General features: G+C 43.7%; 102 protein-coding genes and 2 pseudogenes (1 of these 104 running past the window's edge). 62 read left to right on the top strand and 42 right to left on the bottom strand.

The genetic code is table 11. From position 1 onward, the window contains the following. Positions 1–164 precede the first annotated feature (164 nt). From BZA03_RS11050 to BZA03_RS10880, 28 genes and pseudogenes are all read left to right on the top strand, one after another. Positions 165–455: a hypothetical protein gene (locus BZA03_RS11050; protein WP_110288802.1), complete on the top strand. Its 291-nt coding sequence runs from the start codon at positions 165–167 to the stop codon at positions 453–455. 519 nt (positions 456–974) lie between these two features. Further along, positions 975–1,553, top strand: a complete 579-nt coding sequence (locus tag BZA03_RS11040; protein ID WP_110288800.1) for a DUF6624 domain-containing protein — start codon at positions 975–977, stop codon at positions 1,551–1,553. Positions 1,554–1,695: 142 nt separating this feature from the next. Beyond that, positions 1,696–2,106: a hypothetical protein gene (locus BZA03_RS11035; RefSeq protein WP_110288799.1), complete on the top strand. Its 411-nt coding sequence runs from the start codon at positions 1,696–1,698 to the stop codon at positions 2,104–2,106. Between the two features lie 121 nt (positions 2,107–2,227). Beyond that, positions 2,228–2,869, top strand: a complete 642-nt coding sequence (locus BZA03_RS11030) for a YIP1 family protein (RefSeq protein ID WP_075177347.1) — start codon at positions 2,228–2,230, stop codon at positions 2,867–2,869. 125 nt (positions 2,870–2,994) lie between these two features. After that, positions 2,995–3,495, top strand: a complete 501-nt coding sequence (locus BZA03_RS11025) for a YcxB family protein (protein WP_039236180.1) — start codon at positions 2,995–2,997, stop codon at positions 3,493–3,495. 58 nt (positions 3,496–3,553) lie between these two features. Next, a complete protein-coding gene (locus tag BZA03_RS11020) occupies positions 3,554–3,910 on the top strand; it encodes a hypothetical protein (protein WP_146212364.1) in 357 nt (118 codons plus the stop codon). A 94-nt stretch (positions 3,911–4,004) separates the two neighbouring features. Next, on the top strand, positions 4,005–4,586 hold the full coding sequence (locus tag BZA03_RS11015; RefSeq protein WP_110288797.1) for a hypothetical protein: 582 nt from the start codon (positions 4,005–4,007) through the stop codon (positions 4,584–4,586). Positions 4,587–4,640: 54 nt separating this feature from the next. Further along, positions 4,641–5,186: pseudogene (locus BZA03_RS20590) on the top strand (DUF695 domain-containing protein). Between the two features lie 270 nt (positions 5,187–5,456). Beyond that, complete coding sequence (locus BZA03_RS11000; protein ID WP_110288796.1) at positions 5,457–5,819, top strand: hypothetical protein; 363 nt, start codon at positions 5,457–5,459, stop codon at positions 5,817–5,819. Between the two features lie 126 nt (positions 5,820–5,945). After that, positions 5,946–6,374: a hypothetical protein gene (locus BZA03_RS10995; protein WP_014979452.1), complete on the top strand. Its 429-nt coding sequence runs from the start codon at positions 5,946–5,948 to the stop codon at positions 6,372–6,374. A 197-nt stretch (positions 6,375–6,571) separates the two neighbouring features. Beyond that, positions 6,572–6,760 (top strand): hypothetical protein, encoded by a 189-nt coding sequence (locus BZA03_RS10990; protein ID WP_014979453.1) that lies wholly within the window; start codon positions 6,572–6,574, stop codon positions 6,758–6,760. Positions 6,761–7,649: 889 nt separating this feature from the next. After that, positions 7,650–8,006 (top strand): hypothetical protein, encoded by a 357-nt coding sequence (locus BZA03_RS10980; RefSeq protein WP_080752417.1) that lies wholly within the window; start codon positions 7,650–7,652, stop codon positions 8,004–8,006. A gap of 132 nt (positions 8,007–8,138) precedes the next feature. Continuing rightward, positions 8,139–8,729 carry a hypothetical protein gene (locus BZA03_RS10975; protein ID WP_110288794.1) on the top strand — a complete coding sequence of 197 codons (591 nt, stop codon included), beginning with the start codon at positions 8,139–8,141 and terminating at the stop codon, positions 8,727–8,729. 763 nt (positions 8,730–9,492) lie between these two features. Then, positions 9,493–9,846 (top strand): hypothetical protein, encoded by a 354-nt coding sequence (locus BZA03_RS10960; protein ID WP_110288791.1) that lies wholly within the window; start codon positions 9,493–9,495, stop codon positions 9,844–9,846. A gap of 101 nt (positions 9,847–9,947) precedes the next feature. Continuing rightward, entirely contained in the window at positions 9,948–10,358 is a 411-nt protein-coding gene (locus tag BZA03_RS10955) for a thiol-disulfide oxidoreductase DCC family protein (protein ID WP_110288790.1), read from the top strand. Positions 10,359–10,479: 121 nt separating this feature from the next. Next, a complete protein-coding gene (locus tag BZA03_RS10950) occupies positions 10,480–11,094 on the top strand; it encodes a LysE family translocator (protein WP_039236148.1) in 615 nt (204 codons plus the stop codon). Between the two features lie 172 nt (positions 11,095–11,266). Further along, on the top strand, positions 11,267–11,503 hold the full coding sequence (locus tag BZA03_RS10945) for a hypothetical protein (RefSeq protein ID WP_110288789.1): 237 nt from the start codon (positions 11,267–11,269) through the stop codon (positions 11,501–11,503). A 116-nt stretch (positions 11,504–11,619) separates the two neighbouring features. Then, positions 11,620–11,979: an energy transducer TonB gene (locus tag BZA03_RS10940; protein ID WP_110288788.1), complete on the top strand. Its 360-nt coding sequence runs from the start codon at positions 11,620–11,622 to the stop codon at positions 11,977–11,979. 126 nt (positions 11,980–12,105) lie between these two features. Then, positions 12,106–12,726, top strand: a complete 621-nt coding sequence (locus BZA03_RS10935) for a hypothetical protein (RefSeq protein ID WP_110288787.1) — start codon at positions 12,106–12,108, stop codon at positions 12,724–12,726. A 380-nt stretch (positions 12,727–13,106) separates the two neighbouring features. Beyond that, complete coding sequence (locus tag BZA03_RS10925) at positions 13,107–13,421, top strand: hypothetical protein (protein WP_146212363.1); 315 nt, start codon at positions 13,107–13,109, stop codon at positions 13,419–13,421. Positions 13,422–13,562: 141 nt separating this feature from the next. After that, the gene (locus BZA03_RS10920; RefSeq protein WP_075177365.1) at positions 13,563–13,922 is read left to right on the top strand and encodes a hypothetical protein; all 360 of its coding nucleotides are present in this window, start codon (positions 13,563–13,565) and stop codon (positions 13,920–13,922) included. A gap of 184 nt (positions 13,923–14,106) precedes the next feature. Beyond that, positions 14,107–14,376 carry a hypothetical protein gene (locus BZA03_RS10915; protein WP_110288785.1) on the top strand — a complete coding sequence of 90 codons (270 nt, stop codon included), beginning with the start codon at positions 14,107–14,109 and terminating at the stop codon, positions 14,374–14,376. A gap of 97 nt (positions 14,377–14,473) precedes the next feature. Continuing rightward, positions 14,474–14,788, top strand: coding sequence for a hypothetical protein (locus BZA03_RS10910; RefSeq protein WP_110288784.1), 315 nt, complete (start codon positions 14,474–14,476; stop codon positions 14,786–14,788). A gap of 644 nt (positions 14,789–15,432) precedes the next feature. Continuing rightward, the gene (locus BZA03_RS10900) at positions 15,433–16,287 is read left to right on the top strand and encodes an acyl-CoA thioester hydrolase/BAAT C-terminal domain-containing protein (RefSeq protein WP_110288783.1); all 855 of its coding nucleotides are present in this window, start codon (positions 15,433–15,435) and stop codon (positions 16,285–16,287) included. Positions 16,288–16,313: 26 nt separating this feature from the next. Further along, positions 16,314–16,682, top strand: a complete 369-nt coding sequence (locus BZA03_RS10895; protein ID WP_014949708.1) for an MmcQ/YjbR family DNA-binding protein — start codon at positions 16,314–16,316, stop codon at positions 16,680–16,682. A gap of 13 nt (positions 16,683–16,695) precedes the next feature. Continuing rightward, a complete protein-coding gene (locus tag BZA03_RS10890) occupies positions 16,696–17,073 on the top strand; it encodes a DUF3703 domain-containing protein (RefSeq protein WP_075177368.1) in 378 nt (125 codons plus the stop codon). Then, positions 17,063–17,854 carry a PhzF family phenazine biosynthesis protein gene (locus BZA03_RS10885; protein WP_110288782.1) on the top strand — a complete coding sequence of 264 codons (792 nt, stop codon included), beginning with the start codon at positions 17,063–17,065 and terminating at the stop codon, positions 17,852–17,854. The genes BZA03_RS10890 and BZA03_RS10885 overlap by 11 nt, the downstream gene beginning before the upstream one ends. Before the next feature lie 39 nt (positions 17,855–17,893). Continuing rightward, entirely contained in the window at positions 17,894–18,079 is a 186-nt protein-coding gene (locus tag BZA03_RS10880) for a DUF4177 domain-containing protein (RefSeq protein WP_075177370.1), read from the top strand. 138 nt (positions 18,080–18,217) lie between these two features. Here the strand turns inward: BZA03_RS10880 and ggt are convergent, their stop codons facing one another. Together ggt and BZA03_RS10870 are read right to left on the bottom strand one after the other, a co-directional pair. After that, the gene (gene ggt / locus BZA03_RS10875) at positions 18,218–19,975 is read right to left on the bottom strand and encodes a gamma-glutamyltransferase (RefSeq protein WP_110288781.1); all 1,758 of its coding nucleotides are present in this window, start codon (positions 19,973–19,975) and stop codon (positions 18,218–18,220) included. A 14-nt stretch (positions 19,976–19,989) separates the two neighbouring features. Then, a complete protein-coding gene (locus BZA03_RS10870) occupies positions 19,990–20,754 on the bottom strand; it encodes an enoyl-CoA hydratase (protein WP_230598867.1) in 765 nt (254 codons plus the stop codon). 111 nt (positions 20,755–20,865) lie between these two features. On the opposite strand from BZA03_RS10870, the gene rrtA reads away from it, so the two are divergent. Continuing rightward, complete coding sequence (gene rrtA / locus BZA03_RS10865) at positions 20,866–21,450, top strand: rhombosortase (protein ID WP_014949713.1); 585 nt, start codon at positions 20,866–20,868, stop codon at positions 21,448–21,450. Positions 21,451–21,656: 206 nt separating this feature from the next. Here rrtA and BZA03_RS10860 read toward each other — a convergent pair whose 3' ends face one another. Further along, on the bottom strand, positions 21,657–24,152 hold the full coding sequence (locus BZA03_RS10860; protein ID WP_110288780.1) for a prolyl oligopeptidase family serine peptidase: 2,496 nt from the start codon (positions 24,150–24,152) through the stop codon (positions 21,657–21,659). Between the two features lie 177 nt (positions 24,153–24,329). On the opposite strand from BZA03_RS10860, the gene BZA03_RS10855 reads away from it, so the two are divergent. Then, positions 24,330–24,884: a glutathione peroxidase gene (locus BZA03_RS10855; RefSeq protein WP_110288779.1), complete on the top strand. Its 555-nt coding sequence runs from the start codon at positions 24,330–24,332 to the stop codon at positions 24,882–24,884. Between the two features lie 170 nt (positions 24,885–25,054). On the opposite strand, the gene BZA03_RS10850 is transcribed toward BZA03_RS10855, so the two are convergent. Then, entirely contained in the window at positions 25,055–25,657 is a 603-nt protein-coding gene (locus tag BZA03_RS10850; protein WP_061485981.1) for an FMN-dependent NADH-azoreductase, read from the bottom strand. 239 nt (positions 25,658–25,896) lie between these two features. Here BZA03_RS10850 and BZA03_RS10845 point away from each other — a divergent pair, with 239 nt between their 5' ends. Continuing rightward, the gene (locus BZA03_RS10845; RefSeq protein WP_110288778.1) at positions 25,897–28,362 is read left to right on the top strand and encodes a CHRD domain-containing protein; all 2,466 of its coding nucleotides are present in this window, start codon (positions 25,897–25,899) and stop codon (positions 28,360–28,362) included. A gap of 110 nt (positions 28,363–28,472) precedes the next feature. Here BZA03_RS10845 and BZA03_RS10840 read toward each other — a convergent pair whose 3' ends face one another. Both BZA03_RS10840 and BZA03_RS10835 read right to left on the bottom strand, forming a co-directional pair. Then, the gene (locus tag BZA03_RS10840; protein ID WP_041693510.1) at positions 28,473–29,714 is read right to left on the bottom strand and encodes a cystathionine gamma-synthase family protein; all 1,242 of its coding nucleotides are present in this window, start codon (positions 29,712–29,714) and stop codon (positions 28,473–28,475) included. A 97-nt stretch (positions 29,715–29,811) separates the two neighbouring features. Continuing rightward, the gene (locus tag BZA03_RS10835) at positions 29,812–30,447 is read right to left on the bottom strand and encodes a 1-acyl-sn-glycerol-3-phosphate acyltransferase (protein ID WP_014949719.1); all 636 of its coding nucleotides are present in this window, start codon (positions 30,445–30,447) and stop codon (positions 29,812–29,814) included. A 241-nt stretch (positions 30,448–30,688) separates the two neighbouring features. On the opposite strand from BZA03_RS10835, the gene BZA03_RS10830 reads away from it, so the two are divergent. The 4 genes from BZA03_RS10830 (at position 30,689) to BZA03_RS10815 (ending at position 35,621) form a co-directional block, all read left to right on the top strand. After that, positions 30,689–31,471, top strand: a complete 783-nt coding sequence (locus BZA03_RS10830) for an NRDE family protein (RefSeq protein ID WP_110288777.1) — start codon at positions 30,689–30,691, stop codon at positions 31,469–31,471. Between the two features lie 147 nt (positions 31,472–31,618). Next, a complete protein-coding gene (locus BZA03_RS10825; protein ID WP_014949721.1) occupies positions 31,619–32,809 on the top strand; it encodes an amino acid aminotransferase in 1,191 nt (396 codons plus the stop codon). A gap of 286 nt (positions 32,810–33,095) precedes the next feature. Then, positions 33,096–35,261, top strand: a complete 2,166-nt coding sequence (locus BZA03_RS10820; protein ID WP_110288776.1) for a S46 family peptidase — start codon at positions 33,096–33,098, stop codon at positions 35,259–35,261. Between the two features lie 108 nt (positions 35,262–35,369). Next, positions 35,370–35,621, top strand: coding sequence for a hypothetical protein (locus BZA03_RS10815; protein WP_110288775.1), 252 nt, complete (start codon positions 35,370–35,372; stop codon positions 35,619–35,621). Positions 35,622–35,678: 57 nt separating this feature from the next. On the opposite strand, the gene BZA03_RS10810 is transcribed toward BZA03_RS10815, so the two are convergent. The 4 genes from BZA03_RS10810 to BZA03_RS10795 form a co-directional block, all read right to left on the bottom strand. Continuing rightward, positions 35,679–36,137: a YaiI/YqxD family protein gene (locus BZA03_RS10810; RefSeq protein ID WP_110288774.1), complete on the bottom strand. Its 459-nt coding sequence runs from the start codon at positions 36,135–36,137 to the stop codon at positions 35,679–35,681. Between the two features lie 25 nt (positions 36,138–36,162). After that, a complete protein-coding gene (locus tag BZA03_RS10805; RefSeq protein ID WP_014949725.1) occupies positions 36,163–36,924 on the bottom strand; it encodes an SDR family oxidoreductase in 762 nt (253 codons plus the stop codon). Between the two features lie 76 nt (positions 36,925–37,000). Beyond that, the gene (locus tag BZA03_RS10800) at positions 37,001–37,768 is read right to left on the bottom strand and encodes an SDR family NAD(P)-dependent oxidoreductase (RefSeq protein ID WP_110288773.1); all 768 of its coding nucleotides are present in this window, start codon (positions 37,766–37,768) and stop codon (positions 37,001–37,003) included. A gap of 77 nt (positions 37,769–37,845) precedes the next feature. Further along, positions 37,846–39,648 (bottom strand): acyl-CoA dehydrogenase, encoded by a 1,803-nt coding sequence (locus tag BZA03_RS10795; RefSeq protein WP_110288772.1) that lies wholly within the window; start codon positions 39,646–39,648, stop codon positions 37,846–37,848. Positions 39,649–39,790: 142 nt separating this feature from the next. Between BZA03_RS10795 and BZA03_RS10790 the strand changes: the two genes are divergently transcribed. After that, a complete protein-coding gene (locus BZA03_RS10790) occupies positions 39,791–40,780 on the top strand; it encodes a GlxA family transcriptional regulator (RefSeq protein WP_110288771.1) in 990 nt (329 codons plus the stop codon). 262 nt (positions 40,781–41,042) lie between these two features. Then, on the top strand, positions 41,043–43,289 hold the full coding sequence (locus BZA03_RS10785) for a TonB-dependent receptor (RefSeq protein WP_110288770.1): 2,247 nt from the start codon (positions 41,043–41,045) through the stop codon (positions 43,287–43,289). Between the two features lie 95 nt (positions 43,290–43,384). On the opposite strand, the gene BZA03_RS10780 is transcribed toward BZA03_RS10785, so the two are convergent. From BZA03_RS10780 to BZA03_RS10765, 4 genes are all read right to left on the bottom strand, one after another. Next, positions 43,385–43,741: a hypothetical protein gene (locus tag BZA03_RS10780; protein WP_069944449.1), complete on the bottom strand. Its 357-nt coding sequence runs from the start codon at positions 43,739–43,741 to the stop codon at positions 43,385–43,387. Positions 43,742–43,894: 153 nt separating this feature from the next. Then, positions 43,895–46,057, bottom strand: a complete 2,163-nt coding sequence (locus BZA03_RS10775; protein ID WP_110288769.1) for a prolyl oligopeptidase family protein — start codon at positions 46,055–46,057, stop codon at positions 43,895–43,897. A 47-nt stretch (positions 46,058–46,104) separates the two neighbouring features. Further along, a complete protein-coding gene (locus BZA03_RS10770; RefSeq protein WP_110288768.1) occupies positions 46,105–49,239 on the bottom strand; it encodes an efflux RND transporter permease subunit in 3,135 nt (1,044 codons plus the stop codon). After that, the gene (locus tag BZA03_RS10765; RefSeq protein WP_110288767.1) at positions 49,236–50,471 is read right to left on the bottom strand and encodes an efflux RND transporter periplasmic adaptor subunit; all 1,236 of its coding nucleotides are present in this window, start codon (positions 50,469–50,471) and stop codon (positions 49,236–49,238) included. Before BZA03_RS10765 ends, BZA03_RS10770 begins: the two co-directional genes overlap by 4 nt. A 380-nt stretch (positions 50,472–50,851) precedes the next feature. On the opposite strand from BZA03_RS10765, the gene BZA03_RS10760 reads away from it, so the two are divergent. Then, positions 50,852–51,160, top strand: coding sequence for an isoamylase early set domain-containing protein (locus BZA03_RS10760; RefSeq protein WP_014949733.1), 309 nt, complete (start codon positions 50,852–50,854; stop codon positions 51,158–51,160). 121 nt (positions 51,161–51,281) lie between these two features. Here the strand turns inward: BZA03_RS10760 and BZA03_RS10755 are convergent, their stop codons facing one another. Together BZA03_RS10755 and BZA03_RS10750 are read right to left on the bottom strand one after the other, a co-directional pair. Further along, positions 51,282–52,208 carry an electron transfer flavoprotein subunit alpha/FixB family protein gene (locus BZA03_RS10755; protein WP_110288766.1) on the bottom strand — a complete coding sequence of 309 codons (927 nt, stop codon included), beginning with the start codon at positions 52,206–52,208 and terminating at the stop codon, positions 51,282–51,284. After that, the gene (locus BZA03_RS10750) at positions 52,205–52,957 is read right to left on the bottom strand and encodes an electron transfer flavoprotein subunit beta/FixA family protein (RefSeq protein WP_014949735.1); all 753 of its coding nucleotides are present in this window, start codon (positions 52,955–52,957) and stop codon (positions 52,205–52,207) included. The genes BZA03_RS10755 and BZA03_RS10750 overlap by 4 nt, the downstream gene beginning before the upstream one ends. A 371-nt stretch (positions 52,958–53,328) precedes the next feature. Here BZA03_RS10750 and BZA03_RS10745 point away from each other — a divergent pair, with 371 nt between their 5' ends. The 5 genes from BZA03_RS10745 (at position 53,329) to fldA (ending at position 57,256) form a co-directional block, all read left to right on the top strand. Continuing rightward, positions 53,329–54,978 (top strand): electron transfer flavoprotein-ubiquinone oxidoreductase, encoded by a 1,650-nt coding sequence (locus BZA03_RS10745; RefSeq protein ID WP_110288765.1) that lies wholly within the window; start codon positions 53,329–53,331, stop codon positions 54,976–54,978. Positions 54,979–55,100: 122 nt separating this feature from the next. Further along, on the top strand, positions 55,101–55,499 hold the full coding sequence (locus BZA03_RS10740; protein ID WP_014949737.1) for an H-NS family nucleoid-associated regulatory protein: 399 nt from the start codon (positions 55,101–55,103) through the stop codon (positions 55,497–55,499). 82 nt (positions 55,500–55,581) lie between these two features. Then, complete coding sequence (locus BZA03_RS10735) at positions 55,582–56,361, top strand: alpha/beta fold hydrolase (RefSeq protein ID WP_014976740.1); 780 nt, start codon at positions 55,582–55,584, stop codon at positions 56,359–56,361. A gap of 125 nt (positions 56,362–56,486) precedes the next feature. Beyond that, on the top strand, positions 56,487–56,705 hold the full coding sequence (locus BZA03_RS10730; RefSeq protein WP_012519093.1) for a DUF2788 domain-containing protein: 219 nt from the start codon (positions 56,487–56,489) through the stop codon (positions 56,703–56,705). 26 nt (positions 56,706–56,731) lie between these two features. Further along, on the top strand, positions 56,732–57,256 hold the full coding sequence (gene fldA / locus BZA03_RS10725; RefSeq protein ID WP_014949739.1) for a flavodoxin FldA: 525 nt from the start codon (positions 56,732–56,734) through the stop codon (positions 57,254–57,256). Between the two features lie 99 nt (positions 57,257–57,355). On the opposite strand, the gene BZA03_RS10720 is transcribed toward fldA, so the two are convergent. Next, entirely contained in the window at positions 57,356–59,362 is a 2,007-nt protein-coding gene (locus BZA03_RS10720) for a methyl-accepting chemotaxis protein (RefSeq protein WP_110288764.1), read from the bottom strand. 315 nt (positions 59,363–59,677) lie between these two features. On the opposite strand from BZA03_RS10720, the gene fur reads away from it, so the two are divergent. Next, positions 59,678–60,106: a ferric iron uptake transcriptional regulator gene (gene fur, locus BZA03_RS10715; protein ID WP_014949741.1), complete on the top strand. Its 429-nt coding sequence runs from the start codon at positions 59,678–59,680 to the stop codon at positions 60,104–60,106. Between the two features lie 50 nt (positions 60,107–60,156). On the opposite strand, the gene BZA03_RS10710 is transcribed toward fur, so the two are convergent. The 4 genes from BZA03_RS10710 to BZA03_RS10695 all read right to left on the bottom strand — a co-directional run bounded on the left by BZA03_RS10710 (position 60,157) and on the right by BZA03_RS10695 (position 63,577). Continuing rightward, the gene (locus BZA03_RS10710; RefSeq protein ID WP_110288763.1) at positions 60,157–61,023 is read right to left on the bottom strand and encodes a D-amino acid aminotransferase; all 867 of its coding nucleotides are present in this window, start codon (positions 61,021–61,023) and stop codon (positions 60,157–60,159) included. Next, complete coding sequence (locus tag BZA03_RS10705; protein ID WP_110288762.1) at positions 61,020–61,967, bottom strand: biotin-dependent carboxyltransferase family protein; 948 nt, start codon at positions 61,965–61,967, stop codon at positions 61,020–61,022. Before BZA03_RS10705 ends, BZA03_RS10710 begins: the two co-directional genes overlap by 4 nt. Further along, positions 61,964–62,704: an allophanate hydrolase subunit 1 gene (locus BZA03_RS10700; protein ID WP_110288761.1), complete on the bottom strand. Its 741-nt coding sequence runs from the start codon at positions 62,702–62,704 to the stop codon at positions 61,964–61,966. The genes BZA03_RS10705 and BZA03_RS10700 overlap by 4 nt, the downstream gene beginning before the upstream one ends. Before the next feature lie 135 nt (positions 62,705–62,839). Next, positions 62,840–63,577: a 5-oxoprolinase subunit PxpA gene (locus BZA03_RS10695; RefSeq protein ID WP_110288760.1), complete on the bottom strand. Its 738-nt coding sequence runs from the start codon at positions 63,575–63,577 to the stop codon at positions 62,840–62,842. Between the two features lie 65 nt (positions 63,578–63,642). Between BZA03_RS10695 and BZA03_RS10690 the strand changes: the two genes are divergently transcribed. From BZA03_RS10690 to BZA03_RS10670, 5 genes are all read left to right on the top strand, one after another. Continuing rightward, a complete protein-coding gene (locus BZA03_RS10690; protein WP_110288759.1) occupies positions 63,643–64,527 on the top strand; it encodes a S1 RNA-binding domain-containing protein in 885 nt (294 codons plus the stop codon). 84 nt (positions 64,528–64,611) lie between these two features. Beyond that, on the top strand, positions 64,612–65,004 hold the full coding sequence (locus tag BZA03_RS10685) for an OsmC family protein (RefSeq protein ID WP_014949747.1): 393 nt from the start codon (positions 64,612–64,614) through the stop codon (positions 65,002–65,004). Positions 65,005–65,217: 213 nt separating this feature from the next. Continuing rightward, positions 65,218–66,351 (top strand): efflux RND transporter periplasmic adaptor subunit, encoded by a 1,134-nt coding sequence (locus BZA03_RS10680; RefSeq protein ID WP_014979512.1) that lies wholly within the window; start codon positions 65,218–65,220, stop codon positions 66,349–66,351. Between the two features lie 25 nt (positions 66,352–66,376). Next, the gene (locus tag BZA03_RS10675; protein WP_110288758.1) at positions 66,377–69,760 is read left to right on the top strand and encodes an efflux RND transporter permease subunit; all 3,384 of its coding nucleotides are present in this window, start codon (positions 66,377–66,379) and stop codon (positions 69,758–69,760) included. Beyond that, on the top strand, positions 69,757–72,936 hold the full coding sequence (locus tag BZA03_RS10670; RefSeq protein WP_110288757.1) for an efflux RND transporter permease subunit: 3,180 nt from the start codon (positions 69,757–69,759) through the stop codon (positions 72,934–72,936). The genes BZA03_RS10675 and BZA03_RS10670 overlap by 4 nt, the downstream gene beginning before the upstream one ends. A 125-nt stretch (positions 72,937–73,061) precedes the next feature. Here BZA03_RS10670 and BZA03_RS10665 read toward each other — a convergent pair whose 3' ends face one another. Then, positions 73,062–73,406 carry a DUF3718 domain-containing protein gene (locus BZA03_RS10665; RefSeq protein WP_014949750.1) on the bottom strand — a complete coding sequence of 115 codons (345 nt, stop codon included), beginning with the start codon at positions 73,404–73,406 and terminating at the stop codon, positions 73,062–73,064. A 417-nt stretch (positions 73,407–73,823) separates the two neighbouring features. Continuing rightward, a complete protein-coding gene (locus BZA03_RS10660) occupies positions 73,824–74,618 on the bottom strand; it encodes a DUF2189 domain-containing protein (RefSeq protein ID WP_014949751.1) in 795 nt (264 codons plus the stop codon). Between the two features lie 272 nt (positions 74,619–74,890). On the opposite strand from BZA03_RS10660, the gene BZA03_RS10655 reads away from it, so the two are divergent. The 5 genes from BZA03_RS10655 (at position 74,891) to BZA03_RS10635 (ending at position 80,050) form a co-directional block, all read left to right on the top strand. Further along, positions 74,891–76,111 (top strand): pyridoxal phosphate-dependent aminotransferase, encoded by a 1,221-nt coding sequence (locus tag BZA03_RS10655; RefSeq protein WP_110288756.1) that lies wholly within the window; start codon positions 74,891–74,893, stop codon positions 76,109–76,111. Between the two features lies 1 nt (position 76,112). Continuing rightward, positions 76,113–76,712 carry a 5'-deoxynucleotidase gene (gene yfbR, locus BZA03_RS10650; RefSeq protein WP_012519109.1) on the top strand — a complete coding sequence of 200 codons (600 nt, stop codon included), beginning with the start codon at positions 76,113–76,115 and terminating at the stop codon, positions 76,710–76,712. A 76-nt stretch (positions 76,713–76,788) separates the two neighbouring features. Then, on the top strand, positions 76,789–78,132 hold the full coding sequence (locus BZA03_RS10645) for an anti-phage deoxyguanosine triphosphatase (protein WP_110288755.1): 1,344 nt from the start codon (positions 76,789–76,791) through the stop codon (positions 78,130–78,132). A gap of 152 nt (positions 78,133–78,284) precedes the next feature. Beyond that, positions 78,285–79,292 (top strand): protein-methionine-sulfoxide reductase catalytic subunit MsrP, encoded by a 1,008-nt coding sequence (msrP, locus tag BZA03_RS10640; RefSeq protein WP_110288754.1) that lies wholly within the window; start codon positions 78,285–78,287, stop codon positions 79,290–79,292. A 98-nt stretch (positions 79,293–79,390) separates the two neighbouring features. Next, on the top strand, positions 79,391–80,050 hold the full coding sequence (locus BZA03_RS10635; RefSeq protein ID WP_110288753.1) for a sulfite oxidase heme-binding subunit YedZ: 660 nt from the start codon (positions 79,391–79,393) through the stop codon (positions 80,048–80,050). A 22-nt stretch (positions 80,051–80,072) separates the two neighbouring features. On the opposite strand, the gene BZA03_RS10630 is transcribed toward BZA03_RS10635, so the two are convergent. Next, positions 80,073–80,471 carry a YqaA family protein gene (locus BZA03_RS10630; RefSeq protein ID WP_014998633.1) on the bottom strand — a complete coding sequence of 133 codons (399 nt, stop codon included), beginning with the start codon at positions 80,469–80,471 and terminating at the stop codon, positions 80,073–80,075. 328 nt (positions 80,472–80,799) lie between these two features. Between BZA03_RS10630 and BZA03_RS10625 the strand changes: the two genes are divergently transcribed. From BZA03_RS10625 to BZA03_RS10615, 3 genes are all read left to right on the top strand, one after another. After that, positions 80,800–81,210: a hypothetical protein gene (locus tag BZA03_RS10625; protein ID WP_039216466.1), complete on the top strand. Its 411-nt coding sequence runs from the start codon at positions 80,800–80,802 to the stop codon at positions 81,208–81,210. Positions 81,211–81,463: 253 nt separating this feature from the next. Continuing rightward, positions 81,464–82,105, top strand: coding sequence for a YchJ family protein (locus tag BZA03_RS10620; RefSeq protein ID WP_110288752.1), 642 nt, complete (start codon positions 81,464–81,466; stop codon positions 82,103–82,105). A 175-nt stretch (positions 82,106–82,280) separates the two neighbouring features. Next, positions 82,281–83,696: an alpha-amylase family protein gene (locus BZA03_RS10615; protein WP_110288751.1), complete on the top strand. Its 1,416-nt coding sequence runs from the start codon at positions 82,281–82,283 to the stop codon at positions 83,694–83,696. A 79-nt stretch (positions 83,697–83,775) separates the two neighbouring features. Here the strand turns inward: BZA03_RS10615 and BZA03_RS10610 are convergent, their stop codons facing one another. The 4 genes from BZA03_RS10610 to BZA03_RS10595 form a co-directional block, all read right to left on the bottom strand. Then, positions 83,776–84,750: an NADPH:quinone oxidoreductase family protein gene (locus BZA03_RS10610; protein ID WP_110288750.1), complete on the bottom strand. Its 975-nt coding sequence runs from the start codon at positions 84,748–84,750 to the stop codon at positions 83,776–83,778. Between the two features lie 75 nt (positions 84,751–84,825). Next, on the bottom strand, positions 84,826–85,884 hold the full coding sequence (locus BZA03_RS10605; RefSeq protein ID WP_110288749.1) for a phosphotransferase family protein: 1,059 nt from the start codon (positions 85,882–85,884) through the stop codon (positions 84,826–84,828). 49 nt (positions 85,885–85,933) lie between these two features. Further along, the gene (locus BZA03_RS10600; RefSeq protein WP_110288748.1) at positions 85,934–87,169 is read right to left on the bottom strand and encodes an acyl-CoA dehydrogenase family protein; all 1,236 of its coding nucleotides are present in this window, start codon (positions 87,167–87,169) and stop codon (positions 85,934–85,936) included. Between the two features lie 11 nt (positions 87,170–87,180). Further along, on the bottom strand, positions 87,181–87,867 hold the full coding sequence (locus BZA03_RS10595) for a histidine phosphatase family protein (RefSeq protein WP_110288747.1): 687 nt from the start codon (positions 87,865–87,867) through the stop codon (positions 87,181–87,183). A gap of 338 nt (positions 87,868–88,205) precedes the next feature. Between BZA03_RS10595 and BZA03_RS10590 the strand changes: the two genes are divergently transcribed. Further along, positions 88,206–90,836, top strand: coding sequence for a TonB-dependent receptor (locus BZA03_RS10590; protein WP_110288746.1), 2,631 nt, complete (start codon positions 88,206–88,208; stop codon positions 90,834–90,836). On the opposite strand, the gene BZA03_RS10585 is transcribed toward BZA03_RS10590, so the two are convergent. From BZA03_RS10585 to BZA03_RS10575, 3 genes and pseudogenes are all read right to left on the bottom strand, one after another. Continuing rightward, positions 90,833–91,825 carry an XdhC family protein gene (locus tag BZA03_RS10585; RefSeq protein WP_110288745.1) on the bottom strand — a complete coding sequence of 331 codons (993 nt, stop codon included), beginning with the start codon at positions 91,823–91,825 and terminating at the stop codon, positions 90,833–90,835. The two genes, BZA03_RS10590 and BZA03_RS10585, sit on opposite strands and share 4 nt — an antisense overlap. 27 nt (positions 91,826–91,852) lie before the next feature. Then, a pseudogene (locus tag BZA03_RS10580) lies at positions 91,853–92,432 on the bottom strand (DsbA family oxidoreductase). A gap of 82 nt (positions 92,433–92,514) precedes the next feature. Beyond that, entirely contained in the window at positions 92,515–93,330 is an 816-nt protein-coding gene (locus BZA03_RS10575) for an SGNH/GDSL hydrolase family protein (RefSeq protein WP_110288744.1), read from the bottom strand. 83 nt (positions 93,331–93,413) lie between these two features. Between BZA03_RS10575 and hemN the strand changes: the two genes are divergently transcribed. Further along, positions 93,414–94,787 (top strand): oxygen-independent coproporphyrinogen III oxidase, encoded by a 1,374-nt coding sequence (hemN, locus tag BZA03_RS10570; protein WP_110288743.1) that lies wholly within the window; start codon positions 93,414–93,416, stop codon positions 94,785–94,787. 2 nt (positions 94,788–94,789) lie between these two features. On the opposite strand, the gene BZA03_RS10565 is transcribed toward hemN, so the two are convergent. The 7 genes from BZA03_RS10565 to moaB form a co-directional block, all read right to left on the bottom strand. Continuing rightward, positions 94,790–96,031 carry an ATP-binding cassette domain-containing protein gene (locus BZA03_RS10565; protein WP_110288742.1) on the bottom strand — a complete coding sequence of 414 codons (1,242 nt, stop codon included), beginning with the start codon at positions 96,029–96,031 and terminating at the stop codon, positions 94,790–94,792. Between the two features lies 1 nt (position 96,032). Next, a complete protein-coding gene (modB, locus tag BZA03_RS10560) occupies positions 96,033–96,728 on the bottom strand; it encodes a molybdate ABC transporter permease subunit (RefSeq protein WP_014976765.1) in 696 nt (231 codons plus the stop codon). Between the two features lie 2 nt (positions 96,729–96,730). Beyond that, a complete protein-coding gene (modA, locus tag BZA03_RS10555) occupies positions 96,731–97,951 on the bottom strand; it encodes a molybdate ABC transporter substrate-binding protein (protein ID WP_110288741.1) in 1,221 nt (406 codons plus the stop codon). Further along, positions 97,933–98,406 (bottom strand): molybdenum cofactor biosynthesis protein MoaE, encoded by a 474-nt coding sequence (locus tag BZA03_RS10550; protein WP_014949772.1) that lies wholly within the window; start codon positions 98,404–98,406, stop codon positions 97,933–97,935. Before BZA03_RS10550 ends, modA begins: the two co-directional genes overlap by 19 nt. Before the next feature lie 2 nt (positions 98,407–98,408). Further along, positions 98,409–98,657, bottom strand: coding sequence for a MoaD/ThiS family protein (locus tag BZA03_RS10545; RefSeq protein ID WP_039225445.1), 249 nt, complete (start codon positions 98,655–98,657; stop codon positions 98,409–98,411). 164 nt (positions 98,658–98,821) lie between these two features. Then, entirely contained in the window at positions 98,822–99,301 is a 480-nt protein-coding gene (moaC, locus tag BZA03_RS10540; RefSeq protein ID WP_039225443.1) for a cyclic pyranopterin monophosphate synthase MoaC, read from the bottom strand. Next, positions 99,298–99,804 (bottom strand): molybdenum cofactor biosynthesis protein B, encoded by a 507-nt coding sequence (gene moaB, locus BZA03_RS10535; protein WP_014949775.1) that lies wholly within the window; start codon positions 99,802–99,804, stop codon positions 99,298–99,300. Before moaB ends, moaC begins: the two co-directional genes overlap by 4 nt. Before the next feature lie 124 nt (positions 99,805–99,928). On the opposite strand from moaB, the gene BZA03_RS10530 reads away from it, so the two are divergent. Further along, a complete protein-coding gene (locus BZA03_RS10530) occupies positions 99,929–100,699 on the top strand; it encodes a HesA/MoeB/ThiF family protein (RefSeq protein ID WP_014949776.1) in 771 nt (256 codons plus the stop codon). A gap of 90 nt (positions 100,700–100,789) precedes the next feature. Beyond that, positions 100,790–101,908 (top strand): succinylglutamate desuccinylase/aspartoacylase family protein, encoded by a 1,119-nt coding sequence (locus tag BZA03_RS10525; protein WP_110288740.1) that lies wholly within the window; start codon positions 100,790–100,792, stop codon positions 101,906–101,908. Between the two features lie 203 nt (positions 101,909–102,111). Here BZA03_RS10525 and BZA03_RS10520 read toward each other — a convergent pair whose 3' ends face one another. Both BZA03_RS10520 and BZA03_RS10515 read right to left on the bottom strand, forming a co-directional pair. Beyond that, complete coding sequence (locus BZA03_RS10520; protein WP_110288739.1) at positions 102,112–103,047, bottom strand: ornithine cyclodeaminase family protein; 936 nt, start codon at positions 103,045–103,047, stop codon at positions 102,112–102,114. A gap of 2 nt (positions 103,048–103,049) precedes the next feature. Continuing rightward, positions 103,050–104,165: an aminotransferase class I/II-fold pyridoxal phosphate-dependent enzyme gene (locus tag BZA03_RS10515; protein WP_181417289.1), complete on the bottom strand. Its 1,116-nt coding sequence runs from the start codon at positions 104,163–104,165 to the stop codon at positions 103,050–103,052. 138 nt (positions 104,166–104,303) lie between these two features. On the opposite strand from BZA03_RS10515, the gene BZA03_RS10510 reads away from it, so the two are divergent. Continuing rightward, positions 104,304–104,732, top strand: a complete 429-nt coding sequence (locus BZA03_RS10510) for an Lrp/AsnC family transcriptional regulator (RefSeq protein ID WP_110288812.1) — start codon at positions 104,304–104,306, stop codon at positions 104,730–104,732. Here BZA03_RS10510 and BZA03_RS10505 read toward each other — a convergent pair. Further along, positions 104,729–105,175 (bottom strand): hypothetical protein, encoded by a 447-nt coding sequence (locus BZA03_RS10505; RefSeq protein WP_231506494.1) that lies wholly within the window; start codon positions 105,173–105,175, stop codon positions 104,729–104,731. The genes BZA03_RS10510 and BZA03_RS10505 overlap by 4 nt on opposite strands. A gap of 216 nt (positions 105,176–105,391) precedes the next feature. Then, positions 105,392–105,475, bottom strand: partial view of a zinc-dependent metalloprotease gene (locus tag BZA03_RS10500; protein WP_110288737.1) — the final stretch only. 2,364 nt of this gene lie beyond the right edge of the window; the window shows 84 of its 2,448 coding nt (coding positions 2,365–2,448); its start codon lies beyond the right edge, outside the window — the gene reads right to left on this strand; the stop codon is at positions 105,392–105,394.

Below are 105,475 nucleotides of genomic sequence, written 5' to 3'. Positions count from 1 at the left end.
CGCCCAATGCTAAGACAGCTTTTATTGGGTGATAAGGATGAGTAGTTATAACAAACCGATCAACACACTCGCTACGCTCGCTGGGACGCCTACTTCCTGCGGCTTCGCCATTTACGCAGCAAGTATTCGCCCGTTATCGGGGCGTTGTACGCAAAAGGAAACCTGTGAGTAAAAAGGAATTTATTGGTCTTGTTGTATTAGTTTGCTTACTCAACTTTTTACTTCAAATTTGGTATGTAGGTAATGCAGGCGATTTCATTGCAAATTATGTTGGTTATCCAATAAGCGTTTTCATCATTCCTATTTTCATATCACAATTGCTCCCTTGTATTGCTCTTTCAGCTAGCTCAAAGTCTCTGGCGCTAAAACAAAAACTGCAGTTATTTGGTATTCCTTGCTTTGTTTCGGTATGTTTAGTTTGTGGCTTTTACTTAGTAATGCAATATGGCGGTTGATTTTGGCTATTGCGTATAACAAACAAATTATGCCACTCGCTGGGACTAAAGGAATAGAATCATCTAATGACTAATGAAGACAGACTGCAACTTCCTCAGATACAGTTATTGGTCCTTTTTTTATCTAGTTGCTTCTTCATACTTCCTTGTGTTTTCAAGCTCAATGTTTTAGCTAGTTGTACTTTTGCATTCGTCATTTTTTTCTATCTGCTCAGTGAAATAGACTGGTTGCGCAGGTACTTTGATATGTCCAATAAACAGTTAGCGCTTAACATTATCTTAATTGCGATTAGTGGGCTTCTGGCCTTCGAAGTGTTTTTTATGTTCGCTCTGGTTGCCATATACCCAGTTTCTAAATTCCATAAAACTTAGGTACTCTGTATTGGCAAAGTCACATAACAAAAAAAATAAGTCACTCACTTCGTTCGTTGGGACGCATACACGCAGGGCGGCTTCGCCATTATGCCCTATGTGCGTGCGCCCGTTATTGAAAAGTTATGTGCTAAAAGGACTTTAAAAATGCGTATCTCTCTATTAATTATCATCTTCTCATTTCAATGCTTAGCCGCTTCAAATACAGAGTTACAAAAAGAACTTGTGTCCATGGAAAAAGCTGATCAAGAAGTCAGAAATAAAATAGCTACTATCGGATGGAAAAACGCGCCTACTGATTTGCTCGAAAAAATGAGGCTTATCGATACAAGAAATACAGATAGACTGAAAGAAATCGTTGAACAGCACTCGTGGGTTACTGAAGACTCAGTTGGTAAAAAAGGTGTTTCAGCCGCATTCTTAATTGTGCAACATTCACCAGACTACAAATTTCAAGAAGAAATGCTTCCACTTTTAAAGCAATCCTTCTTGAACGGCGAAGGTGTTACTGGTCAAGAATTTGCTCTACTGACAGATAGAATCTTAGTTCATCAGAATAAACCACAATTGTATGGAACCCAGTTAAACATCCTAAATGGTGAGCTAGTTTTCGACCCGATTTTAGACAAAGAGAATGTAAATAAAAGAAGAGCAGAAGTCGGGCTTCCTTCAATGGAAGAATACGAAAAAATAGTTGCAGAAGCTTACGGCATGCCTGTGAAATGAATAGTCACGCACATAACAAACCAATAAACGTACTCACTTCGATCGCTGGGACGCTAACACACGGGCTGGCTCACTTCGTTCGGATTTTAGCCCACGTGCTAGCGCCCCAAAGCTTAGCGCTATGTGCTGAGGATAATTAACAATGGAAGTTATTTTTGAATTGAAGAAAGCCCCTGAGTGGGCAAATGAGATCAATGATGAAATAAAGTCGTCTTTTTCTAGCTATTTTGAGACAACCCCTTTGCTTGGTAGTGATGCATGGTGGGATGCCATAAATGAGGATGTCATTAATGGTAAAATCACTCATCTAGGCAATATCGTTGAAGAAGGCGAGCTTGTTGATATTGTTTCCACTCAACCGTTCGAAGATTTCAATGGAGATGGCGCTCACTCAATTGGGCAACCTGAGTTTAGCGTTATACGAGAAGATTTTTGGTTAAATGAAGCCGTAAAACCTAAAGCGTTAGTTCAAATAAAATCGGTTACAATTTGCCCATCAGGGGAGTTAGATGAGCACTCTATTTATATTGAGACCGAGGTAATTGTAAACTAACGCACATAACAAACTACTTAAGTCGCTCGCAAGCTTGCTGGAACATTAAAACTACGCGGCGATTAGTTTGGAGCTCAAACACATGTTCAATCTATTGTGTTTTTTTAAAAACGGAATTTAAATGACATCGATTTTTAATAAATTTTACCGTCTATATTTTAGACCCTCACAATTCTTTTTAGATACAAACTTACTTCAAAAGCGTTGGCTTATCGTTTTAGCTACGGCTTTTTATAGTGTCATTGTCGTCTTTGAAAGGATAGAACAAAAAGTAATTCGCTACGATATGGTCAATGTACCAGAATCTAAAGAGGCTTTATTAAACACAATAGTTACTAGCTGGTTTGTATTTTGGTCTGTATCTTTGGTTATCGGCTTTCTCTTTGCATGGTTAATATGGTGGATCGGCGGTTGGTTTTATAACTTACGAATAAAGTGGTGTGGTGCTGGTCAATTCAATCGAGAACTAGGGCGCACTATTTACGTTATTTCTAACATGGTATACGCCTTACCAGTTGCAATAGGAATGCTTATTGTAACTATTTGCTATAAAGATTATTTAAGCTTCTATAGTGAAGATTATATATTTTCAATTGTAGCTATGGTTTTTGTTGTTTGGTCTCTAATCGTCAGCTATAAAGCTGTAGCTACAAATTTTAAAGTTAAAAGATGGTTAGCTATATGGTGGTTTATCGCTGCTCCAATAATAGTAAATATACTTATCTTGTCTTTTTACGTTTTTGTTTCTTTGTATATAAAATAAAATAGCACCTAACAAGAAAATTAAGTCACTCACTTCGTGAGTTGGGACGCAAACACGTGCGCGGCTTCGCCATTATTACCCCGCGCCTACGCCCCATATTTAAAAGTTAGGCTTCAAGGATGAACATGAAAATTTCTGTCGATATTAAAAAGTCTGATATTGTGAAGCTCAATATTTGGCTCGCGTTAAAAAGCAAAGGTACTTATTCGTTAATAGCTATCGTTTTCGCTGCCTTGTGGGCCTATGCAATATTTAAACATGGCGTTCCCCAAACGACTGAAGAATGGGTGGTCACTTTCCTGATTGCTTTAACGTCAGGACTTGCTGCGGCCATATTGGGGCTAGCAACAAACCTACTTCAAATTTTACTATCATCTTCAGTTGAAAATGGTGTTTTGGGCTTACATGAATACGAGATTTCTGAAGGTGGTTTGTATGAAAAAACTGCAGCGAATGAAGCTAAAACAATGTGGAAAGGTATTACAGACATTCGAAAGCTTAGGCAATACATGCTTATTCAAATAGCCCCTGGATTATTTCATGTAATACCAAACTCAAGTTTTGATAGCGAGGAAGAGTTTAGTAATTTCTACTTGGCTTCAAGGAAGTTTTGGAAAGATGCCTAACAAAACGCTAATGTTACTCACTTCGTTCGCTGGGACGTTATCTGACAAGGAAAGCTCTATGAATACCATATCAGTAAGTATTGATTCGAAACCTGTTCAATCATTTTTCATGGTAGTTGGCGTGACATTCTGGATTTTAGCTTGGTACATTTTTCAATCAACGAATGCTACAACAGAATTTCTTTTCTCATTACACGATATTCAAATTGAGTCACTTGCATCAAAGAATATTGACCCTAATCAGTTGGTACTAAATGGTGAAACACTTCGTGATATTGCCACCAAGTTTAACAACCACAGCAACTTCGGTGTTATCGGGATGATAATTGCTGGGTGTTTTTTTCTTTTACTAACGTTAGTGTTGTCTATATTTAATGTTTCAGTGGGCAATAAAGTCCAAGCTTCAGAGAAATAATGGGACGCAAACACATGGGCTATGTCGATTCTCTTCTGACTCTAGCCCATGCGTAACTGCCACTTAGTGGGCTGTTACAAGACAAGGAAGTTTTATGAAAATCTTAAACTTAGCTATACCTTTAACTTTACTATCTCAATTGGCTTCTGCAAATGTTGAAATTTCTCTATCGAATGACAGTGATAAAGAGGAAATGAAACGAACACAAGTTTTAAGGCTCATAGAACAACATGACCTTAGCAAGTGGTGGTTTACGAATAAAATAGTCATAGATGAGTCTGCTAGAAGTCCGTTTAGTCACCCTATTTTGACACTAAAAGCTTCAATGCCAAACAATGACCCAGCAGGTTTGTCTCAACTATTACATGAGCAGATACACTGGTTTGAAGACTCAAAGAAAAAAGAAGTAGAAAATACAATATCAGAGCTACGCAAAATGTATCCGTCTGTCCCCGTAGGCTATCCAGATGGAGCAAGAAGTCAGTTTTCAACTTACTTACACCTCGCCGTTTGCTTAATGGAACTCGATGCACTTACCGAAGTGCTAGGAAAGAAAAAAGCAGAAACAGTTATCGCCACTAATGGAAAATACTTTTATAAATGGGTATATAAAACAGTATTAGAAGACCAAGCTAAAATACGTAAGGTGTTACAGAAGCACGATTTGTACATATAGCTTTGTCTTCTATCAATAAAATTAAGTCGCTCGCGGAATCGTTCGGACACAAACATGGCGGCTGACTCAATTCGCTCGAATCTCAGCTCACATGTCTGCGCCCCTTATTTTAAAGTTAGCTATATGTTCAAGTATCTTTTATCAATTCTAATTCTTGGAGTTTCGTTCATGGCGTGGTCAGTGGATACATGGTCCGTTGGTGAAGCCACAATTCAAGGAAAACCTGTCGTTTATAAGTTCATGAATGATTTTCCTGATGGCAGCACTCGTTCAAAAATGGAGTGGTTGACTGTAGTTTCATGGACATATGATGGCTCAACTAATAATGGAATGCCGCCAAAACATGTGAATGAACTCATGATCAAACTTGAAGATGGCCTTGAAACAATCAGAGGCCGAGAAGAGCTTTATTTCGACGTATACTCAGCGACAGGAAATGACCTTTAAGAGTTTGTGTTTTATATCGCTGATAGGGAAGTATTCATGAAGCATTTTAATGAAGCCTTATCTGGTCACGATGCTTATCCTATTGACATTAATTTCTATAGAGATAAAGAGTGGAGTAACCTTAAAAAACTTCAGACTGAATTTGGCATATAGCTAACAAACACTGGAACAAGGACGCGAAGCAGCAGGCTTGCTCTCCTTCGTTGCTAATATTAGCCTGTTAAGTTGAACGTTTTGTACTTAAGGGAACAGGAACCTTTTATTCGTTTATTCAGAAAATAGATTGCGTAGCCCAAGAGCCGAAGAAGTATTCTCTGAATATGAAGGCGTTAAAGCTATAAGCTGCGGCACTAACTTAGATGCAGAAACACCACTATCAGGCTATCATATTGAGTGGGCTGTTAGGTGCTAAAAGGGAAAATTATGAAATCATGGAATGAATTAACTAATTCACAACGGGTAGTTATCGGCATCGCAATGGTTGTTGCAGCCGCATTTTTGCCAGAGATAGCCTTCTTAGTTCAACTAGGCGGTATGGAAGTCGCATTTGCTCTCGTTTTTGCTAGCCTAGCTCCCCTCCTTTCTTGGTTTTCGACTAAATACCAAGCAATTAAAGAGTGTTTAAAAACCTCAGTAGTAGCTTTTAGGCATAGTGCATCTGCTAAACCTTCCGTTTTCTTCGTACAAGCTTCTTTTTGTGTAGCCGCACTTCTATTTACAAGTTCGGGCTTATTGACTTTTTACTTTTTTATGCCAAGTATGCTGCTAAATGGGGTCTTGGCGTGAGCGCACCTAACACCCCAATAAACGCACTAACTTCGTTCGCTGAGACGCATATATGCGGGGTGGCCTCGCCATTATTCCCCACGTGTCTTCAGCCGTTATTGAAATGGTAGCTGCCAGAAGGTAAGCATGGACAAAACAACAAAAACGGTAGTAATTTTTCTGCTTATTATCGGAAGTCTTTCATTGATTTCGAATTCGGTATGGAAGCCTTTCATAAAGAAAGAATCGTTGAAAATAAGTGACGCTCAATTACAAAATGTTGTGAATGAGATCAATGAAATGGTACCAATATTTCTAGACGATATAACTCAGTTAAATAGTGTCCAGCTTGAAGGGAGAACAATTGTTTACGAGTATATTCTTGACCACGATGAATCCCAGGATATCTTAACTTTTGGACAGCTTGAAGATATGCAGTTAAATGAATACTGCAATTCAAATGAAAATAGTTATTTTTCGAAAGTGGGTGTTGCAGTGACTTCAAACTACCTAGCCCATAACGGGGAAAAGTTACATAGTTTTACTATGCGACCATCTGATTGCGTTGGCAGCTAACAAACAACTGTTGGTGTTCACTTGCATTCGCAGGGACGCACAATGGCTGGGCGTCTTCGTCTATTTGGTCATGTTTTTGTACTCCTTAGCGTAATCTTGAAGTTATCAGCTAAGTGAAACACATTTTTACAAAGTTATTCAGAACAACTGTAAAACTGCACTATATTAAATAGGCGAACTTTTACTAGGGAAAGGTTATGAAGAACCACTATCGTGTTTTATTTATTCTTACATTTTTGATTGCTGCCATTGTCACATTTAGTCTTGGCATGATAAATGGAACATTTGGATTAATTTTATTGGCTTTCGTTTTTGAAGGTTTATTTTGGTATAACTCTTATAAAGCTGAATCAGAAAACAAAAAAGCGACCTATAAAAAGGCGTAAACTGCCAACTCACAAAATTTACTTCGAATAATACTTGCGAACGACGTAGGCCTAAACCTCTTATCACTCAAGGGTCTGTGTGCCTACTACCAACCGCATTAACACTCGTTGAGTTCAGTATGGTAGCTGTATGCCCTGAGTGAAACCAGAAAGAGATTGATGCCTGGTACATAACCAAGAATTAAAGTCGTTCCCTTTAGTTGTTGGAGCGCAAACACGCTGAGCGGCTATACTACTATGCCGTTTCATCACTTCCCGTTAGCTATTTTAATGAGCATGTTATTTTCATTCACTATTTTTCTACTCTATTTATCTCCAATTGTTTTTGTCTTTCTGTACGCTAAATACGAATATCGGCATTCATTGGCGGACAGTTTTAAAAGGTGGAGAAGTTCCAAAATAATAGGCATTGCATTCTTTGCTGTGTTGACGTTTTTCATAGCTACCACTGAAGGTACAAGTTGGCGATTATCAACTTATTGGTACTTGCTATGGGAACCGGGTTTAAGTATTAGCCTTGTCGTATTCTCCAAACCTGCCAGTGAAATTATAGAGGGCTTTTCTTCATTAGATTATTTCGGCGAGGACTTTGGGCATATTTTAGGTTGGTTCGGTCTTTTAACCGTATCATGTGTACTTGGGTTTGAAGTTTTAAGGCATAGTTAATGATCGCATCAACTCGCCCGTAAAATCGTTGGACTACGCCCCGAACTTCGCTCGACATCAGGTCCAACTATTTGTTTATTCTTTGATATTTACCACGCTGCTATTTATCTTTATGCTTTTAATACTAAATCAAGAGGGGCCTCAACGAACAGCACAGCTACACGCTAGGTGGTTTCTCTATCATCGCCAGCCTGTTTACGTCCCACATAAGGAAATTAGGAACATGAAGGAAGTCACTCTTATGAGAAAAATGATAATACTGTTCTCACTTGCAATTATGCTGGCAACAATTGGCACGTCAGGGTTCGGGTTAAATTGGTTCCAAATTTATATTGCAGCACCACTGTTATTGTCTATTTTATTGGTTCTGGTTAAGACCAAAAATTCAAAACTTAATCTAATCGTGTCATCTGCTGGTTTATTCTCGGGCATTCTAGCTTTAGTGCCTTATTACTCATCCTATACATATACGGGCAGTGATGGACAGTCCGCCCTTATTTATGCTGTTATGCCATTTTATCAACTCGCTTTTATGCTTGTAGTGGCGGCAATCACTTGGCATATCACAGGCCAAAAATGAGTGCGAGCATTGAAGATGCCCTCGCCAAACCTCTACCACATGGGATGCTTCACTTCGGTTCTTATATTAACCATTTATTATCGCCCAATAGTAAGAGGCGAACTGCGCTGTTTAACAATAAGGATGTTTTTTATGAAGATACTCGTTTTTATTTTTTGTTTGATTGCCCATACCGCGGGCGCTCAAACTCTTTTTTCAAGCGAACATGACACCCCCGCCGGCAAAGCAGAATTAAATTCATTTTTAGTGCACTGTGATGATGATTGTTACTTCACTATGTTCTTGCAAGTCCAAAGACTAGATTTTGAATCGTCAAGTGAATCAGGGGCTATGTATCGGGTTTGGAACGAGAATAGAGACCGATATATTCTCTTTGGTATTGACGCAAACAAGGACAAAAAAGAAGCTCAGATTGTTATCGTATCTTCAAAGGATGGTGAAAAACACATTCTAGGAGCATCTGAACTGGGGGCATTTGAAGGGTTTAGGTTTGAATGGAAAGGCTTATCTTACGAGTTAAAAAACCTAAGAAGTGTTCCCTATGAAAACTATTCAAAAATAAAAGACAGTGGTTTAGGATTTAAAGGAGAATTGGACTTTGAACCTTATTCAATCGAATATCTATTTTTAGGAACAAAGGTTACCCAGTTTGTTGATGCAACCTCGCAAAATATTAATCCTGAATGGAAAATTATTGGCAGTGGCAGCGAACAAGTAGATTAACGCAATTACTTAGTTAGCTGGAACACGAAGACTCGTGGTGCTAACCTTAACTGAGTCTTGTGTGGCAATAGACCCGTGCCTCATCATAAACACGTATAAATGGAATTATTATGAAGCTAGTGCCCTACTCTAATTTAAAACCGAAGAACCTAGAAGTTCTTTTATTTGTCGCTCGTCTTCTAGCCTATCTAGGGTACTTTTTCTTTAGTCTCTCTTTGGTTTTGTTTTTAGCTGTCATATTTGACTATTTCTCCTTAAGTGATCCTGTTCATGTTAAAGGAAGTCTTGCTTTAAGCTACCAGCCAAGTTTATTCCACGGATTTATAGCAGGGTTCTTAAACATTGGTTTAGCTTTCCTTATGCTCATAATATCGAGCCTCTGTGCTGCACTTGTTTCATGGGAAGCCACCTTACCGAACACTAATCATCAGATCACATGACAGACTATCTACTACACTCATAAAAATTGAAAACTAAAAGGAATTACGATGTTTTACTTTGAGGCTATTTTATTTATCTTATTCGTTTATTTCAGTGGTTTCGGATATAGAAAAAACAAGCGAAACATGATGTTGCTTGGTTCATTTTGTCTCTTTCTATCCTTGTCCGCTGAGCCCTTTGTTGAAGGCTTTAACACAGGTTTCACTGAAAGTTCGCAAGAAATAAAACAAAGTAAAAGTGCGGATTAGCCGGTCAGAGCAGCATGGTCATTGTAACTCTCGTGCAAGCTTTTTTATTAGAAAGTTAACTACTAGAGAAAAGCATGGAAGAATTACCTTCTTTTATATTTAAAAACCTGTTCTTAATCTTATTAGCTGTATTTGCGCTTATTTCATTTATTTTTCATTATAAGTCTCGCAATAGAGAGCTTTTCGATGTCAACGGCGATCAGGTATTGATAAATCGAACCTCGAAACTTCGGTTTTCGTTTGTACACAGAACCGCGATTCGTATTGATAGCGTCGTAAAAGTAGAGGTTCATGGCAATCGATTAAGCCTCTTTCAAAGGAGCAATAACGTAATTGACATTTGGCTGCACGCTGAACATTTAGAGAGCGGAATCAATAAAGCAAAAAGCGTATTCAGCCATGCAGATTTTTCAAGCAAAGGTAGCTAGCGAATTTACTATGTTGCTCACTGTTCCCTGGTTAAATAGATAAACGCTTGGCTTAGCAATACACTCTCTAAACTTCTGGCGGCTTTATGTAGGAGTGTTAATTGGAAAATAAAGACTTAGTTATTTACGATGGTGTATGTAACTTCTGCAATGGGGCTGTTGCATTTATTTTGAAGCGGGACAAAGCGGAACGTTTTACCTTCTCACCGATGCAGTCAGAATATGCTCAAGAAGTTATTGAGCAGTATGAGGTCGATACAGTAGGTATTGATACATTTATGTTAGTAAAAAACGGACAATTGTTTCTCTGGTCAGACGCAGCGTTAGAAATCGCTAAAGATTTGTCTGGGCTTTGGTTTGTATTTGGCGTATTTAAAATTTTACCGCGTACCTTAAGAGACTTTTTCTACAAAACGTTTGCCCGTAATCGCATTAAACTGTTCGGTGGCACTCAACAATGTCAAATACCCGATAAGAAAGTTCTAGAGAGGTTCAGAGGGTTCGCGAAGTAACGTACACAGCAATGGCTCCTTTACAGGATGCTACGCTTGAGTATTCATCCCTCGCATATGTTGTTACTTCGTGCTTATACTACTAACTGCGCTTTAACTTTTAAAGTATAGGAACTGTGGGATGATTTCTGTAGATTTTCTTGTTACGTCTCTTATTGTCGTACTTATTCCCGGCACGGGAGTTTTGTACACCGTTGCCACGGGGCTTTTTATTGGGAAGCGAGCAAGTTTTGTTGCAGCGCTAGGCTGCACTTTGGGAATTATACCGGCTTTGCTTGCGAGTTCATTGGGTCTAGCCGCATTGTTCCACACAAGTGCAGTTGCGTTTCAGATTATTAAATACCTTGGCGTTATCTATCTTCTTTATTTAGCCTGGCAAATGTGGAAAACGTCATCGCCACTCAATGTGAATAGCAAAGGCAGCCAGTCTACTTATCTAAACATTGCAATAAAGGGCTTTCTACTCAATATTTTAAACCCGAAGCTATCTATTTTCTTCTTGGCATTTATTCCGCAATTCGTACCCGCAAATCAAGATGGCGCACTTTCTCATATGCTCATTTTAGGTAGCATATTCATGGCCCTGACGTTTGCTGTTTTTGTTATATATGGTTTTTTATCGGGCAGTTTTAGTCTGTTCATTGTGAATTCGAAAAGAGCGACCATGGCCATGCAAAGATTATTTTCGGCCAGTTTTGCAGGCCTTGGACTCAAACTGGCATTTACCGAGCGGTGATGAAAATATGCTAACTTATCACTAATTGCTTATTTTGGCATAAGTGTGTTGGCTACTTATCTTCATTCTGATTTTGGCCGAGGTATATATGCAGCCATTTAAAATGAATGAACTAGTGAAAAACAAAAAATTCACTGGTAGTCTTAAGATTCAATTGAAATAAGGAAGTTCTATGAAAAGTTACACAAAGCTAACACTATCAACTATCGCCTTTGCAGTTATCGTAAGCTTGCAATCATTTATTTTATATCAACAAAGTCAAGCTAATCAGACAGTTCAGCAAAAAGTAGACAAGCTTCAAAATCAAGTCGACCAAGCCCGCGAATCAAATCAAGAACTTCTTCAAAAAATAGAAAAGCTAGAAAGTAATTTGGAACTTAAGCCTCGAAGCCTTCTTTCTATGAATTGATAGTCGCTTCACATAACTATTTCCTATATTTGCCGAAACGCATTCGCTCAGGGGATGTCGTTTCAGCCTTGTTGCCGCCTCCGCGGTTAAAAGATCTGGAGTAGAGTAATAACTTGATGAGATTATCTAAAATATCAGTGTTTTTTATTATGGGTGTGATGACGGGTTGCGCATCTGTCCCATTAAATGTTTATTACGATCACGAAGTAACGGCGCCAGCCATACCTTTTAACAGAGTTAAACCCGATTATCCGCCATCTGCTGCTCGTAATAACATCAGTGGCTTCATTGTTGCTGATTTAGTAATAGCAGAGAATGGAACGGTAGAAGCGATCAATATTATTGAATCAGTGCCTTCAGGTGTTTTTGATAAGAATGGTGAGAACGCCATCAAAAAATGGCAGTATAAGCCAGCCCGATTAAACGGAGAGCCGGTTAAACAATATACCAAAGTGAGACTTGACTGGAATATTTAATCAATATGTTGGGCTAATGCAGATGCCCTTAATTGGGCTATGTTTTTTCTAAAAATAGAGATAAAAGATCTGTTTCAACTTAGCACACGACTTACTACTAGCGTTTTATAAGAAAAGGAATTCAAAGTGTCTGGAGTACTATCAACAGGAAGTTTTATTTTGAACATATATTTTCCGCTGGTTTTTACTTTAATGGCGGTATTTTTTCTTTATATCGGCCTAAAAGTCATAACATCTAAGAAACCTTTGTTATTACCTTCTAAAGTGTTCTTTGTGTTTATGGTTATCGCGTTTTCCCCTCAACTAATTATGTCAGTTGAAACTCAATTTTCTACCGGTGTTTTTAGTTTGTTATCTTTGATGTCCCCTATTATGTATGTTGTTCTTTTAGCATTTTTTTGGATTCAAATGAAAGGCTATATGGCAATAGGGATTTCTGACGACTCATTTAGAAATGCTCTACATTACGCACTGGACCAAAACCACATACAGTTTGAAGAGCAAGTTTCATTGATTAAACTCACAAATAGTAGTGCCGATCTTCTGGTGTCAGTTCAAAGCTGGGTTGGCACAGGACAACTAAAATTAAAACAATCGAAATATAACCACCTGTTGAATACGCTAGTTCCAAGTATCAATCAGTATTTTCAATCTCACTCTGTAAAAACCAATAGTACGACACCGGTCTTTTACATTTTAATCGGATTAATTCTGTTGGTGCTTTCTGTTTTTTTCTATTCCTTTTAATAAAAAATTCCTAGAAGCGGCATAGTAGTTACTAAGCGGTTCAACACTTAAGGAGAGTAATAGTGGATGTTGCTAATAATAATTTCTTCAAAGTAGTGATTTTTATAATCTCGGTTTTGCTTTCTGGCTTGCTTTTAAAGTTAGCGGGGCTAGATGCAGCCCAAGCCAATATATTGTCACTGTCAACATTTTCAGTGCCCGTATTTATTATCTTTGGAATCTGCGTTAACTGGATGTACAACTCGGTTCGTTGGTTTAGCCTCCACTATTTTCAAAGGCCGACACATGAATAACCGTTTCACTGAATTTTATGATGGTGCCTCATTGTCTCAGTCGCTTACTGAAAGCGATAGCGCACAGTGAATTAATGTAAGAGAACCATGATGAAACTAATACCCTACTCTAACTTAAAGCCCAAAAACCTAGGCATACTACTATTGTTTGCGCGTTTGTTAGCCTATGCCGGCTACTTCTTGATAGGCATAGCGCTTTTAGCTTTCTTTTCTGAATTTTATGTTTATCTATTTCCAAGTGCACCAGTTGGAGGCCAAGGAGAAACTTATGAATCACATCCATATCAATTGGGAGTAATTGCTCTTTTCCTCGCTATAGTTGTGTTGGTCGTATCTGCTCTATTTGCTGCATTTGTTTCCTGGGAGGCTTCACTTTCCCACCCAAATGACCACGATACGTAAGCTGTGAGATGTCATTATATACAGCAAGATTCAATACAACTGACAACAGCAAGAAAGCTGACACTTTGTGCTAAGCTTACGCTTGAAACTAGGCGAAGTTGAAAATGTTTAATCGATAGAGTCTTAAAGGTGGTTAATTTAATGGGTAATCCGGACGAGATATTCCAACAGCTAAAAAAGATACTGACTCCATATGCTAGCGAAATGGATGTAGTTACAGATACACCCGATAATTATTATTTGAACACGCACCACGTAATGAAAAACAAGAAGCCCATGTATTTTGGCTCAGTAAAAATAAGTAAGAATTATATTAGCTTCCACCTCATGCCTGTTTACGTGTTTCCGGACTTGCTTGAAACTATTACCCCAGAGCTTAAAAAGCGAATGCAGGGTAAGTCATGCTTTAATTTTAAAACTGAAGATACCAAACTTTTTCAACAACTAAAGGCGCTAACTCAAGCAGGCTATGAGAAATATGAAGATACAGGTTACTTATAGTTTTATATCGTCGTATAACACATCGTTGAGAATTGCTTGTAAATAGCGAGCATAAATGTCGACGGGAATTGTTTTTTTAACAGAACTGCTGTTAGGCCTGCCAGCTGTAACAAAGTCCAAAGCCTGGCTTAGCTAAAACCTTACGAAAAAACTCAGTTTTCACTACAATACACAAGGAAGAATTATGATAAAAAATGAAATACCAGCCAGGATTATCCTAACTTTCTTTACTATATTGCCAATTTATTTGGCAGTTGGCTATTTTCAATCAGACAAGCCATTTGTTGCTGTCTCTATGCTTCTTATCTCAGTACTGTTTTTAATTACTCAGTTGAACATCAATCGATTTTTGACATCGGAGAAGAAGCCAAAACCCAAATTAATGGCTTTGCAAATATTTATCTCTGTAATTTCGTTAGCGCTTCTGGCAGCAAAGCTATTAGGTTACACCTGATGCCATCCAATATGTACGTAAGCTAATACTCAGTTTGTTTAAACAATTTTAAACGAACTATATATCTAGTCTTTTCACAGTTTTTAAAAGGATTTTCATGAAGTTTTACCCACACTCGAAGATTAAGACGGATAACCTTCCTACCCTACTTTTCGCAGCAAGAGCCACGAGTGCTCTTGGCTATATCTTTTCACTAGTGACTATTTTACTTTGGATTTCTAGTATATTCCTTGGTCAAAGAACTATGTATGGCGAACCAAATAGCCCAATTCTTTCAGTGACTTGGAATGGCGCGAGAGGTATAGCTTGGCTTTTTAGTGCAGGTACAGTATCTACCGCTTTGTTTTGTTTTATTGTTGGCGGTTTGTGTGCAGCGGTTGTATCATTTGAATATAAATACACTAAGTCGTAAGCCCAAAAATACGAGTACATATTATGAGAAAAGTACCAACCATTTTGCCTGCTATTTTACTACTAGGGTTGCTGTCTGGTTGCACTGCACTTGATGTTGAGCCCTGGACAGCTGAGGAGGTTCTAGGTGACGTGATTTCATCAACAATTACCGGAAATAAAGTGTCTAGTGGTAACCGTTCTAAGTGCAATCAAATAAAAATGCAATGCCCAGCGTCGGATTACAGTGAAAGGTATGTAAATGGTGAAATCAGATGTTCGTGTAGGAGTTAGTTAAGATAGTGAGCAGTACAGAGACTATGTAGCATGGTGAAAACCTAACTTTTAAAAGACATCAAAGGAATGACAATGCCTCTTAAGAAATGGACCTTACAATACTTAGTAGCACTCCCCCTGTTATGCGCTATTTTTGCTAGCGTTCAATATCTTAAAGGGCAATCTATCATTTATTCGCTGGAATTCGGAGCCACTTGGGCTTTCATTTCCATCTTTATCTTTGCAGTCCGCCGTGCTTACAACTTTAAAAGGCGGATTCACTGCGATATATGCAACGATCTACCGTCTCACAACAAAATTAAGTAATCGAGCTTTTAGGCGGTGTTTCCTACTAGACCTTTTATCTTAAGTTAATCAAACGGGTATTAAATGAACACACAAACCGTGCTTTTTTGTTTTCTCTTTTTCTTACTTGTATCAATGCAATGCGAAGCCTCAACGCGGACACTAAAATTTGAAGAAGATGGCTTAGCGGCCACCTACTACCCATCGGGTTCTAATGAGAGAAAAATGGGCGTTTTAGTGCTTGGAGGATCCGAGGGAGGCGTGCCAGAAAAACTCGCTAGTCCAATCGTTGAAGCGGGATTCCCTACCCTAGCTTTAGCTTATTTTAAGGAAGAAGGCTTACCGCCAGAGTTAGAGAGAATACCTCTTGAATATGTAATTCAGGCTATGTCGTGGTTAAAATCACAACCCGAAACCACGCCGGACAACATTATTGTAGTTGGCTGGTCGAAAGGCGCTGAACTGTCACTTCTTCTAGCGTCAAAAGAACCAAGTATTTCAAATGTGGTTGCTATTGCGCCTAGCTCTGTTGTTTGGGCAGGTATTTTGAAAGATTGGAGTAAAGTGCCTGGTTCCAGCTGGACTTACGACGGGCAAGACTTAGCGTTTGTTCCTTTCAACCCGTCGGGTGAAGTTAATGGTTTGCTAGATCTCTATACGCAATCTTTAGAAAATCGAGCAGACAACGGTAAAGCTAATATTCCTGTACAGAAAATCAGCGCCGATGTTGTGTTAATGACTGGCGAAAACGATGAAATTTGGCCCTCGCCTACTATGGCTGAAACAGTTTGTGAAAAAATGAATGCGCGCACTAAACATAAGTGTAAGCACATAAACTACCAAGGGGCAGACCACTTGCTTAACTACGAGTTCTTAAAAGAGGGTAGCGATATGAACCAAACCTTTATTAAGATGCTTACTAATCACAATAACCACTAGTCAGCTTCTTCAATAAATAGAATCATATGACCATTGATGAATTCAATCACTATTGCAAAGCACTCCCCCACACTACTCACGTCGTTCAGTGGGGGAATTCAGAAGTATGGAAAGTAGGTGGTAAAGTCTTTGCTATAGGGAGCATTAGCAAGGACGGACACCCTGCTTTTACCTTTAAAACATCTGAGCAAAACTATTATTTTCTGGAAGAAAAGCCTGGCTATAGGCCTGCACCCTATCTCGCTAGTCGTGGAATGAAATGGATACAACAGTACAATTGCGAGAGTGATGAAGATGAAGCGTTAAAATACTATTTAAGCGCATCTTATAAACTAGTATCGTTAGGGTTAACCAAGAAAATGCAAAAAGAGCTTGGTTTAAATCAACCTCAATAAAGGTGCTTACACCATGTTCAAAGCAAAAGGCTTTACGCGCAATATTCGCCCTTATGTAGAAGCTGAACTAGCGCTAGCTCATAGAAAGCAAAACCAAAACAGCCAACAGTGTGCTTTTTCACACTTAGAAAATGCCCACGTTCTTGGTCAAGCCTCTACAAGGCTACACGTTAAAGTACACGTTCAAATGCTTTTATGGGCAGTGAAACAAGGCAATATTGGTGAGTTTTTTGGTCAACTTTTCAGAATTGCGGGCGCTGCCACAAAAACCGCTTTTGGTTTAGTGCCTACGGGAAATACGGGCGGTACTAATGTGAGCCCATTTAAGGTAATGCCAATTAAACCCGAACTAGACAGAATATTAAAAAAAGCGCGTTCTTATGAAAATTAGAATTAACGTTGTTGATGCGTTCACCAGCGTAAGGTTTAAAGGTAACCCTGCCGCGGTGGTTATCACCGGAAAATGGCTTAGCGATGAAAAAATGCAGGAAATCGCTGCTGAGAATAACCTTTCTGAAACTGCTTTTTTAGTTGAAGATGATAACGGTATATTCGCTATCCGCTGGTTTTCCCCTGTGACGGAAATCGATTTTTGTGGTCATGCTACTTTAGCTTCTGCGTTTGTCATTTTTAGCGAAAATTACCAACTACCGCACATTTCTCTATTCGCCAAGTCGGTTGGGATGATGAAAGTCGTCAAGAAAGACGACGGATTCATTCAAATGGACTTCCCTAATAGAATGCCCCACCCAGTCAACGATGTTCCTGAAGCGTTACTACAAGGGCTTTCTATCAAGCCCAAAAGCATTTTAAAAAATAACCAAGCTTACTTTGCTGTTTATTCTGACGAAGACGACGTTTTAAGCGTAATTCAAGACAGCGAACAACTAAAAACACTAGCGCCTTATGATGTGGTAGTGACAGCGCCTGGTACGCAATTTGATTTTGTTTCGCGTTATTTTTGGCCTGCGAACGGCGGTGATGAAGACCCGGTTACCGGTTCAATCCACACTGGGCTAGCGCCTTATTGGGGAAAAGTATTTGGACGATCAAAACTTATGGCTTATCAGGCATCTAAACGAGGCGGCACATTAAAATGTGAGGTGGCAGGTGACCGCGTGCTTATTTCAGGCCAAGCGGTGTCTTACCTTGAAGGTTATATTACTATCTAACAATTTAAAGAATAAAGCTGTAGAAGGAACTATAAATAAATGCAAAAAGTCGTTGAATTTAAAACTCGAAACTTTTGGTCTAGCCAGCTTAATTTAGACACCCTTAACGAAGAAGTTACCAAATACAACAATCAGGGCTGGCGTGTCATTCAAATAACACCAGTGTCGTCTTTTTCTGCACATGTTCGTTCGGTATTACTCCTTCTTGAAAAATCGAATAGTTAAGAGTAGAAGCTAGAAAGAGCAGACCATTTTATTTACACTCCCGCAGCGCAAACAAAAAAGCGGAAGATATTTAACCTTCCGCTTTCTCTAAGGCAACAGCACATTGCTGCAACTAGTTTTAACTAGGCAAACGCCAAATTAGCGCCCTACTGCAATGCCTTCTCTGCGAGGATCTGCGCCGCCAATTAATTTACCTGATTTAAACTGAATGCCATGAAGACCGCTGTTTAAATCCACTACTTTAACGTTATGGCCGAGTGCCTTTAACGGCTCTTCAAGCTCAGCTATTGGTGTGCCCTTCTCTAACGCAGTGTAGTCGTTTCGATTAGTAATTTTAGGAAGATTGATGGCCTGTTGAATATCCAAGCCAAAGTCTAAAACTCCAATTAGGGTTTGAGCGACGTAGCTTACAATTCTAGAGCCGCCCGGCGAGCCTACAACAACCTCTAAATTCCCCTCTTTGTCGAACACCATTGTAGGGCTCATCGCGCTTCTAGGGCGCTTACCAGGCTCTACTCGGTTAGGTACGGGGAAGCGATCTTTGGTTGGCGAAAATGAAAAGTCGGTAAGCTGATTATTAAGCAGGAAGCCTTCTACCATAATCCCAGAACCAAACATGAATTCAATGCTGGTAGTCATTGATACTGCATTGCCCTCTTTGTCTACTATAGAAACGTGTGAGGTATTGGGCAGCTCCATTGACGTACCAAGTGCTACATTCGCATCGGCGTAAGGATTACCCGCGCGTTTGCGGCGCCACTCTTTATCAACAGCAATACTCTCGGCACGGCGCTGAAGATAAGCGGTATTAATCATGGCCGCAAACGGCAAGTTAGTAAAATCGCTATCCGCTATGAATTTCTCGCGGTCGGCATATGAAAGCGCACTTGCTTGCGTATATAGGTTGGCAAACTCTACTGAATCCGGTGCGTATTGACTAAGGTTAAAACCTTCTAACATTTTTAGAATTTGATAAACGTTTACGCCACCTGAGCTAGGTGGTGCCATACCGCAAATGCGTTTTTCGTGGTACAGGCCACATACGGGTTCACGTTTTACTGGTTCGTAGCTTGCTAAGTCTTCCAACGACATTTGGCCAGGGTTAATCTCCGCATTATTAACCGCTTCCACTATTTTTTCGGCAACTTCGCCTTTCAGTAAATAGTCGCTGCCCTTTTCCGCAATACCTCTTAGGGTTTTAGCTAATTTTTTGTTTTTCTTAACCGTGCCTTCTTTTAACGGCAGGCCTGCCGGGAAGAAATAAGTAGAGCTTGCAGGAAAAGTTTTAAGACCAGGGTGATAGTCCAATGCAACAAGTTTGGCTAAACGCGGCGATACTTTAAAGCCGTCTTCAGCTGTTTTGATTGTATCGTCGAACAGCGTATTCCAAGGCAGCTTACCGAACTCGCCCTGAGCCATTTCTAGCGCTTTTACTGCACCAGGCACGCCAACTGACTTACCGCCTACTACGGCATCTAACCAGCGCATTGGCTTATTACCTTCAATAAACCAATGAGAATTGACAGCTTTCGGTGCGGTTTCACGGCCGTCAAAGGTGTGAAGTACTTTGTTCTTATTATCCCAATAAAGGATAAACGCACCACCGCCAATACCTGACGATTGTGGTTCAACCAGCGAAAGCATCGATTGCACAGCTACCGCTGCATCGATCGCACTTCCGCCCTTTTCTAAAATATTCTTTCCCGCCCAAGACGCATAGGGATTTGCCGCTACAACCATATAATCTTCGGCTTCAAATGCCTTTTTCTCTATGTAGCCTGTTGCCGCTTCTGGTTCTCCGACTTCACGTGTTTGCTTCGCGTTCGCACCAAAAATAAAACAGCTAGATAATGCAAGAGTTACCACTGAAGCTCTGAAAAAAGCACTGCGTCTCAAAATAATACTTCCTCTTATTTAAATTTTTCGGGGTTTATTGGGCGTTTTTTAAGAAACGCATCAAACGCTTCTTGAGCTGCGGTTGTGCCCAACGCTTCTAAAAATATATCAAACTCTTCGTTCATTTGTTGGTTTGTTCGCTCTCCGTCACCTTTTAATAGCGCTTTTGTTTGTTTAAGCGAAAATGAAGGCTTGGCGACGAGTTTCTCTACCGTTGTTTGAACCGTTTGATCTATTTCGTGAGCGTCGACAATTTTTGTCAGAATACCAAATTGATAAGCATCAGCAGAGGTAAAGGGTTCGCCCAGCATTAGCCACTCTGCCGCCTTTATATGACCCGCAACCTTAGGCAAAAGATAACTTGATGCATATTCAGGAACAAGCCCTAAGTTGATGAATGGTAGAACAAATCGGGTATCTGGAGTGGCGTAAACAAAATCGCAATGAAGTAAAAGCGTTGTGCCTATGCCCACTGCTAATCCGTGAACTTGTGCAATAACCGGTAAATTACATGCCGCCAAAGCTCGCATAAAGGCAGCTGTTTCTGGCACCTGAGCGTGATCTTGTTGCTGTGCGAAGTCTCCAATGTCATTTCCTGCAGTAAAACAATCGCCCGCGCCTTTAATAACCACCACTTTGGTTGAGCCATCGTTCTTAACACCTAATATGGCATTCGCCATTTCTTGATACATGTCGCGTGTTAACGCATTTTTCTTATCGGTTCGGTTAAGTGTAATGGTTAAGCATTGCTGATTTGTTTCGGTAATAATGTAAGACATAATTACTCCTTTACTGTCGTCTTTTTGTTTTGGGCGTACTTCAGTTTTCACCCTGTAGGCAATTTCTGTATCATAGCCAGCAAATTCTAATTTCAAAAATAACTAACACTGATGATGTCACTGCCGTTTTCGCTTAAGTATAGCGCTGGTCCTTTATTTATTGCGCTATGCTCCGTTGTCGCGTTTTTCTTTGAGCCTATGTCTGGCAATTATTTGGCTTACGACAGGTACGCCATTCAAGGTCTAGAAACTTGGCGAATAGTCAGCGGCAATATCGTGCATACCAATGGCTACCACCTACTTTTAAATTTAGCAGGTCTGGCGCTATTGTGGGCCCTACACGGTGAACATTATCGCATTGGTTTGTATTTAAAAGTTTTTGTATGGTGCTGCTTAGGAACCAGTGTCGGGCTTTATTTCTTCTCTCCAGATCTAATATGGTACGCGGGTTTGTCTGGCGCATTACACGGTATTTTCGCATGGGGCGCCTGTGTTGATATAAAAGAGAAAATGAAGTCGGGTTGGTTATTGCTTATAGGTCTAGCCATCAAGGTGGGATACGAACAAATTGACGGTAGTAGTGAACAAGTTGCAAACCTGATTGACGCAAAAGTTGCCGTAGACGCGCATTTATTCGGTGCGCTTACGGGTATCGCAATCTTTTTACTTATGTTTATTACGGCGAAAAGAAAATAGAAACTTGAGCGATATAGTGTCACTCTTTTTGCGCATTTTAATTCGTTAAAACAGATAAAATGTGCTGGAACAAAAAATGAAGATCTAAAAAAGGCCCGAATTCATTGAATTTGGGCCTTTTTTGTAAGCTTTTTCCGTCCTTAATAGCTACCGCGCTGTGAGCAACTCAGTGGCTCTTAATCACTGGGTTGCACTCGCAGATTTGCTTATAAGTTTTCTTCAAATAACTTATAGATACGGCGGTATTCATCAAGCCAAGAGCTTGGCTGCACAAAGCCATGTGGCTCTACCGGATAAATGGCCGTTTCAAAATCTTCTTTCTCAAGCTCGATAAGACGCTGTACCAATCGCACGGTGTCGTGGAAAAACACGTTGTCATCAACCATTGGCGCATTGATAAGCAAAGGCTTTTCTAATCCATCGGCAAAATAAATTGGCGAGCTACGCTCAAACGCAATGGGGTCGATATCAGGCGTATTCAGAATATTAGCCGTATATGGCGTGTTGTAATGGGCCCAATCGGTTACCGGACGAAGTGCTGCACCTGCCGCAAACAGATCTGGCGCGGTAAACATAGACATAAAGGTCAAGAAGCCGCCGTATGAACCGCCGTATGTGCCAATACGCTCACGATCTACATTTGCATTTTCAACAAGCCAGTTAACACCATCACGCAAATCTTGCACTTCAGGCGTACCCATTTGACGATAAATAGCGGTTCGCCAATCACGTCCGTAGCCAGCACTAGCGCGATAGTCCATATCTAGTACGACATAGCCTTGCTGCACGAGCATGCTATGGAACATGTATTCTCGGAAGTAACCAGACCACCCCATGTGGGCGTTTTGCAAGTAGCCTGCACCGTGATTAAACACTACCGCTTTATTTGGTGCCGTCTTGTCGTAATTTTCCGGTAAATATACTCGTGCGTAAATAGGTGCATCGGTATGCGACGATTCAATAGCAACGATGTTAGGCACCGCCCATGGAAGTGCATTAAAATCTGCACTGGTGCTTTGCGTGATTTGCTTTGCCGCTGTTGTTTCGTTTGCTGGCTTAATGTAAAGCTCTTGTGGCTGATTCACCTTGCTATGGCTTAGCAGCAAATTTTTACCATCAGGGCTAAGTGAGTAGTCTGTCATACCATTCAAATCAGTCATGGTATCGATGGTATTGTCACTTAAATCTGCACGATAAACTTCGTAAAGCCCCGGGTGCTCCATGTTAGCTTTAAAGTAGATATAATTGTCATCGCTAGAAAGCGTTAAATCGTCAACAATAAAACGGCCGCTGGTTAGCGCGACAGGCTTCTCGCCAGGTTTTTGAACGTATAAGTGAGAGTAACCAGTATGCTCAGACTGATAGTAAAGTGTTTCGCTGTCATTTAGCCAATCAAATGCGTTGAAACGGTAGTTTACCCACGCATCGTCATGAAGCCTATGTTGGTTTTCTAGCGTTTTATTCGCTAAGTCGACCGTTGCAATCCATCGGTCTTTGTTGTCCCACGCTTCTAGCATAACGGCAACAGCGTTACCGTTTTTGTGCCAGCGAATCGAAGGCTTAGTCCAATACCAGCTTTGCAGTAAGGTAATGTCGCGTGGCAAACGATTAACTTCATAGGTCTCGCCTTTTGCTTTCGCGTTTTCTTCTTTTACATCTGCAAGTACGTCGTCATTGTACCCAGGCAAATTAAAGTATTTAAGTTCACTCTTCTCGCCAGTTTTCAAATTAAGCAGCCAAAGTTCATGATTTACCGATTCTGCATCTGCAACACGTTGGCGTACCGGCTTCGCGGCAATACGGCTGTCTTCTTGGATATAATGCGGCATGATGTCGCTGTCATCACGAGTCGGCTTACTTTCCGTGGTGGCGACTACTGCAAAGTTACCCGCAGGTGATACGCTAATACCCGCTAGTCGATGCGACTTATCAAAGTAAAACGGCGCAGGTGCTACACTGCTGTTTTCTTTGGCCAACGCTTTTTGAGCGTCGTCTTTTTCTTGTCTGTTTTTGCGCTGTAGTTTGATATATTCCACCAGCGACTGTTGTTGCTCGGCAATATAATCTTTAGGCGGCTCAACCGCTTTGGGTTCGTCGCTAAACTCCCAGCTCAATAATTCTTCGCGGGTGCCGTTAGATAGGTCTATAGCAATAAATTTGTTACCGCTTAACGCCATTAAGCGGCCATCAGTCATAAATGAAAGCGTTGACAGCGCATTCCCGCCACGCGCGATACGCACGGTTTCACCGTTGGTAAATTGCACATAAACACTGTCTTCAAATGAATAAGCAATTACACCATCATTTCTTACTACACGTTCGTCAAAACGATACTTGTGTAAATCTGACAACGGTGCTTTTACGGCATTTGCAGGGTTTGAGAGTTCAGCAACATAAACATCTGTTAACGCGCTATTCTGTCTTTCTTTTTCAAAAACAATTTTATCGCCATTGACCGACCACCCCATACCTTCGGGTAGCGCGCCCATCCATTGAGGGTCTGACATTATTTGCTTTAAAGTAATTTCACCATTTTTCGCGCTGTTCTGAGGCGCGACATCGGGTGTAACGGTTTGCTGGACAGTGGCAGCAGGAAGCGATGTAGACGCTGCTTGGTTAGATGGTTCGTTAGTCGTGCTTGCACATCCGCCCAACGCAAAAGTAACGCTAGCCGCGATGAGTAAAGAAGAGTATTTTTTCATTATTTTAAGTCGTTGTTATGTAAAAAACGTTAACATTATACGCAGAGCAGTTACTAATGCGCTAACGTTCATCGATTGAGATAGTGAACCAAACGTAAACCATCTGCGTTTATGGTTGTGAAACTGGTCTGTCGGCCTGAACAAAATAACAAAAATTCACTGATGAGGTAAAACACTATGAAAGCGAAAGGTTTTGTACCTGCGTTGCTTGCGCTCAGCTTTTTCACGACTCCTAGCTTTGCGAGCGAGTGCCCCAGCGTACTAAAGTTCATGAAGCGTAAGCTCAACTCACAAGAAACGGTGAATTTGTGTAACGAATATGCCGGAAAGACCCTTTTAGTGGTGAACACAGCCAGCTATTGCGGCTACACGCCACAATTTGAAGGTTTAGAAGCCCTTTATAATGACTACAAAGACAAAGATTTTGTAGTACTTGGCTTCCCGTCGCACGATTTTAACCAAGAAGATAATGATGAAGGCAAAACGGCAGAACTGTGTGAATTGACTTATGGCGTAAAGTTTCCGATGTTTGAACCAATATCGGTAAAAGGTGAAGACGCCGATCCTATGTATAGAATGCTAAAAACCGCCACCGGCAAAGCGCCATCATGGAACTTTAATAAGTACCTTATTGACAGCTCTGGTAAGCAAATAACCCACTACCCTAGTTCAACAAAGCCCACTGATCCGGCTTTTATCGCTGACATAGAGGCACTCCTCAAAAGCGAATAAAACCGCGAATATCAATGCTGCCTATAGGTCACACCAAACGAGAATCTAAAAGCCGCGCATAAAAAAGCCCCGCGTAACACGCGGGGCAATCAAGCACACTCAACTTGGAACACACTTTTAGCTGAAAACATACTTCCTACGTTTTAGCTAACTGCATTAATTTAGTGTGTTTAGTTGTTGGTTAGTTCAATAATTTTTTCGCTTGCTTCAGAAAAAGCCTTGTTTGCTTGCTCTTCGCCCATGTTAAGTCCTTCAGCGTAAACGAATTTAACGTCACTGATACCAACAAAATTTAAAAAGTGTTTTAAATACGGCGTTTGCGTATCAAAGTCTGAACCTGCATACACACCACCACGCGCGGCAAAAACAGTCGCTGATTTATTTTCTAGCAATCCGACAGGACCTGTCTCGGTATACTTAAATGTTATACCAGCTCTTGCAATACGGTCGAAGTAAGCTTTTAAGCTCGATGGGATGCCAAAGTTGTACATTGGCACGGCTAGCACAATTTCGTCAGCCGCTTTTACTGCTTCAACAATGTCATCAGAGACTTTTACCAATGCCTGTTGTGATTCATTTCGCTCAGACGCCTCAGTCATCCACGCTTGCATTTCTTCACCTGTTAAATGAGGCAGTGCCAGAGAGGCAACATCCACGCGGTTAATGTGCACAGAACCGTCATTCTCAATTTTTGAAAGGTACTCGTTTGCAAGCTTTGAAGAATTACCTTGGTTGCCATTTAGGCTGGAAAATATAGCCAGTACTTTTTTCATGCCGAACTCCAATATTCGTTGTTTCGATAATATATGGCTATATTACGGCAATCGGGTGGGATGAAAATATCAAAAACATGAAGGCTTCGTTCTATTTTGTAGAACAAACTGCCAAGGAATAGAGTAAATGTGAAATTATTGAAAACATTACATTACGTTAATGTTGCAAGGAGGTTGATCTTCTCTTATTTGCTCAGCGTAACCGAGTTTGCCACAACACAATTAAGAGGATACAAAATATGAGAAGGACCAAAGCGCTCCTTGCATGTTCAATATTACCACTGTTTTTAATTGGCTGCTCGGATGACGACGACGATGTCGTACAAGAGCCCACACCCACCCCAGAATACGCAAACGTTCGAGTTGTTCACGCAGCATCAGACGCACCAATGGTAAACATCACTGCTAACGACGCCATACTCAACGATCTTGAAAGCGTTGATTACCAAGTTGCTTCATCTCGCTTCGAAGTCGAGACAGGCATGTACGATATTGGTGTTACAGGCATTCTTCCAGGTGAAAACGCTGAAGTGCTGCAAGCTGACGTTACTTTAGAAGCTGACATGAACTACGATATTTTTGCCGTAGGTAATGTTGGCGATGAGTCGTTATCGCTTTTAACGGTGACCAGTATGGAAACCGCAGTTGACGCGGGTAATGCTCAAGTACAGATTGTACATGCAGCATCAATGGCTCCTATGGTTGATATTTATGTTACGGCACCAGATACAGATATCACTGCCGAGCAGCCGCTTGTTACTGCTGAATTTACTGACGTGACAGATTTGATTCAAGTACCCGCGGGCGATTATCAAATTCGTATTACACCGGCCGGTGAGACAACGGTTGTATACGACTCTGGTACGGTAAACCTTGCAGACGGTGCCGATTTGCTTATCGCTGCCACTAATAACGTAGGTACAGGCGATTCACCAGTAACATTACTGGCCGCGGACGGTGATGGAAGCTTCAAGATTTGGGATGCAGAAGCAGGTGCTGCTATCCGCGTTGTGCACGGTATCAGCGACGCACCAGCGGTTGATGTTGTAGCAAATAACGAAATAGTATTGGTGGACGGAATACAGTTCCCGCGCACCACAGACTATTTGTCTGTTGCAGCCGGTGACTATCTTATTGACGTTGTAGCCGATAGCGACAACAGTGTTGTGGCAATTGACGATGCTGAGTTGACACTAGAAGTAGGTATGTCTTATACCGCTATCGCAAACAACGTTTTGGCTGCACCAGAACTTGATGTGCTTGTTGATATGCCCCGCTCCGTAGCGACAGAAGCGAAAGTGCGTATTGTACATGCTTCACCTTCAGCGGGTAACGTCGATATTTACGTAACCGCAGATGGTGAAATTGATGCGGTTGACCCGGCATTTGCCGATATTGCCTATGAGACTGGCGAGCTTGTTGAAACAGGTTACGTAAGTCTTGCAGAAGGTGACTACGTCGTTACGGTTACACCAACAGGCACCAAAACAGCGGCAATCGAAACAGGTGTTTTAACGCTTGAGAATGGTGAGATTTACACTGCTATCGCATTAGATGGTGCAATGGAAGGCGATTTACCTCAATTAGCGTTGCTTGATGGCCTAGCACCACCTCCACCAGCTTTTAATGCTGACATGACTTACAATGTAAACTTAAGTGGTTCACAAGAAGTGCCTGCCGTTACTACTATGTCTATGGCAACTGCAGTGGTCGAAATTGACGAAGACTTACCGGCGTTTAGCGTAAGTGTTGACGTATCAGGCTTAACGGATGTTACTGGTGTACACGTACACGATGGCGGCATTGGTATGAATGGTCCGGTTGCTTTCCCACTGACTGATGCTGGTAATGGTACTTATGTTCTCGCTGAAACTAATATTTCACCTAGCAACTTAGACGCGCTGACTAGCGGTGAGTGGTATTTAAATGTTCACACTACCGCTAACCCTAACGGTGAAGTGCGTGGTCAGATTGTTCCCGACACAACTGCGGTAGTAACATTTTCACTAAGCGGCAGCCAAGAGGTACCAGCAGTTGACACCATGGCAATGGGGTTTGGCTATGCGCTCTTCGACACCACAAACAACAACGTTTCTCTTGTGGCGGTAACCACTATTGAAAATGCGACTATGGCGCACATTCATACTGGGTTTGCTGGTGAAAATGGTGACGTACTTGTAGGACTTGTGGAAAGTGAAAGCACCGCTGGCGTTTGGATGACAGACGGAAGCATAGCACTAGATGAAGCCACAGCTACGCAACTACTGGCAGGTGGTCATTATGTGAATGTGCATACAGCAGCTAATACTGGTGGTGAAATTCGCGGCCAAATCACGCCTGATAATATTGAAGTGTACGGCATCATCGCAAACGGCCTACAAGAAGTGCCTGCAGTAACTACAACAGCAAGCGGCGCTGGTGCATTTACTTTGAATACATCTACAGGTGTACTGTCAGGCAGCGTTACCATTACCGGTATGACAGCAAACATGGCTCACATTCACGAGGGTGAAATGGGCGTAAATGGTGATGTTCTAATTGGACTTACTGCCGGAACCAGCGGTATGTGGTCTGTGCCAGCTAATACTACGTTAACCGCTGAGCAAATGAATGTTATGGCAGACGGAGGTCTTTACACTAACTTCCACTCAGATGCATTCCCAAGCGGTGAAATTCGTGGACAAATTACGCTAGGTTTTGACTAGTAAAAAATTGCTAAACCCATTGTGTTTCAATTATATTGAGACCCAATGAACCTAAAATAAAAAAAGGGGCAAACGCCCCTTTTTTGTGTTTCTCGACAAGAAGATTTTATCTATATGGTATTTAGCGCCGTGTCGAAATCTGCAATCAGATCCTGAGTGTCTTCAATACCTACCGAAATACGCAGCATGGTATCGGAAATACCCATTAACTCACGCTCTTCTGCCGTGTTCTCAAAATAAATAGTAGGCGCAACTGGTAGCGCTAAGGTGCGATTATCCCCTAAGTGCGTGGCGCAAATAACTAACTTCATTTCGTTTAAAAACGCCACTGGATCAGCACCGTCGATAAGGTCAAAACTCAAAATTGCGCCGTAGCCGTCGTTTAGGTATTCCCTTGCCATGAAATGCTGAGGGTGGTCGGCAAGACCTGGATAAAAGACTTTAGATACCTTGGGGTGATTATCTAGGAACGTCGCCAACTGCATAGCATTATGCTGACTTCGTGATAAACGTAAATCTAAGGTTTCCATGCCTAGGGCAATGGCCGTCGCTGATTGCGGTGCCAATGTAGCGCCTAAATCGCGTAAACCTTTCTTTTTGATTTGCGTAATGCCCCACTGTGCAGTATCTGCAACCTGATAAGCTGGTTTTAGATTACTAAACTTAGTCCAGTCATAGTTACCCGTATCGATGACAGCACCACCTAAAACGTTACCGTGACCTGCAATGTATTTTGTCAGCGAGCAAAACACTAACGACGCTTTAACATCTTTAGCGTAAAAAACAGGGGGTGGCGTCATGGTGTTATCAACCATAAACAGCATGTGCTTCTCTTCGCAGAATTGACCGATGGCGTGAAGGTCGGCCACCTGTGTCACAGGGTTAGCTACGGTTTCGGTGTAAACGCCTTTTGTGTTTGGCTGGTAAGCTTCTTTGACTTGCTGAATGTCGGTCACATCTGTGTAGGTAACCTGCACACCAAAATCTTTAATGGTTTCAAAAAAGCTTCGCGTATTACCAAATAGGTATTGGCTTACAATTAAATGGTCGCCGGCTTTGAGTAAAGCAAATAACGAGCTGCTTATCGCCGCCATTCCGGTTGAGTAACATAAGGTACCTACACCGCCTTCCAGATCATTAAGCATATTTTGCAGTGCCGCCACAGAAGGTGACGATGAACGAGAATAAACGTGAGCAGCTCGTTTACCTTGAAACGCATCGATGATGCCCTGCGCATCTTTAAACTCGAAAAGAACTGAATTAGACGTGCTGCTGTGAACACCACCATGTTCAGGCGTATTTAGCATGCGATCAGAATGAACCTGACGGGTTGTGAATCCCAATTTTGTCACGGGTGAAGCTCCGAAAATAGATGTTTGCGACCGAGCCGAGTGCGCACCAGTACTCTGAGTTGATACGGTTGCGTACTTACCACTTCAATAGAAATGATTATGGCTTTGTAATGCAGTTTTTAGGATATTTTGCGCAAACATTATCATAAAACGTATAAATAGTTTGCATTTGTTCATCTATGTTAGTCACTTTCTGAATAATTGGCCCCAACACAATCATCTTTCTGGCGTAGTCCAACCCAATGACTTGTATAGGAATTTCGGCTTCTCGTGCAATGTGCATAAAGCCTGTTTTCCATGGATAAATGGGGCTTCGCGTACCCTCTGGCGCTAACGCGAGTATTAATTGATCTGCTTCCTTTATCTTATTTGCAATAGACGTGACCACCCCATGCGCTTTACTTCTCTCTATAGGAATACCGCCTAATCTTTTAACAATAGCGCCCAAAGGGGGCGCAAAGATGGTGTGCTTTCCGAAAAAATTAATGTTTAGCTTAAAGGAAAAAACCACGAACAAGCCAATAAAGAAGTCCCAGTTCGATGTATGCGGTGCTACCGCTAAAATGGCTTTTTTCTGATTGATTAGTTCACCTTCTACACGCCAGCCCCTTTTTGTCAGCACCCACGCTGCGAACGACGACAACCAGTTGGGCCACTTGCGAGGAACATGCTCTCCAACGTTAACACTATTGGCCCGTTGAGAGTGGGTTTGAGGGTGTGAGGTTTTTGTCATTATTATTATGCTCTGCTTAGTACACTTAGGTTATCTATTTGCTAATTTATTTTCTGAGGCTTCGAAGTGGAATGCCGTAACGAAAAGCGCTTTACTTTCCATATTGTACCCGCATATTAATTAACAGAGTAAAACGTTGGAGAGTGCGCAATTTGGCGAAGAGTAATCAAAATGGGTTTGTAACGCAATTGTTAACAATGCAGCGTTTTGAATTCTTAGAGAATATGGGCTTAATATAGCTATGTGTATTTTATTTATCGCAAACAATATGCGAGATGATTACCGGCTTATCATTGCTGCGAATCGGGATGAGTTTTACGCACGACCAACCGCGCCGTCTTCATTTTGGAAAAGCCACCCGCATTTGCTCGCCGGACAAGACTTAGAAGCTAATGGAACCTGGATGGGTGTTACGCGTAACGGATATGTGGCGGCGCTTACTAATGTAAGGGACCCACACAACATCAATAAAAATGCGGTATCGCGAGGCGAATTGGTCGCCAACTGGCTGAAGCACGACTCAGTCGAAATGAAGCCTGTTGCACAATCGCAATACTTGGCAACGCTAGAAAAAACGCGCCACCGATACAACGGCTACAACCTGTTATTCGGAGATATAAATTCGCTCAAGGTTTACAACAACGTAAACAATTCGACCCACATAATCGACACTGGTGTCTACGGTTTGTCTAACGCGGATATTGCCACACCTTGGCCAAAAGTCACGCAGGGCGTTACCGCATTGAACGATTATGTTTCCAAACAAAACATCATTAATGATGAAGACTTATTTGATATTTTACGTTACGACAATAAAGCCGACGATGCCTTGTTACCCGACACGGGCGTAGGCTATGAGTGGGAAAAGGCGTTGTCTTCCATTTTTATTCAATCCGAAAAATACGGAACGCGTACCTCTACACTGCTATTAGTAGATAAAAACAATACGCTGACCTGGAAAGAACGACGCTTTTCAGACAAAGGCGAAGCACAAGAAACCCGCGCTTTTTCTTTTTCAATTTAGGGTGTTTTTGAAATGAAACTTTCGTTTACGTTTTCTTTCCTCGACTAATTGAAATATTTTCAACCTTTAGGGGTCGTTTTTTCTACCATCGGTGGCATAATGCCAGCCTGCTATCTTTTGCATACCAACGTAACGTGAGGACATATCGTGTTTGAAGTATTACCCCATCTCGCCCCAGATCCAATTCTTGGCCTGTCAGCTGCTTTTCGTGAAGACACCAACCCAAACAAAATCGATTTAGGTGTTGGCGTATATAAAGATGAGCAAGGTAATACCCCTATTCTTTCAAGTGTCGCAAAAGCGCAAAAAGTGCTTTTAGATACCGAAACTAGCAAAACCTACATCACGCCTCAGGGCAACCAAGGTTTTATCGACGGTATGTTGTCTTTGCTATTAGGTAAGACTAGCCCCGTTCTATTAGCAGACCGCGTTGCAGCGGTTCAAGCTCCAGGTGGTTGCGGTGCATTGCGTATTCTTTCAGAACTACTTGCCCGTTGTAACGACAACGCTAAAGTATGGGTAAGCGACCCAACATGGGCGAACCACATTCCACTTATCGGCTCGGCGGGTCTTAAAATCGAAACCTACCCGTACTTCGATAAAGCGTCAGCGAGCATTCGCTTTGACGCTATGATGGAAACCCTTCGCAAAACTGAAAAAGGCGATATCGTTCTTCTACACGGTTGCTGTCACAACCCTACAGGTGCTGATCTTACTAATGCACAATGGGATGAAGTACTAGAAGTAGCAAAAGAGCGCGAATTCCTGCCTTTCATTGATGTGGCTTACCTAGGTTTTGGTGAAGGCTTAGAAGAAGACGCGTACGGCATGCGTTTGTTGGTAGAAAACCTACCAGAGGTTATTGTTGCAGCTTCTTGCTCTAAGAACTTTGGCCTTTATCGCGAACGTGTTGGTTTGGCTGCCATCATTACTGAAGATTCAGCAACCCGTAAAATTGCTCAGGGTCAAATTCAGTCAATCGCACGTGGCATCTACTCTATGCCACCGAGCTACGGCGGCGCGTTGGTAGACATTATCCTAGCTGACGAAGCCCTTAACAACGAGTGGGTATCTGAAGTGAACGAAATGCGCGATCGCATGAAATCACTCCGTGCAATGCTAGTTCAAAACCTTCACGATAATGGCTCGCCTAAAGACTTTAGCTTCGTAAACGACCAAAAAGGTATGTTCTCGTTCTTGTGTATTACTCCAGAGCAAGTGCGCGAAGTGCGTGAAAAGCACAGTGTGTATTTTGTTGATTCTAGCCGCGTGAACATTGCGGGCATCAACCAAGAAAACGTAGAAACACTTGCTAAAGCATTGGTATCAGTGCTTTAAGTACGAACTATTGATTCTTAAGATTCGAAAGGCAGGGTTCACACCCTGCCTTTTTTATTGCCTTCAAATTACCCGTCTTCCTATTTCTGCGATGAACGCCCCAACCACGCTGTCAGTAGCGGTTAGTCACACTTTTTAACAAATTCACGCAGTGCGCTATACGCCTTTTAGTAGGGCAAGCCGGATATAATCGTTACACTGTAACAATGTTGACGTACACGTTAACTTGGTATTTATTACGACTGACTTATAACAATGAGATTAACGACAAGAACAAGGATCACCCATGTCTAAAGTAAGTGTATTTTGTCTTTCTGCCGCGCTACTTGGCAGTGCAATGCAAGTAAATGCTAAGGAAGGCATGTTCACGCCAGAACAACTCCCTTCAATTGCCGGCGATTTAAAAGAAACAGGCTTAGCAATCCCTGCTAGTAGTATTAACGACCTAACCGCGTTTCCTATGGGCGCGATTGTTTCACTAGGTGGCTGTTCAGCATCGTTTGTCTCTGACAAAGGCTTGGCCGTTACTAATCACCACTGTGCGCGCGGCTCTGTTCAATATAACAGCACCCCAGAAAACAACTATTTAAAAGATGGTTTCCTAGCAAAAGAAATTGGTGAAGAACTGCCGGCCGCGCCGGGTACACGCATGTTCGTTACGGTCGATTTTTCTGATGTAACCGACAACGTCATTGGCGGTATCAGCGATGACGTTCAAGGACGCGAGCGCTACGACCTCATTGAAGCGAACCGCAAAGCATTAATTGCAGAATGTGAGTCTGAAGCAGGCTTCCGCTGCTCTGTGCCTTCGTTTTTCCAAGGCCTTGAGTATAAGCTAATTAAGCAAATGGAAATTCGTGACGTGCGCATTGCCTACGCGCCTGCTGATTCAATTGGTAAATACGGTGGTGATGTAGATAACTGGATGTGGCCTCGTCATACGGGCGACTTCTCTTTCTATCGTGCTTATGTGGGTAAAGACGGTAAACCCGCTGATTACAGTGAAGAGAACGTGCCGTTTAAACCTGACCATTTCTTGAAAGTTTCGGCAGCTGGACTTGAAGACGGCGACTTTGTTATGGCAGCGGGCTACCCTGGCTCTACTAATCGCTATGCGCGTTTATCACAAGTGTCGTACACGTTTGATTGGTTATATCCCACTTACCTTGAACTGGTAGACGCGTGGATCAAGACTATCGAAAGTGCATCTGAAGAAGGCAGCGATGCGCGTATCAAATACGAAGCATTGTTAGCGGGTCTTAACAACTTCCACAAAAATACGTTAGGCCAGCTTTCTGGCGCTAAACGCGTTGGACTTGTTCCACGTCGCGCTGAGCGTGAAGAGCAACTAGCTGCATGGCTTGATAAAAACGGTAAGAGTGAAATGAAGCAAGCACTAGCCGATCTTGATGCGGTTAGTGCTGAACAAATGCAAATGAACAAGCAAAACTTCTGGTACAACAACCTAAGTCGTGCACAACTCTTGTCGTCAGCTCAAACCCTGTATCGCAATGCCATCGAAAAAGAAAAGCCGGACGCAGAACGTGAATCTGGATTTCAGGACCGCGATCAAATTCGCCTGAAAGAAGGCGTAGAGCGCATTGAGCGTCGCTTTGATCCGGCCGTTGATCAGGCCGTTTGGCAAAAAATGATTAGTATGTACCTTGAACAGCCTGAAGAAAACCGAGTAGCCGCGTTCGATAAAGCAGTAGGCATTGATAGTGATACTGACGGAAAAACACTTCAGAAGAAGTTAAAGGCGTTTTACGACAAGACTTCATTGACTAACACTGAAGAACGTTTGAAATGGTTAACTGCAAGCCGCGCTGATTTCGAAAATAGCAACGACCCGTTCATTAAACTTGCGGTTGCCCTGTTCGATACCGAGATGGCTATTGAAGATAAGAGCAAAACGCTAAGCGGTAAAGCTGCCGCGCTTCGCCCTAAATACATGAGTGCCATTATTGAGTGGCAAAAATCTTTGGGCAGCCTTGCTTATCCAGATGCAAACAGTACGCTGCGCGTCACTTACGGTAACGTAATGGGCGGCTCGCCAAAAGACGGTCTGATTTACGAGCCGTTCACTCGTCTTGAAGGTATTACTGAAAAAGACACGGGCGAGACACCTTTTGACTCTCCTAAAAAGCAGCTTACGCTTATTGAGGACAAGAAATACGGACCTTACAAGTTAGAAGCTATTAACAGCGTGCCGGTGAACTTCCTGACGGATTTAGATTCAACCGGCGGTAACTCAGGCTCAGCAACGCTTAACGCCAAAGCAGAGCTTATCGGTTTGTTGTTTGACGGTACGTTTGAGAGCGTCAATTCTGATTGGGATTTTGACCCGAAAACAACCCGTACCATCCATGTAGATAGCCGCTACATGTTATGGGTAATGGAATACGTTGACGGTGCAACGAACCTCATCGAAGAGATGACCATCGTTAAATAACCACCAAATAATGGGGTCAGAGTACTTTTCTGCCTCCAAAAAAATGGCAAAAATGGGGGCAGAGTAAATTTCTGTCTCCCATTTCCGTTAACTGAAAAGGAGATCGTTATGAGGTTACTAATAAGGCTTGTTAGTTTAGCCGTGGCTGCGTACTCGTGTTATAGCGGAGCTGTAACCGGTGAGTGGAAAGCATCTATCGCTATTATTTCGCTATGTGCGTTGATGTTCCTAATTACGTTTATTTCCAAGGCACGCGGCGGTACGCCAGGCTCTCAAAGCGATGGCGCCTCAGCGATATACACACCAAGCAGCAGTTCAAGCTCATCTTGTAGCAGTGATGGCGGTGGTGGAGATTGCTAAAACTCAATGGGGTCAGAGTACTTTTTTCAGTATTTAAAGTACTCTGACCCCAATGTTTTATTTGAGGTTGCGGAGGCCTTGGGTGAGGAGTCGGTCTAGTGCGTTGGCGAAGTTTTGTTTGTCACGTTGGGAGAAGGCTTTTGGACCGCCTGTGTGTTCGCCGCTTGAACGCATGGTTTCCATAAAATCACGCATGCCCAGTATCTGCTTGATAGACGACTTGTCGTATTCTTCACCACGATTATTTAATGCTAGCGCATTTTTTGTCAGTACATCAGCGGCCAATGGAATGTCATTGGTAATCACCAAGTCACCCGCTTCACACTTCTCTACTATATAATCGTCAGCGGCATCGAAGCCTGACGGCACTTGCGTTAAGGTTATGTGCTTGTCTGGTGGAACAGACATGGAATGGTTAGCCACCAAAGACAAAGGCAGCTTGGTACGTCTGGCTGCCTTAAAAAGAATGTCTTTGATCACTGCAGGGCACGCGTCGGCGTCAACCCATATATGCATGGTCGTATCTCATAACTGAATCTAATTACGCTAGCATACCACCATCTACCACCACTGTCGTGCCAGTCGTGTAGGTTGAAGCGTCTGATACTAAGTACAATACCGTGCCCGCCATTTCATCTGGGTCAGCGACACGGCCTAGTGGAATAACTTTAAGCGCGTGCTTCAAGATTTGCTCGTTAGTTGTTAATGCTGACGCAAATTTAGTATCGGTTAAACCTGGCAATAATGCGTTTACGCGAATGTTCAAGCTACCGCACTCTTTTGCAAATGACTTAGTCATGCTGATAACCGCAGCTTTGGTAATAGAATAAATCCCCTGCATGTCACCCGGTGTTACACCGTTTACCGATGCCGTGTTTAGAATGACGCCACCGCCCTGCTCTTTCATCATTTTGCCAGCTTCAATTGACATGAAGAAGTAGCCACGAATATTGACGTCTACAGTTTTATTGTAGGCACCAAGGTCAGTATCTAAGATATGCCCAAAGTAAGGATTGGCTGCCGCGTTGTTTACTAAAATATCCAGTTTTCCAAAATCGCGCTTAATGACGTTAAATGCTTCTGTAATTTGCTCCATTTCACCCACATGACACGCTAGCGCTGTCGCCTTACCACCTGCGTCACGAATTGAAGAAGCCACGGCTTCACAGCCGTCAATTTTGCGGCTTGATACAATTACATGCGCGCCATACTGGGCAAGCAAACGGGCAATAGACTCACCGATACCGCGACTTGCACCTGTAACCAGTGCCACTTTTCCTGTTAAATCAAAAAGGTTCTTCATTGTCATATCCTTAATTCTTGCTGATAAAGTGCTGTGTGCTTAATTTCTCTTATTAACGCTTGTTGCGGTGCCTGCTCTAGGCCAACATACCGCCGTCGAGTACTACTGACTGACCCGTCATGAATGACGACTCATCACTACACAACCAAGCAATGGCATTAGCAATCTCTTCTGGTTTACCCAAACGCTTCATTGGATTGGCGCCAATAAGCCCTTTTTGACCTCTTTCATCCAATTTTGATAAAACGCCTTGCACCATAGGAGTATCTACAAAACTTGGACAAACAGCGTTAATGCGAATGTTCGCCCTTGCGTATTCCACCGCCGCCGATTTAGTAAGCCCCACTACCCCATGTTTGGAAGCGCTGTAAGCGCTAATCATAGGTGCAGAGCGCAATCCAGCTACAGAGGCAATATTGATGATGTGGCCACCGCCTGTCGCCGTCATATGCTTGAGGGCGTTTTTCATGCAATACCATACGCCAGCTAAGTTGACCTGAATATTCTTCATAAACATGGCATCATCGACTTCAGTTAGCGGAGCTGGAAAATGGTCGATACCCGCATTATTAATAACCACATCAATCTTGTCGTTATGAGAAAGCGCCGTGTCGAACATCGCTTTTACCTGAGCCGGTTCGGTAACATCCACTGCCACCGCATAGGCGTTGCCACCTGCAGCAACAATTTCTTCAGCCAATGTTTTGGCATTACCTTCGTTTAAGTCGGCAATGCCTACTGTTGCACCACGCGCACTCAATACGCGAGCCGAAGCAGCACCGATACCCGAGCCACCACCAGTAATAAGAATATGCTTGCCTTCGACATTTGCAGCTACATTCATTAGCTATACTCCAATTTCGTGAACAAGCGCAACGCTGTTAAATAAAAGTCACTGCGCATGCTCTTTGTTTTGAATGATTAAAAATAACTCGCTTTTACGTTGTTACACGTTGCCTCGCGTGAAGAAAGCACTTCAATATCGCGACTGACCAGCGGTAATTCCCAATTTAAGAAGTATTCCGCGGCCGCTAATTTACCTTCATAAAAGTCAGCATCCTGCTCGCCTGCACCGTTAGCGAGTGCTTGTTCGGCAACATTTGCCTGGCGCAGCCAAATCCAGCTCACCACACAACTTGAAAAGATATTTAAAAAGCAGCTCGCGTTAGTTAGTAAAACAGGCTGTTTATCAGAGCGCAGATCGGCCGCAGCTTGTTGTATTAAACCGCCAAGCTGGTCTAAGTATGGTTTTAATTTTGCAGCTAGCGCCTGTGCTCTGGGCGTTTCTGCGCGCTTCATATCGCTTGTTACACGAGAAAGCAGCACCTGAAGGCCTTTGCCGTCGTGCTGCCATAACTTTCTTCCCAGCAGGTCTAACGCCTGAATACCATTCGTGCCCTCATGAATTGGGTTTAAGCGGTTATCGCGCCAGCACTGCTCAACAGGATATTCACGGGTGTAGCCCGCACCACCTAGAATTTGAATTGCCAAATCGTTGGCTTTAGGGCCAAACTCCGAAGGCCACGCTTTGAACACGGGTGTTAAAAGATCTAAAAGCTGAGAAAGTTCGGTACGCTTTTCGCTGTCAGTTTCCGTTTCCATCTCATCGATGAGCATGCTGCCGTACAAGCAGAGGGACATACCGCCTTCACAGTAGGCCTTTTGCGCTAGCAACATACGTCGCACGTCACCGTGATTGATAATAGGTGTAGGCTCGTCTTCTGGCGCAAGATTAGGCGCAGCGCGACCTTGGGTACGATCTTTTGCGTATTCTAGTGAGTAACGGTACCCGCGATACCCTATCATGGCAGCACCATAGCCCACGCCAATGCGTGCTTCGTTCATCATCATGAACATGTAGCGCAAACCCTGGTGCGGCTCGCCAATCAGGTAGCCGTGGCAGTCACCATTTTCGCCAAAGGTTAGTGCGGTTGAAGTCGTACCTCGGTAGCCCATTTTATGTATAAGACCAGCAAGGGTTACGTCGTTGCGCACATCTGGATTGCCGTCAGCGTCGAGACGGTATTTAGGTACAGCAAATAAGGAGATGCCTTTTACACCAGCTGGACCACCTGGAATTTTCGCCAACACCAAATGTACGATGTTGTCGGAAAGCTCATGCTCACCACCTGAGATATAAATCTTGCTGCCTTTGATTCGATACGTACCATCATCTTGCGGCCTTGCTGATGTACGAATATCTGCAAGTGACGAACCGGCATGGGGCTCGGTAAGTGCCATGGTGCCAGTAAAGTCACCCGCTAGCATTTTTGATAGAAACGCACTTTTGATATCTTCGGAGGCAAAGTGTTTAATGACATTGGCGGCCGCCGCAGTTAAGAAAGGGTAAGCGGTTGACGATGGGTTTGCCGCTAAAAAATAGCCCGCGCAGGCATTCATCACGGTAACAGGAAGCTGCATGCCGCCATCTTCAAAATCGAAGTGACCCGCGATAAAGCCCGATTCTCTATAAGTATCGAAGGCCACTTTTACGTCGTCAATCATAGAGACTTTAGTGCCATCGAATGTAGGCTCGTTTTTATCAGCAACGGCATTATGAGGAAGAAATAACTCTTCTGCCATCTTCTCGGCCATATCAATAACAGCGTTGAAGGTTTCTACATTGTGCTCTTCGAAGCGAGCTTTTTCACATAAGGCTGCGGTGTTTAATACTTCGTACAGCTGAAATTGCATTTCACGGCGGGGAATAAGTTGATCGGCCATGGTGTCCTGTCCTCTACGAAAACTTGTTAACACATTGTGTCATATTCGTTATCGTGCCATCATTGTCATTAATGACACAATAATGGTCAATCACGCCAACAATCACTGAGTTTTATCTTATTTTATAACTCGAATTATTTTTATGAATAACACGAAGTTCACCGTTACCGTACTCGGCTTTAACCAAGCCTTGGCATCTGCCATTACAGGAGCCCTCGATGTATTTGCTTTCGCAGGTATTAGTTGGCAGCGAATACACAACTTACCAACCAAACCACAGTTCAAAGTACAGTTGGCCAGTCACCATGGGCAGCCTATTCTTTGCTCTAATCAAGTTGTTCTACAGCCCAATATCGCCATCGAAGAAGTCTCACACACTGATGTCTTGTTAATTCCCACCATTGGTGGCGATATTGATGAAGTGCTAGAAAGCACAGCGCCTCTGCTTGTACACATAAGGCGTCTGCAGAAAATGGGGGCCGACATTGCCGCCAATTGCACCGGTACTTTCCTTTTGGCCCAATCTGAATTATTGGATAATAAAATTGCCACTACACATTGGGGATATGCAGATAAATTTAAGGCCATGTACCCTACCGTAAACTTACAACCCGAGAAAATGGTTACTGAAGACGATACGGTGTTTTGTGCAGGCGGCGGCATGGCGTGGATTGATTTATCTATCTTGTTGATAGAACGCTACTGTGGTCATCAGATTGCGAGCGATACGGCAAAATCCCACGTTTTGGATGTGTCCAGAACAAGCCAAACTATTTACGCCAGCAGTCGTCAGCGACGATTTCACTCAGACAAGGACATTAAAGCGGTACAGTCTTTTCTGGAAAAGAACGTACAAAATAAATGTACGCTAAGCGAACTAGCGCTACGGCATAATATGACCGAACGCACACTTATACGCCGATTTAAAAACGCGTGTGATATTACACCAGGTCAGTATTTACAGTCGCTGCGCATTGAGCACGCGAGAAAGCTCTTAGAAACCTCTAGTATGCCGTTAGAGAGCGTGATTAGCGCTGTAGGCTATGAAGACCTTAGCTCGTTCACCCGACTATTTAAAAAAACGACTGGTTTATCACCTTCTCAATACCGAGCGAAATTCAAGCGAGGCTGATTTGATTTAGATGGTTAGTAGACTACTTGCACCAAAAAATATCTCTCTATTAAGTTTGATGTTCCATGCCTGTGCACACAGGCTTTTTAGTTATATTCAATCTAACTAATATTGTGCATTTTCGATGAAAAACGCCTTGGTTTGCACAAATTTGAAGTTTTTATGTAAAAGTTTGTGTAAAATGCAGCGCCAAGCATAGATTGTTATTTTTTGTGCTAAAAACACTACAAAAGTATAAATTTAAAATCATCTTGGTGGAAACATGAGAACACACAAAATCGCCACACTAGCGTTAGCCGTTAGTGCTGCGTTCAGCTCTTCAGTTCTTGCACAAGAGGCCGCGACGACAGAAAAAAAAGAAGCCTCACTTGAACAGATTACCGTTACTGCGCAAAAGCGTACTCAGTCAATTCAGGAAGTACCTATTTCTGTTGCGACGCTAAGCGGTGAGAAATTCGAAAGCCTATTCTCTGGCGGTGAAGATATTCTTGCTCTAGCGGTTCGCGTACCTGGTCTTTATGCTGAGTCATCAAATGGTCGTGTTGCACCGCGTTTTTATATTCGTGGTCTAGGTAACACCGACTTCGACCTTGCTGCATCACAACCTGTTTCTATTATCATGGACGAAGTGGTAATGGAAAACGTGGTACTTAAAAGCTTCCCGCTTTTCGACGTTCAGCAAGTTGAAGTACTTCGTGGCCCACAAGGTACACTATTTGGTCGTAACACCACTGCTGGTATCATCAAATTTGATACAGTAAAACCAACCCAAGACGTTGAAGGTTACGCGAAAGCAGGCTTCGGTTCATACGGTACAATGAACTTCGAAGGCGCTATTAGCGGCGGCCTTACTGACGAACTTTCTGCCCGTCTTTCTGTATTGTCACAAGAGCGTGATGATTACATCGACAACGCAGCAACAGGTCAAAACGACGCATTAGGCGGCTTCGACGAAAAAGCATGGCGCTTACAGCTTCTTTGGGAGCCATCAGCGGACTTCTCTGCACTTCTCAACGTACACGGCCGCGACTTAGACGGTACTGCTTCAATTTTCCGTGGAAACGTTTTTAATAAAGGCAGCAATGACCTTAACGATAGCTACGACCGCGAAACAGTAAGCTACGACGGCGATCTAGAAGGTAACGGTACAGATAACAACCCACAGTCTTATGAAGGTTTAGGTGCATCACTTAAACTAGAATACGACATGGACGATGTAACCTTTACTTCAATCTCTGCAATTGAAACCGCTGAAGGTTCAAGCCTTGGCGACATCGACGGCGACGCGATTGCTTCACAAAACTTTGTGACTCAAGATAACCTTGACGATCTAGAGCAGTACACGCAAGAATTTCGTTTAGCAAGCAACACCAGCGACCCAATGAACTGGCAAGTAGGTGCTTTCTATTACGACGCATCGTTCAACGTAACCAGCATCGACGGTTTCTTTGGCGCGACTACGGTATTCCATGAAAACCAAACATGGGCGGTATTCGGTCAGTCATCTTACCAAGTTAACGACAAGCTAAACGTTACTGGTGGTATCCGTTACACTCACGACAAGAAGTCTCTTGTGGTTGGCGAACAGAACGTTGACGGCTTTGCCGTTGTTCTAGGCATTGCTGCCGTTCAGGATTACGAAGACATCAACGTAGATGACGGTCAAACAAGCTTTGAGCTTAGCGCGAACTACCGTGTAACTGACGACATGTCTGTTTTTGCTCGCTATGCTAATGGTTTCAGAGCGCAAACTATCCAAGGTCGTGACGTTGCATTTGAAGGTGCACCTTCAGTTGCAGACGCAGAAACGATCAACTCTTTTGAAGTGGGTATTAAGTCAGACCTATTCGACGACACGCTACGTCTAAACGCTGCTGCGTTCTACTATACCGTTGATGACATGCAGTTCTCGGCCATTGGTGGTGGTAACAACTTTACTGCGCTAGTGAATGCTGACGAAGGTGAAGCTTATGGTTTTGAAGTAGACGCTCAATGGCTAGCGACTGATGAACTAACTTTCACTGCTGGCTACAGCTACAACCACACTGAAATCAAAGATGATTCTCTAACGGTTGCACCTTGTGGTACAAGCGCATCTGATGGCTTCATTGGCTACTGTACAGTAACTGATGAGCGCCCAGATGGATTCAATGCAATCATTGACGGAAACCCTTTCCCGCAAGCACCTGAATCAATCTTTAACTTCACTGCACGTTACACTATCCCTATGGGTGATGACGGTGAGTTCTTCGTGTTTACTGATTGGGCGTTCCAAGGTGAAACCAACATCTTCCTATATGAAGCGGTTGAGTTTACTACAGACGACAACTTCGAAGGCGGTCTACGCATTGGTTATGAGAACTTTGCGCACAACTACACGGTAGCGCTATTCGGTCGTAACATAACAGACGAAGACAACGTTAAAGGTGCAATCGACTTTGCAAACTTAACGGGTATTGTAAACGAACCTCGTATTTGGGGTGTTGAGTTTAAATACACTTACTTCTAAGCAAAGATAAGTAGTTAGTTCTATTCATTCGAGCTATCTACCGATTGCATAAATAGGCGGTAACGTTGAACAACGTTACCGCTTTTTTGTGCCTGTTACGCCGCCATATGAATATCAGACGTAGGCATTTGTACTAGCTGCTGTAATTTTCTGCACACTTCCACCCAGCGGGCAACTTTCTGGTAGTAGACCTGCTCAATTAACTGCCCTTTTTCATTAAACAAAAAGCTCGCTAATTTCCCCTTATTACCCGGCATATAAAAGTGATGCACGGTAAATTGATGAGACAAAGGGGCATGTACCACCTTTTGATACATACAGAAAGGCAACCCATTTGCACGCTCGTCGCCCCCAGTCAAGCGGCTACGGCGTTGAAACGTGTCTGACCCGAATTCTGCCATAATGCCGTGTTTTGAAATAAGCTGATCAACCGCTTTAATGCCTGTTTGCATAACTATCTCCTAAACGTTGCGCTTTTTAGCGAACCAAGATAAGACTCAAAATAAACCATACTGATATTTATACAGTATATGTTCATTTGTTTAAAATGCAAACAAAAAAGCCGCTTTTTAAAGCGGCTTCTATTTAATAGCAGTATATATGCGCTAGTTGAGAGCGGACTCCAAAAAGGCCCACTGGTCGGCATACCCTTCTATTTGCATCCACGTTGGCGTACCCGCACCGTGACCAGCTCGAGTTTCAACACGAAGTAGAATTGGGTTATCGCAGCTTTGGTCAGCCTGTAGTTGAGCTGCAAATTTATAGCTATGCCACGGCACAACACGGTCATCGTGATCACCTGTAGTGACTAATGTAGCCGGGTAGCACGTGCCGGGCTTGGTGTTGTGAAGTGGCGAATAAGCATAAAGCGCTTCAAATTCGTCTTTGTTTTCACTTAACCCATAATCAGAGGACCATGCTCGCGCATTTGCACTAGGTGTGTGATAGCGAAGCATATCTAACACGCCAACTGCAGGTAAGGCAGCAGAAAAAAGATCCGGGCGCTGTGTTAAGGTCGCACCAACAAGCAAACCGCCATTCGACCCACCTTGAATACCCATTTTCTCAGGCGTAGTGTAGCCACTTTCAACCAAATACTCGCCCGCTGCGATAAAGTCATCAAATACGTTTTGCTTATCTAACTTAGTCCCAGCCTTGTGCCACTGTTGCCCATACTCACCACCACCACGTAAGTTAGCTATGGCCAGTACATTGCCCTGCTCTACCCACACCATGCGCGATACTGAATAGCGGGGCAGCAGTGAAATATTAAAACCACCATACCCGTACAGTAACGTTTTATTATTTCCATCTAGCTTCAAGCCTTTTTTATGCACGATAAACATGGGAACTTTTGTTCCATCTTTACTGGTGTAAAAAATTTGCTTTGTTTCGTAATCATCATAATTAACACCTGTATCGATGGATTTAAATAATGATGACTCGCCGCTTTTTACGTCGTACGCAAATACTTGGCCAGGATTTGTGAATCCCGTAAGTTTATAGAACGTTGTATCGGCATTTTTGCTTCCGTAAAACCCGCTTACACTTCCAATATCAGTAAACGCAATTTCATCTATTTTCTTGCCGTTTAAATCAAATACACTTACCTGCCCTTTTACATCTTTTAGATACTGAGCAAAAAGCTTTTCACCCAAAAGTGAAACGCTCGACAAGGTATCAGATGTACTTTCAATTACGGTTTCTGTTGCTTTAACGCTACCATCGAGATCAACCTTAATAACCTTACCTGTAGGGGCATTTGCTGTAGATGTGAAAAATAACTCGTCGTCATGCTCGCCAATTAGGTCGTAACGGCCATCCCATTTGTCGAAAACCGGAACGAGCTCACTGTTATCATTTACCAGCGATTTAGCATAAACACCATTCGTCTGATATCCCTCGAACACAGAAATGAGCAGTGTTTTGCCATCTTGAACAACCGAAGGATAAGGGTTCCATGTAGGTTTATTGTCAAACGCAAAAACCTTTTTGTCTTCACTTTGCGCTGTACCTATTGCGTGAAAATAGATAGATACGGTTTGGCTATCATCATACTTACCAGCTTCATTTTGGGGGTAACGTGAATAGAAAAAGCCGCTTTCATCGGGCAACCACGCGATATTTGAAAACTTAATGCCTTTAATAATGTCAGTTAAATCCGACTTCTTACTGGTGTCACGAACGTGAATAGTTTTCCAGTCTGTACCACCGTCAGAAAGCATGTAGGCCAAGAACGAGGCTTTAGGGCTTAGTTCAGTTGACGCCATAGACACTGTGCCATCTTCACTCAATGTATTTGGGTCAATCAGTACTTCAGGCTCACCGTTAACGCCGTCAGCCATATAAAGCACATATTGGTTTTGCAAGCCGTCGTTATAAGAATAAAACAGCTTGCCGTTTACCATATATGGCGTTGAGTATTTTTCGTAGTCCCACAGCGCTGTTAGACGTTCTTTGTATCTTTCTCTAGAGGGCAATTCAGCCAGGTAAGGACGAGCAAGGGTGTTTTGAGACTCAACCCAAGCACTTACCTCTTCGCTCTTTTCTTCTTCTAGCCAGCGGTATGGGTCGCTCACTACAGTGCCATGATAGTTGTCTTGCTGAGTCACAGTTTTGGTTTCTGGATAGTCGGACACTTTTGGCATGCCGCCACTTTGTGATTCACCTTGCACTGAACTAGTAGATTCGGTATACGAGCTTGTACACGCCAAGGTTAAACCTGCTGATGCCGCTACTATGGCAGCGTATATTAGATTTTTCTTCATTTTTATTCCTTAAACGAAAAATGCCGGTTTCAACCGGCATTTTCTATTTAGCTTTCTGTCGTAACTTGCGTATGTTTTCGACCTTTAAACACGCTTTTAAGGTCATTTAAAATAAGGTACAGCGCTGGGACAAGTAGCAAGGTGATCACCGTGGCGAACAAAATACCGAAGGCCAATGAAATAGCCATTGGGATCACAACTTGAGCCTGTAAACTGCGCTCAAAAACAATTGGCATAAGCCCCATAAACGTTGTTAGTGAGGTGAGGATAATTGCTCTGAAACGCTGAGTACCTGCGCTAATAGCAGCATCCATTAGCGACATGCCTTCTTTGCGCGCACGGTTAACGAAATCCACCATGATCAAGCTGTCGTTAACTACAACCCCAGACAACGCAATTATACCGCAGATAGAAAGTACGCTTACCGCCATACCTAATACCAAGTGCCCCACAATGGCGCCTACGATACCAAAAGGTATAACCGACATAATGATGAAAGGCTGGCTGTACGATTTAAGTGGAATAGCAAGCAAGGTATAAATGGCAAAGAGTGCAAATAGAAGCCCCTGCATTAGGCTGATCATAGCGTCAGCCTGCTCTTTCGAGTTCCCTTGAAGCTGGAAGTCCACCTTGGGATACCGCGCTAATAGATCCGGCATCAGATTTTCAATCACATCATTGGTTACTTCTGACGGGTCAAGCAACGCTTTATCCACTGCACCAGTTACGGTTACCGAGCGTTTACCGTCGACACGAATAATTGAATCAAAGCCCTGACCAACTGTAAATGTCGCCACCTGCTCAAACGGAATTTCTTGCCCATTTGGCGCGCGGATACGCATGTTTTCAAGATGCTCTATAGAGCTACGTTCCGTTTTCGGATAACGCACCATCACTTTGATTTCTTCATCGTCACGCTGAATACGCTGTACTTCCGCACCATAGAAACCAAAGCGAACCTGCTGACCTAAATCACGCAAAGAAATACCTAGCGCATCAGCCTGAGGTTTCAGTGCTAGCTGAATTTCTTCGCTTCCGCCTGAGAAGGTGTCGTTAATGTCGGTAACACCTTCGTATTTATCCAACGCTTCTTTAAGTTCATCACTTATCGAACGAAGGGCCTTAATATCGCTTGAGCTAAATTCAAAGCTCAGGTCTGAACCGCCACCAGGGCCACCCGGAGAGCTAATATTAAACGACTTAACACCTGGGATTTCTGGTAACTCTTGACGCCACATGTCTTGAATTTCAAAGTCTGTCAGCGTTCGCGTTTCACCTTTGGTGAGCTCTGCGAAAATCTCGCCCCCAAGATTGCCGTTATCAAAGGCAATGGCGTGCTTTATAACGTTTTCACCCGACTCTTCAGCTACTTTGTCATCCATACGGTGCATGGCCTCGCGAAGCGTAGTCAGTACACTATCACGCTGTTCAAGCGAAGATCCTGGCTCAAGCTCGAAACTTGCAATCATAAAATCGCTAGGAATATTCGGGAAAAATACAAAACGTACAATACCACCACCGAACAGGCCTACTGTGAGGATCAGCATAGCCATAAACACAGCAACCGTGGTGTAGCGATTTCGTACAGCTGTAGCCAAAAATGGCGCGTATTTATTGTTTATAAACGTCTTAATACCTTCGCTGAAGAAATCTCGGAACTTTTGAAATCTGTTCGCCTTTTCAGGATCGTATGGCTTAAGCTTCATGTGTACCAAGTGAGCCGGCAATATTAGTTTGGACTCAATGAGCGAGAAAATAAGGCACACGATAACCACCATACCGATGGTTTTCCAAATAATTCCAAACGGCCCAGATACCATCAGCATGGGCGAGAATGCAGCAATGGTTGTCAACACGCCAAATGTCGCTGGCATAGCGACCTTTTTGACGCCCGCAATCACGTTTTCAGCGCTATGGCCTTTTTTGTCTATTTCAGAATACGCCGATTCCCCCATGATAATGGCGTCGTCAACCACAATACCCAGCACAAGAATAAACGCGAACAGGCTAAGCATGTTGATAGACACACCAACCATATCTAGCGGCATAACTAACAAGGTGCCAAGAAAACAAACCGGCAAGCCCACAATGACCCAAAACGCGAGCTTAATTTTTAAAAATAAAGAAAGTACCAAGAAAACCAGCAGCGCTCCGAAGAACATGTTTTCCAGCATCATGTTGAGTCGGTCAGCTAAGTAGAACGAACTGTCGCCCCACGTATCAGCTGTTATATGCGCCGGAAATTCCGATTTCTGACTCTCAATATAGGTATTAACTTGCTCAGAGATTTCTAATGCGTTTTGATCACCTACCGCACGCACTCGCAAACTAACAGCGGGTTTATCGTCGAATAGCGCATATTGGTTATTTTCAATAAAACCATCGTTGATATACGCCACATCACCTAATGTCACGCGCGTGCCGTTACTGTTTGTTACTAAAACAATCTGCGAGAAATCCCAGCCCGTATAGGCTTGCCCTTTCGTTCTGAGCAGAATATCGCCATTTTCAGTGCGAATTGAGCCGCCAGGTAAGTCGACGCTGGTTTGACTTAAACGCGCAACGACATCGGCGAATGTAAGGTTGTATTTTTGCAAATCGACTTCCGAAAGCTCAACGGAAATCTCATAATCCCTTGCCCCAACAACTTGAACACTTGAAATACCAGGTAGGTTAGCAATGTCGTCGCGCAAATCTTTGGCAAACTCTTTTAGCTCCCGTTCAGACGCGTCACCGTAAACCGAGAGCCAAATTACGTCTTGTTGTATTTTTTGACGGTAAATAATGGGCTTTTCAGTGTCTGCGGGGAAGCTCGGAATAGCGTCAACTTGTACTTTTACTTCATCAAGTAAAGATTGAACATCATAGTCTTCTTCCACCTGAATACTTACCGTACCCATACCTTCAACTGCTGTGGAATTAAGCTGCTTAATACCCTCTAGGTCTTTAATTGACTCTTCAATTTTAAGCAGTACGCCCTCTTCTACTTCCTGAGGTGCGGCCCCTAAATACGGTACGCGAACGTTAATAACGTCTATCTCGAAATTGGGAAATACTTGCTTCTGAATACTGAAGGCACCAAATAATCCGCCAACTACAAGCAACCACATCAGAAGGTTTGCAGCTACGCTGTTACGCGCGAACCAGGCAATAAGCCCCTTATTGGTATCAATACGGCTCATTCGCTATCACCTTCCGTGGACGTGCTCTCTACTTTATCGTTATCTTCGCTAGCATCCGATTCAGCGGCATCAGATAGCACTGGCTCATCACCTGGTAGACGAACTTTCATGCCATTATACGGGTTTGGTACGGCACTTCTCACTACCAGGCTTCCATGCTCAATACCAGAACGAATAAACACTTCTTTAGCGGTAGTACGCGCAACCTCAACAGGCTTTATTTCAATCTCACGATTGTCGTTAACAGTCAGTACGGTATTGTCTAAACGTAAAATGCTACGAGGCAACACCACCAATTCTTCATTCTGACGAGACGTGATTTCTGCTTCTACAAACTGACCAAAACGAAGGGGGGCATTATGTGAAGATTTCAGATTGTAAGGATCTTGTACTTCTACAATGGCATATACTACTCGGCTGCCCGTATCTAAGATACCTTCTGAACGCACCAGTTTACCTTCCCAAGTACGTTTCACACCGCCCACAGAGGCCGTTAACGAAACCGGAGCGCCGTCATTGGACTGTCCGGCAATATTGATAAACATTAAGTCGCTGTCAGTAATAGGCAGCCTGACTTCTGCAGTATCGGTGGAGTAAACGGTACCAAGTACTGCGCCCGTCGATACAAACTGACCCAGGTCAATATTACGTTCAACCACAATGCCATTATAAGGGGCTGTAATTTGCGTTCTTGCCAAGTTGCGTTTTGCGCGCTCTAGTTTGGCTTCTGCAGCTTTAACGTTTGCTTGTTCTTTTGCCAGTTGCGGCTTACGTAAACCCAACTCAGGCGGTGCAACGCTACTTACCGATCGCCATTCTTGCTCTGCTACTTTGCCGCGAGCTATTTCTTCTTGAAGCGCTGCTTGCGCTTGAGCTAATTCAGCCTCTGCAAGCTTAAGATCCGTGCGATAATCATCTTGTTCAAGTGTTGCCAGCACATCCCCTTTTTTGAACGTACCGCCAGCTATAAATACATCAGACAAACTCACTACTTGGCCACTGACCTGCGCACTTAACGCAGTTTTGTTTCGTGGAACAACGTTACCCTGAGATTTTACGATGAAGCTCACGGCCTCTGCTGTTGCTTCTTTCGCTTCAACCAAAAATGCAGGAATTTCCACGGGTACTTGCTCTGGTGGCTTACGTGATTTGATCATGACTGTCGCGGCGATAAACGCGACCAAAACTATGATTAGTGGAATGCCACTTTTCATCAAGATGGAGTTTTTCATTTACTATCCCTAGGAACGAAGGAAATCCACGCGAGTGAAACGGACGCAACGATGTATTGCACTTTCACATACCACCTGATAACCCACGAAAATCTATTATTATTGTTTCAACACTAGTGTACTGATTTGTGGTTATTGTGCCCACTTAAGATTGTTAAATTTTGTGTCTGTTAATTGTTTTTAAAATACACATAAAAATCAGCCGCCCTAATATAAAAAATTATCAAAAGAATACAAAGTAAGATTGATAATTATCAGATTTTCGTTGATTATTTAATCACTCATTGGTTATGAGTTAACCGGCGGTTGTTATTTGAGCTTAGTCTTTAATGCGAAGTAGCCTCGGGAATGATTTCGCTACGTTGAAGGGAAAACACATTATGAGTCTTAAGAAACAATACCTTAAATCAAAACCTCTGTGCAAAGTGACATTTCGACTAAATGCGGAAGCGGCGCAAGACGCCAAAGAAGCAGCGTTGTGTGGTGACTTTACTGACTGGAAATCACAGCCACTAACGATGAAGAAACTGAAAAGTGGAGACTTCACGTTAACGGTGGATTTAGAGAAGGATCACGAGTACCAGTTTCGCTATCTCATCGATGGTGAAAAATGGGAAAACGATTGGGAAGCAGATGCTTATATTCCCTCACCTGTGAGCATAGAAGACAACTCAGTGGTGCGCGTTTAAATTATTGTTCCATTAAAAAACATACCCGTAACTACTCTAGGTATTTTATAACAATTCCCTACAAAAAAGGCTGCGTATACGCAGCCTTTTGTCTTTATTTTGCTAAACCTTAAAATTCGATTTACAACGAATTTTCCAGCTCTGGAAGTACATCAAACAAGTCGCCTACTAACCCGTAGTCTGCAACCTGGAAGATTGGCGCTTCCTCATCTTTGTTGATAGCAACAATGACTTTAGAGTCTTTCATACCTGCAAGGTGTTGAATAGCGCCCGAGATACCTACCGCGATATAAAGCTGAGGCGCAACAATTTTACCTGTTTGACCTACCTGCATATCATTCGGAACGAACCCAGCATCTACTGCGGCGCGTGATGCACCAATAGCAGCACCTAGCTTGTCAGCAATGCCCTCAAGAAGCTTGAAGTTGTCACCGTTTTGCATACCACGGCCACCTGAAATTACCACTTCTGCTGCAGTTAATTCAGGTCGCTCAGACTCAGTCAGCTCTGCCGATACGAAATCAGACTTATCACTGCCTTTTACAACGTCCACTGCTGCAACTTCTGCGCTGCCGCCTGTTGTTGCAGCATCAAATGATGCAGCTCGTACAGTAATGACCTTCTTCGCGTCAGATGATTGTACGGTAGCAATAGCGTTACCTGCGTAAATTGGGCGTACAAACGTGTCTTCACTCTCTACACCAATGATGTCAGAGATTTGCGCTACGTCTAATAAAGCCGCTACGCGAGGCATGAAGTTCTTACCTGTAGTGGTTGCAGCAGCAACAATGTGGCTGTAGTCAGCAGCAAATTCTACTACTAGATCAGCCGTATTCTCAGCAAGCTGATGCTTGTAAGCAGCATTGTCAGCAACAAGTACTTTTGCAACACCGTCAATTTGCGCTGCAGCTTCAGCTACTGCTTGGCAACCTTCACCTGCGACTAGCACGTGAATATCGCCCCCCATTTTCTGCGCGGCATTCACAAGCTTATGCGTTTCAGTCTTTAAGCTTGCATTATCGTGTTCTGCATATACGAGTACGCTCATGAGATCACCTTTGCTTCATTTTTTAACTTGTCTACCAACTCAGCAACATCTGCCACTTTAATGCCACCCTCGCGCTGAGGCGGAGGCGTCACTTTTAGCACCTTAACGTTTGAGTCAAGTGAAACACCAAAATCCGCAGCCGCTTTAACGTCTAACGGTTTGCGTTTTGCTTTCATGATATTTGGAAGCGATGCATAGCGCGGCTCGTTCAAACGAAGATCTGTGGTCACGACTGCTGGAAGCGAAAGCGCAACAGTTTGAAGGCCACCGTCGATTTCACGGGTAACATTAACTTTTTCGCCGTCAACAACGACTTCTGACGCAAAAGTCCCCTGCGGCATACCAGTAAGTGCTGCAAGCATCTGTCCTGTTTGGTTATTGTCAGAGTCGATACTCTGCTTACCAAGAATAACAAGCTGTGGTTGCTCTTCTTCAACTACTTTAGATAACAGCTTTGCCACTTGAAGTGAATCAAGATTTTGGTCGGTATCGATTTGAATACCACGGTCAGCACCTAGGGCTAATGCTGTACGTATTTGTTCTTGGCAGCTCTTATCACCAATTGAAACAACAACGATTTCAGTGGCCACACCTTTTTCTTTTAATCGAACGGCTTCTTCAACAGCAATTTCGCAAAAAGGGTTAATGGCCATTTTTGCGTTGGTAAGATCTACGCCAGACTCATCGGCCTTCACTCTTACCTTAACGTTGTAGTCGATCGCGCGTTTGACCGGTACGAGTATTTTCATATTTACCTCAATTGTTGAGTTCGTCGGTGTCTATTACGTTTCATTAATAATTAACTATTAATAATTAAAAACGTATTACTTCACCACGCTTTTTGAAACTTTAACAATGTGCTCTACGTTAAAAAAGAATCCGTGAAACGTACGTTTTTTAAAGGCTAGCCTTAAAACGCCGTTAACACCACGTTTACGAGCAGTTATAATACACTGCCAGTTAACGTTAACGTAAACTGCTTTGCAATGTACTTACTGTTGACGTAAACGTCAACCTGCATTACCTTGCAAAACGACAATTAATTTACATGTTTTTGACACAAAGCATTATTTGTTTCATCAATAGTGCATTATAAAAATACAAACATAAGGAGCCTCCCGTGGAACGAGAATCGATGGAGTTTGACGTAGTCATCGTCGGTGCCGGCCCAGCTGGATTATCAACGGCTTGTAAGCTTATGCAGCTTGCAAATGAAAAAGACCAAGAGCTAATGGTTTGTGTGGTCGAAAAAGGCTCCGAGGTAGGTGCACACATTCTTTCTGGTGCCGTGTTTGAGCCGCGCTCACTAAACGAACTTTTCCCTGATTGGAAAGAAAAAGGTGCACCTCTCAATACACCCGTAACTGAAGACCACATTTACCTACTTAATGATGAGACTTCAGCGAAAAAGTTACCTAACGCTATTACTCCGAAAACCATGCACAACGATGGCAACTATATTGTGTCTATGGGTAATGTGTGTCGCTGGTTGGCAGAACAAGCTGAACAACTAGGTGTTGAAGTATTCCCAGGCTTTGCGGCCTCTGAAGTCATTTACAATGAAGATGGCAGTGTTGGCGGTGTACTTACCGGCGACATGGGCGTGGGTGAAAACGGCGAACCTAAAGACGGCTACATGCCAGGTATGGAACTACGCGCTAAATACACAGTGTTTGCAGAAGGCTGTCGCGGTCACTTAGGAAAAGAGCTCATTTCGCACTTTAAGCTGGACGAAGACAGTTCACCGCAACATTATGCTATTGGCTTTAAAGAGATTTGGGATATAGACCCATCCAAGCACCAGCCAGGGCTTGTGGTTCACAGTGCAGGCTGGCCACTTGACGATGCAACAGGCGGTAGCTATTTATACCACGCTGAAGATAACCAAGTGTTCGTTGGCCTAATCGTAGACCTAAACTACGACAATCCATACCTAAGCCCGTTTGATGAATTTCAACGTTTAAAGCACCACCCCGTATTTAAACAGTACCTTGAAGGCGGTAAACGTGTCTCTTATGGCGCAAGAGCTATCGCTAAAGGTGGGTTTAACTCGTTGCCTAAAATGACCTTCCCAGGTGGTTTACTCGTCGGCTGTGAAGCCGGAACGCTAAACTTTGCCAAAATTAAAGGTAATCACACGGCCATGAAGTCGGGCATGCTTGCAGCAGAGAGTATTTTTGAAGCCATTTCAGAAAATGCTGAGGCACCAGTAAAAGAGTTAACAAGCTTTACAGAGAAATTTAAATCATCGTGGCTATACGACGAATTGTTCCGCTCTCGTAACTTTGGCCCCGCTATCCACAAACTCGGAAATTTCTGGGGTGGCGCATTTAACACGCTAGAGCAAAATATCTTTAATGGTAATTTGTTTTTCACCATGAAAGACGAACATAAAGACTACGCACAGCTTAAAGAAGCGAAAGATGCAAAAGAGATTTCATATCCTAAGCCAGATGGCGTGTTAAGCTTTGATAAATTATCTTCTGTGTTTTTATCTAATACTAACCATGAAGAAGACCAACCTTGCCACTTAAAATTAAAAGACCTGTCTATTCCTTTGCAGGTTAATTTACCTAAATTTGCAGAGCCAGCACAGCGCTACTGCCCTGCTGGTGTATATGAAGTAATTGAAGAGGAAGGTGAAAAACGGTTCCAAATTAATGCACAAAACTGTGTTCACTGTAAAACCTGCGACATAAAAGACCCAAGTCAAAATATTAAATGGGTAGTTCCGGAAGGTGCCGGCGGACCAAATTACCCGAACATGTAATTTAAAGTATTAATTTGCTATTTAACGGATATTTTTAAAAAGCGAGCTTGGCTCGCTTTTTTTTTGTGCTACTTTTATTTATTATCCAATAGAAATTAAGTACAACGTATTAAGGTTAATTAATGAGCGATTTTTTAGATATTTTAACCCATGGAAGACGTTTACAAGGTGCTGTTAAGGAATTAAGCATTGAAGAACTTGAACAAGTTCAAGAAAAACTTAGCGGTATAATTGAGAAAAGAAAAGAAAAATTAGTAGAACAAGAAAAGCTTGAGAAAGAAAAATTAGAGAAGCTCGCTGCTATTAAAAAGCAAATGGAAGAAGCGGGTTTAAATGTTGAAGATCTACAGGCATTAAATGTAGAAACAAACAAAAAGGTTGGCAAAAAACGTCCGGTTAAATACAAGCTTGTTGATAGCAAGGGTGAAGAACACCTTTGGACAGGTATAGGACGCATGCCTCGCGTTTATAAAGAAGCGCTAGATAGCGGTAAGTCACTCGACGATTACGCCATTAATTAATTGAAATTGTGAATTAAACAAGGCCTGTTTTTACAGGCCTTATTTTGTTTGAACAGCATGTTCAGAAACGGATAAGTATATTGTGAAGTTGAACTACAAACTTTCGGAATGCGCTTCTACCTCTCCCTGGCTGATTCTCATTCATGGACTATTTGGAAATGCCGATAATTTAGCCGGCATTAAGCGCCACTTTGAGTCTAATTACAACGTGATCAGCATTGATCTGCCTGACCACGGTGAATCCCCATGGACATCTTCATTTTCTGTCGACGATGCTGCAAATGGGGTGTTCGAGATTATGCAATCGCTTAATATTAGAGAAAGCGCGGTTTTAGGCCACTCATTAGGCGGCAAAGTAGCCATGAGATTAGCCTTAAACCACGGCGACGTTGTTTCTCACCTCATTGTCGCCGATATTGCACCAGTATCTTACGACCATAGCCACCAAACCGTATTTGATGGACTCAAGGCCGTTCCCTTAGATGCAATTCAAAGTAGAAAAGATGCTGAAAAAGAAATGGCTAAACATGTGAAAGAGCCAGGCGTTCGACAATTCTTATTGAAGAGCCTATATCAAGATGAAAATGGCGATTGGAAATGGCGTTTTAATGTCGATGGATTAATTGCAAGTTATTCACACATTATTGATTGGGAACAAACAAATCAAACATTTGATGGCGTAACCTTATTCATCAAGGGCAGTGAGTCTGATTATATTACGCCAGCCTATCGCGATGAAATAACGCGTTATTTTCCCAAGGCTAAAGCACATGTAATAGAAGGTACTGGGCACTGGTTACATGCAGAAAAGCCAGCGGTCTTTAACGCCGTTGTAGAAAGAACGCTCAATAAATCGTCTTAAAGAAGGGTTTTCATCATCATTGTAAGATGAGAATGACTATTATTACCTATTTTTGAACGTTTTAGGCTCTTACAGGCGTATATACTGTGATATAGTTGCGCCAGATTTTTTTAAGTAACAACACTATGCTTGCAGAAAATTACGAACTCATTGAGTCCATCATGCTGTATGGCGGCTTATCTATCCTTTTTGGGTTGATGGGTTTTGCTGTACACGATGTACTGCGTAAGAACGATGTGCCACTTATTGGACGAGTGGTAACGTACGGTGTGCTAGGTTTAGGCGCATTAGGGTTTCTTGCGAAGGGCATTATTGAATGGTTTTGGCTAAGCACAGGCGTTTAATTAGTAACGATTAATAGAGGTTAGATATGGCAAGCGTTGGCCTATTTTTCGGAAGTGACACGGGTAATACCGAACATGTTGCGAAAATGATCCAGAAGGAATTGGGTAAACAGCTAATTGATGTTAAAGACATTGCCAAGAGCAGTAAAGAAGACATCGCTGAATTTGATTTGCTTATCTTTGGTATCCCTACGTGGTACTACGGTGAAGCGCAATGCGATTGGGATGATTTCTTTCCTGAACTAGAGCAAATTGACTTCAACGACAAGCTAGTTGCTATTTTTGGTTGTGGAGACCAGGAAGACTATGCAGAGTACTTCCTAGACGCGATGGGCATGGTACGTGACATCGTTGAAGCCAAAGGTGCGATTTTAGTAGGTCAATGGTCAACTGAAGGCTACGACTTTGAAGCGTCTAAAGGCATGGCTGACGACAATCACTTTGTTGGCTTGGGTATTGACGAGGACCGTCAACCAGAACTAACTGACTCGCGCGTTAAAGCGTGGTGCAAGCAAATTCACGATGAACTTTGCTTGGCAGAACTTGCTTAAGCACTGCTGCGAAAAAGAATACAAAAAACCGCTCTGATGAGCGGTTTTTTTTTGATAATTAATCAGCTGCGCCTGCTGTCAGTTACGCTAATTCAGCGATTACAGGTGAAACCGCTCTACTGCTTTTCTCAAGCTCTCAGTTTGCGCATCCAACAACATTGTCGACTCGTTCGACTGGCGCGTGCTTTGCGCACTGGAGTCGGCTAAAGCAACTATGCGGTTCAAACTTTTCGCAACATCACCAAGTAAAACATCTTGTTGTTCGGTATCAGCCACAATGTGTTCATTAATATCACTTAACCGCTCAATGATTTCTCTAATACTCTCTACTTGTTGAGATACTTGCTGGGTAATTTCCACCCCTTCTTGCGCTTGTTCGCGCCCTGCATTAATAGCTTTTACTGCCTGCGCAGCATCTTTTTGCAAGTTCCCAATCATCTGCTCAATTTCTTCCGTAGAGTCATGGGTGCGGTTGGCTAGCGTTCGCACTTCATCCGCAACAACCGCAAAGCCTCTACCTTGTTCACCAGCTCTTGCAGCTTCAATGGCTGCATTCAATGCTAACAAGTTGGTTTGCTCTGCAATCGTTTTAATCACGTCTAAGATACTGCCAATATTGCGAGAGTTGTCGTCCAAACGATTAATGATCTGCGCCGAAGACTCCGCCTGTTTGGCTTGATTACCCACCTGCTGACTGCTTTTTTGTACCAATTGACCAATGTCTGTACTTTGCTTTGTTATATCGCGTAGGGCGTCCATTGCTTCATTAATTTGGGCGAGGTTGCTGCGGCTTTTTTCCTGTACATGTTTTGTATTCGTAGACGTTACCGTTACTTGCTCACGTTGCTTGTCTACCTCAGATAAGCTCTTATTACCCAGCTCTACGCTTTCTTTTGTAATGTCTATAAGGCGTTTTTCTTGCTCTAATATATTGCCCACTAGCTCTCGTAAACTATCGGTTAGGCTGTTCACTTTTGCGGAAAGGGCAGAAAACTCGTCATTGCCCTCTTGAGGCAATTTGGTGCTTAAATCCCCTTTACTTAGCTGACTTAAGCCTTTATTGATACGCCCAAGGGGCTTGGAAATACTACGGGTTACAATAACCGCTAAAAATATTGCAGCAACCAAGCCCAGTGCCGCGACAATGATATTGCGCACAAGGTTGGCCTGAACAGATTCAAGAATGGCGTTCTGCCCATCAAGAGATTGCTTCTGGACAGCGTCAAACAAAGTATTAATGTCGGCAAGTGCGGTTTCTAACGCTTCTTTTGCTTCCTTCTGAGCTTTCGCAGCTTTGTCTACTTCAGAAAGTTTTTGTCGCTGCAAAGCAATTAATCCATTTTTGCCGTTTACCGCTTCCATCAGTAAACCATACTGTTCGTTAAAAGAAGCTATCGTACCGCCATCATCTACCCCTGTGGCCAAACGATTTACATAGTCTTTATCTACCTGCAAATTACTCAATTGGTATTCTAAATCTTCAATAATATTGGCACTTTGCGTAGCGTTATCGGTTTCAGCCAGTTCAATGAATGAATCATTCATTGTGAGCAATTTATTGTCTATTGCAGTGCCCGCACCAATTAGCGTTTCAATGCTGGGGTTATTTCCCTCTAAATAGGAAAGATCTAGCATTAACGCACTAGCCTCATCAGCCGTCATTAAGACTTTTTCAAGCTGTGCAGCAAGAGCCTTCTCGATATTCATTCGCTCGTTGATAGCGGTATACATGTCGTTACTACTATTAACGTAGGCTAGACTAACGTCGACAGCGTTACTGGCTACCGCGTTATTTGGCATAAGTGAGTTTAAACGAGACAAGTCGTCAGAGAATGCGGAAGATAAAGTATCAAACGTCTCTTTGTTTGCGACCAGCTCTTCTCTATTTTCGACATGATATCCGTTGGCAGTAATCACTGATAAAGAGAGGATCTCAGTCTTTACTTTTACCATGCTGGTCTGAACTGGCATCTTTTGCTCTACAACGTCTTGTGCAGAATCTTTTATTCCGCTAAGACCAAAATAGGAAAGAATACTGGTAAGTAATAATAAGCAGCCGAATAAGCCAAAGCCTAACGTGATTTTATTTATAATTGTTAACTGCATGGGCACTTCCACCAAAAAAACATGCCAAAAAATAAAAAGGGTTGTATCGCCTTTTTAAGTTTAGTTTAACAGGATGTTAATTCAATGCATCAAAAGTTTTATTTATTTTGCACATTTGTTAGATAAATCTTGCACTTACAATCTGGTCAGGCCAGACACCATGCGGGCTGTATCAAAGTAATAATTTTTATCGCACCAGTGCAATGGATAAATTTTCAGCGAGAAAACAAAGTTTCCACGGTTTTGCTTTTAAATTGTTTCAACTTACCTATAATAACCACCAAATACTTATTCACTCGTTCTTAGTAGGTTGTAATGGATCAAAATAAAGAATTGAAAAAAGCAGGGCTAAAAGTCACTCTGCCTCGCCTTAAAATTTTACAAATTCTGCAAGAGCCAGAAAACCAACACATCAGCGCTGAAGACGTTTACAAAATCCTTATCGAACAGGGTGAAGAAATTGGTCTTGCTACCGTGTACCGCGTGTTAAACCAATTTGATGATGCAGGCATTCTCAATCGCCACCATTTCGAAGGTGGAAAATCTGTATTTGAAATCAGTCACAAAGATCACCACGACCACCTTGTGTGTCTGAAGTGTGGCAAGGTCATTGAGTTTGAAGATGACATTATCGAAGAACGCCAAGAGATGATTGCAAAGCAACACAAGATGAAGCTAACGCATCACAGCCTATACTTATACGGTGAGTGTACAGACGGTAACTGCGACAACTTACCTGAATAAGTAACAGTTTTATTCTAGCAAAAGGCCCGCTTTAAGCGGGCCTTTTTTCGTTACGCTTTAAACTTATATGCGTGGTAAGCCTTAATTGCTTTCTCCCACACGTCACCCACTTCCCCTGTGCCAATAGGTTTTCCGTCTACTTCAACTACCGGGGCAACTTCTTTGCTTGAAGAGGTTAACCATACTTCATCTGCCTCCAGCAACTCATCTTTGCTAAACCAAGTTTCAGTAACAACCAGTCCTGCCTGTTTAAATGCTTCAATTGCAATGGCGCGAGTAATACCGGGAAGAAGTTCATGGTTTAAGGGGGGCGTAGATATACATCCGTTTTTCACCATAAACACGTTGCATGAGCTTGCCTCGGTTATCATACCTTCGCTGTTGTACAAAATAGTTTCGTTAACGCCTGCGTCAACACCTGCTTGGTAGTGCATTACATTGCCTAACAAGGATGTGGATTTGATATGGCATCGTTGCCACCTTTTATCCTGTTGAAGCGCAACTTTGAAAGGCCTTGCTTCAGATTTTGCTGTGGGCTGTGGTGGCGCTATTTCAAAAGCAAACCCGAATACCGTAGGTGCTATATTCTTAGGGTATGCATGAAAACGTTTTGAATCGGTGCCACGGCTTACGTGGAAATAAACACCAATGTTTCCGCTTTCTATAAATGCTTTGTTTTTTTCGACCAAGCTGGTCAAAATGTCTTGCCATTCTTCTGCTGAATAAGGGTTAGCGATTTCAATAGCTTTAAGGCCTTGCGCCATACGCGAAGTGTGCCCCTTGAAGCCTACTGCGCTACCAGAATACGTTGGAATGACTTCATAAATACCATCACCAAAAAGGAAGCCTCTGTCCATCGGAGAAATTTTAGCCTCAGAAAGAGGCATATACTCACCGTTTAAAAACGCAATCGTCACAATATTTCTCCTTGTAGTCGGCGACGCCTACTTGTCATCAGTAGCCAGTCTGCCCTTGCATCTTCTTCATGTTGAAAAACAAAATTCACTTTTTCGCCTGGCACGGCTTGGGCCAAGCGACTTATATCACAGGGGCTTACACAGCCAAGTTTTGGATAACCCCCTAATGTTTGTCTGTCGCGCATCATCACAATAGGCTGCCCGTCACCGGGAACTTGAATTGCACCTAAATGAATTGCCTCTGAGCGCATGTTTTCTATATCGGCCGTAACTGATTCACCGGTCAACCTAAAGCCCATGCGATCGATAGCCGATGAAACCGTATAGCTGCTTGTTTCAAACGTGCGTAAAGCAACAGCGCTAAAACTCGAAAACTGATACCCGGGAATAACCCGAATAGACTCTAAAAAACCATAGTTGTCTATGTGCTGTCGCGAGAGAGTGCGCATTCTAGCGGTGCTTTTAATTCTGCTGTTAGCTGAAATGTCGATGCAATCGCCATCTTTTAACGCGCATCCCTTACCATCCAACCCACCAAGTTGTTCGCGTACTACCGTACATGCACTCCCTACCGCTTTTGGCACATGCCAATTTCCACCTATTGCCAAATAGGCTTTGCTACCAAGTAGAGCGCTGCCAAACGTAACAGTTGCGCCTGCCGGTACATGTTGGCTCTGGTATGTTGCTTTAGCGTTTCCATCTACATCGAGTGAGGGCTCCCTGCCAGTCACAGCAATAATACAATCTTCATCAACTCGTAATCGCACTTCACCAATCGCTTCGAAGCATGGCGTACCGTCTAAATTGAAGGCGAGAAAATTGGCCCAATCATAGGCGTTACTATCCATAGGGCCTGATTCACAAAATCCATCCCGTTGCCGCCCTACTCGCCCGTTATCAATAATAAGGCTATACAGTCCCTTATTGAGTACTTCAATTTTCATCGTTCAACCTGCAATCCTGCTCTATATTCCTGTTCAGTAACCGAAACGAACTTAACGACATCACCTGCTTTTAACCGCGCTTCACTTTGCTCTTCGCTGTGAATGAGCATGTCAAATGCCGTAAGTCCCAATAGGTTCCAGCCTCCTGGTGATTCACTGGGATAAACGGCAGTTTGCCTGTCAGCGATTGCAACCGCACCTTTAGGTACACGTTTGCGCGGTGTGCCTAGTCGTGCACATTTGAGCGCTTCCGGAATATCGCCCATATAGGCAAATCCCGGAGAAAACCCCACTGCGTATACTTTATAAGTAGTGCCCGTGTGCAATTCGATAATTTCTTCAATAGACAGTGACGTTTTCTTACTCACTACACTTAAATCACTTGCACTAGGCGCACCGTACCAAACAGGAATATCAATCACTGCACTACTTTCGTTTCCTTTTGCATGTGAAGAATCTGACTGCTGGTATATATCTTCAGCGCTTAGATTACTTATGGCACGGTATACACCGTGGCTATCAATTAATGCCATATCAAAAATAATCAACAGGCTGTCATAGGAAGGCACACACTCACGCAGCCAAGCCCACGAATCGCTTCCCTTTTTGCTATCTATCGCTGCCAGCATGTGATGACAGTCATTATTCGCGTCGTCCAGGTTTGCGCCATCAAAGTACAAAATAATGGCGTCTGCACTTGCTGTAACTATTCGCTTAATGCGACCGAAAGCTTGCATCTACTGTCCTTGTTATTTATACGGCTGTCAGTGCTTGGTTCTGAGTACTTAGTTTTAGATATACCACTCTCAGCACAACAATGGGTAACAGCCTCTTGTATTGTTCTTGTAAAATGTGTTTTTTATGAGGCAGGTTTATAGAAATGTTCTGATTTTCTTTGCAATATTCACCGCCCCTTTAGTATCGCCATGTACACACAGAGAATCCGCTTCTATTGCAAGTGTTGCTCCCGAGGCTGTCGTTACTGTTCCCGATGATATAAGTTGTTTAGCTTGAAGCAATGCGTCGCTCTCGCTTAACACGGCACCTTCGATCAAGCGAGATTGCAGTAAACCTTCATCGGTATAACGCCTGTCTGAAAACGCTTCAAAATACAACGGCAGCCCCCACTCTTGCGCAGCGTCTTTAAGCGCTGCATTTTGCGACGTAGCCTGTACCATTAGCGCGAGGGGCGAATTTAACGACTGCATATTTATTTCAGCTATGCTTTGCATTACCGTGCGCATGACAGCTGTATCTTTCATCATGTCATTGTAAAGCGCACCATGAGGTTTCACATAGCTTACGCTGGCCCCGCAAGCCTTTGCCATTCCACTCAATGCACTCACTTGATATTGGATCATAGCGCTGAGTTCATCAGCAGCAATCGCCATACTTCTGCGACCAAATCCCTGTAAGTCTGGATAGGCTGGATGGGCACCTATGACCACGTCATGTTGTTTAGCTGACAGAATAGCCTGCTTCATGACTAACGGATCTCCCGCATGAAAACCACATGCAATGTTGGCCTGATCAATTTCTGCCATAATGGCCGCTTCCACCGGCATAGACCATGCGCCAAAACTCTCACCTAAATCGCAATTTAACTTCATAATGGTTTAGCTCTTACGTTCATTCCAGTATCATGTTACCTGTTCTTTTTAAAAAGTCAGTGCTGATGATAAATATTGGAAAAATTAATACATTACGCGTCGTAGCCCAATACCCTTTTGGCTACGCTTTAGCGCCACTTGTCGAAAACAGCGACGAAAACGACAGCGTAATAGAAATAGATGATGCTGAAGAGCTGCAAACTGTTACGCTTGCGATTGACGAAGTAGAAACTTCCCTCGCAGAAGGACAACAGATAGACGTATTTGTAGCCACAGATCAGCGCGGCGATCTCTATGCCACCATGAAGAAACCTCTGATTCAAGTTGGTGAAACTAAGGTACTTAAAGCGGTGTCTGCCACTAACTTTGGTGCATTTTTCGACTGGGGTTTAGACAACGACCTTTTAATGCCCAACGACTACCAAGCCCAACCTGTTAATCCAGGTATGTACTATGTTGTTCACACCTTTTTTGATGATAAAACCCAGCGTATTTTAGGTGCTACCAAGCTTCACTATTTTCTAAAGGAAAGTAGTGCCTATCTCAACGAGGGCGACACAGTGCAATGCTTGGTTTATGCCAAAACTGATTTAGGTTTTAAGGTAGTTATCAATGAAAAAAGCTTAGGTCTTATTTTCCATAGCGATGCCTTTAAGCCACTTAAAGTCGGGCAAGCTACTGAAGGGGTAATTAAAACAATTCGTGACGACGGCAAAGTGGACGTAGCCCTTCAGCGCGTAGACAAAGGTGGCCGTGATGCACTTCAACAAGCCATTTTGGATGACTTAGAAGCCCACGGTGGGATTTCTACGCTAACAGATAAGAGTGCGCCAGAAGCCATTTACTCTCATTTTAACGTGAGTAAAGCCGCGTATAAAAAAGCGTTAGGGGCGTTATATAAGCAAAAGAAAATCACGCTTAGCCCAGATGCAGTTCGCCTTAACAAATAAACGCACATGTCACAGCTGTATTGAAGCGCTAAACTGGCCTGTCTTGCAGCTTCCTTTTTTATTTTTATGACATTAGGACAAACAATGAAAGCACGTGTTTCTTGGGATCAAGATTTAACTTTTACAGGAACTACAGACAGCGGTTACAAAACGGTGATGGACGGCAGCGGTAAGGCCGTATCTCCAATGGAGTCAGTGCTGTTGGCAGTTGGTGCATGTTCAAGTATTGACGTTGTAGATATTCTTAAAAAAGGGCGCTTTAACATTGAAGCCTGTAACTGTGAATTAGAAGCTGAACGCGCTGAAGAGCCGCCTCGTGTATTTACTAAAATTCACGCGCATTACACGGTGTCAGGTGAAGGCATTAGTGAAAAGGCCCTTGCTCGCGCTGTGCAGCTTTCTGCAGAAAAATACTGTTCCGTCATGCTAATGCTAACGGGTAATGTTGAGATCACTACAAGCTATACTTTGGTTTAATAAACTATAGTAGAACCAACCTCTTTTTAGCGATTCTCGCTAAGCATTAGTAGAAAAGGCCAACCGTTTGGGTTGGCTTTTTCGTTGAAACTGTTTGTTACACTCGTAAATTATTGAAATAATTAACAATTAACATTAGTTAACATCTTTGGCATATTAGCTGCTGTATATGGTCATTATTATATAACGACAATTACGTTAGGGTTATTGACCATGGAAACTACAACGCACAGCAACACCTCTTTGTCACCATCACATTCTTTATTACCGTTTTCGCCAACATCACTCAAATTACTTGTTGGAAGCGGTATTATTGCCCTCACTCTCTCGATGACAGCATGTTCTGATGCTGATGCCATTAACGACCAAGCCAACGCCACCGAAGTTGAAGAAACCGTTTTTGCTATTCCCGTTGAAACCCAAACCATTGTTACTGGCGACATTACGTCCACTTACGATACAACCGCTATTTTAGAGGCCCGTGAAGAAGCATTTGTGGTTGCGCGAGCGTCTGGAATTATCGAAGAAATCTTCGTAGAAGAAGGTGATTATGTTGAAAAAGGCCAGGTACTAGCACAGCTTGATAAACGCCGCTACGAGCTGAACTTATCAAAAGCTTTGGCTGATTTAGCTGGCATTGAAAGCGAACTAGAAAAGGTCAACAAAGTCTATTCCAAAAAGCTTATCAGCGATGACACTTACGACAAGCTCACTTCGCAATTTGAATCAGCAAAAGCATCTGTACGCTTGGCTGAACTTGATTTGAAAGAAGCAACGATCACGGCACCGATTGATGGATACATTGCAGAGCGAAACGCAAAAGTAGGTAACTTAACCGAATCATTCCAACGGGAGAGAATGTTCCATATCGTTCAGCAACGTAATCTTCAAGGCATTGTGTATCTGCCTGAAAATGAGCTACCTAACGTAGTGATTGGACAAGGTGCAATGCTTACCGTGGCGGCTTTAGGCGACAGGAGTATCACCGCGAGTGTTGAACGTATAAGCCCGGTCATCGATGCGACCACCGGCACGTTCAAAGTAACCTTAAAAGTACCGAACGAAGACAACAAACTTAAAGCCGGCATGTTTACCGATGTGTCACTTGAATACGCAACACATGCTAACGCCACGTTGTTGCCTCGTAGAGCGCTAGTTACCATCGATAATAATCATAGTGTATTCGTTGTCGACAACGGCAAAGTTAAAAAAGTTGATATTTCTACAGGTTTTGAAAACAACGAAGTCGTTGAAGTTATTAATGGTTTAAACGGTAATGAAGAAGTGGTTACCGCAGGCCACCAAAACTTGAAAGACAGCGCCCCTGTTGAAGTAGTTAACAGCTAATTCGGCCCAACAAGGAAATCACACAATGCGTATTGTAGATATTGCTGTAAAGCGCCCTGTTGCCGTTAGTATGTTCACTTTTGCGGTATTGCTATTTGGTATGGTGTCGTTAGGCAGACTGTCGGTTAACCTACTGCCTGACTTATCTTACCCTACTCTCACCATTCGTACTGACTACGACGGTGCAGCGCCAGGCGAAGTCGAACAACTGGTTTCAAAGCCCATTGAAGAAGCCATTGGTGTAGTGAAAGGTGTACGTAAAGTCACGTCCACATCGCGTGCAGGCCAGTCTGACGTAGTGCTTTCATTTGCATGGGGTACTGACATGGATTTCGCGAGCTTAGAAGTGCGCGAGAAACTTGATGTATTACAACTTCCCCTTGATATAGAAAAACCAAGACTCCTTCGTTTTAACCCAAGTTTAGACCCGGTAATTAAACTGGGGCTGACGGCACAAAGCGATACGTCAAGTTTAAGCGTAGCGCAAATGAAGCGATTACGTTTATATGCCGAACAGCAGGTAAAACGAGCTTTAGAGTCGGTAGAAGGTGTGGCAGCCGTGCGCGTTGGCGGTGGTTTAGAAAACGAGATACACATTCTTATCGACCAGCAGAAAGCCAGTCAGCTGTCGATTCCCATTACCCGAATTATTGACCGGGTCAGTGCCGAAAACATTAACGCGGCCGGCGGTCGAATTGATAACGCAGCCCAGGCGTTTTTGGTCAGAACCTTAAATCAGTTTGAAACACTGAGCGATATCGAAAACCTTTTCATTGGGCGTTTTGAAGGCAGAAACATTCAACTTAAAGACGTGGCAACGGTTGAGAGTGCTTATAAAGATCGTGATGTGGTAACGCGCTTTAACGGCAATGAAGGCATTGAAATTGCCATTTATAAAGAAGGCGATGCTAATGCGGTTAACGTTTCACAAAAAGTGGCTAGCCGGTTAAATGAGGTCAACAACAACTTGCCTTCCAACTACACGCTTAGCGAAATTTATGACCAAAGCGTGTTCATTAAGCAAGCTATAGATAACGTAAAATCAGCGGCAGTGATGGGCGGTATTTTAGCCATGTTGGTGCTGTACCTTTTTCTTAAAGACTTCTGGGCTACCGTTATTATCTCGGTTTCTATTCCGGTATCAGTAATTGCCACCTTTAATCTAATGTATGCCAACGACATAAGCTTAAACATGATGAGCTTAGGTGGTATCGCGCTGGCTGTTGGATTATTAGTAGATAACAGCATTGTTGTGCTTGAAAATATCGATCGCCATAAGAAGTTAAAAATGGCTGGAAGTGATAACGCTACAGCTAATGAAAAAACGACGGCAGAAGCCACAGACACTGAGGCATCTGCCGCCAGCGAAGGAACAAAAGAAGTCTCTGGCGCAATTGTGGCTTCGACGCTGACCACTATGGCCGTGTTTGTGCCACTGATATTTGTAGAAGGTATTGCAGGTCAGCTGTTTAAAGATCAAGCGTTAACCGTGTCGTTCGCTTTAGCTGCATCGCTTGTTGTTGCGCTCACACTTATCCCTGCGATGGCACATAAGAAGAAAAAGCAACAGCTAGACCACGAAGATGTGTTTACTACACCAGCGCCTACCCCTCCTACGTCAACATTGGGCAAAGTTATGTATTACGTTACCCTGCCAGTTCGTTGGGTATTCAGACTTATCTTTGTATTTTTACCTGCAGCCTTGGTTACCTTGGTGATAGGCGCATGGCATATCGTCAGCAAATTATTAAGCGTTGCGTTTAAACCACTTATCTGGGTATTTAACAAAGGGTTTGACCTTCTCGCTTCTGCTTATGAAAAACTGCTGCGCGTAAGTCTTAGAGCCAAAGCGCTGGTGTTAGCTACTGCCTTTATTCTTGCTGCTGGCGCGATAATGCTTGTACCAAAACTAGGTATGGAACTTATTCCTACCCTGTCACAAGGAGAATTTTCGGTAGAAGTGACCCTCCCTGCGGGCTCGCCACTAGCGCGTACCGACGCTATTATCAGCGAGCTTGCTGCGGTTGCAGTAAATAACAATGATGGCGGCGAAACCAAGGTGCTTCGCACCTATGCCATGTCTGGTACGGGAAGCCTTATAAGCGCTGCGCCTAATCAGGGTGGCGATCATTGGGGCCGCTTAAACATTGTCATGCAGCCTTCGGCGACAGCTGCCGATATGGACGCGGTAAAGCGTGCCCTTCGTGAGTACCTAGCCTTCAAACCTCAAGTTCAGGCAACGTTTTCAGAGCCTGAGCTATTTAGCTTTGCCTCGCCTATTCAAATTGAAATTGCGGGTTACGACCTCAATCAACTACAGCAGTATGGCGACGCCATTGCTACCAAGCTAGCCAGTTTTAATAATTTTGCAGACGTAACGACCAGCATTCGTGACGGAAACCCAGAGCTTAAAATAGCCTTCCATCACGCCAAACTTGCTCGCCTTGAGCTTGATGCATCAACCGTTTCTCAGCTTATTGCGGCCAAAGTAGGTGGCCGTGTCGCTACACAGTATAGTGTTGAAGACAGAAAGGTAGATGTGCTAGTAAGAACCCAAGAAAACCAGCGAGATGACATCGCCAGCGTGCGCGCCATTGTTGTTAATCCAGGCTCTGCGCAACCTATTCCATTAAGTGCAGTTGCAGACGTGTACATGAGTGTAGGTCCTAGCGAAATCACCCGCGTTGGACAGCAGCGTGTAGCGCTGGTATCTGCAAATTTAGCCAAGGGTAAGCTTGATGAAGCAGTTGCCGTTGCTAATAAAGTCATTGATGAAACCCAACTTCCTCTATCTTTAAGTGCAACAGTAACTGGACAAAGTGAAGACATGCAAAGCAGCTTCCGTTCGCTACAGTTTGCCCTAGCACTTGCCGTGTTTATGGTGTATTTGGTTATGGCGTCTCAGTTTGAGTCGCTGCTGCACCCTCTGCTTATTTTATTCGCAGTGCCGCTAGCTGGCGCGGGTTCTGTGTATGGATTGTGGCTTACCAATACGCCGCTAAACGTGGTGGTATTTATCGGTTTGATTATGCTGTGCGGTATTGTAGTAAACAACGCTATTGTATTAGTTGACCGTATAAATCAGTTACGCCGTCAAGGAGTAGATAAAGACACCGCTATTCTAGATGCTGCAAAGACCCGCCTGCGCCCTATTGTGATGACCACACTTACTACGGTACTAGGTTTATTGCCTATGGCGTTTGGTTTTGGTGAAGGTGCTGAAATTCGCACGCCAATGGCCATCACTGTTATTTACGGCCTTCTGTTTGCAAGCTTGCTCACCCTCATTTTACTGCCAGTGCTTTACAGCCTGTTCGACGTGAAGAAAAACGTTGCGCAGAAAACGTCTGTTAACACTAATGCGGGCTTTAGTGACGAAGGAGCGATGTCGAAAGGAGGTGTACTATGAGTACACCTTCTCACAACGCTAATAACAGTTCTGAAACCCATACTGAAAAGCGCCAAATAGGTGAACCGAATCAACGCGAGACAGATATAGCTTCACAGCCGCACCTTTCAAAAATTGCAGGTATAGGCGCCTCGCTTGCACGCTTTGCGTTAAATAAGCCCGTTACCATCGGAATGCTGTTTTTGTCTATGTTGCTGTTCGGCATTGTATCTGGCCGCTTATTGCCTTTAGAGAAATTCCCTGGGATTGATATTCCAGAAATGGTAGTGCAGATCCCCTACCCTGATGCAACGCCTGTTGAGATTGAAACGATGATAACCCGTCCGGTTGAAGAAGCTGTTGCTACCATGTCGGGGATAAAGCGATTAAGGGCACGGTCGTACGACAATATGGCTGAGGTCATTGTAGAGTTCGACTGGGATGAAAACCTTAAAGCCAAAAGTATTGAAGCGCGGGAGAAGATTGACGCTATTCGCCACGAACTTCCTGACGATATAGAGCGGATCATGGTGTATAAATTTAACACCAACGATATGCCTATATTCCAGCTGCGTGTATCGAGCGACCGCGACTTATCAAATGCCTACGACTTGCTAGAACGCAACCTTAAGCGACCGCTAGAGCGTGTTCAGGGTGTATCGAAAGTTGAGCTATACGGCACAATGAAGCGTCAAATTACTATTCGCTTAGATCCTAAGAAAATGGCGGCCTACCAAATAGACGGTACACGCTTAGAGCAGCAGCTTCAAAACGCCAACTTCTCGCTAACCGCGGGCTATATGTACAATAACGGTGAAAAAATTCTGGTTAACCCAACTGGCGAATTTACCGATGTAAACGACTTTAAAAATATGTGGGTTACCCGCAGCGTTCGCTTGTCTGATATAGCCAGCGTGACTTACGAGCTTCCTCAACGCAACGAAGGACGTCATTTAGATCGCACCTTCGCGGTAGGCTTTAACGTATTTCGCGAATCGGGCAGCAATCTTGTAGAAGTTTCCGACGCGGTAATGAAGGTTATCGAAAAAGCCAAGGAAGATCCTGAGTTTACAGGCATTAGTTTATTTGTAATGGACGACACCGCGAAAAGCGTGACTTCGTCGCTGAGCGATTTGCTAAACGCAGGTCTTTTAGGTGCGTTACTTTCAGTTATTGTGCTGTATTTGTTCTTGCGCCAGCTCACCACTACCTTAATCGTGGTGCTTTCAGTGCCATTCTCGATTTGCATTACCTTAGGTGTAATGTATTTATTGGGCTATACCCTTAATATCTTATCGTTGATGGGCCTCATGCTAGCGGTAGGTATGCTGGTAGACAACGCTGTTGTGATCACTGAAAGCGTATTTCAAGAACGCCAACAAGAGGGAGACATTAAGCGAGCCACCCAGATTGGTGTAAACAAAGTCAGTCTTGCAGTCATTGCCGGAACTGCAACCACGGCAATAGTGTTTTTACCTAATATTATTGGGGTGAAAATAGACGTGACTATTTTCTTAGAGCACGTTGCTGTGGCTATCTGTATATCTCTGTTCGCGTCGCTTTTCATTGCTAAAACACTTATTCCCTTGCTGACAACTAAGGTAAAGATCCCTGTTGTAAAAACGCCTCAAACACCGTCCTACATAAAAGGCTATGGTCGTGCGCTAAACTGGATGTTGAAACACCAGGGCGTAACCTGCGTTATCGCGTTATTTATCTTGGCATCGACCTTTGTGCCTATGCAGGTGGTAACGTCTGACGATGAGGGTAACGACAACCAAGAGCGCATTTGGCTTAATTACCATGTGACACAAAACTTCACCTTGGATGAAGTGGAAAAAACCGTAAATAAAATGGAAGCATATCTTTATGAAAACCAAGAACGCTTTCACATTAAGCAGGTGTATACCTATTTTACTGCCGGCCATGCAGTAAGCGGTATCACGCTTAATGACGAGTTGCCCGTAAGTGTGGGTAAAATTAAGGAGGATATTCGCGAAAACATGCCTTCATTCGTGCGTGCTCGCCCCTCTTTCCAGTGGGATAGCGGCAACGGTGGTGGCGTAAGAGTAACGCTGTTGGGCGAGTCTTCAGAAACCTTGCTAAATATTTCAGAGCAGATCATCCCTATTCTTTCCACTATAGAAGGGCTGGAAGATGTAAAAGCCGACACGGGATCTACCCGTGATGAGGTTCAAATACGCATAGACAGAGAGAAAGCAAACCGCTTCGGCATACAAGTAAACGATGTGGCTAAACTTATCTCTACGGCACTACGCGGAAGTAATTTACGTACATTCCGCTATGGTGACGCCGGAGAAGTGGCGGTGCAGCTTAAGTTTGGCAGCGATATTCAAGCCTCGCTAAGCGAACTTAAGAACATCAATATTGGGTTTACGCAGGGTCAATCGGTAACGCTGAACATGATTGCAGATTTCACTGTGGTGCCACAGCTTTCGCAAATTAACCGCAACTATCGTCAAACAGCGCTAGCTATTGGTGCAAATCTAGAGGGTGAAACCACCACCGAACAAGCTCGTGAACGCATAGAAAAAGCATTAGCTAATATTGAACTGCCGACAGGCTACAAGTGGACGCTAGACGGCAGCTTCTCTCGCCAGGATGAAGCCAATGCCGTAATGCAAATGAATATGCTATTAGCGCTTTGCATGATATACGTTGTGATGGCCGCGCTGTTTGAATCGCTAATTCTTCCAACATCTGTGATCACTTCGCTGTTATTTTCGTTCACCGGTGTGTTTTGGGCATTTATGTTGACGGGTACCTCAATGTCTATCATGGGGATGATTGGCATGCTGATTCTGATGGGTATTGTGGTTAACAATGGCATCGTATTGGTGGACAGAATTAATCAGCTAATTAATGAAGGCTTGTCGCTGTATGACGCAGTAATTGAAGGATGTATGACACGTATCAGGCCTATTCTGATGACAGTAGCCACTACAGTTCTAGGGCTTATTCCACTTGCGATGGGGAGTACTCGAATTGGCGGCGACGGCCCTCCCTACTCGCCAATGGCCATTGCAATCATTGGTGGGCTGGTGTTCTCAACACTAACCAGCTTGTTCTTAGTACCACTTGCTTACGTGTTGCTACTAAAGCTTAGGTTTAAAACGCAACGTTTGTTTAAAACCAGTAAAGCGCGTGTAGCCACGTATATTAAAATCGCTAATTAAGGCGCATTTTAAAGCAAAAAGTAAGACAAAAAGCGGGTCTAGTTTTCACCATTTACGTCAACGTGATTGACGATGAGTGCAAGCTAGCCCGCTTTTTCTGGATTTATCGTAACCGCTACCACGCCTTAGCTACGCGACGTTAAGTATTCATGTACGGCATCAGCGTGACGCTCAACTGAAAACTCAATTAGGCTACTGCCATTGCACGTTAATCCTTCTTCAGACGTTACCATACGCAACACTTCACGCTGGCTAGCACCAATGCGACCTACGTTACGTGAAAGACTAGAGCGAAGTACTCTAACATCATCATTTATCACAGCTTTACAAAACCCTGCAAATTGGGTTTCGCCTACAAAGCGTATGTCTTTTTGCGGTGCTGCGGCAGTTGCGTTAACGCTAAATGCTGCGGTTGCAGTTACAGCTAGCACTTTTACCGCGTTGGCTAGTTTCGATTTAACTGGTTTCATGTTTAATTCCTCAATGTGTAGATAAAGGCTTTAATCAAGTTTGTGGCAAACTCTTAGTTTTTGGTTGAACAAAGCTGAACAATCAACAATTCGCTCAACGCCCTTTATTTATGCATCAAGAATTAAAACTTTTCTGTTGAATGATTGTGTAATGGGGGTAAATACGCAGTAAATCTGTTTGTTACACCGTTGTTATCGGCTTAAACCTTTGTTTTATAGAGACTAATCTAAATTATATATTACTAATGTATCTAGCAACGACACTTGAAGAAAGAAAGAAGTATAAAACTTAAATACAAAAAGGCCCCTTTCGGGGCCTTAAAAATGTAATTTTAACAAAATATATAATGATAGAGCGCGTTTAATAAGCAGAAACACTCGCCCTTTCCGTAATTAAATTACAGAAAGCGCAGCCGACTACTCATATTTGCGTTCGCGCTTAGTCTCGATAGCATCAATATAAGCATGCCATGACGCGTAGCCTATAATAGGCATTAACACGATAAAACCAATAAACCCGGTTACGTAACCAATCGCAACGGTGGTAAAGATGATCGCCCCCCAAATAAGCATGGGCACCTTATTAAGCCACACTGCGTTAACGCTGGTTAATACGGCGGTGGCAAGGTCTACTTTGCGTTCCATCAAAATTGGTTGGGTAAACGCCGTAATAAAAAGCATAGCCAATGTAAAGCCCGCACCAACAATTGTGCCTAGCGCTAAAAACGGTAACAAGCTTTCTAAGTCGTTTTCTATATAAGGCGGATAAAGCGCGTGGATTAGCGATGCGACACGTAACCAAAATATCATCATCACCATAAGCAGTATGGCAAAGCCCCACTCGTTAAATGCATTTCGGCGCATTGCGCGTAAAGAGTGGCGTAGCGTGGGCTTGTGGCCTTTTTCCATTTCCCAGCTCACATCATAAAGACCAGCAGCCAAAAATGGACCTACCAACATAAAGCAAACAATGGCGGGTAAAATAACTAAGTGCCAACCTGTCATTTCAACCAAGTACATAATGAACCACGGAATAACCGCGAAAAGAACGCCATAAAACAATGTGAGACCTGGTGCGCGCATAGCGTCTCGTAATGCCAATGACAACCATTTTATAGGGTCGCCAACGTCTAATTCTTTACAGGGAATAACGCGTGCTATACCACTTTGCGTGATTGCATTCTCTGGTGTTTCTTTGAAATGGTGCGACATATTCTTATCACCTCTGCTTGTTAGCCTGTTTGTTACTAACGCGTTTTTTATACACGCCTTACTACTACGATAGGCGCTGAATGAAAAGTTCACAAGCTATTAACATAAATTTTATACTTAAGTGACAAGCGGATCATTCATCTCGTTATGTGGTCAATAAATAGCCACTTGGTGAAAAAAGTAGTGCTTAAAGCAGAAATACTGCAAAAAGGCCATCGCATATGGCTTTGTATTGCGATAATCTCAGGGTATGTAAATCAACCAGATAGACCATGAAAACTGTATCTCGCTCACATAAATTAGATAACGTTTGTTACGACATTAGAGGCCCAATTGCTGCGCAAGCACGCAAAATGGAAGACGAAGGACACCGCATATTAAAGCTGAATATCGGTAATCCCGCCCCATTTGGATTTGAAGCCCCTGACGATATCGTAAAAGACGTTATTCATAACCTGCCTACGTCTCAAGGATATTCAGACTCGACAGGAATTTATGCTGCCCGTGTGGCCGTGATGCAGTACTACCAGCAGCGCAACATTAAAGACATCCGTGTAGACGACGTTTATATTGGTAACGGCGTATCTGAGTTAATTATGATGGCGATGCAAGCGTTGCTTAATCATGGCGATGAAGTGCTTATTCCAAGCCCTGACTACCCGCTTTGGACTGCAGCAGTTAGCCTCTCGTCAGGTTCACCCGTTCATTATCGCTGCGACGAGCAAGCAGGCTGGTTCCCCGACATTGACGACATAAAAAGTAAAATCACCAGTAAAACTCGCGCGATCGTACTGATCAACCCTAACAACCCTACCGGTGCAGTTTACGACAAAGCCCTTTTACAAGATGTGGTTGAAGTCGCCCGCGAACACGGACTTGTTGTATTTAGCGACGAGATTTACGACAAAATTCTTTACGATGAAGCAAAACACACCAGTATTGCTTCACTGGCTGACGATGTTTTTTTTGTTACCTTTGGCGGTTTAAGCAAAAACTACCGTGTGGCGGGCTTTCGTTCAGGTTGGCTAGTTGTCAGCGGCAATAAGCGCCTGGCGTCGGACTATATTGAAGGGCTTAATATTCTGTCTTCCATGCGGATGTGCGCTAACGTACCGTGTCAAAGTGCTATTCAAACTGCGTTAGGCGGCTATCAAAGCATTGACGACTTGGTGAAAGAAAACGGGCGCCTTCGCATTCAGCGCGACGTGACTACAGATATGCTAAACGGCATTGACGGTATTTCGTGCGTTAAACCTAAAGGTGCCATGTATTGTTTCGCCAAAGTAGATGAGAAGAAATTCAACATTCAAAATGATGAACAAATGGTGCTGGACTTATTAAGCGCTGAAAAAATTCTGCTGGTACACGGTCGCGCGTTTAACCTTACTGAAGGCACGTATTTCCGATTAGTATTTTTACCGCACAGCGATGTTTTGGTGCCTGCTCTGCATCGTATTGGCAACTTCTTTAGAACGTATAAGCAAGGGGCGTAATGTGTCTGATAAAAGTCACTTTTTTGCGCACCTGGCGCGCTTAAAGCTTATTAATCGCTGGCCGCTAATGCACAACGTGCGCACAGAAAATGTGCAGGAGCACAGTTTGCAGGTGGCCATGGTTGCCCACGCACTTGCTTTAATAAAAAATAAGTTTTTTGGCGGCACACTAAACCCTGATCGTATTGCTACCATGGCAATATTTCACGACGTGTCGGAGGTACTCACTGGAGACCTCCCTACCCCAGTGAAATATTTTAACCCTGCGATTAAAGAAGAATATAAAAAGATCGAAAAAATTGCAGAGAACAAGCTAATTGAAATGGCACCAGAGGCATTTCGAGAAGACTATGCGGCGCTTATTGATCATCACTACCATAGTGAAGAAGAAGCTTTTATTGTGAAAGCAGCAGACGTACTTTGCGCTTACCTAAAAACGCTTGAAGAATTAGCTGCTGGTAACCAAGAGTTTAAGCTGGCTAAGAAAAGATTAGATAAAACCCTTAAAGAATATCATTCTGAAGAGGTGGACTACTTCTTAACGCGTTACGTACCAAGCTTTTCTTTAAGTCTTGATGAAATTACGCAAGACGATATGTGAGCGAGGCGGCTAACAGCCCATAAATCACTATACTGACGAATAGAAGTAGCATACACAGCAAGGCAGCGAGGTTTTTTTGGCAACAAGCGATTGGGAATTAGCATTACACGAGCGTCGTTTACCCCGCAGTGAAACAAGAGACGGCGATCACCGCAATCCGTATCAACGTGATAAAGCACGCGTTCTTCATAGCGCCGCCTTTCGTAGATTACAGGCAAAAACGCAAGTGCTCGGTGTGGGGCTGAGCGACTTCTATCGCACTCGATTAACCCACTCTCTAGAAGCCGCCCAAATTGGCACCGGTATTACTGCCCAACTTTGGGTGAAATTTCCAGATATCGCCACGACGTTAGCGCTTGATCCTACGTTAATCGAAACCCTCTGCTTGGCTCACGATATTGGTCATCCCCCATTCGGCCATGGTGGTGAAATTGCGCTTAATTACATGATGCACCAATACGGCGGGTTTGAAGGAAACGGACAAACTTTTAGGATCATCACTCAGCTAGAGCCCTATACCGCCGAACACGGCATGAATTTATGCAGAAGAAGCGTGTTAGGCTTGGTTAAATATCCAAACTTTATCGATGCCCTTCATAGTAAAGGACCTACGCCAGAGCGCCCTGTTTCACTTCGTCAGGTAAAGGCCCACGACTGGCATCCGCCAAAAGGTCTGTTTCGCTGCGATGAGCCCCTATTCGACTGGCTACTTGCGCCATTTAGCAATGAAGATAAAGATGGGTTTATACAGTTTACTGCAAAACTGAATGCACACAGTAAAACGCAATTTAAATCGTTCGACTGCTCAATTATGGAACTGTCTGACGATATCGCCTATGGCATTCACGACTTAGAAGATGCCATTGTAATGGATATGGTCGACAAGCATCATTTTGTCGAGGATGTAACCACCCCGCTAAAAGCGCTAGATGTACCGTGGCTGTCAGACAATATAGAAGTGCTAACCAATAAGCTATTTAGCGCTGCACATCACGAAAGGAAAAATGCCATAGGCGCGCTGGTAAATAGCTTTATTACAGCTATTGAAATAAAAGGCGTTGAGGGTTTCGCTCACCCGTTACTGGCGTTCAACGCCGTAATGCCTGAACATTTTGCACAAGCCTTGGAGCTTTTCAAACGCTTTGTGTTTAACAAAGTAATACGCCGCCCCGATGTGCAGCTTCTTGAATACAAAGGACAGCTGGTGGTTATGGAGCTTTTTGAAGCCTTTGCATCAGATCCTGACCGCTTACTTCCCGAAAACACCCAAGTTCGCTGGCGTAAGGCCTGTGAGAGCGGCAATGGTATGCGCGTTCTCGCCGACTATATATCGGGTATGACCGATGAATTCGCACCTCGCCTATACAGTAATATCTTTTCACCTAAACAAGGCGGTATTCAAGATAGTCTGCATATGTAGATTGTTTTGTTTTTCCAAATTAATTGAAATGAAAAGACCGTACTCTCGGTCTTTTTTATTATGTTGAACTTACTCGTTACATTAACGTAGCTAAATGTACTGGGCGAAGTGACGACCATTTCTCATAGTCTTATCATAATTTAGGTGACGTAATGCCAAAACCATTTAAACCCTCAGTAAAATTAACTGATAACGACGTAACCAATGAAGGCGTTTATATGAATCGCCGTTCATTGCTCAAATCTATGGGCTTTGTGGGAGCGTCTACGCTGTTGGCGAAGTCGGCAGGCGCTGCCGGTTGGTTTTGGGAAGATGAAGAAGAGAAGGCAGCGTTTAAGGGAAAGGCGCTGGAGTTTAGTCAGCCCCCTAAGTTTCAAATAACGGAAACCCGAACGCCTGAAGATAAAGTGACCAGCTACAACAACTTCTATGAGTTTGGCACATCTAAAGATGCACCAGCCAAAAATGCGACTGAATTTCAAACTAATCCATGGACGTTAAAAGTTGACGGGATGGTTAAAAACCCCATTGAGCTTGATCACGATGCCTTAACAAAGCGTTTTCCCCTTGAAGAACGCATTTACCGCTTGCGCTGTGTGGAAGCATGGTCGATGGTGGTGCCTTGGATTGGGTTTGAGTTGGGGGCGTTGTTAAAACAAGCCGAGCCATTAATGTCAGCCAAGTATGTGGCGTTTGAAACCCTATACGACCCTGAGCAAATGCCCGGTCAACGAAGCCGCTTTACCGGTGGTGGTATTGATTACCCTTACGTAGAGGGTTTGCGTCTCGACGAAGCCATGCACCCGTTAACGCTCATGTCGGTTGGTCTTTACGGGAAGACCTTGCCACCTCAAAACGGTGCGCCTATTAGGCTTGTTGTACCGTGGAAGTATGGTTTTAAGAGCATTAAGTCTATTGTGAGAATTCGCCTTACCGATAAGAAACCGCCTACCACATGGAATCGACTGGCCGCCAACGAGTATGGCTTTTACGCCAACGTGAATCCAAACGTGTCGCACCCAAGGTGGAGCCAGGCCAGCGAGCGTAGAATAACCACAGGTGGGCTACTCGCCAGAAATCGCATCGACACCCAAATGTTCAACGGTTACAGCGAAGTCGCGCCGCTATACAAAGATATGGACTTATCCCGTTATTACTAGCTGGTACGTTTTATACGGGCTACGAGCAAATAGCTAGCCCTTCTAACCAATATCTCATGACCGAAGCTATTAAACATTATTATTAAGTTGTTCATTTAATGCCGTTAAGAAAAAAAACATTTCGACTCTCTGTATGGCAGCGCCGCAGCCTAAAAGGTCTTATTCACCTTTTCGCATTGGGCTATATCGCTTGGTTGTTTTTTGCAGGGGTAACCGATCAGCTTGGTCCAGACCCTGTAAACACGCTCATCAATGAGACTGGAACTTGGGCAATTCACTTTCTTTTACTAACGCTTACTCTTAGCCCACTTGCAAAATGGTTACCAAGCCCAGAACCAATGCAATTCAGACGTATGATTGGCGTATACACCTTTGTGTACGCCTTTGCACACCTGCTCACTTACATTGTGTTTGAACTCCAGCTTGATATGGCACTAGTGGCTAGCGAGATAGTAAGCAGGCCTTACATCATTGTTGGCATGGCAGCGTTACTTCTTCTTTTTGCTCTCACCGCTACGTCGTTCAAGCGTATCCAGCGCAACATGGGAAAAAAGTGGCAGAAGCTTCATAACAGCATTTACCTGATCCTGCCACTTGCACTACTTCATTTCAGCTGGTCGCAGAAGACATTTTGGCAAGAGCCCGTTTGGTATTGGATGATTGGACTGATATTAATGAGCCCTAGAATGAAGCAGTGGTATGTGACGTATCAGAAGAAAAGCCAAAAGAAGTCGAGAGACAAAAACGCAGTGGCGTGAGAAAACTAAAGTCGAAAACCTTTTAAACGAGCACGTAAAGCAGCGCAGCATAACGCGCTGTTTTGCTAAGCGTTACCGCAAGAATAAAAAACCAAAATGGGCTTCTAAGTACACCTGCTACTAAAGTAATAGGGTCGCCAATAATAGGTACCCAGCATAAAAACAAGCTCCACTTCCCCCACTTTGTAAAGGTGTAGCTTGCACGGTTAAACGCTGCTTCGCTCACTTTTAACTTATCGGTCGCAATTTCTTTTCCGAACTTGAAGCCCAATGCATAATTAACCACCGAGCCGAGTACATTTCCTAACGAAGCAACAACAAGCAACAACACCCAGCTCAACCCACTACTGTATAAAGCACTAAGCACAATTTCAGAACTAAAAGGCAATATAGTGGCAGCCAAAAATGCAGATAAGAACATCCCCAAGTAGCCTAAATGTATTAATACGCTCAACGCTCCTCCAGCTTTATACAGTAGTTTTCTATGTAAAATTCGCGCGCATCTTACCTTAATCGGAGTATGAATACTTCCTTCAGAATTCGAAAGCACAAAAAAACCATTATCTTTTATATAGTTACTGACAAAGCACCAATTTGTGTGAAAAAAGTACAACTAAATACTTGCCAAATCCCTCTTTTATGAATACTGTATACACATACACACTGTATAAGTAACCAGTATCAATTAATAACAATATTCCTGAAGTTCGATTTATGAACTTAAGGGCAAATGCATAAAGGGTTTTACTATGAACACATCTTCAGTTTCACGATTCAATGCTTTACGCGCTTCGGTTTCAAATGTTGTTCAACTACCTTTGCCGATAGAAGGGTTTCCTGGCGAAAAACAAGGTAATGGAAAAGGAAATAACGACAAAGGTTGGAATTATCTGCTTTCAAATACGGTGTCGTTTTCTAAATCTGTAGATCACGCTATCCGTATTCAGAAACCTGAAAAAGAAAAAATGCCTGAATGGATCAGTAAGCTGATTACAGGTGGCCAGTGTAAAACACTGTATGTGGAAAACATCGATTTAGACCTTCAACCAACAGACAGTGAAATGATTAGAAAGCTGTGTGAGCTTTACTCTGTCAGCCTGGTGAATGTACGTGTTAACAGCATTAATGACGAACAAAACGTAGCATTAGGCCCTTGGTAATACAAAGCCTGTTTATGCTTACATCTTGCGTTTGCTCCATCTTACGTTTGCCTGAGTAGCGATGCGTAAACAAAACCTAAATATTTATTTTTATACAGCTCTTTGGCGTGGACTCTCTGACATGTACCCTTTAGCATCAACCACCACGGACTCATTGAATATCGGCAACATTTACGTTTAAAAAAGTTGGGGCTCACGCAACTTATACTTATACTGTAGCGCTTTGTTTTACTTTTAAACTGCGAGTTGTCTTATGCGCTGTTACTGTTGCTCATCAAAATCCTTCGACGAATGCTGCGAGCCTTTTATTAAGGGTGATAAATACCCTAGTTCTGCAGAGCAACTTATGCGCTCCCGGTTTTCAGCCTACGCTACAGCGCATTATCAATATATTCTTGAAACCTACACCAAAGAAAAGCAGCAGGGTCTTTCTGTAGAAGATTTGGCGCAAAGCGCACAAGGTGCGACATGGTTCGCGCTTAAAGTACACCCCACTCTAGCGGCTAGCTCCGTAGATAACTCCGTAGATAGCTTGGTAGGTAACTCGGTCAGTAGTACTGAAGAGAGTTCGATAGACAGTTCTGTAAATGCTGACGCTAAAGTCGAAGCGCAAACCAACGCCGAGGCAATCTCTAAGCCTAGTTTAAAGCCCATCTCCAAGCTCATCTCTAAGCCCAATAATGCCATTGTTGAATTCACTGCTTACTATTTTGAAAATAAAAGCATGTATCAGCTTCACGAAACGTCGAATTTTAGTGTTGAAGACGGTAAGTGGCGTTATCACGACGGCGTATTACACGACGACTGCGGCAAAATTAAATACGGGAGAAACCTACCTTGTGTTTGCGGTAGCAACAAAAAATTTAAACAGTGCTGCGCAACTAAGAGCCGCTAATCCAATTGCAATAACTAACTGTACTCCCTTCCCTGCGCATCTTGATTGTTCACCTTTCCTTTAATTTAAAATTAAAGGTGAATTGAATACGTATGCACGATGTTTATTATTTGTAAACAAAATGTAAGCATTGCTTTCATCTTTTATCTCGCTCCCACATAAAATAGGACACACTATGAAGATGAAGAAACATGCGGCAGGCGTTTTAATAGGCGCAGCACTGAGTACATTAAGTTATCAAAGCTATGCCGACGTTATACTGCACGCATTTAACTGGACCTACGACGACGTCGCCGCAAAAGCCCAGGAAATTGCGGACCTTGGTTACACCAAAGTACTCGTTTCGCCTGCTTATAAATCGACAGGTGACCAGTGGTGGGCGCGATATCAACCACAGGACTATCGAGTTATTGATAATCCACTTGGTGACACTGCTGACTTTCAAGCGATGGTTAATGCATTAAATGCCAAAGGTGTAGAGACCTATGCGGATATTGTCTTTAATCATATGGCGAATGAAGCATGGAAACGTTCAGACTTAAACTACCCCGGAAGTGAAGTACTACAGCAGTACTCTTCAAATCAGGGATACTACAATGGCATCACATTATTTGGTGATGTAAGTAGCGGCCTTTTTGGCGGTGGTGACTTCCACGGTACGTATGATCAAGGTGGCCCTAAGTGCATCAGTAACTACAGCGACGTGGGCGATGTTCAGTACAATAGATTATGCGGCGCCGCGCCAGATCCTGGCTTGCCCGACCTAGACCCCAATAATTGGGTAGTAGCCCAGCAAAAAGCGTATCTTCAGGCGTTAAAAGACATGGGTGTAACCGGTTTTCGCGTTGATGCTGCAAAGCACATGACCAACTATCATATCAACGCGGTGTTCGACAGCAATATAAAAAACGGCGTGCATGTTTTCGGAGAAATAATTACCACGGGCGGTGCAGGCTCTAGTGAGTATGATAACTTCCTTGCACCTTATTTATCAGCAACAGGTCACTCGGCCTACGACTTCCCGCTTTTCGCGCAAATTCGCAGTGCATTTACCTTCGGTGGTTCGATGAATGCCTTAGTTGACCCAGGTGCGTACGGTCAGGCTTTATCAGGCGACAAGGCCATCACATTTAGTATTACCCACGACATCCCGCTAAACGACGGCTTCCGCTACCAGTTACTTGACCCTACCGACGAACATTTGGCAAATGCCTATGTACTAGGGCGTGACGGTGGTGTTCCATTACTGTACTCAGATAACAATGAAAGTGGTGATAATCGTTGGGTAGATTTGTACAAGCGTGATGACATCAAGGGTATGGTTAAATTCCATAACGGAGTTCAGGGCAGTGGCATGCAAGTTGTAAGTCATAATGACTGCGTTATTTTCTTCAAGCGTGACCATCAAGGCGTTGTGGGTATTAATAAATGCGCAGACGGCCAAGATATTTGGGTAGATACATCTACGGACAATTTGTGGTGGTATAGAAATTACCGCGATACCTTAAGTAATGATGTGCAATATATTACAACTCAGTGGCACAAGTTCTATGTACCAGGAAGAAGTGCACGAATGTGGCTTATGGAATAACCCACTGTTAACAAGAAAAGCCTGAACATCGATTGTTCAGGCTTTATTGTTAAGTTACCCACGTGTCAGGCTTGTAGGATCAGGGCACAAGTACCATCTTACCTTTCACTTCCCGGTTCATTACCTTGGCCATGGCTTTCGTTGCTTGTTCTAAGGGTAATGCTTCATCTACGACCACCTTCACCTTACCTTGCACATACCAAGTTAAAAGCTCTTGCATGTTTTCCGCAAAGCCTTTTGGATCGTGCTGAGTAAACGAGCCCCAAAATACGCCCATAACCGAATAGCCTTTTACCAGCGCTAAATTAACCGGGAATTTCGGGATCTCACCGCCAGCAAAGCCAACCACAAGTAAACGACCTTCCCATGCCATACTGCGGCTGCAAGCGTGGAATGTGTCACCGCCAACGCATTCATAAACTACATTGACACCTTTGCCGCCTGTGACTTCTTTCAGCGTTTCTTTGAGATCTTTTTCTTTGTAGTTAATTAAAACGTCTGCGCCATACTCTTTAGCAAGCGCCAGCTTTTCTTCTGTTGAGCAAACTGCAATCACTTTAGCGCCCATAATCTTGCCTATTTGCACTGCTGCTAAGCCAGTACCACCCGCTGCGCCGGTTACAACCAGTGTTTCGCCTGGCTGCAGTTTTGCGCGCTGTTTTAACGCGTGATGTGCTGTCGCATGCGCAGTTACAAGAGCAGCCCCCTCATTAACATGGATGGGATCAGGTAACGGCATAACATGAGTGGCAGGGATCAGCGCTTTTTCTGCGTAACCACCTAAGTTAGACAACGCAATAACTCGTTGCCCTTCTTTCAAATGGGTTACCCCCTCACCTACTTCAGAAATGGTGCCTGCCACCTCATTACCAGGAATAAACGGGAAGTCTGGCTGCATTTGATACAGACCTTGCACCAGCAGCCCGTCTGGAAAGTTTACCCCTGCGGCTTCAACGTTTACGATTACATACCCTTTTTTAACTTGCGGGTCTGCAACATCTTTAAATTGAAGTTCATCAAGTGGCCCAAAAGATTCGCATACGATTGCTTTCATACTGTCTCCAGTTTCTTTGTTCGACGTGCACACTATTACGTAGCATGGCATGTCATTTAATAAGTTATAAGGTGCTTATTCGCTTTGGTGTATAGTTTGATTGGCAATTTGCGCCAATGGGCGCACCATCGCACCTAACTGCATTGCCTTCTCGCTTGACGCATTGCCATCGTGAGCGCGTTTTACCACACCTTGTAAAATAGCGGCTAAACGGAAAAAACTAAATGCGAGGTAAAACGTCCAATTGCTAATGGCGTCAATACCTCTTCGCTCGCAATACGCGTTAATATATTCCTGTTCGCTTGGAATGCCTAACTGCTCTCTGTCTAAACCACCTAACCCAGCTGCGTGTGCAATATCAGAGGGAAGGCGTAGCTGCATGCATTGGTAAGCCAAGTCCGCATACGGATGTCCCAACGTAGATAATTCCCAATCAAGCACCGCGACTACTTTAGGATTTTTAGCATCAGACATATCAAACATCATATTATCTAATCGAAAATCTCCATGAACCAACGACACTTGTCCATCATCTTTTGGCAGGTTGGCCTCAAGATACTGAATAAGACTTTCAATTTCTTCAATATGCTCAAGTTCTGATGCACGATACTGCTTTGTCCACCTGCTTAGCTGACGCTCAAAGTAGCTGCCAGGCTTTCCATAATCGCGTAAGCCTGCACTTTCAATATCTACACTATGAAGCGCTGCAAGCACCCGGTTCATTTCATCATACATGGCACCGCGAGTAGCAGAAGATGCTATTTCAGGCAGTGCGCTATTCCAGAAAATGTCACCTTCGACATATGCCATAATGTAGAACATGCTACCGATTATGCTGGGGTCTTCACATAAATGGTACGCTTTAGGCACAGGCACTTCTGAGCCTTGCAACGCGTTGATAACGCGAAACTCTCTGTCTACCGCATGAGCCGATTTCAGTAATTTGCCCGGAGGTTGACGGCGTAATACATAAACGCCGTTATTCGTAGTAAGTTTAAACGTCGGGTTCGATTGCCCACCTGCAAATTTCTCAGCGCTTTTGACGTGCCCAATACTCGGGCACGCAGAAGATAAATATTCATTTAAAACTGCTAAGTCTAGAGCATGTGGGGCTTTCGCATTTTCTTTAGACACATTCACTCCTTACCCGTAATTTTTTGTATTGTTTATTTACAACACTGACTTATTCAGCGACTGCTTTTTCAGCAATAAGATTACGACCTAACTGCATCATGTGCACCTGATCAGGACCATCTGCTAGCTTGATGGTACGCGCATAAGCGTACATGGCAGACAGTACGAAATCTTGGCTTGTACCTGCAGCCCCGTGCATCTGTATGGCTTGGTCAATAACGTTACAGGCCATAGTGGGCGCAACTATTTTGATAGCAGCGATAAGGTCGCGCGATACTTTATTACCGTAGCGATCCATCTTATCTGCCGCTTTTAGCGTGAGCAGGCGTGCCTGTTCTATATCACAGTGCATCTGCGCAATGCTTTCTCTAACCGACTGCTGTTTTGACAACGGCTTGCCAAATGCCACACGGTTCTCAACTCGTTCACACGCCATATCGAGCGCGCGCTGAGCACAACCAATAAGACGCATACAGTGGTGAATACGGCCTGGGCCTAAGCGTCCTTGTGCAATTTCAAAACCACGCCCTTCACCAAGCAGTAAGTTTTCTACCGGTACACGTACGTCTTCAAACAAGACTTCAGCATGACCGATAGGCTCGTCGTAATAGCCCATTGCAGCCATTGGGCGAACAATAGTCACACCCTTAGTGTCCATAGGAACTAAGATTTGAGACTGCTGCTGGTGACGAGGCGCATCGAAATCAGTTTTGCCCATTACCACCATAATTTTACAGTTTTCATTCATAGCACCGCTGGTGTACCACTTACGGCCGTTGATAACGTATTCATCGCCATCGCGCTTAATGGAAGTTTCGATGTTTGTCGCGTCACTTGATGCCACTGCAGGCTCTGTCATAGCAAAGGCTGAGCGTATTTCCCCGTTTAACAGAGGCTCTAACCACTGTTTTTTCTGACTTTCGTTACCGTATTTCGCCAGCACTTCCATATTGCCAGTATCTGGCGCACTACAGTTGAAGATTTCAGAGCTAAACAAAACTCTGCCCATTTCTTCACAAAGTGGTGCATACTCTGCGTTAGTCAAGCCCGCGCCATATGGCTTATATTCTTCAGGTAAAAATAGATTCCAAAGACCCGCTTCTTTTGCACGCTTTTTCAATGTATGCATCATTTCAGGCGTTTTCCAACGACCTTCGCCATTGTTGGCAGAGCCATTTTCTACGGCGTGAATGTATTCCTTTTCAATTGGATACACTTCTTCTTTCATAAACGCTTTTAGTTTTTCTAAAAGTGCTTGGGTCTTTTCATTATATTCAAAGTTCATAACTGCCCCATTTAGCTGTAGGTAATGGCGTGTAACCTGTCAATCACATCCAGGTGAGGTACGCTGTTGAAGTTATTAAGGTGAACGCCTCGCGCATTGGCAAAGCATTGAGAAAAACTGGCATTTCGGATCTGCAAATTCATATTCACAACGGTGGCCGCATCGTAGCCAAGAATGTGTTTGAGCATCATGGCAATTGCACCGCCAGAACTCACAACAAGTACGCGCTTCGCATCTATACTTTGAAGGTGCGTGAGCATACTGTGAACTCTGTCTTCGAACTGACCCCATGTTTCATCAAGGAGTTCATACGCCAACTCGTCTTGCGACCAGGCAAGCATTGCTTTTTTTAGCAATCGGTAATATTCAGAAGGCGAAGCACCTTCAGGTACTTTTGCTTCTGGGTAGCGTGTTAAATAGGCGGTAGCCACTGCCTGAAAATTGAATTCATTCAGTGCGCTATTCACTGTAACTTCAGGTAGCGTATAGTCTTCAGTAGCAATACCCGAGGCAATACCTTCTTTGGTTTCGTGATGCCTAACCATGTCGCCAGAGAAAACTGCATCAAATTCAACATTGCGATGCTTGAAATAGTCACCAAGCCAAATGGCCTGTTGCCCACCCAGTTCACTAAGTTTGTCATAGTTCGCTTTGCCAAAAGACGCTTGACCATGTCGCACTAAATAGATGTCTGTCATACCGCTGCCTGATGTTATTAATATGTTAACTTTCAACCAACATACTAAGGAAAACAGCGATATAAGTTTAATTGATATTTTGAATGAGTATGCATCATGTGAAACTATTCACTGCCAAATATCTGTTTACTTTTTGCACGTTGCGAACAAAATTTGACATGATAGCTTCAAATGCGTGCAATATATGTTCATTAGATTGTATAGTGAAAAGGCACTACACGACGTCATAGGGAAGTTGGCGTATTTAAAATGTAAAGGACTGTACGCATTTGGACGCGACCTTGTCGTGATTAATTTTGTTTAAAGCCCCCCGCTTTTGAAAAATAAAAAGAACCAAAATGAAGTCACTTACACACGCTTTGTCTTGTAATAGCTCAAGCATATCTACACCCCAAAACGCCATTACGCGTTGCCTATGTAGTTCGCCGTTTATTGCCTCTATTGTCTCGTCGACACTTGCTTTGGCTCCCCACGCTCACGCCGATGAGAATGCTCTATCTACTCCGCATAACAAAAAGGCGCTGGAACACATTGTTGTACAGGCGCAAAAGACCAGTCAAAACTTGCAAGATGTGCCCGTTGCGGTCACTGCGCTTTCAGGTCAAGACTTAGTTGAAACAGTTAGCCGAGATGTGTTTGACCTGCAAAACTACGTACCTGCTTTTGGCGCGTTTCAAAATCAAAGCGTAACAAATTCAGGGTTTTCAATACGCGGCATTGGCACGTCTTCACAAAACTTCGGCTTCGAGTCTTCGGTGGGTTTATACGTAGATGGTGTGTACCGTGCACGACAAAACGCGTTAATAAACGACTTAGTCGATATTGAATCCATAGAAGTGTTGCGTGGGCCACAGGGCACACTATTCGGAAAGAATACCGCCGCTGGCGCAATGACGTTAACGACGGTCGCACCTTCACACGACGAGCGCGACGGCTTTGCCGAAGTCATCATCGGCAATGATAACTTGGTTCGTTTAAGCGCTGGCTCGTCGTTTTCGCTTATCGACGATGTACTCGCCATGCGAGTATCTGGCTTTAGTTCTCACAGTGACGGTTTCATTACCGACGAGCGCAGCGGACAAACCCTGAATAACCGTAACCGTTCTGCGATAAAAGCACAGCTGCTTTACACTCCAACAGCTGACATTAGCGTACGGCTTATCGCTGATTACGGCGAGCTAGACGAACGGTGCTGCGGCGCACTAACTTTTCAAAACAATATTCAGGCTAATGACATAGCGGGTAAATTCGGTACTGATGCGCTGCTGCTACAACCGCCGTTTAATGCAACTATTTACGGGCGCGATAACTTTTATGACTATAAAACCTCGCTGTCGCAAACTCCCCTTTCAAAAATGAAAGACAAAGGACTATCAGTTCAAGTAGATGTTGCTTTAAACAAAGCATGGGATTTAGTGAGCATAAGCGCGTACCGCGCGTTTGACAGCTTAGATACGGTAGATACCGACTTTTCTGATGCGGACCTTCTTACTGCCACTAACGACGCCAAGCAGCAGTCGTTTTCTCAAGAAATTAGATTACATTACACCAGTGAAGATGTGCGCGGTTTAATAGGTGTTTACTATTACAGCCAAAACTTAGATCTAAACTTTGATACTACCACGCAAGATGATTTTAGTGCGTTCTTTAATGCCGCCGCGCCCGATCTGCTGCCTTTGGCTAACGCCATCAACGAACTTTCTGCAGTTACATCAGGCTTTATTGCGCCTGCTGCAGCACCCGCGCCGTCCGGTACTGCTTTCGCGCACAGCGCCGATCAAGAGCAAGATAGTATTGCTTTATTCTCTCAGCTGGATTGGCTGTTAAACAGTGATTTCACCTTAACAACGGGCTTACGCTATACCCGCGAAGAAAAGTCGATTGTCGGAGCCTACGATGAGCAAGGGCCTGGTATTGACGGACTAACTCAAGACCCAGCGCAATGGCCTAATGTAGGTCGTGCTGTATTTGGGTTACAAAACATCGCTGCTGCGTTAGCGGCGGGACAAGCTCCTACAGCACAGTCACTTAACGCTATAGCACCATTTCAACAAGCGGGTTGGGGGTATTTTTTCTTGGGATCTGCAGCGGTTATGCCGCGACCTGACTTAAACGAAGAGCTTGATGATTCACAGTTAACCGGCACGGTAAAACTGGCTTATCACCCTAATGACAACACGCTAACGTACGCCAGTTTTGCGACTGGTTACAAAGCTGGCGGTACGAATACCGACAGAATTTTACCTTCGCTTAGCCCGCTTTTTGATGCTGAAAAATCGCGAAGTGCTGAAATAGGTATAAAACACGATTTTGAAGAATACGGCGTGCGCGTAAATGCTGCGGCGCACTATACACAAATTAGCGACTTTCAGGCGACGACCTTTACCGGAACGGGGTTCAACCTCCAAAATGCGGGCGATATCATAGTAAAAGGTGTAGAACTTGAAGCCACTTGGCTAATGACTGAAAATACCGAATTACAGGCTGTTGCATCGCGCACATTGGCGAACTTTGATGAGTTTAAACGCGGTACGTGTTGGGTTGCGTACACGTGGCACACGGGCATTGACGATCCGGGCCGAGTGGAGCCGAACGACCCGTTCTGTTCAAGAGACGGAGACCGCGTAGGCTTCGAGCCTCAGAACTCACTATCTCTTATGCTGAATCACTATTTCGAAGTTGGGAATTATCCAGCCTCCGCCAGTATTGACTACCAATACACGGGCGACGTATTTCTTGATGATGCGAACGACCCGTACAAATACGCTGACGACTTTTCATTATTTAACGTTCGCGTAAGTTTCACTATCCCACAATGGGATAGCGAAATTATTGCGTGGTCGCGCAACGTTTTCGATGAAGAGTACGTTGCACGAAGTGGCTTTGATGTACCCGTACAAACCGGAAAGATCATGGCCTACCCAGGCGCGCCTAGAAGCTTTGGCGTTACCTTCAGAAAGTCTTTCTAACGCTTTAAATGCGTAGGTTTGGTATGAAACACCGCATGGCACTGAGCAATAACAGACAGCGCTATATGCTCAGGTAGCTCACCACCAATGTCGAAACCAGCGGGGCTTGCAAAATACTGAGTAAAGTTGGTATCGCCAAGCCCGGCTAAATCCATAATTTCCTGCTTACGGTGCAGTGGCCCGAGCATTGCCGTATAGGTTAACGATTGCTTGCTTAGCACCTGCAGCGCCTTTGCATCAATTTCACGGTGATGGGACATAAGCACTGCTGCTTGAACGTTATGTTCGCCCATGTGAAGACGTAAGCCTTCAGTAGACGGGTCTTCAATCAAGTAATTTACCTCGGGAAAATGTTCAAGTCTTGCTTGTGCAGGCCTTGGATCCCAAAGGCTGACTAAATAGCCCTGCAAACTAGCAAGCTTAGTCATAAAGGTAGCGTCGTACCCACCTCCAACAACAAGTAGGTGGATAGGCGGCAGCATCAAAACCGACAACATGCGCTTGCCATCAACGGTGTCTAGCACAGCTTTTCTAGGTTTAGCAGAATGGTCTTCCAATTCCGTGCAATCACCCAAAGTACCGTCTACAGCGCAGCGCCACTCACACGCTTTTCCGTTTGATAAGCTTTTGCTAACCACATCCAACGATAAATACTGGTTACTCTCGTTAACTGGTACGAGTGCCAAGTACACCACACCGCCGCATCCAACACCTAGCTTAAACGCGATGTCTTCTTCATCTTCGTCATCGTAAACCGCGGTACGACTTACCCCGTCTGTCATTACTCGCTGGGCTTTTTTAACGATGTCACTTTCTAAGCAGCCACCGCTTAATATACCTAACTGATGCCCAGCGTCACTAAACAACATCATGGCGCCTGCTTTGCGGTAGCATGAGCCTTCGGTTTTAAAAATAAAACCTAACACCCACTTATGCTTGTTTTTAAGTGGAAGCCACTGGGCCAACAAATGGTTAACGTGATTACTCATAACTACCTCTACACCCGTTTAACCTGCTTATTGCTGTGATGCTGCTTGGGCAATAAATGCAGCCAATGTTGCTGGCTCTTGTGCCCCGGCTACGCCCTGATTACCAATGACAAAAGTAGGTACACTTTGGATACCGCGCTGCATCCAAAGGGCTTCTTCCTCGCGCACTGCTTGCGCGTATTTTTCACTCTTAAGCGCTTGTTCAGCTTCAGACTTATCAAGGCCAACCGTTTTCTGCAGCAAAGTGAATAAGTTGGTGAGCCTTAAACGTGTTCTGCATGCGAGAGTCGTCAGTAAAGTTAAACGAAAAGCCTAATTGCTCGCCCGCTTCTACTAACCGTGCTCGGTTCTGCGCGCTTTGCTGCTCACTAATGCCGTATTTTTCCATTATGTGCTCGCGAAGGTTTTGCCCTTCTTCTGGCATATTGGGGTTTAGCTCGAAGGGATGAAACTTAATATCCACTTCAATGTTATCAAGGGTTTTAATGGCTTCTTGCAAACGCTGGTACCCAACAATACACCATGGACATACTACGTCAGAAACCATATTAACTGTTACACTCTGCATACCGCTCGCACTTTGTACACCTTGCTCATTTGCTGCCATGATAGGCCTCGCTTTATTGAATTCATGAAGATATAAGGGCTTAGATAAGGTTACAAAAAGAAACTTCAACCCCACACTGCGATTATTTCGTCGCAGTTACATCAGTTTCTGCTGTGACTTTTGTTGTCGTGCCCATTGTGGTGCTGTAAAGCGTGGAAAGTTTTTCAAGGGCTGAGTGTGCCCATATTTCATAGCCTTTCGTGGAGGGATGAAAGCCATCTTCTGCCATCAAACCACTTTGCTGAATATCCGTCATAGTTCCGCTCACATTAAGTGCACTAACATATAATATGTCTGCGTTAGCCCGGGCTGTTACGCTATCAGCCAAAGCTTGGTTTAGTAACCACGAGCGGTAACCTAATAGTGCACGCAAAGGTTGCGGAAGCGCTGGAAAGCAATGAATTGGCGGTAGCGCAGTAAATAATATTGTTTCGCACCCAAATTTATCTGACAGTAGCGTACTAATAGCATCGATGTTTTGTCGCCACCGTTTCAACGGTACAAATTTGGTCACATCGTTAACACCAATAGAGACGAGCACCGACGAAAAGTACTCGGCAGGCATTTCATGAAGAAGCTTGAGCACATCTTCACTTTTAAAACCTGTTTTAGCATTCAACGTCACTCGCGTTGGCCCATGCTTAACAAGGTTTGAGTACAGCAGACCTGTGAGTGCCCCCATTTGCGTCGTTGCACCAACACCAGCGGCGGCAGAATCGCCTATAACCAAAACGTTATTAGTTAGCAGCAATTTACTATCGGCAGAGGTTAATACCCGCTCGCCGTCGGGCTCTGGTAGTACAGCGGTCTTCTTCCTCACCCAGAATGCTTGAAGCAAAATGACTGGAAGAAGTAAAACAATTATCAGGTTTAATACCAAAACCTTGAAGTAGATCAAATCAGCCTCCTAAGCAATCCATTAAGCTTTAACCATCGAATTGAATTCGCGCCTAGATATCTACATATAAGTGCAGAGCCAATATGACAATAATTGCCGTACAACACCGTCCCGTATCAACCATTACCAAATATGCGTTGAATGCTCCTCGCTATACCTCTTACCCTACTGCACTTAAATTTGAACCGCTACAAGATGACATACTTCCACAAGCACTTGCAGTGTCAAAAGCGCCGGCAGTAAGTCTCTACGTGCACATTCCATTTTGCAAAACGCTGTGCTACTACTGTGGCTGCAATAAAATGGTGACGCGTCACAATGAAAAAGCGGACGAATATTTAGATTACATAGAAAAAGAAATCCTGTCTAAGCGTTATTTAACTGACGGCAGGCGTGCAGTTTCTCTGCACTTGGGTGGCGGTTCACCCAGTTTTTTGAGCGAGACTCAGCATACTTATTTAATGTACCTGCTTAAGAAACACTTTACCTTTGAAGCAGGTGCTGAACTGTCAATTGAGTTAGATCCCAGAAATATCGATAAACGCTATCTTCAAAACTTAAAATGTCTCGGCTACACACGCATTAGCTTTGGTTTACAAGATACTGATTACAATGTTCAGAAAACCATAAATCGTGTACAAAGCACATCTCACATTGCCGATTTAGTATTCGAGGCTCGGTCGCTGGGTTTCGACTCAGTCAACTTAGATCTAATTTATGGTTTACCGAATCAGTCAATTGAAACGTTTTCATCAACCATCGCCGCAACAAAAGCCATGATGCCAGATCGTATTTCGCTTTTTAGCTATGCACACCTTCCCGAGAGGTTCGCAGCGCAGCGTAAATTTGCTGAAGAAACACTGCCAAGTAGTGAAGAAAAAGCGGCGCTTTACAAGCTTGCCGTTAACAGCTTTACAAACATAGGTTATGAAATGATTGGTCTTGATCATTTTGCCTTAAGCAAAGACTCACTGGCTATTGCGAAAAATAAAGGCGAGCTTCACCGCAACTTTCAAGGGTATACCTTACGTGGCGACGCCGACCTTATAGGGTTCGGCGTATCAGCCATTAGCACGGTAGGTAATGCCTTTGCGCAAAATGCTAAGGAGCTAAAAGAATATTACCATCGCTTAGACAACCACCTGCCCAATGCGAAAGTCGGACTGTCATTAAGTGTCGACGACCTTATTCGCAGAGACGTGATTTCTAGCTTAATGTGCAATTTAGCGGTAGACAAGCAAGCAATTGCCGACAAGCACCACATCATTTTTGATGAATACTTTGCTTCAGCCTTAAACAACCTTGAAGAACTTAAAGAAGACGGGCTTATCGAAACAACATCTCGGTATATTCGAGTGCCAGAGTCTGCTCGCATTCACATTCGGGCTATTTGTGCGCGTTTCGACGCTTATTTGAACGCAAGTGAAATACTCAGTAGCTACTCCAAAGCCATTTAAACCTAGGGCAATTTAAACCGCGCAATCACTTGCATCCCTACATCAAGCTTAAGACGCGATAGAGAGATACAGCTAATGCTGGCATATAGGGTTTGGTTACTGCCTAGTACATCAAGTTTTAACAACACTTTCGCGCTGTTTACGGTCGCTAGCTTTTTAGAAGTTAACTTTGTATCTGTGAGTTCTGTATCGGCGTTATTTTCTGGCTCGTTCAGGGGACTGAGTGGATTCGCCACGGGTTCGATGCTAGATATAACACATGGCAGCGCATTTAAAATACTGATTGTGCTGGCATTGCCAAAGTCAGCAATATTGGTATCGATACTTACATCACAGGCTTTAACTGCAAAACGAACAAAAACTTTTTCACCGCTTTGCTGAGGCAAATAGGACACTGATTCTGCAGTGACGAATATCTCTTGCCCCGCTACCTCAACGCGCTCAATACCGTTTTCCGACTGGCACTGCTCATTGCCTTGTAAGGTTAGAGCATTTTGATCTTGTTGGGTTTCGCTACCGTGTTTGTAGCTGACAACGGCGTTTTGTGACTGGTTGCTGTCATGTGCTTCGCTTTGCGCAGTAACTTTAAATCCCTCAAGTACGCTAGACGGTGTCGCAAATCCCTCTTTTGCGAATACTTGAGTCAACACATCGAGCGTTTTTCCACAAAGCTCGGTGCGGCCTTGGTCAATAAAAACCAACTCATCGCTGAACAAGGCAAGGTCATCTAAATCGTGAGAAATCACAAGGCATATGAGCTTCCCCGACACACACAAATTGTTCAAAAACTGGTAAATTTTGCGACGGGTAAAGATATCAATCGCGCTTAGCGATTCATCTAGCAATAACACATCTGGTCCATTGACCAACGCACGCGCAATCGCGACCCGCTGCGCTTCGCCGCCAGAAAGCGCTTGAACTGGCTTATCAATTAAATGTTCGCAATAACAGCCGCGCAAACACGCATCGATAGACATTGCATTAGGGCTTGCGTGACGCTGCGCAAGGGCTAAATTACCGCGCACATCGGTATGGGGAAATAGCATGGGCTGCTGAAAAACGATGCCGACCTTTTGAGAGGTCCACGGCGTTTGCACTTCTGCGCTTTTTTCTACGCCAGCTAGGGCGCGAAACAAGCTGCTTTTTCCCGCACCTGATGGACCGGTAATCCCAATGAATCGGCTTTGCGGCTGCAATGAGATTTGTGCGTTAATGCGATTAGAAAGTCGCGCAGATATTTGCATGTTAACGCGCCTCATCACTTCGTGCGACACCGTTAAAACGATAGAGCGCCGCAAGCATCACAAATGAAAAAATAAGAAGGGCCAACGCAAGGTTGTGTGCACTGTTATATTCCAACGCTTCTACCTGTTCATATAGCGCGATAGACAGCACCTGAGTTTCTCCAGGAATATTGCCACCTATCATTAATACTACGCCAAACTCGCCTATGGTATGTGCAAAGCTTAAGCCTAATGCCACCACGATGGGCGCTTTGCTTAAAGGAAGCACTATTTTTATAAACGCTTCAAAGGCCGAAAACCCCAGCGTTTTTGCTACATCTAGATAACGGTTATCCAATTGTGAAAAGCCGCTGTACAAAGGCTGCAGAGCAAATGGTAGGGAGTAGATGACAGACCCCAACACCAAACCTTCAAAGCTAAATGCTAAATTGCTCCCGGTTAGGCTTTGCCATCCCTGCCCCAACGCACTTTGCGGCGAAAAAGCAATAAGCAAATAAAAACCCAGCACAGTTGGCGGTAACACCAAAGGCAACGCGAGTATCGACATAACCAAAGGCTTAGCTTTGCTCTGCCATTTCGCTAAAAACCACGCTAGCGGCAATGCGATTAACAACAGCAAACCACTGGTTATAAAGGCCAGTTTTAAGGTGAGTAATATGGCTTCAAGTGTCGATGCCCCGAAGAATTCTGTGAGCATACTTAGTTACCTACGCCCGATGCAATGGTAGGTTCATAGCCCCATTCAATTAAGCTGTGCTGCACCCCTTGCGACATTAAATACTGTACGAACAGGCTGGGTGATGACACTCCATTAGCGTCACTCAAACGAAATGCTCTGGTTGGCTCAACGTTGTCGTTGTGAATAGGCTCATCAACTGGCGCTGCCGCATTTTTAATTGGAAGTGGTTCGAACAGATTCGGAGATAATGTAGCTACCGTTTTACTATTAACCACCAACGACTGAATGATGGGTTGATACAAGGTTTCAGGTACTGGGACGATAACCGTAACAGCATCGGCGCTTTTGGTATTCACAACACTGTTAAAATTAGAAGGCAAATTAGAGGATAAGTCTGCGGGCAAATCTAACGCCGATGAGTACGCAACGAACGCCCCTTTCACGCTGCCGGTGGTATAAAACTGCAAGGTTTGTAGCACGTTTTTACCCATCACTCTGTGAGGTAAAAACTGTTGCCATAAGGATAAGTTTTGCAACGTCTGTTGCGCAGCATCACCATAGGGAGCCAGTTTAGGATTTGCGATAGCTACCTTGTTTTGTGGATTTTCCATTAATTGAACAAGCTGCTTCGACAAGCAATCGGTAAGCTGAACGTTTATTTGTGCAGTTGTGTCTCCAGTAGATGAGCGCGCGATCTGCTCGCAATTCCTTTTACCGGATGTTTCATGTGATGCCTCACTTGATAAGTCGCCAGCATAGACAAACGCAAGCTTGCCTTTAGCGTAATCCACCAGATTGCCGTGGTGAACTACGTTGTTATCAACCAACGCTTGCGGCCTAGCGCGATCTGCAGATAGAAAAACGTCGAAGCTAGCACCATGTTGAATTTGCGCATACAAAGTACCGCTAGAGGATATCGTTACCGCGACTTCTATGCCGGTTAGCTCAGTAAACTGCTCGGCAATACTCTTTAGCGGTTTTGCAAAGTTTGCCGCAACGGCTACGTTAATTTTTTCATCGCGCTTGAAATTTACTGACTGGTTTTGTTTATCGGCACTACTAACACTCCCTTCATTTACAGTATTATTCGCCGCTTCAAAACTGCTCGCCTGTGCCACAGAACTTGAAAGAGCCGTAACGCTTAGGGCTACACTTGCACTTACCAAAATAAGCATGGCCAAGTTAACAAAGCTTGAAAGTCGCATTGCTAAAGAACAAACCATTACTTTTTGCGCATCCACTTAAGTGCCGCTTTATCGTCAGATGCTTTCGCCGCAACCCATTCAGATTTATCGCCTTTAAATTCTTTTTTCCAAAGCGGTACCGACTGTTTAAGCATGTCCATTAAGTAGCAGGCAGCGTCAAACGCCGCCTGGCGGTGGGGAGCGGCGGCACCTACCCATACAATTTGCTCGTTGTTGTGTATGCGCCCTACTCTGTGCAGTGCGCCAGCACTGTTAAGTGAAAAGCGTTCGCTCGCTTGTTCAACCAGAAGCATTAATGCTTTTTCAGTCATGCCCGGGTAATGCTCTAATTCGATGCCGTCTATGTCGCCAGCGTTATTAAAATCTCGCACTAGCCCAGTAAAAGTAACAATCGCGCCGGTGTTGCCGCAGGCCTTCTCATCTGCCGACTGTTTTAGCCTAGCGTAAAGCTCTCCTTGGTCGAAATCTTCAACTTGAACTAGCGCGAACATAGCTAGCCCCCTGTCACAGGTGGAAATAGCGCCAGCTCATCACCGTCGCTAAGTACTGTTTGGAGATCGCAAAGCTCTTGATTACAGGCAGTAAGCACACTGCCCTCTAGTGCTAATGCCCACTTGTCACTACGCGTTTTAAGCTGCGATATCACGGTCTCAATGGTGCTGTTCTCGCTTATATGAAGCGCGATACTGTCCTCTCCCGTGATTTCTCGGGTTTGTGCGAATGTTTTTACCGTTACCTGCATGCTTTGCCTGTTATCTACGTTGTTAAGGTCGCTTTGTGCGCGCTAATTAATCTTGCCAAGCCTCTGAAATGGGTTGAGCCTAAAATGCGTTGCTTTTTGAGTGCGTGTACGCTTTATGCACGTCATTTTTTAGCTCACTGGCCTTTCACTGGCCTTTGTGAAAACTAGGTGTCGGACCGCCAGTGGCCTGTCTTACCGCCTTTTTTCTCCAGTACCCGCACCCCTTCCATATGCATGCCAGGGTCGATGGCTTTGCACATATCAAACAAGGTTAACAGCGCCACATTTACACCCGTGAGCGCTTCCATTTCAACGCCGGTTTTACCGCTTAGCTTGCAATAGCAGGTGGCTTGAATTCGGTTTTGGTCGGCCTGAACGTCGAAGTTTATATCCACCTTTGACAGTGCCAATGGGTGACAAAGAGGAATAAGATCGGCGCAGCGTTTTGCCCCTTGAATACCCGCTACACGGGCAACTGCAAATACATCACCTTTTGCAATTTTTGACTCAGAGATTTGGCGAATAACGTCTTCGCTTACGTATAAAAAACCTTCTGCTGTGGCTTCTCGCTTGGTAACGTCTTTGTCGCTAACGTCAACCATGTTAGCTTCACCGCCAGCGTTTAAATGGCTAAAGGTGCTCATGCTTCCACCAAATGCTTCACAAAATTACACGGTCTAAAGTCGGCATCAAGCTGGCTCGAAATAATTTTTTCCCACGCCGTACGACACGCGCCTGTTGAGCCTGGTAAGCAGAAAATAACCGTATTATTAGCAAAGCCCGCAACCGCGCGAGACTGAATGGTTGATGTACCAATCTCTTCATAGCTAATTTGACGGAATAGCTCGCCAAAGCCGTCGACTTCTTTGTCGAACAATACACTGATGGCCTCTGGCGTTGAGTCGCGGTGGGTAAAACCTGTACCACCGGTAATTAATACGGCGTGAATGTTTTTATCGGCAATCCACTTCGACACCACGGCGCGCTGCTGATAAATATCGTCTTTCACCAAGTCGCGATCGTAAAGGTTATGGCCAACCGAGGTAAGCGCCTCTTTCAAGTAGTCTCCCGACTTGTCGTTTTCGAGGGTGCGCGTATCTGAAATAGTGAGTACGGCAATATTAAGGGGTTGGCTGACAACTGACATATGAAATCCTAATTTGATATGCGACATTTTGGCGGTTTTTGATAAAGTACCAGCCAAAATACTATTTGGTAATCACTTTATAAGGGTGCATGCCATGAATTCAACAACTAAGTTGGCATAAACTATGTCTAAAAGCCTAACTCATCAGCAGGCTATGCGTTATAACCGCCATATCGTGCTTCCAAAAGTGGATCTAGACGGTCAAGAAGCGCTGCTAAACGCCAATATTTGTATCATTGGTATTGGCGGGCTTGGCACCGCGGCTGCTACTAACCTTTGCGCCAGTGGCGTGGGCTCTCTTACACTTATCGACCACGACACAGTTGAGGCCACCAACCTGCCAAGGCAAACCTTGTTTAGCGAACAAGATGTAGGCACAAATAAAGTAGAGGCGGCTAAAGCGCGGCTTAGTGAAATAAACAGCGACTGCGACATTACCGTAATAGCAGAACCGTTTTCGGCGCCCAGCTCTACTCAGCTTTCACCAGTATTAAAACAAGCCATAGAGCGTGCTGACGTTGTGCTAGATTGCACCGACAATACAAACTCGCGAGATTTAATAAACCTACTGTGTTTTAAACTAAATACCCCGCTAGTATCGGGCGCGGCCATTCGCTTTGAAGGCCAGCTTTTCGTCGCTATACCCGGTGAGAGCCGTTGCTATGCATGCTTACGGACGCTATTTGAATCGCCCGATTTAAGCTGTGTAGAGGCAGGTATATTCTCGCCAGTGGTGAATATTGTTGGTACTTATCAAGCGATGCTAGCTATGCAAGTATTGATGGATTTCGATAGTATTCCTAAAAACACGTTAATGACGTTTGATGCTCTGTCGCACGAGTGGAGAAACTGGAAGCTACCTAAAGGCGTAGATTGCGAGCTATGTGCTTGTTAAGTTTATGTGCATTTGCGGCATGAATTCTAAAAACGTGATTAAAAACAACAGACTAAAACAAAGAACAAGACAGAAAATAGGTTGATTTAAATGACAACCCAAGTAGTGAAAAAACACATGGTAGTGGCGCAAAACGCGTCTGGACGTAACATGAACGTGCCAATTTATCGAATGAAAGGAGCGCGCCCTGGCCCCACCGTGTATATTCAAAGTTCTATTCACGGCGCTGAAGTGCAAGGCAACGTGGTTATTTACCATCTCATTCAGCGCTTAAAAGACATGGATATTTGCGGCGAAATTATCCTAGTGCCCAACTGTAATCCCATTGGTACTAACATCAAAGCCGGTGAGTACACATTAGGCCGGTTCGATCCTGTGAACGGCACAAACTGGAACCGCGGCTACTTCTTCGATAAGGATGCAGTTGAGCATTTCTCCAAAACGGTCACCCGCGAAGAGTCTATTGAAGGCATAAAACAACGTTTTCGTGCTCACTTATCTAACGCTATCGACAACAAACTGGCTGAACCCTGGGGCCTAGGACTAGCGCAGCAGTTGAACCTAAAGCTACAGCAAATGGCAGTAAATGCCGATTTCGTGTTAGATCTCCACAACGGCCCGGTGTCTACCCGTCACGTTTATATTCCCGAGTACGCCAAAGACAGTGCTAAGCTGTTTAACATTCCCCATTGTATTTTTATTCCAAACGTATTTGCGGGGGCGTTGGACGAAGCGACGTTCTGCCCATGGTGGACACTGCAAGAAAGCATAAAAACTAATTTAGCGCGTGAGGTAAGCTTTAACGTTGAAGCGTTTACGCTTGAAATGGGTAGCCAAGAAGTTATCGACTTTAACGAAGGTAATATAGACGCCACCAGTATTCTTAGCTACTTAAACGCCAAAGGCGTATTGCACGAATGCGATATTAAACCGACAGAAATGAAGCGTTTAGGCGTGTATTTAAAAGACTATAAAACCCTGTTTACTAACTGGGGCGGCATGGTGGAGTACATGGCGAAACCAGGCCAAACGGTGAAGAAAGGCGAACCACTGGCGCAAATTTTAAATATTGACGATCTGGATACCGACAACGGCAGCAGGACCTTAGAAGCGCCTTGCGATTTGATCCCTATTCTACACTTCCCGTCGGCTTCGGTATTGAGTGGGACGCAGTTGTATAAGGTGTTTACTAATTATCGGGAATTGTAGGTTTTATCTACAAATAGATACGATGTGAACTTGGTTGCAACAAATTGGATTAGAGTTTGTTGCAACCGCCCTAAGGGAGTGCTTATTCGCTGATTCATAAAGCAGCTACAAAGCGCACCTTTTTCACGAAAAAAAGTTGGCGAACTACGCAAGGGTAAAGAGTCCGTTTTGCTAGATTCACTGAATATTTAGCAAGATAAAGCTTAGTTAATCCTATTTAGTACAAATTCGGCAATTTTTAAATCCTGAACTGCCAAACCCGTTAAATCTACAACCGTTGTCTCTGTTGCCATCGTTGGTCGCCTCCCCTTTGCGATTTCTGCTCCCAACTCGAACACTTGATGTTCACCAATAGCGGATGCACGAAGTGCTTTAGATACCTCACCACGTGTTAAACTTTGCTTTTTACTGTCCACAATAATTCTGGTGGCATTCACCAAAATATCTGTATCCAGCTCCTGCTTCTCGGGTGTATCGGAGCCAATTGCAATTATTAATGTTCCTGCTTGGATCATATTCTGGCTTAGTAACGGTCGGGAAGACGGGGTTGTGGTAATGATTAGGTTTGACTTCCCGGCCAACGACTCCAAGTGCTCGATAAGCTCTACATTATAACCTTCGACTTGCATGGACCGTCTAAAGCGTTCAGCAGCTTCCGTTGAACGTCCCCACACTATTATCTTTTTACATCCTGTCACTTGACTCACTCGCTTCACCTGAAGACATGCCTGAATACCAGTGCCTACTACCCCAATGGCAGAGACCACGGCAGGAGCAAAATACTTGGCAACAATGGCGCCTGCAATTGCAGTACGATGGTCGGTTAAAATACCTTCATCTTGCAGTAAACATTTGGCTTCACCTGTTTCGGTGGAGAACAGCATCATCAAGCCGTTGCTGGACGGCAAGCCTAATACACTATTGCCATAAAAGCCTGATGCAACCTTAATCACATAATGAACTCCAGCCTTGAGGTAACCGCACTTAATATGTACTTCACCTTTCTCAAGCACTAGTTCACTTACAGGCGGGATGCACGCTAAGCCTTTGGAATAGTCAACAAATCCACTTTCAACATCAAGTAATGGGTCGAATTGCCTCAGCACGGTCAGAATTTCAGATTTAGTGACAATCTTCATGTTTACACCCCATATTTGTGCTTCACATAATGACTAATTCTCTCCAACCCTTTTTCTAAATGATCGCTAGGCGCGCCTATTCCTACTCTGAAGTAACCGTCTAAGCCATACACATCACCAGGTAAAATAAGCACGCTCAATTCTTGTCTAAACTCGTGGGCAAGCTCAGTCGAGTTAACTGGTAAATCATAACGAATAAATGCCATACCTCCTGCCTTGGGGGGTACAAACGAGGCCCAGGAATTTTCATCGACCCACTCACTAATTCTATTTAGATTATCTATTAAGAATTCTTTACTGCGGGTTAATACCTGATGCCGAAAGGTTGGTTCTAGCACTATATTCGCTACATATTCGCTTACAGCACTAGTGGTGATGCTGGTATAATCCTTACACTGCCACGTTTTGTAGATGTCTTCGGGTAGCCCAACTAGCCATCCTAGGCGTAAACCAGGCATCGCCATAGCTTTTGACAAGCCGCAGGTAATAATCGCCTTTTCATATTCATCTGCAAAACTAGGTAGTTCATTTCCATCAAACTCCGCACCTTTGTATACCTCATCAGCATGGATATAAATGTCGTGCCGTTTTGCAAAGTTCACCAATTCCTGTATTTGTTCAAGAGGCAGCGTAGATCCCGTTGGGTTGTTGGGATGACAAATAGTGAGCATCTTGGTGTTAGCCGATATGCTTTTTTCTAGCAGTTCAAAGTTTGGTAGCCAACCGTCTTGTTCCAATAATGGAATTTCGACGACCTTCACCCCTAACGACTTAGCCCACCCAGCTATCTGCATGTAGTTAGGAACAATAACTATTAGCTCATCGCCTTTTTCAAGTAAGCTCATTACCATTAGGAAATTTGCTTCAGCCGAGCCATTTGTAACGATTACATTGTCAGAAGTTCGATTGCTGTATAGGGCAGCAATGCGCTCTCGAAGTTGCACACTACCATTAGTCCAACCGTATCCAAGTTCAATACTCAATAGCTCTTGTTGCTGCTCCTGATTGAGCAGTTCGTTTAATCGATATGGGTGAACACCGCTATCAGATAGGTTCAGTTCAACTAAGTTTTCATAGAGTGATTGGATTCGTTCAAGTGTAAATTCATCGATTTGCATGATTTGTCTTCTATAGGTCAATTGATACTGCTCAGTGTATGCTTGACCTGCTAAGCGATGAATAACACAATAATTGAATTTCGCGCATTTAACTTTGTAAAACAAAGGAAAAGGCTGCGTTTACTTTGGAAAAATAAGATGGACAAGATTAACAGAAATATTCTACATATTTTGCAGTCTGAGGGGCGTATTTCCTTCTCGGAATTAGCGAAACGTGTCCACCTTTCCGCCCCCGCGGTTGCTGAACGCGTAAAGCGATTAGAAGAGGAAAGCGTAATTACTGGCTATACTGCAACAATCGATAGCCACAACATGGGATTACCTATTACAGCCATGGTTCAAGCCCGTGTATTTATTGGTAAGGAGCCGCAAATACTAGCATTTATGAAAGAACGGCTAGAGGTCGTTGAAGGATACAATGTGACGGGTGAACGCGCCTTCATAATGAAAGTAGCGACAGATTCAATGAAAGCACTAGACGGCTTTTTGGGAGATCTATCAATAATGGCAGAGTCCAATACAATGATGATATTGTCCAGCGTGACGAGGAAGCCGCTCACAATTTAAGTACAATTTATCCCATTCAAACCAATATCATGTTTAAACTCTCCACGTCCGTTAAACACGCCAAAACCAACATCGGTTGCTTTAAGCTGTAAATCTAAAACCCAGTCTGTTTGTTCAATTGGTTTTAATTCAAAACGGTGTAAAGGAAGTGGGCATTTTAAGTAAAAGTTATGATAAGCCTTTCCCAAAGCACCTTGGTCTAGGGTATGCACGTAAATAGTGTTTTTGCCTATTTCAAATTCTTTATGAAAGTAGTCTGTATTATCGGTTAACACCATATCCATTGCGACGTCAAAAAAGCCTAGGTTAACCTGAATAAAAGCCACTACAGCGATAAAAATGTTAAGGATGTTAGAAACCCATTTATTTTTGAACAAAAGCTTAAGTGCACCTTTCTGCTTAAAAATCAGGTAAACACCTACACATACCGCTATCAATTTCACCCAGGCTACCATATCCCCGACCTGTGACATGAGCTTTGGGGAATGGTAGTTCATCCCCCACAAAACACTCCCATTAACGCTTTCAGCTAAAGGTATGAGAATTAGCAGTAGCCCAACAAATACAGGAATACGCCGTACCGCAGCATCCCTTTGCGGCATTGACGTTTTTTTACTACTATGGTTTTGCATCAGCAGCGTCCTTGGTAGCAGCGCATTTTAAATCGGCGAACCTGGCGGTAGCGGCTCTACTTCAAAGGTACTTGGCCATGCCTTACTAGCCCAATAAGTATCGAACTGTTC

Source organism: Alteromonas sp. I10 (assembly GCF_003201515.1).
In the GTDB taxonomy this organism is placed as follows: domain Bacteria; phylum Pseudomonadota; class Gammaproteobacteria; order Enterobacterales; family Alteromonadaceae; genus Alteromonas; species Alteromonas macleodii.
This window is presented reverse-complemented; position numbering and strand designations above follow the sequence as displayed.

Bases quoted from the DNA above. Each gene is read 5' to 3' on its own strand.
- BZA03_RS11040 (WP_110288800.1), top strand. From the start codon at position 975: ATGCGTATCTCTCTATTAATTATCATCTTCTCATTTCAATGCTTAGCC.
- BZA03_RS11035 (WP_110288799.1), top strand. From the start codon at position 1,696: ATGGAAGTTATTTTTGAATTGAAGAAAGCCCCTGAGTGGGCAAATGAG.
- BZA03_RS11030 (WP_075177347.1), top strand. From the start codon at position 2,228: ATGACATCGATTTTTAATAAATTTTACCGTCTATATTTTAGACCCTCA.
- BZA03_RS11025 (WP_039236180.1), top strand. From the start codon at position 2,995: ATGAAAATTTCTGTCGATATTAAAAAGTCTGATATTGTGAAGCTCAAT.
- BZA03_RS11020 (WP_146212364.1), top strand. From the start codon at position 3,554: ATGAATACCATATCAGTAAGTATTGATTCGAAACCTGTTCAATCATTT.
- BZA03_RS11015 (WP_110288797.1), top strand. From the start codon at position 4,005: ATGAAAATCTTAAACTTAGCTATACCTTTAACTTTACTATCTCAATTG.
- BZA03_RS11000 (WP_110288796.1), top strand. From the start codon at position 5,457: ATGAAATCATGGAATGAATTAACTAATTCACAACGGGTAGTTATCGGC.
- BZA03_RS10995 (WP_014979452.1), top strand. From the start codon at position 5,946: ATGGACAAAACAACAAAAACGGTAGTAATTTTTCTGCTTATTATCGGA.
- BZA03_RS10990 (WP_014979453.1), top strand. From the start codon at position 6,572: ATGAAGAACCACTATCGTGTTTTATTTATTCTTACATTTTTGATTGCT.
- BZA03_RS10980 (WP_080752417.1), top strand. From the start codon at position 7,650: ATGAAGGAAGTCACTCTTATGAGAAAAATGATAATACTGTTCTCACTT.
- BZA03_RS10975 (WP_110288794.1), top strand. From the start codon at position 8,139: ATGAAGATACTCGTTTTTATTTTTTGTTTGATTGCCCATACCGCGGGC.
- BZA03_RS10960 (WP_110288791.1), top strand. From the start codon at position 9,493: ATGGAAGAATTACCTTCTTTTATATTTAAAAACCTGTTCTTAATCTTA.
- BZA03_RS10950 (WP_039236148.1), top strand. From the start codon at position 10,480: ATGATTTCTGTAGATTTTCTTGTTACGTCTCTTATTGTCGTACTTATT.
- BZA03_RS10945 (WP_110288789.1), top strand. From the start codon at position 11,267: ATGAAAAGTTACACAAAGCTAACACTATCAACTATCGCCTTTGCAGTT.
- BZA03_RS10940 (WP_110288788.1), top strand. From the start codon at position 11,620: ATGAGATTATCTAAAATATCAGTGTTTTTTATTATGGGTGTGATGACG.
- BZA03_RS10925 (WP_146212363.1), top strand. From the start codon at position 13,107: ATGATGAAACTAATACCCTACTCTAACTTAAAGCCCAAAAACCTAGGC.
- BZA03_RS10920 (WP_075177365.1), top strand. From the start codon at position 13,563: ATGGGTAATCCGGACGAGATATTCCAACAGCTAAAAAAGATACTGACT.
- BZA03_RS10915 (WP_110288785.1), top strand. From the start codon at position 14,107: ATGATAAAAAATGAAATACCAGCCAGGATTATCCTAACTTTCTTTACT.
- BZA03_RS10910 (WP_110288784.1), top strand. From the start codon at position 14,474: ATGAAGTTTTACCCACACTCGAAGATTAAGACGGATAACCTTCCTACC.
- BZA03_RS10900 (WP_110288783.1), top strand. From the start codon at position 15,433: ATGAACACACAAACCGTGCTTTTTTGTTTTCTCTTTTTCTTACTTGTA.
- BZA03_RS10895 (WP_014949708.1), top strand. From the start codon at position 16,314: ATGACCATTGATGAATTCAATCACTATTGCAAAGCACTCCCCCACACT.
- BZA03_RS10890 (WP_075177368.1), top strand. From the start codon at position 16,696: ATGTTCAAAGCAAAAGGCTTTACGCGCAATATTCGCCCTTATGTAGAA.
- BZA03_RS10885 (WP_110288782.1), top strand. From the start codon at position 17,063: ATGAAAATTAGAATTAACGTTGTTGATGCGTTCACCAGCGTAAGGTTT.
- BZA03_RS10880 (WP_075177370.1), top strand. From the start codon at position 17,894: ATGCAAAAAGTCGTTGAATTTAAAACTCGAAACTTTTGGTCTAGCCAG.
- BZA03_RS10870 (WP_230598867.1), bottom strand. From the start codon at position 20,754: ATGTCTTACATTATTACCGAAACAAATCAGCAATGCTTAACCATTACA.
- rrtA (WP_014949713.1), top strand. From the start codon at position 20,866: ATGATGTCACTGCCGTTTTCGCTTAAGTATAGCGCTGGTCCTTTATTT.
- BZA03_RS10860 (WP_110288780.1), bottom strand. From the start codon at position 24,152: ATGAAAAAATACTCTTCTTTACTCATCGCGGCTAGCGTTACTTTTGCG.
- BZA03_RS10855 (WP_110288779.1), top strand. From the start codon at position 24,330: ATGAAAGCGAAAGGTTTTGTACCTGCGTTGCTTGCGCTCAGCTTTTTC.
- BZA03_RS10850 (WP_061485981.1), bottom strand. From the start codon at position 25,657: ATGAAAAAAGTACTGGCTATATTTTCCAGCCTAAATGGCAACCAAGGT.
- BZA03_RS10845 (WP_110288778.1), top strand. From the start codon at position 25,897: ATGAGAAGGACCAAAGCGCTCCTTGCATGTTCAATATTACCACTGTTT.
- BZA03_RS10835 (WP_014949719.1), bottom strand. From the start codon at position 30,447: ATGACAAAAACCTCACACCCTCAAACCCACTCTCAACGGGCCAATAGT.
- BZA03_RS10830 (WP_110288777.1), top strand. From the start codon at position 30,689: ATGTGTATTTTATTTATCGCAAACAATATGCGAGATGATTACCGGCTT.
- BZA03_RS10820 (WP_110288776.1), top strand. From the start codon at position 33,096: ATGTCTAAAGTAAGTGTATTTTGTCTTTCTGCCGCGCTACTTGGCAGT.
- BZA03_RS10815 (WP_110288775.1), top strand. From the start codon at position 35,370: ATGAGGTTACTAATAAGGCTTGTTAGTTTAGCCGTGGCTGCGTACTCG.
- BZA03_RS10810 (WP_110288774.1), bottom strand. From the start codon at position 36,137: ATGCATATATGGGTTGACGCCGACGCGTGCCCTGCAGTGATCAAAGAC.
- BZA03_RS10805 (WP_014949725.1), bottom strand. From the start codon at position 36,924: ATGAAGAACCTTTTTGATTTAACAGGAAAAGTGGCACTGGTTACAGGT.
- BZA03_RS10800 (WP_110288773.1), bottom strand. From the start codon at position 37,768: ATGAATGTAGCTGCAAATGTCGAAGGCAAGCATATTCTTATTACTGGT.
- BZA03_RS10795 (WP_110288772.1), bottom strand. From the start codon at position 39,648: ATGGCCGATCAACTTATTCCCCGCCGTGAAATGCAATTTCAGCTGTAC.
- BZA03_RS10790 (WP_110288771.1), top strand. From the start codon at position 39,791: ATGAATAACACGAAGTTCACCGTTACCGTACTCGGCTTTAACCAAGCC.
- BZA03_RS10785 (WP_110288770.1), top strand. From the start codon at position 41,043: ATGAGAACACACAAAATCGCCACACTAGCGTTAGCCGTTAGTGCTGCG.
- BZA03_RS10780 (WP_069944449.1), bottom strand. From the start codon at position 43,741: ATGCAAACAGGCATTAAAGCGGTTGATCAGCTTATTTCAAAACACGGC.
- BZA03_RS10775 (WP_110288769.1), bottom strand. From the start codon at position 46,057: ATGAAGAAAAATCTAATATACGCTGCCATAGTAGCGGCATCAGCAGGT.
- BZA03_RS10770 (WP_110288768.1), bottom strand. From the start codon at position 49,239: ATGAGCCGTATTGATACCAATAAGGGGCTTATTGCCTGGTTCGCGCGT.
- BZA03_RS10765 (WP_110288767.1), bottom strand. From the start codon at position 50,471: ATGAAAAACTCCATCTTGATGAAAAGTGGCATTCCACTAATCATAGTT.
- BZA03_RS10760 (WP_014949733.1), top strand. From the start codon at position 50,852: ATGAGTCTTAAGAAACAATACCTTAAATCAAAACCTCTGTGCAAAGTG.
- BZA03_RS10755 (WP_110288766.1), bottom strand. From the start codon at position 52,208: ATGAGCGTACTCGTATATGCAGAACACGATAATGCAAGCTTAAAGACT.
- BZA03_RS10750 (WP_014949735.1), bottom strand. From the start codon at position 52,957: ATGAAAATACTCGTACCGGTCAAACGCGCGATCGACTACAACGTTAAG.
- BZA03_RS10740 (WP_014949737.1), top strand. From the start codon at position 55,101: ATGAGCGATTTTTTAGATATTTTAACCCATGGAAGACGTTTACAAGGT.
- BZA03_RS10730 (WP_012519093.1), top strand. From the start codon at position 56,487: ATGCTTGCAGAAAATTACGAACTCATTGAGTCCATCATGCTGTATGGC.
- fldA (WP_014949739.1), top strand. From the start codon at position 56,732: ATGGCAAGCGTTGGCCTATTTTTCGGAAGTGACACGGGTAATACCGAA.
- BZA03_RS10720 (WP_110288764.1), bottom strand. From the start codon at position 59,362: ATGCAGTTAACAATTATAAATAAAATCACGTTAGGCTTTGGCTTATTC.
- fur (WP_014949741.1), top strand. From the start codon at position 59,678: ATGGATCAAAATAAAGAATTGAAAAAAGCAGGGCTAAAAGTCACTCTG.
- BZA03_RS10705 (WP_110288762.1), bottom strand. From the start codon at position 61,967: ATGAAAATTGAAGTACTCAATAAGGGACTGTATAGCCTTATTATTGAT.
- BZA03_RS10700 (WP_110288761.1), bottom strand. From the start codon at position 62,704: ATGCAAGCTTTCGGTCGCATTAAGCGAATAGTTACAGCAAGTGCAGAC.
- BZA03_RS10695 (WP_110288760.1), bottom strand. From the start codon at position 63,577: ATGAAGTTAAATTGCGATTTAGGTGAGAGTTTTGGCGCATGGTCTATG.
- BZA03_RS10690 (WP_110288759.1), top strand. From the start codon at position 63,643: ATGATAAATATTGGAAAAATTAATACATTACGCGTCGTAGCCCAATAC.
- BZA03_RS10685 (WP_014949747.1), top strand. From the start codon at position 64,612: ATGAAAGCACGTGTTTCTTGGGATCAAGATTTAACTTTTACAGGAACT.
- BZA03_RS10680 (WP_014979512.1), top strand. From the start codon at position 65,218: ATGGAAACTACAACGCACAGCAACACCTCTTTGTCACCATCACATTCT.
- BZA03_RS10675 (WP_110288758.1), top strand. From the start codon at position 66,377: ATGCGTATTGTAGATATTGCTGTAAAGCGCCCTGTTGCCGTTAGTATG.
- BZA03_RS10670 (WP_110288757.1), top strand. From the start codon at position 69,757: ATGAGTACACCTTCTCACAACGCTAATAACAGTTCTGAAACCCATACT.
- BZA03_RS10665 (WP_014949750.1), bottom strand. From the start codon at position 73,406: ATGAAACCAGTTAAATCGAAACTAGCCAACGCGGTAAAAGTGCTAGCT.
- BZA03_RS10660 (WP_014949751.1), bottom strand. From the start codon at position 74,618: ATGTCGCACCATTTCAAAGAAACACCAGAGAATGCAATCACGCAAAGT.
- BZA03_RS10655 (WP_110288756.1), top strand. From the start codon at position 74,891: ATGAAAACTGTATCTCGCTCACATAAATTAGATAACGTTTGTTACGAC.
- msrP (WP_110288754.1), top strand. From the start codon at position 78,285: ATGCCAAAACCATTTAAACCCTCAGTAAAATTAACTGATAACGACGTA.
- BZA03_RS10635 (WP_110288753.1), top strand. From the start codon at position 79,391: ATGCCGTTAAGAAAAAAAACATTTCGACTCTCTGTATGGCAGCGCCGC.
- BZA03_RS10630 (WP_014998633.1), bottom strand. From the start codon at position 80,471: ATGTTCTTATCTGCATTTTTGGCTGCCACTATATTGCCTTTTAGTTCT.
- BZA03_RS10625 (WP_039216466.1), top strand. From the start codon at position 80,800: ATGAACACATCTTCAGTTTCACGATTCAATGCTTTACGCGCTTCGGTT.
- BZA03_RS10620 (WP_110288752.1), top strand. From the start codon at position 81,464: ATGCGCTGTTACTGTTGCTCATCAAAATCCTTCGACGAATGCTGCGAG.
- BZA03_RS10615 (WP_110288751.1), top strand. From the start codon at position 82,281: ATGAAGATGAAGAAACATGCGGCAGGCGTTTTAATAGGCGCAGCACTG.
- BZA03_RS10610 (WP_110288750.1), bottom strand. From the start codon at position 84,750: ATGAAAGCAATCGTATGCGAATCTTTTGGGCCACTTGATGAACTTCAA.
- BZA03_RS10600 (WP_110288748.1), bottom strand. From the start codon at position 87,169: ATGAACTTTGAATATAATGAAAAGACCCAAGCACTTTTAGAAAAACTA.
- BZA03_RS10595 (WP_110288747.1), bottom strand. From the start codon at position 87,867: ATGACAGACATCTATTTAGTGCGACATGGTCAAGCGTCTTTTGGCAAA.
- BZA03_RS10590 (WP_110288746.1), top strand. From the start codon at position 88,206: ATGAAGTCACTTACACACGCTTTGTCTTGTAATAGCTCAAGCATATCT.
- BZA03_RS10585 (WP_110288745.1), bottom strand. From the start codon at position 91,825: ATGAGTAATCACGTTAACCATTTGTTGGCCCAGTGGCTTCCACTTAAA.
- hemN (WP_110288743.1), top strand. From the start codon at position 93,414: ATGACAATAATTGCCGTACAACACCGTCCCGTATCAACCATTACCAAA.
- BZA03_RS10565 (WP_110288742.1), bottom strand. From the start codon at position 96,031: ATGCAAATATCTGCGCGACTTTCTAATCGCATTAACGCACAAATCTCA.
- modB (WP_014976765.1), bottom strand. From the start codon at position 96,728: ATGCTCACAGAATTCTTCGGGGCATCGACACTTGAAGCCATATTACTC.
- BZA03_RS10550 (WP_014949772.1), bottom strand. From the start codon at position 98,406: ATGTTCGCGCTAGTTCAAGTTGAAGATTTCGACCAAGGAGAGCTTTAC.
- BZA03_RS10545 (WP_039225445.1), bottom strand. From the start codon at position 98,657: ATGCAGGTAACGGTAAAAACATTCGCACAAACCCGAGAAATCACGGGA.
- moaC (WP_039225443.1), bottom strand. From the start codon at position 99,301: ATGAGCACCTTTAGCCATTTAAACGCTGGCGGTGAAGCTAACATGGTT.
- moaB (WP_014949775.1), bottom strand. From the start codon at position 99,804: ATGTCAGTTGTCAGCCAACCCCTTAATATTGCCGTACTCACTATTTCA.
- BZA03_RS10530 (WP_014949776.1), top strand. From the start codon at position 99,929: ATGTCTAAAAGCCTAACTCATCAGCAGGCTATGCGTTATAACCGCCAT.
- BZA03_RS10525 (WP_110288740.1), top strand. From the start codon at position 100,790: ATGACAACCCAAGTAGTGAAAAAACACATGGTAGTGGCGCAAAACGCG.
- BZA03_RS10520 (WP_110288739.1), bottom strand. From the start codon at position 103,047: ATGAAGATTGTCACTAAATCTGAAATTCTGACCGTGCTGAGGCAATTC.
- BZA03_RS10515 (WP_181417289.1), bottom strand. From the start codon at position 104,165: ATGCAAATCGATGAATTTACACTTGAACGAATCCAATCACTCTATGAA.
- BZA03_RS10510 (WP_110288812.1), top strand. From the start codon at position 104,304: ATGGACAAGATTAACAGAAATATTCTACATATTTTGCAGTCTGAGGGG.